General features: G+C 66.6%; 98 protein-coding genes and 1 riboswitch (2 of these 99 running past the window's edge). Of the genes, 40 read left to right on the forward strand and 58 right to left on the reverse strand.

Annotated elements, in window-relative coordinates; translation table 11 throughout:
- Both ACVOMC_RS08860 and ACVOMC_RS08865 read left to right on the forward strand, forming a co-directional pair.
- Positions 1–218, forward strand: partial view of an XVIPCD domain-containing protein gene (locus ACVOMC_RS08860; protein WP_481523647.1) — the 3' portion only. Its footprint begins 1201 nt before the window's first position; only the last 218 of its 1419 coding nucleotides appear in the window; the start codon falls outside the window, past its left edge; its stop codon occupies positions 216–218.
- Between the two features lie 3 nt (positions 219–221).
- Positions 222–1169, forward strand: a complete 948-nt coding sequence (locus ACVOMC_RS08865) for a hypothetical protein (protein ID WP_481523648.1) — start codon at positions 222–224, stop codon at positions 1167–1169.
- Between the two features lie 60 nt (positions 1170–1229).
- On the opposite strand, the gene ACVOMC_RS08870 is transcribed toward ACVOMC_RS08865, so the two are convergent.
- Entirely contained in the window at positions 1230–1961 is a 732-nt protein-coding gene (locus ACVOMC_RS08870; protein ID WP_481523649.1) for an AraC family transcriptional regulator, read from the reverse strand.
- Between the two features lie 166 nt (positions 1962–2127).
- On the opposite strand from ACVOMC_RS08870, the gene ACVOMC_RS08875 reads away from it, so the two are divergent.
- Positions 2128–2538, forward strand: coding sequence for a hypothetical protein (locus ACVOMC_RS08875; protein ID WP_481523650.1), 411 nt, complete (start codon positions 2128–2130; stop codon positions 2536–2538).
- A gap of 6 nt (positions 2539–2544) precedes the next feature.
- Here ACVOMC_RS08875 and ACVOMC_RS08880 read toward each other — a convergent pair whose 3' ends face one another.
- From ACVOMC_RS08880 to hflK, 5 genes are all read right to left on the reverse strand, one after another.
- Complete coding sequence (locus ACVOMC_RS08880; protein WP_481523651.1) at positions 2545–3357, reverse strand: hypothetical protein; 813 nt, start codon at positions 3355–3357, stop codon at positions 2545–2547.
- 153 nt (positions 3358–3510) lie between these two features.
- Positions 3511–4803 carry an adenylosuccinate synthase gene (locus ACVOMC_RS08885; protein WP_481523652.1) on the reverse strand — a complete coding sequence of 431 codons (1293 nt, stop codon included), beginning with the start codon at positions 4801–4803 and terminating at the stop codon, positions 3511–3513.
- A 245-nt stretch (positions 4804–5048) separates the two neighbouring features.
- Positions 5049–5234, reverse strand: coding sequence for a DUF2065 domain-containing protein (locus tag ACVOMC_RS08890; protein WP_054659498.1), 186 nt, complete (start codon positions 5232–5234; stop codon positions 5049–5051).
- Between the two features lie 78 nt (positions 5235–5312).
- Positions 5313–6176, reverse strand: a complete 864-nt coding sequence (gene hflC, locus ACVOMC_RS08895) for a protease modulator HflC (protein ID WP_054659496.1) — start codon at positions 6174–6176, stop codon at positions 5313–5315.
- Positions 6173–7276, reverse strand: coding sequence for an FtsH protease activity modulator HflK (gene hflK, locus ACVOMC_RS08900; protein WP_054659494.1), 1104 nt, complete (start codon positions 7274–7276; stop codon positions 6173–6175). The genes hflC and hflK overlap by 4 nt, the downstream gene beginning before the upstream one ends.
- A gap of 141 nt (positions 7277–7417) precedes the next feature.
- Here hflK and ACVOMC_RS08905 point away from each other — a divergent pair, with 141 nt between their 5' ends.
- The gene (locus ACVOMC_RS08905; protein ID WP_057506017.1) at positions 7418–8413 is read left to right on the forward strand and encodes a YhdH/YhfP family quinone oxidoreductase; all 996 of its coding nucleotides are present in this window, start codon (positions 7418–7420) and stop codon (positions 8411–8413) included.
- 106 nt (positions 8414–8519) lie between these two features.
- Positions 8520–8903, forward strand: a complete 384-nt coding sequence (pilH, locus tag ACVOMC_RS08910) for a twitching motility response regulator PilH (protein WP_054660845.1) — start codon at positions 8520–8522, stop codon at positions 8901–8903.
- Positions 8904–8977: 74 nt separating this feature from the next.
- Here the strand turns inward: pilH and ACVOMC_RS08915 are convergent, their stop codons facing one another.
- Both ACVOMC_RS08915 and ACVOMC_RS08920 read right to left on the reverse strand, forming a co-directional pair.
- Positions 8978–9865, reverse strand: a complete 888-nt coding sequence (locus ACVOMC_RS08915; RefSeq protein ID WP_057506018.1) for a DnaJ C-terminal domain-containing protein — start codon at positions 9863–9865, stop codon at positions 8978–8980.
- Positions 9866–9992: 127 nt separating this feature from the next.
- Entirely contained in the window at positions 9993–10430 is a 438-nt protein-coding gene (locus tag ACVOMC_RS08920) for an Hsp20/alpha crystallin family protein (RefSeq protein WP_481523653.1), read from the reverse strand.
- 149 nt (positions 10431–10579) lie between these two features.
- Here ACVOMC_RS08920 and ACVOMC_RS08925 point away from each other — a divergent pair, with 149 nt between their 5' ends.
- Positions 10580–11062 carry a redoxin family protein gene (locus tag ACVOMC_RS08925; protein WP_481523654.1) on the forward strand — a complete coding sequence of 161 codons (483 nt, stop codon included), beginning with the start codon at positions 10580–10582 and terminating at the stop codon, positions 11060–11062.
- A 27-nt stretch (positions 11063–11089) separates the two neighbouring features.
- Positions 11090–11656 carry a ferritin-like domain-containing protein gene (locus ACVOMC_RS08930; protein WP_481523655.1) on the forward strand — a complete coding sequence of 189 codons (567 nt, stop codon included), beginning with the start codon at positions 11090–11092 and terminating at the stop codon, positions 11654–11656.
- Between the two features lie 55 nt (positions 11657–11711).
- Here ACVOMC_RS08930 and pbpC read toward each other — a convergent pair whose 3' ends face one another.
- The 7 genes from pbpC to prpB form a co-directional block, all read right to left on the reverse strand.
- Positions 11712–14027: a penicillin-binding protein 1C gene (gene pbpC, locus ACVOMC_RS08935; RefSeq protein WP_481523656.1), complete on the reverse strand. Its 2316-nt coding sequence runs from the start codon at positions 14025–14027 to the stop codon at positions 11712–11714.
- 120 nt (positions 14028–14147) lie between these two features.
- Positions 14148–19088: an alpha-2-macroglobulin family protein gene (locus ACVOMC_RS08940; RefSeq protein WP_481523657.1), complete on the reverse strand. Its 4941-nt coding sequence runs from the start codon at positions 19086–19088 to the stop codon at positions 14148–14150.
- 146 nt (positions 19089–19234) lie between these two features.
- Positions 19235–20422, reverse strand: a complete 1188-nt coding sequence (prpF, locus tag ACVOMC_RS08945; RefSeq protein ID WP_481523658.1) for a 2-methylaconitate cis-trans isomerase PrpF — start codon at positions 20420–20422, stop codon at positions 19235–19237.
- Between the two features lie 90 nt (positions 20423–20512).
- Positions 20513–23128 (reverse strand): Fe/S-dependent 2-methylisocitrate dehydratase AcnD, encoded by a 2616-nt coding sequence (gene acnD, locus ACVOMC_RS08950; protein ID WP_481523659.1) that lies wholly within the window; start codon positions 23126–23128, stop codon positions 20513–20515.
- 182 nt (positions 23129–23310) lie between these two features.
- Positions 23311–24468, reverse strand: a complete 1158-nt coding sequence (gene prpC / locus ACVOMC_RS08955) for a bifunctional 2-methylcitrate synthase/citrate synthase (RefSeq protein WP_481523660.1) — start codon at positions 24466–24468, stop codon at positions 23311–23313.
- Between the two features lie 33 nt (positions 24469–24501).
- On the reverse strand, positions 24502–25092 hold the full coding sequence (locus ACVOMC_RS08960) for a DUF1003 domain-containing protein (protein ID WP_481523661.1): 591 nt from the start codon (positions 25090–25092) through the stop codon (positions 24502–24504).
- A gap of 29 nt (positions 25093–25121) precedes the next feature.
- Positions 25122–26009 carry a methylisocitrate lyase gene (prpB, locus tag ACVOMC_RS08965; RefSeq protein ID WP_481523662.1) on the reverse strand — a complete coding sequence of 296 codons (888 nt, stop codon included), beginning with the start codon at positions 26007–26009 and terminating at the stop codon, positions 25122–25124.
- 113 nt (positions 26010–26122) lie between these two features.
- Between prpB and ACVOMC_RS08970 the strand changes: the two genes are divergently transcribed.
- Positions 26123–27352, forward strand: a complete 1230-nt coding sequence (locus ACVOMC_RS08970) for a citrate/2-methylcitrate synthase (RefSeq protein WP_481523663.1) — start codon at positions 26123–26125, stop codon at positions 27350–27352.
- A 49-nt stretch (positions 27353–27401) separates the two neighbouring features.
- Here ACVOMC_RS08970 and ACVOMC_RS08975 read toward each other — a convergent pair whose 3' ends face one another.
- The 3 genes from ACVOMC_RS08975 to pdxH form a co-directional block, all read right to left on the reverse strand.
- A complete protein-coding gene (locus ACVOMC_RS08975; RefSeq protein WP_481523664.1) occupies positions 27402–28199 on the reverse strand; it encodes a cobalamin-binding protein in 798 nt (265 codons plus the stop codon).
- Positions 28196–28540, reverse strand: coding sequence for a YqfO family protein (locus ACVOMC_RS08980; protein ID WP_054660550.1), 345 nt, complete (start codon positions 28538–28540; stop codon positions 28196–28198). Before ACVOMC_RS08980 ends, ACVOMC_RS08975 begins: the two co-directional genes overlap by 4 nt.
- A gap of 99 nt (positions 28541–28639) precedes the next feature.
- Positions 28640–29239 (reverse strand): pyridoxamine 5'-phosphate oxidase, encoded by a 600-nt coding sequence (gene pdxH / locus ACVOMC_RS08985; RefSeq protein ID WP_057506025.1) that lies wholly within the window; start codon positions 29237–29239, stop codon positions 28640–28642.
- 42 nt (positions 29240–29281) lie between these two features.
- Here pdxH and ACVOMC_RS08990 point away from each other — a divergent pair, with 42 nt between their 5' ends.
- Complete coding sequence (locus tag ACVOMC_RS08990; RefSeq protein WP_481523665.1) at positions 29282–30106, forward strand: kinase; 825 nt, start codon at positions 29282–29284, stop codon at positions 30104–30106.
- 47 nt (positions 30107–30153) lie between these two features.
- On the opposite strand, the gene ACVOMC_RS08995 is transcribed toward ACVOMC_RS08990, so the two are convergent.
- The gene (locus ACVOMC_RS08995) at positions 30154–30357 is read right to left on the reverse strand and encodes a dodecin family protein (protein ID WP_481523666.1); all 204 of its coding nucleotides are present in this window, start codon (positions 30355–30357) and stop codon (positions 30154–30156) included.
- 99 nt (positions 30358–30456) lie between these two features.
- Between ACVOMC_RS08995 and ACVOMC_RS09000 the strand changes: the two genes are divergently transcribed.
- The 6 genes from ACVOMC_RS09000 (at position 30457) to mdtD (ending at position 35516) form a co-directional block, all read left to right on the forward strand.
- Positions 30457–30999, forward strand: a complete 543-nt coding sequence (locus ACVOMC_RS09000) for a shikimate kinase (RefSeq protein ID WP_481523667.1) — start codon at positions 30457–30459, stop codon at positions 30997–30999.
- Positions 30996–32108, forward strand: a complete 1113-nt coding sequence (aroB, locus tag ACVOMC_RS09005; protein ID WP_481523668.1) for a 3-dehydroquinate synthase — start codon at positions 30996–30998, stop codon at positions 32106–32108. Before ACVOMC_RS09000 ends, aroB begins: the two co-directional genes overlap by 4 nt.
- 132 nt (positions 32109–32240) lie before the next feature.
- Positions 32241–32492, forward strand: a complete 252-nt coding sequence (locus ACVOMC_RS09010) for a WGR domain-containing protein (protein ID WP_054660501.1) — start codon at positions 32241–32243, stop codon at positions 32490–32492.
- Positions 32493–32552: 60 nt separating this feature from the next.
- Positions 32553–33626, forward strand: a complete 1074-nt coding sequence (gene hemE / locus ACVOMC_RS09015) for a uroporphyrinogen decarboxylase (RefSeq protein WP_481523669.1) — start codon at positions 32553–32555, stop codon at positions 33624–33626.
- 1 nt (position 33627) lies between these two features.
- Entirely contained in the window at positions 33628–34104 is a 477-nt protein-coding gene (locus ACVOMC_RS09020; RefSeq protein WP_481523670.1) for a hypothetical protein, read from the forward strand.
- On the forward strand, positions 34101–35516 hold the full coding sequence (mdtD, locus tag ACVOMC_RS09025; RefSeq protein WP_481523671.1) for a multidrug transporter subunit MdtD: 1416 nt from the start codon (positions 34101–34103) through the stop codon (positions 35514–35516). Before ACVOMC_RS09020 ends, mdtD begins: the two co-directional genes overlap by 4 nt.
- Here mdtD and ACVOMC_RS09030 read toward each other — a convergent pair whose 3' ends face one another.
- A complete protein-coding gene (locus tag ACVOMC_RS09030) occupies positions 35517–39077 on the reverse strand; it encodes an ATP-binding protein (protein WP_481523672.1) in 3561 nt (1186 codons plus the stop codon).
- Positions 39078–39403: 326 nt separating this feature from the next.
- Here ACVOMC_RS09030 and ACVOMC_RS09035 point away from each other — a divergent pair, with 326 nt between their 5' ends.
- The 3 genes from ACVOMC_RS09035 to ACVOMC_RS09045 are packed head-to-tail and all read left to right on the forward strand — an operon-like array spanning position 39404 to position 41213.
- A complete protein-coding gene (locus tag ACVOMC_RS09035) occupies positions 39404–40072 on the forward strand; it encodes a YceI family protein (protein WP_481523762.1) in 669 nt (222 codons plus the stop codon).
- Positions 40069–40647 carry a cytochrome b gene (locus ACVOMC_RS09040; RefSeq protein WP_481523673.1) on the forward strand — a complete coding sequence of 193 codons (579 nt, stop codon included), beginning with the start codon at positions 40069–40071 and terminating at the stop codon, positions 40645–40647. The genes ACVOMC_RS09035 and ACVOMC_RS09040 overlap by 4 nt, the downstream gene beginning before the upstream one ends.
- Positions 40644–41213 (forward strand): YceI family protein, encoded by a 570-nt coding sequence (locus ACVOMC_RS09045; protein ID WP_057506029.1) that lies wholly within the window; start codon positions 40644–40646, stop codon positions 41211–41213. Before ACVOMC_RS09040 ends, ACVOMC_RS09045 begins: the two co-directional genes overlap by 4 nt.
- A gap of 90 nt (positions 41214–41303) precedes the next feature.
- Here the strand turns inward: ACVOMC_RS09045 and ACVOMC_RS09050 are convergent, their stop codons facing one another.
- Positions 41304–41528, reverse strand: coding sequence for a glutaredoxin family protein (locus ACVOMC_RS09050; RefSeq protein ID WP_054659845.1), 225 nt, complete (start codon positions 41526–41528; stop codon positions 41304–41306).
- Between the two features lie 96 nt (positions 41529–41624).
- On the opposite strand from ACVOMC_RS09050, the gene ACVOMC_RS09055 reads away from it, so the two are divergent.
- Together ACVOMC_RS09055 and ACVOMC_RS09060 are read left to right on the forward strand one after the other, a co-directional pair.
- The gene (locus ACVOMC_RS09055) at positions 41625–43007 is read left to right on the forward strand and encodes an L-serine ammonia-lyase (protein ID WP_481523674.1); all 1383 of its coding nucleotides are present in this window, start codon (positions 41625–41627) and stop codon (positions 43005–43007) included.
- A gap of 330 nt (positions 43008–43337) precedes the next feature.
- A complete protein-coding gene (locus tag ACVOMC_RS09060) occupies positions 43338–43961 on the forward strand; it encodes a hypothetical protein (protein ID WP_481523675.1) in 624 nt (207 codons plus the stop codon).
- A 76-nt stretch (positions 43962–44037) separates the two neighbouring features.
- On the opposite strand, the gene rarD is transcribed toward ACVOMC_RS09060, so the two are convergent.
- The 4 genes from rarD to metX all read right to left on the reverse strand — a co-directional run bounded on the left by rarD (position 44038) and on the right by metX (position 48454).
- On the reverse strand, positions 44038–44916 hold the full coding sequence (gene rarD, locus ACVOMC_RS09065) for an EamA family transporter RarD (protein ID WP_481523676.1): 879 nt from the start codon (positions 44914–44916) through the stop codon (positions 44038–44040).
- 150 nt (positions 44917–45066) lie between these two features.
- A complete protein-coding gene (locus tag ACVOMC_RS09070) occupies positions 45067–46134 on the reverse strand; it encodes a homoserine dehydrogenase family protein (RefSeq protein ID WP_481523677.1) in 1068 nt (355 codons plus the stop codon).
- On the reverse strand, positions 46131–47375 hold the full coding sequence (locus tag ACVOMC_RS09075) for an O-succinylhomoserine (thiol)-lyase (protein ID WP_481523678.1): 1245 nt from the start codon (positions 47373–47375) through the stop codon (positions 46131–46133). Before ACVOMC_RS09075 ends, ACVOMC_RS09070 begins: the two co-directional genes overlap by 4 nt.
- Positions 47372–48454, reverse strand: a complete 1083-nt coding sequence (metX, locus tag ACVOMC_RS09080) for a homoserine O-succinyltransferase MetX (protein WP_481523679.1) — start codon at positions 48452–48454, stop codon at positions 47372–47374. The genes ACVOMC_RS09075 and metX overlap by 4 nt, the downstream gene beginning before the upstream one ends.
- A 15-nt stretch (positions 48455–48469) precedes the next feature.
- Positions 48470–48589: riboswitch (SAM riboswitch) on the reverse strand.
- 117 nt (positions 48590–48706) lie between these two features.
- On the opposite strand from metX, the gene ACVOMC_RS09085 reads away from it, so the two are divergent.
- The 3 genes from ACVOMC_RS09085 (at position 48707) to trhA (ending at position 51936) form a co-directional block, all read left to right on the forward strand.
- Positions 48707–49540, forward strand: a complete 834-nt coding sequence (locus ACVOMC_RS09085) for a M23 family metallopeptidase (protein WP_481523680.1) — start codon at positions 48707–48709, stop codon at positions 49538–49540.
- 74 nt (positions 49541–49614) lie between these two features.
- Positions 49615–51219: a peptide chain release factor 3 gene (locus ACVOMC_RS09090; RefSeq protein WP_054659673.1), complete on the forward strand. Its 1605-nt coding sequence runs from the start codon at positions 49615–49617 to the stop codon at positions 51217–51219.
- An 84-nt stretch (positions 51220–51303) separates the two neighbouring features.
- Positions 51304–51936 carry a PAQR family membrane homeostasis protein TrhA gene (gene trhA, locus ACVOMC_RS09095; RefSeq protein ID WP_481523681.1) on the forward strand — a complete coding sequence of 211 codons (633 nt, stop codon included), beginning with the start codon at positions 51304–51306 and terminating at the stop codon, positions 51934–51936.
- Between the two features lie 219 nt (positions 51937–52155).
- Here trhA and ACVOMC_RS09100 read toward each other — a convergent pair whose 3' ends face one another.
- From ACVOMC_RS09100 to mtgA, 3 genes are read right to left on the reverse strand one after another with little or no spacing between them, the layout of a single operon-like run.
- The gene (locus tag ACVOMC_RS09100) at positions 52156–52587 is read right to left on the reverse strand and encodes a CBS domain-containing protein (RefSeq protein WP_054659677.1); all 432 of its coding nucleotides are present in this window, start codon (positions 52585–52587) and stop codon (positions 52156–52158) included.
- A complete protein-coding gene (locus tag ACVOMC_RS09105; protein WP_481523682.1) occupies positions 52547–53563 on the reverse strand; it encodes a glycosyltransferase family 2 protein in 1017 nt (338 codons plus the stop codon). Before ACVOMC_RS09105 ends, ACVOMC_RS09100 begins: the two co-directional genes overlap by 41 nt.
- 34 nt (positions 53564–53597) lie before the next feature.
- Positions 53598–54347, reverse strand: a complete 750-nt coding sequence (gene mtgA / locus ACVOMC_RS09110) for a monofunctional biosynthetic peptidoglycan transglycosylase (RefSeq protein ID WP_057506032.1) — start codon at positions 54345–54347, stop codon at positions 53598–53600.
- A gap of 75 nt (positions 54348–54422) precedes the next feature.
- Between mtgA and hslO the strand changes: the two genes are divergently transcribed.
- The 4 genes from hslO to ACVOMC_RS09130 all read left to right on the forward strand — a co-directional run bounded on the left by hslO (position 54423) and on the right by ACVOMC_RS09130 (position 59846).
- Positions 54423–55316 (forward strand): Hsp33 family molecular chaperone HslO, encoded by an 894-nt coding sequence (gene hslO / locus ACVOMC_RS09115; RefSeq protein ID WP_481523683.1) that lies wholly within the window; start codon positions 54423–54425, stop codon positions 55314–55316.
- Positions 55317–55469: 153 nt separating this feature from the next.
- Positions 55470–56291: an XOO1806 family protein gene (locus ACVOMC_RS09120; protein ID WP_481523763.1), complete on the forward strand. Its 822-nt coding sequence runs from the start codon at positions 55470–55472 to the stop codon at positions 56289–56291.
- Positions 56292–56531: 240 nt separating this feature from the next.
- Entirely contained in the window at positions 56532–59303 is a 2772-nt protein-coding gene (locus ACVOMC_RS09125) for a TonB-dependent receptor (protein ID WP_481523684.1), read from the forward strand.
- Positions 59304–59330: 27 nt separating this feature from the next.
- Positions 59331–59846, forward strand: coding sequence for a hypothetical protein (locus tag ACVOMC_RS09130; RefSeq protein WP_481523685.1), 516 nt, complete (start codon positions 59331–59333; stop codon positions 59844–59846).
- A 243-nt stretch (positions 59847–60089) separates the two neighbouring features.
- On the opposite strand, the gene ACVOMC_RS09135 is transcribed toward ACVOMC_RS09130, so the two are convergent.
- Positions 60090–60692 (reverse strand): TetR/AcrR family transcriptional regulator, encoded by a 603-nt coding sequence (locus ACVOMC_RS09135; RefSeq protein ID WP_481523686.1) that lies wholly within the window; start codon positions 60690–60692, stop codon positions 60090–60092.
- A 165-nt stretch (positions 60693–60857) separates the two neighbouring features.
- Here ACVOMC_RS09135 and ACVOMC_RS09140 point away from each other — a divergent pair, with 165 nt between their 5' ends.
- From ACVOMC_RS09140 to ACVOMC_RS09150, 3 genes are all read left to right on the forward strand, one after another.
- Entirely contained in the window at positions 60858–61766 is a 909-nt protein-coding gene (locus tag ACVOMC_RS09140; RefSeq protein ID WP_481523687.1) for an alpha/beta fold hydrolase, read from the forward strand.
- Positions 61763–64237 carry an acyl-CoA dehydrogenase gene (locus tag ACVOMC_RS09145; RefSeq protein ID WP_481523688.1) on the forward strand — a complete coding sequence of 825 codons (2475 nt, stop codon included), beginning with the start codon at positions 61763–61765 and terminating at the stop codon, positions 64235–64237. The genes ACVOMC_RS09140 and ACVOMC_RS09145 overlap by 4 nt, the downstream gene beginning before the upstream one ends.
- Positions 64238–64505: 268 nt before the next feature.
- On the forward strand, positions 64506–64769 hold the full coding sequence (locus tag ACVOMC_RS09150; protein WP_481523764.1) for a DUF4442 domain-containing protein: 264 nt from the start codon (positions 64506–64508) through the stop codon (positions 64767–64769).
- A gap of 49 nt (positions 64770–64818) precedes the next feature.
- Here ACVOMC_RS09150 and ACVOMC_RS09155 read toward each other — a convergent pair whose 3' ends face one another.
- The gene (locus ACVOMC_RS09155; protein ID WP_481523689.1) at positions 64819–65175 is read right to left on the reverse strand and encodes a DUF1304 domain-containing protein; all 357 of its coding nucleotides are present in this window, start codon (positions 65173–65175) and stop codon (positions 64819–64821) included.
- 63 nt (positions 65176–65238) lie between these two features.
- Positions 65239–66603: an NTP/NDP exchange transporter gene (locus ACVOMC_RS09160; protein ID WP_083468380.1), complete on the reverse strand. Its 1365-nt coding sequence runs from the start codon at positions 66601–66603 to the stop codon at positions 65239–65241.
- Between the two features lie 152 nt (positions 66604–66755).
- On the opposite strand from ACVOMC_RS09160, the gene ACVOMC_RS09165 reads away from it, so the two are divergent.
- Complete coding sequence (locus tag ACVOMC_RS09165; RefSeq protein WP_481523690.1) at positions 66756–68354, forward strand: GMC family oxidoreductase; 1599 nt, start codon at positions 66756–66758, stop codon at positions 68352–68354.
- Between the two features lie 12 nt (positions 68355–68366).
- Here ACVOMC_RS09165 and ACVOMC_RS09170 read toward each other — a convergent pair whose 3' ends face one another.
- Both ACVOMC_RS09170 and ACVOMC_RS09175 read right to left on the reverse strand, forming a co-directional pair.
- Positions 68367–70298: a M48 family metallopeptidase gene (locus tag ACVOMC_RS09170; protein WP_481523691.1), complete on the reverse strand. Its 1932-nt coding sequence runs from the start codon at positions 70296–70298 to the stop codon at positions 68367–68369.
- A 67-nt stretch (positions 70299–70365) separates the two neighbouring features.
- Positions 70366–70971, reverse strand: a complete 606-nt coding sequence (locus ACVOMC_RS09175; RefSeq protein WP_057506036.1) for a LemA family protein — start codon at positions 70969–70971, stop codon at positions 70366–70368.
- A gap of 79 nt (positions 70972–71050) precedes the next feature.
- Here ACVOMC_RS09175 and ACVOMC_RS09180 point away from each other — a divergent pair, with 79 nt between their 5' ends.
- Positions 71051–72463: a serine hydrolase domain-containing protein gene (locus ACVOMC_RS09180; protein ID WP_481523692.1), complete on the forward strand. Its 1413-nt coding sequence runs from the start codon at positions 71051–71053 to the stop codon at positions 72461–72463.
- Between the two features lie 316 nt (positions 72464–72779).
- On the opposite strand, the gene ACVOMC_RS09185 is transcribed toward ACVOMC_RS09180, so the two are convergent.
- The 10 genes from ACVOMC_RS09185 to nudE form a co-directional block, all read right to left on the reverse strand.
- Complete coding sequence (locus ACVOMC_RS09185) at positions 72780–73349, reverse strand: hypothetical protein (protein WP_481523693.1); 570 nt, start codon at positions 73347–73349, stop codon at positions 72780–72782.
- A gap of 14 nt (positions 73350–73363) precedes the next feature.
- Complete coding sequence (locus ACVOMC_RS09190) at positions 73364–73567, reverse strand: hypothetical protein (RefSeq protein ID WP_481523694.1); 204 nt, start codon at positions 73565–73567, stop codon at positions 73364–73366.
- A 615-nt stretch (positions 73568–74182) separates the two neighbouring features.
- Positions 74183–74578, reverse strand: coding sequence for a glycine cleavage system protein GcvH (gcvH, locus tag ACVOMC_RS09195; RefSeq protein ID WP_481523695.1), 396 nt, complete (start codon positions 74576–74578; stop codon positions 74183–74185).
- Positions 74579–74664: 86 nt separating this feature from the next.
- A complete protein-coding gene (gcvT, locus tag ACVOMC_RS09200) occupies positions 74665–75771 on the reverse strand; it encodes a glycine cleavage system aminomethyltransferase GcvT (protein ID WP_481523696.1) in 1107 nt (368 codons plus the stop codon).
- Between the two features lie 89 nt (positions 75772–75860).
- On the reverse strand, positions 75861–76292 hold the full coding sequence (locus tag ACVOMC_RS09205) for an NfeD family protein (protein WP_481523697.1): 432 nt from the start codon (positions 76290–76292) through the stop codon (positions 75861–75863).
- A gap of 3 nt (positions 76293–76295) precedes the next feature.
- Positions 76296–77264, reverse strand: coding sequence for an SPFH domain-containing protein (locus ACVOMC_RS09210; protein ID WP_054659510.1), 969 nt, complete (start codon positions 77262–77264; stop codon positions 76296–76298).
- A gap of 362 nt (positions 77265–77626) precedes the next feature.
- The gene (locus tag ACVOMC_RS09215; RefSeq protein ID WP_481523698.1) at positions 77627–77950 is read right to left on the reverse strand and encodes a YnfA family protein; all 324 of its coding nucleotides are present in this window, start codon (positions 77948–77950) and stop codon (positions 77627–77629) included.
- Entirely contained in the window at positions 77947–78765 is an 819-nt protein-coding gene (gene mazG, locus ACVOMC_RS09220; RefSeq protein WP_481523699.1) for a nucleoside triphosphate pyrophosphohydrolase, read from the reverse strand. The genes ACVOMC_RS09215 and mazG overlap by 4 nt, the downstream gene beginning before the upstream one ends.
- Before the next feature lie 77 nt (positions 78766–78842).
- Positions 78843–79649 (reverse strand): 3'(2'),5'-bisphosphate nucleotidase CysQ, encoded by an 807-nt coding sequence (gene cysQ, locus ACVOMC_RS09225; RefSeq protein ID WP_481523700.1) that lies wholly within the window; start codon positions 79647–79649, stop codon positions 78843–78845.
- Positions 79646–80194 (reverse strand): ADP compounds hydrolase NudE, encoded by a 549-nt coding sequence (gene nudE / locus ACVOMC_RS09230; RefSeq protein ID WP_054660702.1) that lies wholly within the window; start codon positions 80192–80194, stop codon positions 79646–79648. The genes cysQ and nudE overlap by 4 nt, the downstream gene beginning before the upstream one ends.
- A 127-nt stretch (positions 80195–80321) precedes the next feature.
- Here nudE and ACVOMC_RS09235 point away from each other — a divergent pair, with 127 nt between their 5' ends.
- Positions 80322–81056, forward strand: coding sequence for a 16S rRNA (uracil(1498)-N(3))-methyltransferase (locus ACVOMC_RS09235; RefSeq protein WP_481523701.1), 735 nt, complete (start codon positions 80322–80324; stop codon positions 81054–81056).
- Positions 81057–81067: 11 nt separating this feature from the next.
- Here ACVOMC_RS09235 and ACVOMC_RS09240 read toward each other — a convergent pair whose 3' ends face one another.
- The 7 genes from ACVOMC_RS09240 to pilG form a co-directional block, all read right to left on the reverse strand.
- Positions 81068–81541, reverse strand: coding sequence for a chemotaxis protein CheW (locus ACVOMC_RS09240; protein ID WP_481523702.1), 474 nt, complete (start codon positions 81539–81541; stop codon positions 81068–81070).
- 29 nt (positions 81542–81570) lie between these two features.
- Entirely contained in the window at positions 81571–82938 is a 1368-nt protein-coding gene (locus ACVOMC_RS09245; protein WP_481523703.1) for a chemotaxis protein CheB, read from the reverse strand.
- A complete protein-coding gene (locus ACVOMC_RS09250; protein WP_481523704.1) occupies positions 82925–89491 on the reverse strand; it encodes a hybrid sensor histidine kinase/response regulator in 6567 nt (2188 codons plus the stop codon). The genes ACVOMC_RS09245 and ACVOMC_RS09250 overlap by 14 nt, the downstream gene beginning before the upstream one ends.
- Before the next feature lie 108 nt (positions 89492–89599).
- Complete coding sequence (locus ACVOMC_RS09255) at positions 89600–91636, reverse strand: methyl-accepting chemotaxis protein (RefSeq protein ID WP_481523705.1); 2037 nt, start codon at positions 91634–91636, stop codon at positions 89600–89602.
- 40 nt (positions 91637–91676) lie between these two features.
- Positions 91677–92207, reverse strand: coding sequence for a chemotaxis protein CheW (locus ACVOMC_RS09260; RefSeq protein WP_057506282.1), 531 nt, complete (start codon positions 92205–92207; stop codon positions 91677–91679).
- Entirely contained in the window at positions 92207–92569 is a 363-nt protein-coding gene (locus ACVOMC_RS09265; RefSeq protein WP_054658681.1) for a response regulator, read from the reverse strand. Before ACVOMC_RS09265 ends, ACVOMC_RS09260 begins: the two co-directional genes overlap by 1 nt.
- 17 nt (positions 92570–92586) lie before the next feature.
- Positions 92587–92988, reverse strand: coding sequence for a twitching motility response regulator PilG (gene pilG / locus ACVOMC_RS09270; RefSeq protein ID WP_054658683.1), 402 nt, complete (start codon positions 92986–92988; stop codon positions 92587–92589).
- Positions 92989–93241: 253 nt separating this feature from the next.
- Between pilG and gshB the strand changes: the two genes are divergently transcribed.
- Both gshB and ACVOMC_RS09280 read left to right on the forward strand, forming a co-directional pair.
- Positions 93242–94189 (forward strand): glutathione synthase, encoded by a 948-nt coding sequence (gshB, locus tag ACVOMC_RS09275; RefSeq protein ID WP_057506283.1) that lies wholly within the window; start codon positions 93242–93244, stop codon positions 94187–94189.
- On the forward strand, positions 94189–95079 hold the full coding sequence (locus tag ACVOMC_RS09280) for a TonB family protein (protein WP_481523706.1): 891 nt from the start codon (positions 94189–94191) through the stop codon (positions 95077–95079). Before gshB ends, ACVOMC_RS09280 begins: the two co-directional genes overlap by 1 nt.
- Before the next feature lie 105 nt (positions 95080–95184).
- Here ACVOMC_RS09280 and tsaB read toward each other — a convergent pair whose 3' ends face one another.
- The 4 genes from tsaB to mrcB are packed head-to-tail and all read right to left on the reverse strand — an operon-like array spanning position 95185 to position 100956.
- Positions 95185–95895: a tRNA (adenosine(37)-N6)-threonylcarbamoyltransferase complex dimerization subunit type 1 TsaB gene (gene tsaB / locus ACVOMC_RS09285; RefSeq protein WP_481523707.1), complete on the reverse strand. Its 711-nt coding sequence runs from the start codon at positions 95893–95895 to the stop codon at positions 95185–95187.
- Positions 95896–95905: 10 nt separating this feature from the next.
- Entirely contained in the window at positions 95906–97951 is a 2046-nt protein-coding gene (yoaA, locus tag ACVOMC_RS09290) for a DNA repair helicase YoaA (protein ID WP_481523708.1), read from the reverse strand.
- Positions 97952–98005: 54 nt separating this feature from the next.
- Positions 98006–98527 carry a hypothetical protein gene (locus tag ACVOMC_RS09295; RefSeq protein WP_057505907.1) on the reverse strand — a complete coding sequence of 174 codons (522 nt, stop codon included), beginning with the start codon at positions 98525–98527 and terminating at the stop codon, positions 98006–98008.
- Between the two features lie 17 nt (positions 98528–98544).
- Entirely contained in the window at positions 98545–100956 is a 2412-nt protein-coding gene (gene mrcB, locus ACVOMC_RS09300) for a penicillin-binding protein 1B (protein WP_481523709.1), read from the reverse strand.
- Positions 100957–101052: 96 nt separating this feature from the next.
- Between mrcB and ACVOMC_RS09305 the strand changes: the two genes are divergently transcribed.
- Positions 101053–103152, forward strand: a complete 2100-nt coding sequence (locus ACVOMC_RS09305; protein WP_481523710.1) for a glycosyltransferase — start codon at positions 101053–101055, stop codon at positions 103150–103152.
- Between the two features lie 27 nt (positions 103153–103179).
- On the opposite strand, the gene ACVOMC_RS09310 is transcribed toward ACVOMC_RS09305, so the two are convergent.
- Positions 103180–104583: a hypothetical protein gene (locus ACVOMC_RS09310; protein ID WP_481523765.1), complete on the reverse strand. Its 1404-nt coding sequence runs from the start codon at positions 104581–104583 to the stop codon at positions 103180–103182.
- A 181-nt stretch (positions 104584–104764) separates the two neighbouring features.
- The gene (locus tag ACVOMC_RS09315) at positions 104765–106930 is read right to left on the reverse strand and encodes a RelA/SpoT family protein (protein WP_338062225.1); all 2166 of its coding nucleotides are present in this window, start codon (positions 106928–106930) and stop codon (positions 104765–104767) included.
- Between the two features lie 54 nt (positions 106931–106984).
- Here ACVOMC_RS09315 and ACVOMC_RS09320 point away from each other — a divergent pair, with 54 nt between their 5' ends.
- Both ACVOMC_RS09320 and ACVOMC_RS09325 read left to right on the forward strand, forming a co-directional pair.
- Positions 106985–107500, forward strand: coding sequence for a hypothetical protein (locus tag ACVOMC_RS09320; RefSeq protein WP_481523711.1), 516 nt, complete (start codon positions 106985–106987; stop codon positions 107498–107500).
- Positions 107501–107598: 98 nt separating this feature from the next.
- Entirely contained in the window at positions 107599–108132 is a 534-nt protein-coding gene (locus ACVOMC_RS09325) for a DUF4124 domain-containing protein (RefSeq protein WP_481523766.1), read from the forward strand.
- A 19-nt stretch (positions 108133–108151) separates the two neighbouring features.
- Here the strand turns inward: ACVOMC_RS09325 and hrpA are convergent, their stop codons facing one another.
- A complete protein-coding gene (gene hrpA, locus ACVOMC_RS09330) occupies positions 108152–112264 on the reverse strand; it encodes an ATP-dependent RNA helicase HrpA (RefSeq protein WP_481523712.1) in 4113 nt (1370 codons plus the stop codon).
- Between the two features lie 88 nt (positions 112265–112352).
- Between hrpA and ACVOMC_RS09335 the strand changes: the two genes are divergently transcribed.
- Both ACVOMC_RS09335 and recQ read left to right on the forward strand, forming a co-directional pair.
- Positions 112353–112901, forward strand: coding sequence for a Dps family protein (locus ACVOMC_RS09335; protein WP_481523713.1), 549 nt, complete (start codon positions 112353–112355; stop codon positions 112899–112901).
- Positions 112902–113208: 307 nt separating this feature from the next.
- Positions 113209–115011 carry a DNA helicase RecQ gene (recQ, locus tag ACVOMC_RS09340; RefSeq protein WP_481523714.1) on the forward strand — a complete coding sequence of 601 codons (1803 nt, stop codon included), beginning with the start codon at positions 113209–113211 and terminating at the stop codon, positions 115009–115011.
- 28 nt (positions 115012–115039) lie between these two features.
- On the opposite strand, the gene ACVOMC_RS09345 is transcribed toward recQ, so the two are convergent.
- Positions 115040–115343: the end of a protein kinase domain-containing protein gene (locus ACVOMC_RS09345; RefSeq protein ID WP_481523715.1), read on the reverse strand. It continues 2456 nt past the right edge of the window; only the last 304 of its 2760 coding nucleotides appear in the window; the start codon falls outside the window, past its right edge — the gene reads right to left on this strand; its stop codon occupies positions 115040–115042.

Here is a 115343-nt window from a genome sequence, read left to right on the forward strand (position 1 = left end):
CAACCGGCAACCGCGCTGAAGGTGAGACGTTGTTCCTGGTGCAAGGCCGCAGTGGCGACCCGGCTGCGCTGCGTGTTCCCGTCTCGGCGGCGGCGATGGCGGAAATGTCGATCAACAGCAGCTTGCAGCGTCTGCAAGAACAACAATTGCAGGCAATGCCAACCGTCCCCACGGTGCCCACACAGCATCAGGACACACCGACAATGGGAGGGCGTTGATCGATGGACAACCATCCGTTCTACCGGATCGCCAGCTTGTCCTGCTTTCTTTGGTTGCCCTCGGCTTGCGCTTCGGCGTTACCTGCCGAGGTTGTCCCGGACGCCTTGAATCAACGGCCCTCTATCCCGCCAGCAGCAGCGATTACGGTAACCACATCTGGCTCACCTTCACTGCCGGGAATTCCTTACCTCAGCCTGCCGCGACCATCCGATGATGCCCCGCGACAACCCGTACCGCAGGACATTGCAGATCTCATCCTGGCGTTGCCATCGGCCGATCTCGGCCTACCTGCAACTGCATTACGGCACGCCATGCACACCACCATCGGTACGGTTATGGAAGTACCTCGCATTCCGGGCCGTCCAGACCGACTGGTGAAGATGCATGCCGGCCAGGATTCAATGTTCTGGGTCCGTACATTCGAGTCCGATAACCCGAATATCCGGGGTTACCTGGTCCAGATAAAAATAGGCTGCGACAACTTGCGAAATACGGGAGTGGATCACAGCGCAGACTCAGCTTGGCGCCGCTGCATCGATGCAGACCGGCCCAGCATGGGCAGCGGATTACGTGCCTACCTGGGGATCACCGGTCGCCCACTCCAGGACGTTACCGGCAGCATCACCTCGCCAGAGCACATGCTCGGCACAGTGACCCAACAGCGCTACCAGCAACAGGGGGCGAGCCTGCCCTTTCTGGACGGCTCGCACCTGGATCGGGTACCGGTGGCGCGGTGGGTAGTGGAGTCCGACCCCGACAATCCACTACGTAACGATGCACACACCTTTGGCAAAGGCAGCTTTGCCCATGCCGGATTCCTGCTATGGAATGACGACCACTTCGAAACCCGCGCCACGGTACCGGCCACCTTGTGGCCATGCATCGACAAGACGCCGCAGCATGACTCGTGGGCATGCCCCGCGGATGATCGCTTCGTTATTCCAGACTGAAGCGATCGTCCCAACTGTCCTGTCATCCTGAAAGCCGCACTCAAGTGGGGCTTTCCTTTTTCAGCCTCCCGTGTCCGCTTCCGCGGCCTGGGCCCGCTCGGCGATCAGGGCCCGGTATTGCCGCGGCGCCATGCCGACTTCGGCCTTGAACTTGCGGGTGAAGGCGCTCTGGTCGCTGAAGCCGCACGCCTGGCCAATGCTGGCGACGCTGTCCTTGCCGTGCAACAGGTGCAATGCGATCTGGATGCGCAGGCGGGTGAGCACCTGCTGCGGCGTCATCTGGAACACTTTGCGGAACGAGCGCTCCAGCTTGGACAGCGAGAATCCGGTGATATCCAGCAGGGTCTGCATGCGCACGTTCTCGGCGTAGTGCGTATTGAGGTATTCCAGCGCCAGCCGCAACGGCTCGTACTGGGATTCCAGCCCACCGCGCTGGCCCAGATCGCGGGATATGCCGATCAGACCGACGACCTTTCCGTGCTCGATGATCGGCCGCTTGCAGGTCAGGCACCAGCCAGGCTGGCGGTTGGCCAGCAGTTGCAGCTCCATCACGTTCTCGATGACTTCACCGCCCAGTACCCGCGCATCCTGCTCGACATAGGCCTCGCTCATCCCGGCCGGATATACCTCGTCGGCGCGCTTGCCGATCACCTCGCTGCGCGACTTCATTCCCAGCCGCTGCATCATCGTCATGTTGACGTGGGTATAGCGGCCCTGGGTGTCCTTGGCGAAGAACAGCACGCTGGGAATCGCGTCGAACAGCGCTTCAATTTCAGCAGGGTCGATACGCATCGGATCAATCGGCAGGCAAGCAGGATGGCGGCCATTCTAGCCAGCCCGGGGCTGCGCCTCCCCTGCCCTTGGGCACCTGCCAGCCATGGTTGCCGCCAGATCCGGACAAGTCCGCGAGCGGCATTGGCGGCATCATCGGGCTTCTCCGCCTGCGGACCTGCCCCCCATGAGCCAAGCCCCCACTCCGAACCATTTCGCCGTCGGCCAGCTGTGGGCCTGCCAGGGCCGCCATGCCGGCGAGCAGCCCACGCTGTTGATCAACCGCATCGACCAGCATCCGCTCGGCGGCGGCAACATCTACCACGTGACTCTGGATGCCCTGAAGATCCGTCACCCGGGCCTGCCCAGCGGTTACATGACCAAGCTCGCCCACGCGCCGGTGACTGACCAGACCTTGGAGCGCAGCCAGCTGCGTTTTATCGCCCAGCGCACCCCGGATCCGGCCTACGAACAGGGGTACGGGCAGTGGCGCGAGGCGTTCGACGAAGGCCGTGCCGGCTCGTTCGGCGTCAGCACGCCGACCCTGCTGGAAATCGTCGAACGCCGCATCAACGGCACACCGCTCGACCAGCCCTGATTCACCTCAGCGCGTTGCGGGCAAAGGCTGCGGCCGGAGACCTGCTGTCGGTCCGGCTTTCACCGCCGGCCGCGGCTTCAGCGGCATTGCCTGGAGCTGCCGCACCGAGGTGATGGGCACGGCCTCGGCCCGGCGTTGCGCCGGCCACCACAGGTAGACAAAGGCGCTGCTGGTGCCCAGCAGTCGCGCCTCGCCGGCCTGCGGCGCCGCCTCACCGATCAGATGCACGCGCAGCGGGGCGCCGCGCTTGCCTTCCCGCAGCAGTTCCCCTTTGCCCTGCATATAGATAGCGCTGCCCAGCAGCATCGATGACACCACCACCAGACTGACCCCCGTCACCGGATGGATGCCCACTCCATCCCAGCTCATCAGGCGCGAGCGTGCGAACACCATCCGCGCCCACCAGTGCCGGACACGCAGGGCTTCGATGTAGTGCGGATGACGCCGGCGCACGGTATCCGGCCAGGTCACCAGCACCGCCAGCAAGACGCCACAGACAAACAGCAGGATGTAGGCCGGATCCCGCAATCCCGCCACCAGGAAATCGCTGGCCTGCAGGTAATCGAGGATGGCGATGCCGAATCCCTGGTAGAACCACCAGCTCGACCACAGCCCGAGAAAAGCCACCAGCAGGTAGGCCGTGGAGAACATCAGGGTCGGCTCGTGGCAGATCCGGCGCCACAGGCTCAATACCCAGGAGCGCTCACCGGCGGCGACATCCGGTATCGGCGACCAGTTGGACGGACGTTCGGGCAGCACACCCGTCTCCGGCGATGTGGCGGTAACGGTGCTGACGGCTGCTGTATCAGTGGTATCCATGGGCCCTCCCGGCCGATCCAGCATCGCCGAAAACGACCGTTGCCGGAAGCGGTACCAGCCAGCCAACCAATCCGTCAGATCCGTGGACGACGCACGGCTGCAACAAAAAGGCCCCGCGATGCGGGGCCTTTTCTCACTCGCTGCGGACGCCAATCAGCCCCACGGATCCTGCAGGATCATGGTGTGGTCGCGGTCCGGACCGGTGGACACGATCGAGACCGGGCAACCCGCCAGTTCTTCCAGCGCGCGCAGGTAGGCGCGGGCGGCCGGCGGCAGCTTGTCCCACTCGGTGATGCCGTGGGTGTTCTCGCTCCAGCCCGGGAACTCCAGGTACACCGGCGTGCACTCTTCCCAGCCCTGCGCGTCCAGCGGCGCGTACTCGGTGCGCTTGCCACGGTATTCGTAGGCGATGCAGACCTTCAGCTTCTCCATGCCGTCGAGCACGTCCAGCTTGGTGATGCACAGACCGGAGATACCGTTGATGGCCACGGCGCGCTTGAGCGCGACGATATCCATCCAGCCGCAACGGCGCGGACGGCCGGTGGAGGCGCCGTACTCGGCACCGCGGTCACGGATGCCCTGGCCGATCTCGTCGTCCAGCTCGGTCGGGAACGGACCGCCGCCGACGCGGGTGGCGTAAGCCTTGGCGATGCCCAGCACGTAGTCGATCGCATCGGCGCCGACACCGGCACCGGCCAGCGCGCCACCGACGGTGGTGTTGGAGCTGGTGACGTACGGGTAGGTGCCGTGGTCGATGTCCAGCAGTGCGCCCTGCGCGCCTTCGAACAGCACGCGCTTGCCCTGCTTGCGCAGGTCATGACAGATGCCGGCGACGTCGGACTTCATCGGCTCGACGTATTCGCCGAACGCCAGGGCTTCGGCATAGACGGTGTCGAAATCGACCGCTTCCACGCCCAGGTACTGGGTCAGCACGAAGTTGTGGTAATCCAGCGCGGCCTTGAGCTTTTCGGCCAGCTGTTCCGGATAGTGCAGGTCGGCGATGCGGATGCCGCGGCGTGCCACCTTGTCTTCATAGGCCGGACCAATGCCACGACCGGTGGTGCCGATCGCCTTGCCGCCGGCGGCCTTCTCGCGCGCCTGATCCAGGGCGATGTGGTACGGCATGATCAGCGGCGCGGCCGGGGAGATCTTCAGGCGCGAGCGTACTTCCACGCCGGCCGCTTCCAGCTCCTCGATCTCTTTCTTCAGCGCCGCCGGGGAAATCACCACGCCATTGCCGATCAGGCACAGCGCGTCATCGCGCAGGATGCCGGACGGAATCAGGTGCAGGACCGTCTTCTTGCCGTTGATGACCAGGGTATGCCCGGCATTGTGGCCGCCCTGGAAACGCACGACCGCACCGATTTCCTCGGTCAGCAGATCGACGATCTTGCCCTTGCCTTCATCGCCCCACTGGGCGCCGAGAACAACAACTGATTGACCCATGACGGGTGACTCCTGAGTTTGCTGCGGCCATCGGGGCCGCGGACGGGGTCGTGTGGTCCAAGCCTGTCCGCCACGGGGAGGCTCCATCGGGGAGCATCCGGCAAACACCAAGGCCATACACGGAAAAAGCCGCGTCTGGCATTCCATCAACTGGAGGGCCCGACCGGCTTTTGTGGATTATCCGGGTTTTGCCGCGCAGCTACCACCCCTGCACATTCAGGATGACGGCGCCGGCCGGTGGGGGTTCAGTGTCGCAGCCACCACAGCATCACCAACCCCGCCGCCAGCGCGATTGCGCCCATCCGCCGCAGCGCCGGCAGCGGAGCGTCCAGCAGCTGTTCGGCCATGCGCTTCCACGCGGCCGGGGCGGCAAACAGGAACAGCCCTTCGATCACCGCCACCAGACACAACGCGGCCAACAGGTCTTTCATCGCTCTTTTCCTTGGCCCGTAAAGAAACGGGGACCGGGCAGTGCCCGATCCCCGTCAGGGTGACGCGTGGGAACCGCCTCAGCGATCGTTCTTCATGTACTGCAGGAACGGGTCGTTCTTGTCGAGCACGATCACGCCGTTGCCGTCGGTCATCGAGGCGCGGTAGGCCTCCAGGCTGCGGTAGAACGCGTAGAACGACGGGTCGGCCGAACCGGCCTTGCCGTAGATCGCCGCGGCCTGGGCATCGCCCTCACCGCGCAGCTGCTGCGCATCGCGCTCGGCTTCGGCCACGATCACCGTGCTTTCGCGATCAGCCTGGGCGCGGATGGTCAGCGACTGCTCCTCGCCTTCGGCGCGCAGCTTGGCGGCCTCCTGCTTGCGCTGCGCCCGCATGCGCTCGTACACGTCGGTGATCACCTGGCTGTCGGTGGGCAGGTCGATCTGCTTGATGCGCAGGTCGATGATCTGCATGCCCAGCGGCTTGACCGCCTCGTTGATGCTCTTGAGCTGGCCGGCGATCAGCTCGCTGCGGTCACCAGACACCAGCTGCTGCAGCGTGCGCGAGTTGATCTGGTTGCGCAGCGAGTCGGTGATGATCGGCGCCAGACGGGCGTTGGCCACCTTGGCATCGCCGCCGGTGGCGCGGTAGTAGGAGCGCACATCGGAGATGTAACCGATGGCGAAGAAGTCCACGCTGACATCCTTCTGCTCGGCGGTGAAATAACGCGCCGGCGCGGTGTCCAGCACCTGGAAGCGGCGGTCGAACACCCGCACCGTTTCCACCAGCGGCACCTTGAAATGCAGGCCGGGCTTGATGTCCGAGCGCACCACCTTGCCCAGGTTCAGCACCATCGCGGTCTGGTCTTCCCGCACCACATAGACCGAGCCCAGCAGACCCAGCAGCACCACGACCAGCAGGCCGATTCCAAACGAACTTTTCATCGACCGGCCTCCTCACGATTTGCCGAGCGCGAGACCGAACGGTCCGCATTGCGAATGCTCTCGGTGGCCGACGGCAACGCCGGCACCACCATGTCCGGGGTCAGCTGCGGCGCATTGCCCGACGCCTTGGCGGCGTCGGCCGGCATCGGCACGTAGATCAGCTGGCGGCCGTCGCCACCGATGACCTTGCGGTTTTCCGACAGCACCTGCTGCACGGTTTCCAGCCACAGGCGCTTGCGGGTGACTTCCGGCGCGTTCTTGTACTCGGCCTGCAGCAGGCTGAAGCGGCGCGCGTCACCTTCGGCGCGGGCGACCATCGCCTGCTTGTAGCCTTCGGCCGTGGTACGGGCCCGCGAGGCCTGGCCACGCGCTTCCGGCACGACCTTGGCCGCGTAGGCCTGGGCTTCGTTGATCAGGCGTTCCTTGACCTGCTGGGCACCGTTGACCTCGTCGAATGCCGGCTTCACTTCTTCCGGCGGACGCGCGTCGGGCAGGGTCAGGCCGGTGACGCTCAGGCCGGTGTTGTAGGCCTTGAGCGCGGCCTGCAGCCGCTGCTCGGCAACCACTGCCAGCGGGCCGCGGTTGTTGAGCACGGTGTTCAGATCGGCACGGCCGACCTGCTCACGCACCGCGCTCTGCGCCGACTGCTCCAGCACCTGGTCGCCATCGACCGTACCGAACAGATACTGGCGCGGATCGTCGACCCGGTACTGGACGTTGACCGCGACATTGACGATGTTCTCGTCACGGGTCAGCACCGGCACGTTGCTGCTGAAAGTCTTGATCTGGGTGGCGTTGACCTTGGCCACCGATTCGATCGGCCACGGCAGTTTGAAATTCGGGCCGGGCTGCAGGATCCGCGAGAACTGGCCGAAGCGCAGCACCACGCCACGCTGCTGTTCGCCGATCAGCTGGAAGCTGGAGAACAGCACCAGCAACACCACGGCCACCAGTACCCAGCGCCAGATACCGCCATCGAACAGGTCGCGCAGTGGTCCGGGCAGGCTTCCGCCGCCCCAACCTCCCCCATTGCCGCCGCGTGGCTTGCGGTTGCCCTGAGGGCCATCGCCGCTGTTGCCGCCGGGTGTATTCCAGGCCATGCATGCTCCATCTGTCAGGGCCGGCGGCGGACTACCCGCGATTACCGGCCATCAATCGAATCCCGATTCTACAAGATGGGGCAGACCCGCCGTTTCGCAACCGCTATCTTGGACATCCCCCGTTCCGGTCCAGATACCGCCATGTCCCTGTCCGCCCCCTTTTCCGCCTTCCGCATCCACAACGACGAGGCCGGCTACCGCGCCGGACTGGAGCCACTGACGCTGGACCAGCTCAGCCCCGGCGAGGTGGTGATCCGCGCCCGCTGGTCCTCGGTGAACTACAAGGATGCGCTGGCCGGCACCGGCAAGGGCAAGATCCTGCGGCGCTTCCCGCTGGTGGGCGGGATCGACGTGGCCGGCGAAGTGGTGGCCTCCACCGACCCGGCCTTCCGCGAGGGCGACCTGGTGCTCACCACCGGCTGCGGCCTGAGCGAAACCCGGGACGGCGGCTACAGCCAGTACGTGCGGCTGGAATCCAAGTGGGTCATCGCCCTGCCGGCCGGGCTGTCCCTGCGCGAATCGATGATTCTCGGTACCGCCGGTTTCACCGCGGCCCTGGCGCTGCTGCGGATGAAGGAAAACCGCCAGTCGCCCGCCCAGGGTCCGCTGGCGGTCACCGGCGCCACCGGCGGTGTCGGCTCGCTGGCGGTGGACATCTTCAGCCGCGCCGGGTTCGAGGTGCACGCCATCAGCGGCAAAGCCGAGGCGGCGGACTATCTGACCGGCCTGGGTGCCAGCCAGGTGCTGGGCCGCGAGGCGCTGGCCACCACCCGGCCGATGGAATCGGCCCGCTTCGGCGGCGGCCTGGACAACGTCGGCGGGCCGATGCTGGTCAGCCTGCTGGCGCAGACCGCGCCGTACGGCAATGTCGCCTCGGCCGGCCTGGCCGCCAGCGGCGATCTGGCCATGACGGTGATGCCCTTCATCATCCGCGGCGTCTCGCTGCTGGGCGTAGCCTCGGCCGGAACCGCGCGCGATATCCGCCAGCAGGTCTGGCAGCACCTGGGCGATGACTGGAAGCCGCGCCACCTGGACACCATCTGCCGCCGGGAAGTGGGCCTGGCCGAGCTTCCGCAGGTGTTCGAGCGCATGCTGGCCGGACAGTCCTTCGGCCGCACGCTCGTAAGAGTGGACTGACCAACCCGGCACCGCGCCACGGACGTGACGCACAAAGCTTCACGTCCATGCCGGGCCGGCACTACACTCGCCCGCATCTTGGGGAAGATGGAAGTGGGGAAACAACATGGCACGCATCCTGATCGTCGACGATTCACCGTCGCAGCTGATGGGCATCCAGCGCATCGTCGAGAAACTGGGGCATGAGACCTTCACCGCCACCGACGGCGCTGCCGGGGTGGAAGTGGCCAAATCCGTGCTGCCGGACCTGGTGCTCATGGACGTGGTGATGCCCAACCTCAACGGCTTCCAGGCCACGCGCACGCTCAAGCGCGAGGCCAGCACCCAGCACATCCCGGTGATCCTGGTGACCACCAAGGACCAGGACACCGACCGGCTGTGGGGCATGCGCCAGGGCGCCAAGGCCTATATCACCAAGCCGTTCTCCGAAGCGGAGCTGTCGGAAGTGATTGAACGGGTATTCAACGTGGAAGAGCCGCCGCCGGCCTGAAGCCACGATTGCGGACAAGCAAAAGGCGGGCCACTGGCCCGCCTTTGTGCGTTCTGCCTACCGGGTCGCCGCGCTTACGGGGCTTCGCCGAACGCCTTGGCCAGGTTCTGGTACGCCTTGCGCTGGGCGTCGTTGGTGGCCACCGGCGCAACCACCTCCAGTTCCACGATCTGGTCGCCATCAGGCGAGCCCGGCAGTCCGCGCCCGCGCAGGCGCAGCTTGCGCCCGCTGTCCGAATCGGCCGGCACCTTCAGCTCCACCGCCCCGCCCAGGGTTGGCACGCTGATGCTGGTACCCAGCGCGGCCTGCCACGGCGTGACCTGCAGCGTGTAGAGGATATTGCGGCCATCGACCTCGAACTGCGGATGCGCGGCGTACTCCACTTCCAGCATCAAATTGCCGCCGGCGCTGCCCTGCCCGGACAGCCGGATCACCTGGCCCGGACGGATGCCCTTGGGCACGCGCACATCCAGCTGGCGGCCATCCACGGTGATACGCAAGGTGTCGCCCTTGTAGGCGGCCTCCAGCGGCACCGACAGTTTGGCGCGGGTATCGCGCATCGGCTGCGGCCCGGCGCCCCCGAAGCCCCCTTGGGCACGGCCGCCGCCACGCTGGCGGGCGAACAGGCTTTCGAAGAAATCGCTGAAGCCGCCGCCGGCGCCACCACCGCCGAAGACCTCCTCGAAATCGAAGCCCTGGCCGCCGCCGAAGTTGGGCGGCGCGTGGAATTCCTCGCCCGGACGATAGCCCTGCGCACGCAGCTGGTCGTACGCGCGGCGTTTGGCCGGGTCGCGCAGCGCCTCGTAGGCCTCGTTGACGGCCTTGAACTTCTCCTCGGCGCCGGTTTCCTTGCTCACATCAGGATGGTATTTGCGCGCCAGCCGCCGGTAAGCCGCCTTGATCTCGGCATCGCCGGCCGTGGGCTCGACCCCCAACGTTGCGTAGTAATCCTTGAATTCCATCCATCCACCTCTGAAAAAGTCCGGCCCGCCACCTTTCGGCAACGGGCCGTCATGCATGCGGCAACCGCCGTGGCGCCATTCTACCGGGCCACGGCGGCTACGCCGGTGCAAACCCGCTCACATCGGCTCAACCCGCGACGTGACGGACCTCGATGCGGCGCGGCGCCGCCTCGCTGCGCTTGGGAATGCGGATCTCCAGCACGCCGTTGCGGTTGCTGGCCACGATCCCCTCCACGTCAACGCTGTCAGGCAGCGTGAAGCGGCGGATGAATGCCCCATGGCCACGCTCGCTGCGCGAAAGCTGCTGGCCTTCCTCCAGCACCGGGGCCACGCGCTCGCCCTTGATCGAAAGAACGCCCTTGTCCATCTGCACGTCGATGGCAGCCGGATCCACGCCCGGCAGATCGGCCAGCAGCACAAACTGCGAGGCTTCCTCGCGGATATCCACGGCCGGTACCCAGGCGGTGCTGGCGCGGGCGGCGCTTTCGGCGGTTTTCAGCAGTGGCGCCAGCAGATCATGGATCTCGGTCTGCGTCGGCCACTGGCGGTAACGTACGATGCTCATGATGTCCTCCTGCAAGTGTGGACTGACATGCCGGAATGGCGATGCCGTTCCCGTGCATCCCAGATATTGTGTGAAGACAGCCTTTTCAAGCCGTTGACGCTGCGCTTCACCAGCGGCCACTAAACTCAAATTCAGGCAAGGAGATACCCATGTCCATCCACGTTGGCGACCGCATTCCGGAAGTAGCCCTCAAGCGCCTGCGCGAAGGGCTGGAGACGGTCGACACCTACGCGCTGTTCGATGGCCGCAAGGCGGTGCTGTTCGCGGTACCGGGGGCATTCACCCCGACCTGCTCGGCCCGCCATCTGCCCGGGTACGTCGAGCATTTCGACGAATTCCGCCGTCGTGGCATCGAGGTCTACTGCGTGGCGGTGAACGACGCCTTCGTGATGCAGGCCTGGGCCAAGACCCAGTCGGTGCCCGATGGCCTGCAGATGCTGTCCGACGGCAATGGCGAGCTCACCCGCGCGTTGGGACTGGAGCTGGATGCCAGCAGCTCCGGCATGGGCCTGCGTTCACGCCGTTTCGCGCTGTATATCGAAGACGGCGTGGTGCGCAGCTGCTTCATCGAGCAGCCGGGCCAGTTCGAGGTTTCCTCCGCGGAGCATGTCCTCGCCCATCTCCCCACATAAGTTTTCCCACAGAAGGATCCGCCAGCCATGAGCAAGCCGTCCGCCGCCAAGTCCGTCCAGCCCGCCGGGTTCACCGACCGCAAAACCCTGCGCGCCAACGCCCGCAAGAGCATCGAGGATGGTGCCATCACCCCGTCCTACGGTGCCGATCGCAAGGCGGTGATCAAGTTGCTCAACGACGCGCTGGCAACCGAATGGGTATGCGTGTTGCGCTACTACCGGCACTACTACATGGCCAAGGGCATGCTTGCCGATTCGGTGAAAGCCGAATTCCTCGAGCATGCACAGCAGGAGCAGGAACACGCCGGCATGCTGGCCGAGCGCATCGTGCAGCTGGGCGGCGAGCCGGACCTCAATCCGGACACCCTGACCGCCCGCGCCCATGCCGAGTACAAGGAAGGCGATGATCTGCGCGACATGGTGCGCGAGAACCTGATCGCCGAGCGCATCGCCATCGACAGCTACCGCGAGATGATCAACTTCATCGGCGACAAGGACACCACCACCAAGCGCATGCTCGAGCTCATCCTGGCGCAGGAAGAGGAGCACGCCGACGACTTCGCCGACCTGCTGGAAGGCTTGGTCGGCAAGTAAGCAGGCGGTATGCCGCGCGGGAGTGGCCCAGGCCGCTCCGCTGTGCGCACTCCGCCTACGGCGCGACCCGGAAACGGATCCGGGTCCACGCGCCATCAGCGGCCAGCGCGGTGAGCGTGTATTCGCCCGGTACGTCGAACTGGCGCATGAAGGGGCGGGCGCCCTGGGTCCGGGCGATCCAGCGTCCGTCCAGCAACCATTCCACCGCCGTTTCGGTACCCAGTGCGCGCAGCTGCAGACGCGGGCCGTGGCTGGCGCCGGGTGCGCGGGCCAGCGTGGCCCGGTCATTGAGACCGTCGATATGCAGCACGGCATCGGACAGCTGGCCATTGCCGTCGCATTGCGGCGCAAGCGGCGGCAAGGTCTGCGCGTGCCGTTGCGCCAGCGACAACCACGGCGCCGCCAGCGCCGGCCAGCGCGCGATCTCCCGCTCTTCCACCGGACCGGCCGCCTTGCAGCCCGGTGAAAGACGCTGGCCGGTGCTGCCATCGACCTGGAACCGCAGACGACCGGACTGCCACAACCGTGCATCGCGCTCGGCGAATGTGGGCGGCACCCCCTCGTCAAGCACCATCGCCTTGAAACGGCGCTGGCACATCGCCGCCGGGGTCTGCGCGGCGGCGATGCCCAGCGGCCAACAGATATCGACCTCGCTGACGCTGGCCGGCATGGCGCCGGGGCTGGTGTCGCCCGACTGCCGCGGCAGGCTGTCGATCACCTCGAACATCAGCGGCAACGCGGTGACCGCGCCATAGTGCCCCGGCAACGGCGTGCCATCGGGCCGGCCGACCCACACGCCCACGGTGTAATGCTGGGTGCCGCCGATGGCCCAGGCATCCCGATAGCCGTAGCTGGTGCCGGTCTTCCACGCCACCGGCGGGCGACTGCCGGTATCGAAGGTTCCCACGCCATAACCCGGTCGCGGGTTGGACTGGAGGATCTCGCGCACGATCCACGCCGCCCCCGGTGATACCAGCCGGCGCTCGATCAGCGGATCGTCCGGCGTATAGCGCACGCGCCCGGCGATGCCCTCACGGTTGAGCGCGGCGAACGCGCCGACCAGATCCTCCAGCCGCGCGCCGGTACCACCCAGGATCAAGGCCAGATTCGGCGAGGTGCCGCGCGGAAAGCGCAGATTGATGCCGGCATTGCCCAGCCGCCCGGCGAAACGGGCCGGACCGACCCGGTCGAGCAGGTCCACCGACGGCACGTTCAACGACAGCCGCAACGCGCTGGCCGCACCGATCGGCCCGTTGAAGGCGGCATCGAAGTTGCCCGGCCGGTAGCCCCCGAAGCTCTGCGGCGCATCGATCAGCAGGCTTTCCGAATGGATCAGCCCATCATCCAGCGCCATGCCGTACAGGAACGGCTTGAGCGTGGAACCGGGTGAACGCCAGGCCTGCACCATGTCCACGTGGCCCAGCCGCGGCTTGTCGGCAAACGCGACCGAGCCGACATAGGCCCGTGCCTCCAGCGTGGTGTTGTCCAGCACCAGCAGGGCGGCCGACGTGCGTTCGGGCAATTGTGAGAAATAGGCCGCCACGCGCTCTTCCAGCATGCGCTGCAGGCCACTGTCGATCGTGGTCTGGATCTGTGCGGCACGTGGCTGCAGACCGCGCAGGCGCTGCGCCAGCAAGGCGGCATGCAGCGGCTGTTGAAGCGAACGCGCGACCACCGGTTCGATACGCGCGTCGGCGACTTCATCGGCCGACCACACGCCGAGCGCGGCCATGCGCTCGAGCACCTTGTCGCGCGCCCGCTGCGCGGCCTGCGGATGCCGGTCCGGGCGCAGCCGGCTCGGCGACTGCGGCAGCACCGCCAGCAATGCCGCTTCGGCCTGCGAAAGATGCGCGGCGGACTTGCCCAGGTAAGCCCAGCTGGCCGCCTCGACCCCCTCGATGGTGCCGCCATACGGCGCACGCTCCAGGTACAAGTCCAGGATCTGCGCCTTGCCCAGGTGCACTTCCAGTTGCAGCGCGCGCAGCAGTTGCTTGAGCTTGCCCCACGGCGTGCGCGTGTGCGGATCGAGAATCCGCGCGACCTGCATGGTCAGCGTCGAGCCGCCGGAAACGATACGGCGCTCGGCCAGCATCTGCCGACCGGCGCGCAGCAGCGCCCACGGATTGATCCCCGGATGGCGCCAGAACCAGCGGTCCTCGTAGGTCAGCAATGCCTGCAGATACAGCGGCGACACGCTTTTCGCATCGGCCGGATAACGCCACACCCCTTCGGCATCGGCGAAGGCGCGCAGCGGCGTGCCATCGCTGGCCACCACCAGCGTGCTGGTGTCGCGCGACTTCGGCAGCGGCGGCGGAAAGGCGACGTCCAGCGCCAGCAGCAACGCCAGCAGTGCCGCCGTACCCCAGCGCAACCACGGCCAGCAGCGGGAAACGACGGCGCCGGTCCGGGGGAAGCGGGCGCGCCTCCCCCGTTGCTGCGGCTCAGCGGCTCGGCCCACTCACGCTCCGCCTGTTGCTGGGGTTGAACCGGTTCATGGCTGCACCACGGTGATCGTGGTCGGGTTGCTGCGGCCCACGCCACGCAGGTCGGGACGGTACATGTCCTCGGCCAGCGGCGGCGGCACCGTGTAGGTGCCCGGTGTGACCGCACGCACCAGATAGAACACGTGGGCCTTGCCGCCACGCGGGAGATTCAGCGCCGCCACATAGCGGTCGTCACGGAACTCCTCGTGCTTGACGTCGGCCGCACGCGCGCGGTCGCTGATCTCCACGCCATCCACCACCACGTCGGCCCACTGCTTGGCATCGCCCAGGTTGAAGTTCTCGATCTCCAGGCCGGCCGGCAGCAGATCGGTGACCAGGGCGTCGGGCATGGAGACATTGGCGGTGATGCCCAGCCGCACAATCAGCGCCTCGCCCTCCTTCAGCGGCCGCGGCGTCCACGGCTTGCCGTCGGTGCCGTACCAGCTGCGCTCGATACCGATATGGGTGTTGTCCGGCGCCGGTGCCTGCCGCGGGATGCCCGCCACGTCCAGACTGGCGAACATCGGCGCCTCACCCTGCGGCGAGAAACGCACGCCCTGTGCCAGCTGGGCCATGTCGAACACGCGCGCGAACACCTTGCGCGCCTCGATGTTCTCGACCTTGCCACCGATGGCCAGCTCACCGGACACCAGCTTCTTCTGGTTGGCCATCAAGGCCTTGCCCAGCCGTGCCAGCGCCACCTGTTCCTGCGTGCTCAGCCACAGCCAGCCACTGTTGCGGCGCGCATCCAGCTCGCGGCCGAGGTTGACCACGCTTGCGTCGTACTCCGGCTTGGCCAGCCCGCGCTCATGCAGCAGTGCGATCATCAACGCGTCATCGCGCAGCGGGCTGCCGTAGTCGCCGAACCACGCCGGGCGATCCGTGCCCGGCCTGGCGAAGCCGGCCGCGATCGCCGCCTGGCCGCGCTTGCTGTCGCCCTGCAGCGACAACGCCACGCCCAGATGCACCAGCGACAGGCCGGTCACCGCCTTGGAACGCTCGTTGTCCCACAGCGTGCGCAGCGTGCCCAGCGGTGCGCGATTGACCCGTGCCAGCACGTAACCGGAGTAGGCCTGGTTGGCGAATTTCAGCGCATCGCGGCGGTCCTGGCCGTAGAACTGGTTGCCGCCGCTGAGCAGGTCTTCGCTGATCCGGTTCAGCGCCTTCTGCAGCACGTTCTCCGGCACCGCGAAACCGGCCTCCTTGGCATCGAGCAGGAACTCGGCGATGTACGGGGTCAGCGCCGGATTGATGTAGTCGTCGCTGCCCCACATCGAGAAGTTGCCGTTGGCTACCTGCATCGAGGCCAGCCGCCCGAACGCACCTTCCATGCGCTCGTTGCGGGCCTTGGCATCGAGCCCGTCGGCACCGAGCATGCTTGAGGTGGCCTGATCCAGCAGCAGGGCCGCATAGCCCTTGCTGGTGGTCTGCTCGGCGCAGCCGTAGGGATAGTTCAGTGCCCCTTGCAAGGCCGAGGCGAACGGGATCGGTGGCAGGGCGCTGACCAGCATGCGGGCGTTGACCGAACCGGCCATCAGGCCACTGGCCGATCCGCTGTCCAGGGTGACCGGCGCCAGCGGATCGAGCGTGCGCGTCTGCGAGCGCAGCACCTGCGGCCATGCCGCACGCACCGGCAGGTCGTAGCGGCGGTCCACCTTGAAACCGTTGCCTTCCACCCGTACCCGCACCTTGGCCACGCTGTAGCCCTCCTGCGCGGTCAACGGGAAGCTCACCGTGCTCTTGGCCTCGACGCCGAGCTGCAGTTTGCGGCTCGCCTCGGCGATGCCCAGAGGACCTTCACCTTCCACGCGGACCGCGAACTCGCCGGGTTTGCCGGTGAAGTTCTGCACGTCCAGGGTGACCGTGCTGCGGTCGCCTGGCGCCATCACCCGCGGCATGCTCGCTTCGGCCAGGATCGGCGCGCGCACCAGCGTTTCCACATCGCGGTTGCCGTAGCGGTCATCGGCGTAGACCAGCGCCGAGACCCGCAGCGTGCCGTTGAAATCGGGTACCCGCAGCGTGACCCGCGCGTTGCCCCTGGCATCGAGCGCCACCGGCCCGGAGAACAGATCCACGGTCTGCACCCGCGCGGTCGGGCGTTTGGCCTGCGGCAACGCCGCCAGCGCCATGTCGCCGCCGAACTTCAGCTTGCCGCTATTGCCCTCGAAGCTCTCGATCACCCGGCCATAGATGTCATAGGCATCCACCCCCAAGCGCCGCTGCGCGAAGAAGTGCGCCGGGGCATCGGGCACCGGGAAACGGGTGATGTTGAGGATGCCCACGTCCACCGCCGATACGGTGACATGGGCCGGTTTGCCGGCCAGCTCCGGCGCACTGACGGTCACCGTCATCGGCTGTTCCGGACGCATCTGTTTGGGCGCCACCAGCCCGACCGCCACCCGACGGTCGCCGCGCTCGATCGGCACGTGCGCCACGCCGACCGCGCGTGCCGGGGTGATCTTGCTGGGTGCGCTGCCGCCACGGAACACCAGCGCGGTGACGTAGACGTCATGCCGCTCCCAGTCTTTGGTGACCGGAATTTCGAAGGTGCTGCCCGGTTTGGCGTCGATGTCCTGCACGTACAGCATGTGGTCGCTCTCGACCATCAGCACGCCACGGCCGGCATGCGGCGGGGTGACCGTCACCTTGAGCGTATCGCCGGCGCGGTAGGCGGTCTTGTCCAGCGCCAGCTTCACCTTGTCCGGACGCGCGTCAAGGCCGCGGTTGTCGTCCTCCCAGCTCCAGCCGGCACGGAACGGATAACGCAGGGTCAGACCGGTGGCCGGGTCGAACACATCCACCCGGTACTCGCCCCATTCCACTGGAAAATCGAAGCGCACGGCGGTGCTGCCGGCGTCGAGGGTGCGGGTTTCCTTGTTCTCGAAACGACGGGTGAAATCGTAGTCCCAACGGTCGTCGGTATAGCTCCAGTGGTAGTCGCGCAGTTCGCGGACCAAGGTGACCTTCAGGCCCTTGGCCGGTTGCGGCTTGCCCTCGGCATCCACCCGCAGCAGTTCGAAACGCGCATTGGCGTTGGCGTCGGCCCCCTCCTTGTCATCGAACAGCGGCCGCAGCGCGACCAGCGCCGGCGCCGGCCACAGCACCCGCTTGAGCGTGCGGGTCACGGTACGGCCACCGCTTTCATAGACGCTGCCCGACACCACCGCCGCCACCGGCGTGCCCTTGCCCACCTCGGCCGGCAGCGCGATGTCCTGGCGCAGCTTGCCGTCGGCCGGCAACGTGGTATCGATCACATCGTTGGCTTCGCGCGGCAGCGACACGGTCGGATCACCGAAGAACCAGCCCGGCATCGACTCCAGCGGATGCTGCTCCACCGCCACCGCCAGCCGCGCGGTGAAACGGTTGCCATCGGCCGGGGCGCCATACAGATAGGCCGCATCGGCCTGCAGTTTGAGCGGCTCGCCCGGTTTGAGCGTGGCCTGCGCGCTGCCCAGGTCCAGCTTCATCCGCTCGGGCAGGAACTCCTCGATACGCAGAGTCATGCCCTGCACCGCGTCCTTGCTGGCCGGGTCGGTGCGGAACTCCACCTGCCAGCGCCCGGTTGGTGCTTCAGCCGGTATCACCTGTTCGAACGCGAAATAGCCCTGTTCGCCCGGCTGCAGACGGGTTTCGCGGAACGTCTTGCCATCGGGCTGTTTCAGACGCAGGAATACCGGCTGGCTGCCCGTGGCCGGACCGCGCAGCATCCGCCCGTCGTTGTCGCGCAGCAGCGCCGAGATCCGCACGGTTTCGCCCGGGCGATACAGGTCACGCCCGGACCAGGCGAACACATCGAAGTTGGCGTTCTGGCGCCCGGCCACCGCGAACTCGCTCAGGTCCAGCGCCGGCTGGTTGAACGGCAGCATGGTGGTGTCGCTGCCACTGCTGGCCACCAGTACGTGGGCGGCATCGAGGGTGTAGTTCAGCAGCGCATTGCCGTTGGTGTCGGTCTGGCCCTTGAGCACCACCTCGCCCTTGCCGTCGAGCACGCGCAGCTGCACGCTCCGCGCTGGCGCACCGCTTGCCAGCGAGGCGGTATGCACGAACAGCGTGTCCTTGTAGGCGCGCGTGTGCAGGCCGATATCGCTGACGGTGAAGAAGGAGGTGTCGTATTCGCTTTCGAAGCTGCCGGTACGTTTCATCACCGCGAAGTACAGGCCGGGCTGCTGCAACTCCTTCACGTCCTGGATCGGCAGGTAGGTCAGCACCCGCTCGTTCTGTTTGCCGCCCAGCACGAAGCGGTTGACGTAGACCGGCTCGGCCAGCTGCGACAGCGGGGTCTTGTCGCCGTAGTCGCTGTCCAGCTCCCAGCTGCCGCGACGGCCGCCGCGCTGGTACTGGCCGAAGAAGGTCGACAGGTCCTTCTCGCGCACGCGCAGGAACTCGACATCCACTTCCGGCACGTTCACCGAAACCACCGGCAGGCCGCGGCTGTCCTTGGCCGGCAGCACGCTGCCCTGCGATGCGAAGCCGACCGCCGGATCCAGCGCGCCGGTGAACACCTTCTGCCGCACCTCGGTGCCGAGCCGGCTGCCATCGGCGGCCAGCAGATCCGGGGAGATGACCAGCGTGTATTCACGGGCCGCTTCAACATAGGGGTAGCGCAAGGTCTTGCCGTCATCGGACAGTGACCAGCTGCTGTCGGCATTGCCGACCTTCTCCTCGAAACGCAGCAGCTTGTCGAAATCCTGGGTGCCGACCAGCGGCCGCGAGAACTCCACCGCCAGCGCCAGACCGTCGCCGCCCTTCTGGTCCGGCCAGGCCCGCAGCATGGCAAAGCCCTTCACCTGCTCCTGCGTGGCCTGGATCGCCTCGCCGCTGGCGCCGGGCAGCTGCCCGGCCGGATTGCGCTTGCATGCGCCAAGCGCCAGCACCAGCAGCGCGAGCAGCACTGCCACCTTCCATGTCGGCTGCCACACACTGCGGCCCGGCGATCCCTTCCTGTCCATTGCGATGCTCCCCAGAGGTCGGCCCGAGTATAAGCAAAGCCCGGTTACCGCCCGGATAAGCACGTGCAAATGGCGGAAAGCCCGGCACCGGGCCGGGCTTTCATCTGCGGGAAGCACCGGCACGTTCAGGCCGCCGCGGCCGTCGCTCAGAAGCTGTCGCCGGGCACCCGCACCCAGCCTTCCATCAGGATGCGGGCGCTGCGGCTCATCACCGCGCGGGTGACAGTCCACTGCCCATCGACCTGCGTCACCGCCGCACCCACTCGCAGCGTGCCGGAGGGATGGCCGAAACGCACCGCATCGCGCGGGCCGCCACCGGCGGCCAGATTCACCAGCGTGCCCGGCACCGCGGCGGCCGTGGCGATGGCCACCGAGGCGGTGCCCATCATCGCGTGGTGCAGCTTGCCCATCGACATCGCGCGCACGTTGAGGTCGATGTCCACCGCGCCGACCGTCTTGCCACTGCTGGAAACGTAGTCGGTCGCCGGGGCGACGAAGGCCACCTTCGGCGTGTGCTGGCGGGTGAGCGCTTCTTCCGGCGCCTGGATCAGGCCCATGCGCAACGCGCCGGCCACGCGAATGGCCTCCAGCCGGGCCAGCGCCGCCTTGTCCTCGTTGATCGCCGGCTGCAGCTCGGTGCCGCTGTACCCCAGGTCGGCGGCATTGACGAACACGGTGGGAATGCCGGCGGTGATCATCGTCGCCGGCAGCGTGCCGACACCCGGCACGTCCAGCGCATCGACCAGGTTGCCGGTCGGGAACATCGCGCCCTCGCCTTCGCCCTCATCGGCCGGATCGAGGAACTCCAGCACGATCTCCGCCGCCGGGAAGGTGACCCCGTCCAGCTCGAAGTCGCCTGTTTCCTGCACCTGGCCATTGCTGACCGGCACATGGGCAAGGATGGTCTTGCGGATGTTCGCCTGCCAGATCCGCACCACGCAGACGCCATCGGCCGGCACCCGCGCCGGATCGACATAGCCGGCATGCAGCGCGAACGCGCCGGCGGCGGTAGACAGGTTGCCGCAGTTGCCGGACCAGTCGACGAAATCGCTGTCGATGGCGATCTGGCCGTAGAGATAGTCCACGTCATGGCCCGGCTGGCGGCTGGGTGAGAGGATCACGCACTTGCTGGTGGAACTGGTCGCCCCGCCCATGCCGTCGGTCTGCTTGCCGTACGGATCGGGCGAACCGATCACCCGCTGCAGCAGGCGGTCCCGTGCGACACCCGGCACGCGTGCGGCCTCGGGCAAATCCTCAAGACGGAAGAACACGCCCTTGGAGGTGCCACCACGCATATAGGTGGCGGGGATGCGGATCTGGGGGATGGCGGACATGCGCGGGTTTCCTTGCTTGCGGGTGACGGGACGGACGGGAACAACGCTCCTTGCCCGGCGCCCTCCACCAGGGGAAGGGCGCCGGGTACGTCAGGCGTTGGAAGCTTCCAGGAAGTCCTGCGCGAAGCGCTGCAGCACGCCACCGGCCTCGTAGATCGCCACTTCCTCGTCCGAATCCAGACGGCAGGTCATCGGCACCTTCAGCACCTCACCGTTGCGACGGGTGATGACCAGGGTCAGGTCGGTACGCGGGGTGCGCAGGCCGATCACGTCATAGGTCTCGGTGCCGTCGATGCCCAGCGTGTTGCGGTCGGTACCCGGCTTGAACTCCAGCGGCAGCACGCCCATGCCGATCAGGTTGGTGCGGTGGATGCGCTCGAAGCCTTCGGCGGCAATCGCCTCCACACCGGCCAGACGCACGCCCTTGGCCGCCCAGTCGCGCGAGCTGCCCTGGCCGTAGTCGGCACCGGCGATGATGATCAGCGGCTGCTTGCGCTCCATGTAGGTCTCGATCGCCTCCCACATGCGCATCACCTTGCCTTCCGGCTCCACCCGCGCCAGCGAGCCCTGCTTCACGCTGCCGTCTTCATTGCGCACCATCTCGTTGAACAGCTTCGGGTTGGCGAAGGTGGCGCGCTGCGCGGTGAGGTGATCGCCACGGTGGGTGGCGTAGGAATTGAAGTCCTCTTCCGGCAAGCCCATCTTGGCCAGGTACTCGCCGGCCGCACTGGACGGCAGAATCGCGTTGGACGGCGACAGGTGGTCGGTGGTGATGTTGTCCGGCAGCACCGCCAGCGGGCGCATGCCACCCAGCGTGCGCTCACCGGCCAATGCGCCCTCCCAATACGGCGGGCGGCGGATATAGGTGCTGCGCGGGCGCCAGGCGTACAGGGGGCTGACCTTGCCGCCATGCTCGACGCGGATGTTGAACATCGGGTTGTAAACCTTGCGGAACTGCTCCGGCTTCACCGCCGCCTTCACCACCGCATCGATCTCGGCGTCGCTCGGCCAGATGTCCTTCAGGCGCACCTCGTTGCCATCGGCGTCCACACCCAGCACGTCCTTCTCGATGTCGAAACGCACGGTGCCGGCGATGGCATAGGCGATCACCAGCGGCGGCGAGGCCAGGAAGGCCTGCTTGGCATACGGGTGGATGCGGCCGTCGAAGTTGCGGTTGCCCGACAGCACTGCCGTGGCGTACAGGTCACGGTCGATGATTTCCTGCTGGATCGCCGGGTCCAGCGCGCCGCTCATGCCGTTGCAGGTGGTGCAGGCAAAAGCGACGATGCCGAAGCCCAGCTTCTCCAGCTCCGGCAGCAGGCCGGCTTCTTCCAGATACAGCTGTACGGCCTTGGAACCCGGGGCCAGCGAGGACTTCACCCACGGCTTGCGGGTCAGGCCACGCGCGTTGGCATTGCGCGCCAGCAGCGCGGCGGCGATCACGTTGCGCGGGTTGGAGGTATTGGTGCAGCTGGTGATGGCGGCGATGATCACCGCGCCGTCGGGCATCAGCCCCTGGGCTTGCTCGCCCTTGCCGCGCTCCAGCTTGGCTTCATCGGCGATACCCCGCGCGGCCAGCTCGGCCACCGGCAGGCGCTTGTGTGGATTGCTGGGGCCGGCCATGTTGCGCACCACGCTGAACAGGTCGAACTCCAGCACGCGTTCGTACTGCGTGCTCTCCAGCGCGTCGGCCCACAGGCCGGTGGTTCTGGCGTAATTCTCGACCAGCGCGATCTGCGCTTCCTCACGTCCGGTAAGGCGCAGGTAGTCGATGGTCTGCGCATCGATGTAGAACATCGCTGCGGTGGCGCCGTATTCCGGACACATGTTGGAGATGGTGGCGCGGTCACCGATGGTCAGTGCCGCAGCACCTTCGCCGAAGAACTCCAGCCAGGCACCGACCACGCGCTGGTTGCGCAGGAACTCGGTCAGGGCCAGCACCACGTCGGTGGCGGTGATGCCCGGCTGCGGCTTGCCGGTCAGCTTGACGCCGATGATGTCGGGCAGGCGCATCCACGAGGCGCGACCCAGCATCACGCTCTCTGCTTCCAGGCCACCCACGCCGATGGCGATCACACCCAGCGCATCGACGTGCGGGGTGTGGCTGTCGGTGCCCACGCAGGTATCGGGGAAGGCCACGCCGTCCTGCTGGTAGATCACCGGCGACATCTTCTCCAGATTGATCTGGTGCATGATGCCGTTGCCCGGTGGAATCACATCGACGTTCTCGAAGGCCAGCTTGGTCCAGTCGATGAAATGGAAGCGGTCCTCGTTGCGGCGGTCCTCGATGGCGCGGTTCTTGGCGAACGCGTCCGGATCGTAGCCGCCACATTCCACCGCCAGCGAGTGGTCGACGATCAGCTGCACCGGCACCACCGGGTTGACCTTGGCCGGGTCGCCGCCCTTGTCGGCAATGGCGTCACGCAGGCCGGCCAGGTCCACCAGCGCGGTCTGGCCGAGGATGTCATGGCACACCACGCGCGCCGGGAACCACGGAAAATCGAGGTCACGCTTGCGCTCGATCAGCTGCCTGAGCGAATCGGTGAGCGTGGCCGGATTGCAACGGCGCACCAGGTTTTCGGCCAGCACGCGCGAGGTGTACGGCAGCGTGGCATAGGCACCGGGGGCGATGGCATCGACCGCAGCCTGTGCGTCGAAGTAGTCCAGCGGGGTGCCGGGAAGGGGCTTGCGGTAGTCGGTGTTCATGGCGGGCCTGTGGAATCCGGGCTGGCTGGGCGGCACACGCCTGCGCGGTGCCTGCGAAAGCGGCGCTGCCAGCCGGCGTTCGAAGCAGGCAGCAGCGCCACGGTGGTTTCAGGGGGCATCCTTCCCCGGGGGTGAAAGAAGGCGGCCCCGCCCGCTAGCGCGGGCGAGGTCTGGCGGCGCGATCAGCCGCGCTTGTCCAACGGCACGAAGGCCTGGTCTTCCGGGCCGGTGTAGTTGGCGCTGGGGCGGATGATCTTGCCGTCGATGCGCTGCTCGATGATGTGCGCGCTCCAGCCGGCAGTACGGGCGATCACGAACAGCGGGGTGAACATCGCCGTCGGCACGCCCATCATGTGGTAGCTGACCGCGCTGAACCAGTCCAGGTTCGGGAACATCTTCTTGATGTCCCACATCACCGACTCCAGGCGCTCGGCGATGTCATACATCTTCATGTTCTGCTGCTCGGCCGACAGCGCGCGTGCCACGTCCTTGATCACCTGGTTGCGCGGATCAGACACCGTGTAGACCGGGTGACCGAAGCCGATCACCACTTCCTTGCGCTCCACCCGGGCCTTGATGTCGGCCTCGGCCTCGTCCGGCGTCTCGTAGCGCTTCTGCACCTCGAACGCGACTTCGTTGGCGCCGCCGTGCTTGGGGCCGCGCAGCGCGCCGATGCCGCCGGTGATGGCGCTGTACATGTCGCTGCCGGTGCCGGCGATGACGCGACAGGCGAAGGTGGAGGCGTTGAACTCGTGCTCGGCGTACAGGATCAGCGAGGTATGCATCGCCTTGACCCACGAATCCTGCGGTTGCTCGCCGTGCAGCAAGTGCAGGAAATGGCCGCCGATGGAGTCATCGTCGGTCTCCACGTCGATGACGCGGCCGTTGTGGCTCCAGTGGTACCAGTACAGCAGCATCGAGCCCAGGCAGGCCATCAGCTTGTCGGCGATGTCGCGCGCGCCCGGGTGGTTGTGGTCGTCCTTCTCCGGCGACACGCAACCCAGCACCGACACGCCGGTACGCATCACGTCCATCGGATGCGCCGACGGCGGCAGCTCCTCCAGCGCGGCCTTTACCGCGGCCGGGATGCCCCGCAGCGCCTTCAGCTTGGCCTTGTAGGCACGCAGTTCGGCCTTGTTGGGCAGCTTGCCGTGCACCAGCAGGTGGGCGATCTCCTCGAACTCGCTGGTATTGGCCAGGTCCAGGATGTCGTAGCCGCGGTAATGCAGGTCGTTGCCGCTGCGGCCGACGGTGCACAGCGCGGTGTTGCCGGCGGCGGTGCCGGACAGGGCGACGGACTTCTTGGGCTTGAAAGCCGGTGCGGCGGTTTGCTCTGACATGGTGTTTACCTCCGGGGAAACGGGTTCACGGTTTCAGTCTGGGTTGCGGCCGGCGGCGCGTGTGTTCTGCTCCAGCAGCCGTTGCAGCATCTCGATCTGCCGGTTCTGTTGCTCCACCAGCAGCGCCCAATCCTGCGAACGCAGAAGATCGAGCTTTTCATGGATCTGCAGCACTTCGAGTTCGGATTTGATGTTGACCTGGTAGTCGTTCTCGGCATGCATCCGGTCCACGGCCGCCTGCCGGTTCTGGCTCATCATGATGATCGGTGCCTGCATGGCCGCCAGACACGACAGCACCAGGTTCAGCAGGATGTAGGGATAGGGATCGAACGCCTTGGCCAGCATGAAACTGTTGGCCACCATCCACACAAGCAGCAGGAAGAAGAAGCACAGGATGAAGCTCCAGCTGCCGCCCACCTTCGCCACCTTGTCGGCGGCCCGCGCGCCGAAGGTGCGCGCCTGGTGGAACTCCTGCCCCACATTGCGCGCGACCTTGCGCCGCGAGATGAAGCGCTCGACCACCAGCCGCTCCTCCGGCGGCAGCTGTTCCAGCTCCTTCTGCAACAGCCGGCGCGCCGTTTCGCGGCGATCAACACGGGCGGTACGGGGCGAGGGGTTTGCCATGGCGGGTCAACCGGCCGGGAAAGCCGCCATCATGCGCCCTTGCCAGCGAACACCTTGTCCAGGCTGCGTTCGAAGGCGTGGTAGCCGATACGGTCGTACAGCTCCTCGCGGGTCTGCATGGTGTCCACCACATTGCGCTGGTGGCCGTCGCGGCGGATGGCCTCGTACACGTTCTCGGCGGCCTTGTTGGCCGCACGGAACGCCGACAGCGGGAACAGCTGGATCGCCACGCCGGCCGAGGCCAGTTCGTCGCGACTGAATAGCGGCGTGGCGCCGAATTCGGTGATGTTGGCCAGCAGCGGCACTTTCACCGCGTCGGCGAAGCGCTTGTAGGTTTCCAGGTCGTAGGCGGCCTCGGCGAAGATGCCGTCGGCACCGGCCTCGACGCAGGCGATGGCCCGCTCGATGGCCGCATCCACGCCCTCCATCTGGATCGCATCGGTGCGGGCGATCAGGAAGAAGTCCGGATCGGTCTTGGCATCGGCGGCGGCCTTCACCCGGTCGACCATCTCCCCCTGGCTGACGATCTCCTTGCCCGGACGGTGACCGCAGCGTTTGGCACCGACCTGGTCCTCGATATGGCAGGCGGCCGCGCCGGCCTTGATCAACGACTTCACGGTGCGGGCGATGTTGAACGCGCTGGGCCCGAAGCCGGTATCGATATCCACCATCAGCGGCAGGTCGCAGACATCGGTGATGCGGCGCACGTCGATCAGCACGTCCTCGAGCGTGTTGATGCCCAGATCCGGCAGCCCCAGCGAACCGGCGGCGACACCGCCACCGGACAGGTAGATGGCGCGGTAGCCGGCACGCTTGGCCAGCAGGGCGTGGTTGGCGTTGATGGCGCCGATCACCTGCAGCGGGGATTCGGCGGCCAGGGCGGCGCGGAACGCGGCGCCAGCGGAAGAAAGGCTCATGGGGGGCTCCTGTCCTGGCGGAGGCGAGGTGCCATTCCGCGATGGCGCCCAATCTGTCACCATCGCAATCATTGATCAATCTTGATTCAACAAATCAATCTATTGAATACGTCATGTCCGAGCAATCCGGCCCCGAACTGATTCCCGCCAGCGACGCCTGCGCGCTGCTGGGGATCAGTGCTGGCACCCTGTACGCCTATGTCAGCCGCGGCCAGCTCAGCTCACGTCCCGGTCCGGACGCGCGCAGCCGGGTGTATCTGCGCGCGGAAGTGGAACGGCTGGCACGCCGCAAGCAGGCCGGACGCGGCGCCGCGCGCGGGGCGGCGCAAAGCCTGGATCGCGGGCTGCCGGTGCTGGAGACACGGATCTCGCTGATCCGTCCGGATGCGCCGTATTACCGTGGCCGCTCGGCCGTCACCGCCGCGCGCAGCGGCGCCACGCTGGAGGACATCGCCCGCCTGCTGTGGGAAGGCGAGGAACAGGATCCGTTCGTCGCCTCGGTGCCGGATGTCTGGCCCGAGCGCATCGCGCCGTTGGCCCTGGACAGCTCGCTGCCGCCACTGGAACGGGCGATGGCCTGCCTGCCGCTGCTGGCCTTGGAACACCGGCAATCGCACAACGCCGCCGCACCGGTACGGCGCGAAGTGGCGGCGATGCTGCTGCGGCAGAACGCCGCGCTGCTGGTCGGCACCCAGCCCGACGCGCGGCCGGTGCATCGCCTGCTCGCCGACCAATGGCAGCCCGGTGATGCCGGTTTCGCCGAGGTGGTGCGCGCGGCGCTGGTGCTGTGTGCCGATCACGAACTGAACGTGTCCGCGTTTGCCGCCCGCGTGGTCGCCTCCACCGGCGCGCACCTGCACGCGACCGTGTGCGCCGGGCTGGCGGCGATGTCCGGCCCGCGCCACGGCGGCGCCACCGCGCGCGCGCATGCGCTGCTGTGCGATGCCGAGGCCAGCGGCGCGCCGGCCGGCTTCATCGCCGAACGCTGGCGGCGCGGCGACGAGCTGCCCGGCTTCAATCACGTGCTGTATCCCGATGGCGATCCGCGCGGGGCCGAAGTGCTGCGCCAGCTGCGGGCGTTGCGCGGCGACTGCCCGCGCATGCGGCATGTGGAGACGGTACTGGCGACCACCACCGAGCACAGCGGCCAGCATCCCAACATCGACGGCCTGCTCGCGGCGATCTGCTATGTCTACGCGCTGCCGGCGACCCACGCGCTGGTGATGTTCGCCAGCGCGCGCCTGACCGGCTGGCTGGCGCATGCGCTGGAACAACAGGCGCTGGGCACGCTGATCCGGCCGCGTGCGCGTTACAGCGGACGCGCACCGGGCGACCACGACTGAGCTGTCGCGAGGACTGGGCGGCGACAACGGTCCCGCCCGCCATCCCCACTCAGCCCTGTCGCTGAGCCCACGCCAGGATGATCGCGGCGATCGCGCCCACGCCATCGGTCAACGCCGCCGGGCCCGGCTGCAGGATCAGCGGCGACTTGATCTCGTGCAGTTCGCCGTCGCGCACCGCGGTGATGACCTCCCAGCCCGGACGCGCCGCGACTTTCTCCGGGCGGAATTTCTTGCCGCACCACGAGCCGATGATGATGTCCGGGTTGCGCGCTATCACCGGCCCGCCATCGGCGAGGATCCGCGCCTTGGCCAGCGGTTCGCGCGACAGCTCGGGGAACACATCGATGCCGCCGGCGATTTCCACCAGCTCGGCGCCCCACTGGATACCGGTGATGATCGGCTCGTCCCATTCCTCGACATAGACGCGCGGCCGCCGCGGCAACGTCGCCGCCTGCGTGGCGATGGCATCGAGCCCGCGCTGCAGCTGGTCGGCATAGTCGTACGCCCGCTGCGCTACACCCACCAGCGCACCGAGCCGGCGGATGTAATCGAGGATGCCAGCGACACTGCGGTGATTGGAAATCCACACCTCCACGCCATTGCGGATCAACTCGGCGGCGATGTCGGCCTGGATGTCGGAAAAGCCGATCGCCAGATCCGGATTGAGCTTGAGGATTTCCTCCACCTTGGCACTGGTGAAGGCGCTGACCTTGGGCTTCTCACGCCGCGCCTGCGGCGGCCGCACGGTGAAACCGCTGATGCCAACGATGCGGTCCTGCTCGCCCAGCGCATACAGCGTTTCGGTCGGCTCTTCGGTCAGGCAGACAATGCGGCGCGGGCCGATCATGGGCTTGCGAACTCCGTGGTATCGACGAATACCGCCGGGCTGTTCCACGGGTGATGGGCGGCGATGCCGTCTTCCAGCAACCGTTGCAGGCGCGCGGCATCACGCGGGATGCAGAACTCCAGACGCACGCTGGCTTCGCGCACCAGCGCGCCGGGCTGTCCGATGGCGCTGTGCGTGCCTGGCAGCACGCGGAACTGCTCCTGCCCCGGTGCCGATTCCCACATGCCGTGCGAATAGCCCCCGGCGGACAGATCGTCCACTGCCAGGATCGCGTCCTTGAGCGCCTGCAGATGCGCCGGCGGTACGAACACGGTGATGCGGTAGAGCGGATGCAGGGTCATGAGTCTGACCGCCAATGACCTGGACGACGCGCCAAGACGCCTCCGCCCGGTGCGCCGCTGCAGATCCGCGATGTCACCGCTGCGCCGCGCATCACCGGCTCACGGGTACAGCAGCTGCTTGCTCCAGCTGCCGCCGGCATCGGCCTCATAGCACCAGCGTTCGTGCAGGCGGAAGTCGGCGCCGTACCAGAACTCGATGCGTCGCGGCACCACGCGGATTCCGCCCCAGCCGTCGGGGCGCGGCACTTCGCGTCCTTCGAAGCGCGCCTCGAAACTGGCCAGCCGCTGCTCGAACTCCTCGCGCGAGGCGAGCGGCTGCGATTGCGCCGAGGCCCAGGCGCCGATCTGGCTCATACGCGGCCGTGTGGCGAAATAGGCATCGGCTTCGGTGGCCGATACCAGCTGCGCATCACCTTCCACCCGCACCTGGATGCCGGCCTCGCGCAGGCTGCGCCACAGGAACAACAGCGCGACCTGCCGGTTTTCGTGCAGTTCGCGGCCCTTGCGGCTGTCAAGATGGGTGTAGAACACGAAACCGCGCTCATCGAAGGCCTTGAGCAGCACGGTGCGTGCCGATGGACGGCCGTCAATGTCGGCGGTGGCCACCGTCATCGCCGTGGCATCGATTTCCTGGCTGGCCTTGGCCTCCGCGAACAGCGAGGCGAAGGTGGCAAGCGCTTCTGCGTAAAGATCAGTCATGGCTCCACTTCGAACAGCACGGGTTTGGGCTATTGTGGCGCCATGTCACCGGTTCCGCACCGTTTCTCCGTCCGCCGCTTCGCCGATACGCTGGTCACACAGGCCCTCGACGACGCGCTGTGCAGCGGCAGGACCACCCCGATCCTGGCGATCAGCGGGTTGCAGGGCAGCGGCAAATCCACGCTGGCCGCACAGGTGGTGGAGCTGGCCCGCGGCCGCGGCCTGCGCGCGGCGGCGCTGTCCATCGATGACACCTACCTCACCCGTGCCCAGCGCCAGCGTCTGGCCGATCGCGTGCATCCGCTGCTGGCCACGCGCGGCCCGCCCGGCACCCACGATCTGCCATTGGCCTTGAATACGCTCGATGCCGCCAGCAGCGGACAACCATTCCCCCTGCCGCGCTTTGACAAACTGGCCGATGAGCGGGTGGACGAAGCGCAGTGGGAACGGATCGACGGCCGCCTGGACCTGCTGGTGTTCGAAGGCTGGTTCCTGGGCACCCCGGCCGAACCGGAGGCGGCGCTGCAGACACCGCTGAACGCGCTGGAGCGCGAAGCCGACGCTGACGGGCGCTGGCGGCGCTGGTGCAACCAGACCCTGGCCGATGACTATCCGGCGCTGTGGCGGCGCTTCGATCGCCTCTGGTTCCTGCAACCACCGGGGTTTGCGGTGGTGCCGCAGTGGCGCTGGCAGCAGGAACAGGCGCTGCAACAGGCGGCCCCCGGCCGCAGCGGCATGAGCCGCGCGCAGCTGGAACGCTTCGTGCAGTTCTACGAGCGGATCAGCCGGCAGGCCTTGCGCACCCTGCCGGCTATTGCCGACCGCGTGATCGCGCTGGACGCGCAGCGGCGGCCACTCCAGGCGTAGGAACCGACGGTCACTGCTCGGGCCACGCGCCTACGCCAGCGGCCGGCTCACTCGACCAGGAACGTGATCCGCAGGTTGACCCGCCACTCGATGATGTTGCCCTGCGGGTCGGTGACCGCCTTGGTTTCGCTGATCCACGCGCCCTGGATGCCCTTGACGGTCTCGGCCACCTTCTTCAGACCCGAGCGCACCGCCTCCTCCACGCTGGTCTTGGACGAGGCGCTGACTTCGATGATTTTCGCTACAGACATGCCCTGCTCCTTGGTTGCACCACGAACCATTCGTGGAAGGGCAGAGCTTGGCTGCTACCTTGTTAAGGCACCGACACGAGGTGCTAGCATCGATCCGCTATGAATCCAGCCCCCAACCTCATTCTGGTCGGCCCGATGGGGGCCGGGAAAACCTGCATCGGCCGGCGTCTGGCCGAGCGCTTCGGGCTGGAATTCGTCGATGCCGACCAGGCCATCGTCGATGACACCGGCTCCAGCATTCCCGCCATTTTTGACAACCTCGGCGAGCCCGGCTTCCGCGTGCATGAAAAGCGCGTGCTCGGCGCGCTGCTGGAACGCGGTGGCCAGCTGATTTCCACCGGTGGCGGCGCCGTGCTCGATGCAGACAACCGCCGGCTGATCCGGCAGCGCGGTTTTGTCGTCTACCTGCGGGTCAGCGTCGCTTCGCAACTGGCACGCCTGCAGCGCGACAAGACCCGCCCGCTGTTGCAGCGCGATGACCGCGAGCAGGTGCTGCACGAGATGGCGGCCTTCCGCGATCCGCTGTACCGCGAAGTGGCCGACCTGACCATCGATACCGACCTTTACACCCCCGCCGAAGCGACCGCCCATGCCGTGGTGCGGCTGGCCGCGCTCTGGCAGATTTCGGAACTTCCCGCATGACCCCCGCTGCTCCCCCTACCGTCGATGTCGGCGGTGAACGCCCTTACCGGATCCACATCGGTCCTGGCCTGCTGGCCCGGGGCGAACTGCTGGCCGATGCCATCCGCGGCCGCCACGTATTGCTGGTCAGCGACGACACCGTCGCCCCGCTGTATCTGGCGCAAGTGCAGGCCGCACTGCTGGCCGCACGCCCGGTGCTGAAGATCGGCGAATACATCATTCCCGCTGGCGAAGCCTCCAAAACGCTGGACAACTTCGCCGGCGCGATCAATGCACTGGCGACGCTGGGCGCCACCCGTGACGCCTGCGTGCTGGCCCTGGGTGGCGGCGTGGTCGGCGACCTGGCCGGGTTTGCCGCCGCCTGCTGGATGCGCGGCGTGGATTGCGTGCAACTGCCCACCACCCTGCTGGCGATGGTCGATTCCTCGGTCGGCGGCAAGACCGCGGTGGATATCGCCCAGGGCAAGAACCTGGTCGGGGCCTTCCATCCGCCGCGCGCGGTGATCGCCGATACCGCCGTGCTGCGCAGCCTGCCGCTGCGCGAGCTGCGTGCCGGATTGGCCGAAGTGATCAAGTACGGTGCGATCCGCGACCTGGAGTTCTTCCAGTGGCTGCAGAGCGAGCGCGACGCACTGCTGGCCGGCGAGGACGCCGCGCTGGCACAGGCCATCGCCCGCAGCTGCGAACACAAAGCGCAGATCGTCGAACGTGATCCACTGGAAAAGGGCGAGCGCGCCCTGCTCAACCTCGGTCACACCTTCGGCCATGCCATCGAGACCGCACAGGGCTATGGCGCACCGGGCAACGACAACCTCAACCATGGCGAAGCCGTGGCCGTGGGCATGGTGCTGGCCGCGCGCCTGTCGGCGGCACTGGGCATGGCCGAGGCGGCCGACACCGACCGCCTGCGCGAACTGCTGCTGTCCTATGGCCTGCCGGTGGACATCCCCGCCGGGCTGGCGCCGGAAACGCTGCTGGCCCATATGCGGCTGGACAAGAAGAACATCGCCGGCCGCCTGCGGCTGGTGCTGTGGCGGGGCATCGGCCGGGCCGAAGTGGTGCCGGATGTGGACGAAGCCGCGGTGCTGGCGATCCTCCAGCCGGGCTGAGCCCATCCGGCAACGGGCAGCGGACACCGACGAACGGGCCCCAGACCCTGCGCCGTGGTCGGGCGCTCCTGCGGTGGCGGACAACCGCCCCCGCTGCGGCTGAAATCCGCCGCAGCGGCTACAATCGGCGGCATGCGTGTCCTCCTGCAACAGCCGCCCAGCGGCAACGAAGCCCCCCGCTATGTCCAGCTGTCCCTGGTGGCCGACCTGCTCGGCGGCTGGGAACTGCTGCGTGAAAGCGGCCAGATCGGCGGCCGCGTGCAATTGCGCCGCGAACTTTTCCTGCAGCAGGACGACGCCCTGCAAGCCTTCGAGAAGGCACGCGATGCGCAGCTCAAGCGCGGCTTCCAGCTGATGTTCGCCAGCGGCCAGCCACAACCCTGATCCCGCATCCCCACAGGACGCCCCGCGCGTTCCTGCGTCTACCTTTATCCAGGAGTTCATGTGACCAGCCCACTTCGCAACGACCGCTTCCTGCGCGCCCTGCGCCGCGAGCCTGTGGACTGCACCCCCGTCTGGCTGATGCGCCAGGCCGGCCGTTACCTGCCGGAATACCGCGCCACCCGCGCCCGCGCCGGCAGCTTCCTGGCCATGGCCAAGAACCCGGACATCGCCTGCGAAGTCACCCTGCAGCCGCTGGAGCGCTTCGATCTGGACGCGGCGATCCTGTTCTCCGACATCCTCACCATCCCCGATGCGATGGGTCTGGAGCTGTATTTCGTCGACGGTGAAGGCCCCAAGTTCCGCCATCCGGTGCGCAGCGTGGCCGACATCGCCAAACTGGCGGTGCCGGACATGGAAACCGAGCTGCGCTATGTGATGGACGCGGTGCGGGTGATCCGCCGCCAGCTGGACGGCAAGGTGCCGCTGATCGGCTTTTCCGGCAGCCCGTGGACGCTGGCCTGCTACATGGTCGAAGGCGGCGGCAGCAAGGATTACGCGCGCATCAAGGCGCTGGCCCTGAACGAACCCCAGGCCCTGCACCAGCTGCTGGGCGTGGTCACCGACGCGGTGATCGCCTACCTGTCGGCCCAGCGCCTGGCCGGTGCGCAGGCGCTGCAAGTGTTCGACACTTGGGGCGGCGTATTGAGCCCGGCGATGTACCGCGAGTTCTCGCTGCCCTACCTCACCCGGATCGCGCACGAGCTGGACCGCGGCCAAGGGGCCGAGCACGCGCCGCTGATCCTGTTCGGCAAGGGCAACGGCCAGCACCTGGAAGCACTGGCCGCCAGCGGCACCGATGCGGTGGGCGTGGACTGGACCACCGAGCTGGGCGATGCGGTGCGCCGCACCGGCGGCCGGGTCGCGCTGCAGGGCAACCTGGATCCGGCCACGCTGTATGGCTCTCCCGAGGCGATCCGCCGCGAAGTGGGCGTGGTGCTGGACAGCTACCGTGACGGCAACGGCGGCTCACGCGAAGGCCATGTGTTCAACCTCGGCCACGGCATGTCGCCGGACATGAATCCCGAGCACGTCGCCGTGCTGGTGGATGCCGTCCACAGCCACAGCCGCCGTTGACATGCGTCTGCCCGCCACCGCGCTGATCCTGCTCCTGGTCGCCGGCGCGGTGGCGGCCGGGGCCGCGGCTCCGCTGGCCGGCCGGTTCGGCCATGCCTACACCGCCACCGACGGCGAAACCGTCTGGACGATCACTCCGCATCGCGACGGCGACTACCGCGTGCAGCAGCCCGGCAAGCCCGAGGCCCCGGCCGCAGTGCTCGACGACAGCCAGCGCATCGCGTTCTGGCAGAAGATGGACTGGGACACCACCACCGCCGCCGGGGCGAACTGCCTGCATTGGGGCGAGCCGGTCGCCGACTCGCTGGGGGACCTGTTCGAGGCCCCGCCTGCGGCCGCGCCGGTGCTGCGCCGTTCGCTGCTGTGCCACCTGCCCGGCCCCCAACGCGCACAGATCGGCTGGCTGGCCGACAACGCCAGCGACTGGTTCTATTACGACGCGCTGAGCGGGGTCATGGAAATCACACCGCTGCCATGAATCCGGCCGCTCCAGCCTCCGGCAACGCCACGCACCGGCCGCTGCTGTGGCTGGTATCGCTGGGCATCTTCATGCAGATGCTGGATTCGACCATCGTCAACACGGCGTTGCCGGCGATGGCCCACAGCCTGGGGGAAAGCCCGCTGCAGATGCAGTCGGTGGTGTTCAGCTACGCACTGGCGGTGGCCAGCTTCATTCCCGCCTCCGGCTGGATCGCCGACCGCCTCGGTACCCGACGCACCTTTCTGGCCGCGATCATCCTGTTCACGCTGGGCTCGTTGGCCTGCGCGCTGTCGCCCACGCTGCAGTGGCTGGTGGCCGCCCGCGTGTTGCAAGGCATCGGTGGAGCGATGCTGCTGCCGGTCGGGCGGCTGGCGGTGATGCGCTCGGTCCCGCGTGAGCAGTTCCTCGCCGCGATGAGCTTCATCGCCATTCCCGCGCTGATGGGGCCGCTGATGGGGCCGACGCTGGGCGGCTGGCTGGTGGAAGTGGCCTCATGGCACTGGATCTTCCTGATCAACCTGCCGATCGGGATGATCGGTTTCATCGCCGCGCTGCGGATCATGCCAGACCACCGCGCCCAGCGGAAAACCCGTTTCGACCTGCCCGGCTACCTGATGCTGGCGCTGGGCATGGTCGCGCTTTCGCTGGCGCTGGACGGCATCTCCGGCGTCGGCCCGGCCCACGCGCTGGTGATGCTGCTGGCGGTGATCGGCATCGCGGCCCTGGCCGGTTACTGGCTGCACGCCGCCGGCAGCGGCAACGCCCTGTTCCCGCTGTCGCTGTTCAAGGTTGTCAGCTTCCGGATCGGCATCCTCGGCAATCTGTTCTCGCGTATCGGCAGTGGTGCGATGCCGCTGCTGATTCCCCTGCTGCTGCAGGTGGGCCTGGGCATGAGCCCGATGAACGCCGGCATGCTGATGATCCCCGTGGCGCTGTCGGCGATGGTCGCCAAACGCGCGGCGGTGACGCTGGTGGAGCGCTTCGGCTACCGCCGCATCCTGATGCTCAATACGGTCTGCGTGGGACTGGCGATGGCCAGCTTCGTGTTCGTCACCCCCGAGCAGTCCCCGTGGCTGCGATTGCTGCAGCTGGTCCTGTTCGGCACGTTCAATTCGATCCAGTTCACCGTGATGAACACCGTGACGCTGCGTGATCTGGATACCGCCCAGGCCAGCAGCGGCAACAGCCTGCTGTCGCTGGTGATGATGCTGGCCACCGGCTTCGGCGCCGCCGCAGCGGGCAGCCTGCTGGCGACCTTCGGCACCCACCTCAGCGGCGACGACGCGATGGCCGCGCTGCACGCCACCTTCGTCTGCGTCGGCGCGATCACCCTCAGTTCGACCCTGGTGTTCTGGCAGTTGCCGGACAACCGCCCGGATCCGCGGGCGGTGGAAGAAGTGGTGGAATGATCACACCAGCGGTGGCACACCCGCCGCACTGCGCGGCCGCGCGGCCAGTACCTTGGCGATCTTGGCCAGCAGCAGCTGGGCGCTGACCGGCTTGCGCAGAAACCCGTCAAATCCCGCCTCCCTGGCCTGCTGCTCGGCCTCGCCATCCGAGCGCGCCGTCACCGCCACCAGCGGCATGTCATAGCCCAGCGTCCGCAACTGGCCGGCCAGCACCAAACCGTCGATGCCGGGCAGATCCAGATCCAGCAGCGCCACGTCGAACGCGCGCCAGCTGACCTCGGACAAGGCCGCCAAGCCGTGCGGCACGTGCACCACCTGGTGCCCGTTCACCGCCAGCAGGCCGCTGATGACCTGCGCGATGGTGGCGTCATCCTCCACCAGCAGGACCTGCAAGGGCGGCAGCGGTGCAGGGCCGGTGCCCGCCGCGCCGGCGGCGTCGACCGCGACCTGGCGCCAAGCCAGCGGCAACTGCACGCTGAAGCAGGTGCCACGTCCCGGCACACTGTCCACCTCGATGCTGCCGCCCATCGCACTGACCAGCTCGTTGCAGATCGCCAGCCCCAGCCCGCTGCCGCCGTAGCGGGCCGCGGTACGTGCGCCATCGGCCTGCTCGAAGCGACGGAACAGACGCTTACGCTGTTCGACATTGATCCCCGGGCCGGTATCGCGGATATCGAACCGCACGCCGCGACCACCGTCCCGCAATGACACCTGCAGTACCACCGAGCCCTGGCTGGTGAACTTGATCGCATTGCTCAGCAGATTGAGCAGGATCTGGCGCAGACGCATTGCATCGCCGTCCACCTGGGTCAGGGCGGGCACGCTGCTGTCAACGCGGAATTCCAGCCCGCGGCGCTGCGCCAGCGGCTTCATCAGCGCGCACACTTCCTCCAGCAGCTGCTGCAGATCAAGCGGCTGCTGCTGCAGTTCCAGCTTCCCGGCTTCGATCCGGGCCAGATCCAGCGCATCGTTGACCAGCCGCAGCAGGTGTTCGCCGGCGCGATGGATGGCCTCGGTGTAACCGCGCTGGCGATCGTCCAGTTCGGTCGACAGCAGTAGCTCGCTCATGCCCAGCACGCCGGTCATCGGCGTGCGCACCTCATGCCCGAGCGTGGCCAGGAAACGGGTCTTGGCCAGCGACGCCTGCTCGGCCAGCTCCTGCTTGTGCAGCGCCAGCTGCCATTCGCTGCGGCGGCGCAGACGGCGCCGGTACAGCCAGGCAAACAGCAACAGCAGCAGCCCCACCACCACCGTCAGCACGATCACCCCACCCAGACTGCGCCACCACGGCGGCTGCACATGCACGAGCCGCGTCTGCACTTCCGACCAGACGTTGTCGGAGGTCTTCGCCTGCGCCTGCAAGCGGTAGCTGCCTGGCGGCAGCTGCGAGAACACGCGCTCACCCGCCGCGCCCACCTCCACCCAGTCCGGGTCATAGCCTTCCAGGCGGAAGCGGTAGGCGTTGGTCGCCGAATCGGCGAAAGACAGCAGTCGCGCGGTGATATGCAGGTCGCGGTCCCCGTCCTCGATCTCCAGCGAACGCTGGTGGGTGAGGTCATGCTCGCTGTCGCCGCGGCGCACACTGACCCGCTCGATCACTAGCGGCGGCTGGCGGGTGGACGGCTTGACGCGCGCCGGATCGAACAGCACCACACCCTCGGGCGTACCACCGGCGATCTGCCCGGTGGTCGCCTGGACCAGGGCGCGGCGCCGGAACTCCTGCCCCGGCAGGCCGTCATGCACGCCGTACAGGCGGATTGAACGGCTGGCCGGATCGATCCGCACCAGTCCGCGCGCACTGCTGGCCCAGGCCACGCCCTCGGCGTCCACCACCAGCCCCGCGGGCGCCAGCGCCGGAAATTCACGGTCGGTGCCGACACTGTCCAAGCGGGAAAGCTTCTGTCCGTCCCACAGGTACTGGTCCATGCGCCCCAGCCCGGCCATCCACACCACACCGCTATCGGTGGTGCGGAACACATATATCCGATCACGGGGACTGCCCGGCACCGGCTCGAAACGCGCCAACGCCGGGTTCCATGCCATCAGTCCGGTCGCCGTGGCCAGCCACAGATGATCCTGTGGCCCGCAACGCACGTCCTCCACCGGGGTGACCGGCAAGCCCGCCCCCCCCAAGGGCAGCGAACGCAGCACCCGGCCGTCGCCGTCACGCTGCTGCAGCCCGCCACGTTCGGAATAGATCCAGATCGTGCCGCCTTCGCAGATCTGCACCAGATCGCCATCGCCGGGCAAGGCCGGATCCGTGCTGTCCTCCCGGTACCAGCGCCGTAGGGCGCCGGTTTTCGGGTCATAGCGCACCAGCGCATCCAGACTGCCGATCCACACCCGCCCCTGGCCATCCTCGACCAGCGACTGCGGCCAGTTGTTGCCGTCGATACTCCGCACATGGTGCTCGACCGCACCGGTGGCCGGATCCAGCCGGTCCAGCGCGCCCCGGGTGCCGGTGATCCAGATGCCGCCGGAGGCCGATGGCGCCAGCGCCAGCGCGTAGGGATTGCGCAGCGATGCCGGATCGTCCAGCCGGCGCGAAAGCACCGAGAACTGGCGCCAGCTCGGCGGCAGATGCCACAACCCGGCATTGGTACTGGCGAACCACAGCCCGCCTTCGCGGTCTTCGTGGGCACTGGACCAGTTCGGCTTGACCAGCCCGCGCTCCTGGGTGCTGTACAGCGGCACGTTGTGGACGCCGGTGTTGCGCATCCGCCCCAGCCCGTAACGGGTGTCGAGCCAGTAATTGCCATCGCCGGAGTACTGCAGCATGTTCAGTACTTCGTTGGACGCCAGGCCCTCCCAGACCGGCATCCGGAACCGGCCATCGGCCTCGCGCACCACCACCCCCTCGTTGGTGGCGACCCACAGCCGGCCCTCTCGGTCCACCTTCAGACCGTTGATCACCAGCGACGGCAGCACCTCTTCGCCAAACCGCTCGAATCCGTCGCCATCCCAGCGTGCCAGCCCGCCCTTGGTCCCCACCCACAGGCTGCCATCGCCGGTAACCGCCAGATAGCCCACGGCCGCGTGCGGCAGACTGCGCCGGTCACCGGCCACCGGCATGAAGCGCCGGATCTTGCCGTCCCCTCCCAGCCGGTGCAGGCCGGCGGTGGCGGTGCCGAACCAGAGGTCGCCATCGGCGGTAGAGGCGATGCTCCAGACCGTGTTGCTGCCGATCTCCGGGAAGTGCTCGCGGTCATAGAAACGGAAGCTGCGGCGGTCGGGGGACAGCATCACCAGACCGGCGTTCTGGGTGCCTGCCCAGAGCCGGTTGCCGGCATCCACATGCAGGCTCCACACCAGGTTGTCGCGCAGGCCGTCGCCGGCGCGCCAGATGCGGTAGTTGCGCCCGTCATAGCGCGCCAGACCATCGCGACTGGCCAGCCACAGATATCCGAAGCCATCCTCGGCAAACGCATTGATATTGCTCGAGGGCAGGCCATCGGCCACGGAGATCTGCCGCGGCTGCGGCGTCGCCGGCACATCGGCAAGCACCGGCAGCGCCAACACCGCCAGCATCCATCCGTAGAACCACAAAGTCATTCGAGTCATTGCGCCAGTATTCCATGTGCGTGCGCTGCCGGCATTTGCTGCGGCCACAGCGCCGGACGTCCGGCCATCGCCAACGGCCCCCCACGCGATCCAGCCTCCTGTCCGTACCGTCAAGCGCAGCATGATCAAAACGCCGCAGCCGACCTCCAGCGACGGACGCCAGCGTCTATCCCAGGACCGGACAAAACCCGGCGTCGATCACCGCTGCGGTGTCCGTCCCCAACGGCACGTAACAATCCTTTGCTCACCATGCGCACAATGCCCACCGGCTGTGCGCCTAGAATCCAGACACCCCGAACCGGAGCCGGACCGTGCCGCGACTGCTGATGATTCTGTTCTGCGCCCTGCTGCCGCTGGTTGCCACGGCCGCGCCGGAGCGCTACCGGATCGATCCGGTCCACACCCGCGTCCTGTTCGCCATCGAGCATGCCGGCTTCTCGCAGGCGCTGGGCACGGTATCGGGCACGGAAGGCGTGCTGGAATTCGATCCGCAGGACTGGTCCAGCGCGCGCCTCGACGTGGCGGTGCCCCTCACCCGGCTGGACCTGGGCGATGACAAATGGAACCGTGCCACGCTGGCGCGCAACCTGCTCGATGGCGAACGCTTCCCGCAGGCACACTTCGTCTCCACCCGCATCGAACCGGTCGATGCGAACCGCGCCCGTGTCCACGGCCGGCTGACCCTGCGCGGGGTCACCCGCGATACGACCCTGGAGGTCACCCTCAACGCACTCAAACGCTATCCATTGCCGCCGTTCCGGCGTACGGCCGGCTTTTCGGCAACGGCGGTAGTGAGCCGTGCCGATTTCGGCATCGACGCCTGGCAGTCCGTCATCGGTGACCGGGTCGAGTTGCGCATCGAAGCAGAAGCCGTGCGCGACGGCAACGCCGAGGCGCCGGCAGGGGCCCCCGACATTATTCCCACACCTGCAGACGACACTCTGCAGGACGCGGCCGATGCCGCCCTGAACAATGAAATGGACAAGCACCCATGACCCTGAAGAACACCACACACCGCTGGGGCGGCGTCAGCAAGACCCTGCACTGGCTGATCGCCCTGCTGATCCTGGCCTTGGGCATCGTCGGCCTGGTGATGGGCGAGTTCCCCAGGACGCCGAAGTATTTCTGGATCTACACGATGCACAAATCCATCGGTATCACCGTACTGGTGCTGGTCGCACTGCGGCTGCTGTGGCGGCTGTATGCCGGTGCGCCGCACGCCGTGCCGGGTACGCCCGGCTGGCAGGAACGCATCGCCTCGCTCACGCACTGGCTGCTGTATCTGCTGATGTTCGCCCTCCCGCTGTCCGGCTGGCTGTACGACTCGGCCAGCGGTCTGCGCCCGTTCAAGCTGTTCGGCCTGGTCGAGATGCCCAAACTGGTGGCCCCCAGCGAGTCCGCCAGCCAGGTCTCCCATGCCCTCCACGAGTACGGCTTCTGGGTACTGATCCTGCTGGTGCTGGCCCATGCCGGTGCCGCGCTCTACCACCACATCCACCAGCGCGATGCCACGCTCGTGCGCATGCTGCCCGATGGCTGGCTCCCCACCCCACAGAAGGATTCCGCATGAACATCAAGCTCACCTCGCCGACGGCGGTCGCTGCGGCACTGGCCGGCCTGCTGGCCATCTCCCCCGCGATGGCCGCCGACTACGTACAGGCGCCCGGCTCGATCCTGGTGTTTGCCAGCAAGTACGACGGTGAAGTGTTCACCGGCACCTTCCCCGGCTTCCAGACCCGAGTCAGTTTCGACCCGGCCAACCCGGCCGCGGGCAAGCTCGACGTGACCATTCCGCTTGCCGGGGCAAAGAGCGGCAACAGCGACCGCGACTCGACCCTGCAGGGCGCCGACTTCTTCAACGTCGCCCGTTTCGCGCAGGCCCGCTACACCGCCAACGGCTTCCGCGCGCTGGGCAACAACCAGTACGCAGCTGACGGTACGCTGGAACTGCGCGGGGTCAGCAAGCCGGTGACCTTGACCTTCAGCTGGACGCCGGGCGCGCAGCCGGTGCTGACGGGCAAGGCCACGGTCAAGCGGCTGGAGTTCGGCGTCGGCGGCGGCGACTGGGCCGACACCGGCACCATTCCCAACGAAACGGCGATCAGCACCAAGGTGGTGCTGAAGAGCGCACCCTGACCGCAACGCCCGCGTGCTGCGGCGCCTTCCTCTGCCCGCAGCCGCCGCACGGCACACACGCCAACCGTGGCACTCCCTCCTGTCGGACGATCACCGCCAGGCGATCAGGCTGTCGGCGCTGAACGGCCAGTCAAGCTCGGCGCCGGAGGCTGTATGGCGCAGCACCGGCACGCGGGTGCCGTAGCGGGCCTCGAGCTGTTCGTCGCCATCGATGAAGACACTGTCGAACTCCGGCGCGCGCGCCTGCGCCAGCACCGCCAGCGCCAGGTCGCACAGGTGACAGTCATCGCGCTGGTACAGAACCCACTGGCTCATCGGCTGCTCCACGGCGGGAATGCTGCGCTGCAGGCAAGGCCCGCAGCGGGGAGCCCGTAGAATAGCCGCCCTCTTACCGCAGTACGCAGAACCCGCATGTCCGTCAGTACGTTCGACCTGTTCAAGATCGGCATTGGCCCGAGTTCGTCACACACCGTCGGCCCGATGCGCGCGGCCGAACGCTTCGTGCATCGCTGGCTGCTCGATCCGGGCCGCCTGTCCGACGTGGCGCGCATCCGCGCCGAAGTGTTCGGTTCGCTGGCCCTGACCGGACGCGGCCATGGCACCGACAAGGCGGTGCTGCTGGGTCTGGAAGGCCACCGCCCCAATGCGATCGACCCGGACATCATTCCGGCCACGCTGGAGCGCATCCGCAGCAGCAAGCGCATCACACTGATGGGCCAGCGCGAGATCGCCTTCGACGAGAAGCGCGATCTGGCGATGAACAAGCGCCAGAAACTGCCGTACCACACCAACGGCATGCGTTTTACCGCCTACGACGCCGACGACCAGGTCATCGCCACGCGCGATTACTACTCGGTGGGCGGCGGTTTCGTGGTCAACGAGGACGATGCCGCCGACGACCGCATCGTGCCCGACCAGACCCCCGTGCCGTATCCGTTCAAAAGCGGCGACGAGCTGCTGGCGCAGGCCGCACGCAGCGGCCTGAGCATCGCGGCGATGATGTTCGAGAACGAGAAGTGCTGGCGCAGCGAGGAGCAGATCCGGGCCGGGCTGCGCGGGATCTGGGAGGCGATGCAGGCCTGCGTCACCCGCGGTATCCGCTCCGAAGGCACCCTGCCGGGCGGCCTGAATGTCAGCCGGCGCGCGCCGGCGCTGTACCGCGAACTGTCCGCACGTCCGGAGGCGGCGATGCGCGATCCGTTGACCACGCTGGACTGGGTCAACCTGTACGCGCTGGCCGTCAACGAGGAAAACGCCGCCGGCGGCCGCGTGGTCACCGCGCCCACCAACGGTGCGGCCGGCATCATTCCCTCGGTGCTGCACTACTACGACCGTTTCTGCCCGGGCAGCAGCGAACAGGGAATCTTCGACTTCCTGCTCACCGCCGCGGCGATCGGCATCCTCTACAAGGAAAACGCCTCGATCAGCGGTGCCGAAGTCGGCTGTCAGGGCGAAGTGGGCGTGGCCTGCTCGATGGCGGCCGGCGGACTGATGGCCGCACTGGGCGGCAAGCCGGGACAGATCGAGAACGCTGCCGAGATCGGTATGGAACACAATCTGGGCCTGACCTGCGACCCGATCGGCGGGCTGGTGCAGATTCCCTGCATCGAGCGCAACGCGATGGGTGCGGTGAAGGCGATCAACGCCGCGCGCATGGCCATCCGTGGCGACGGCAAGCACAAGGTGTCGCTGGACAAGGTGATCAAGACCATGCGCGATACCGGTCGCGACATGCAGGACAAGTACAAGGAAACCAGCCGCGGTGGCCTGGCGGTGAACGTCATCGAGTGCTGACGGCCGCGTCTTGCAAGGATGCGGGCCGGCCTCACAGAATCGGGCCATCGCAAGGTAGATGCAGGGGCAGGGATGCATACCGAACAGGAACCAGGTCATGAGCCGCCGCCGGTGCCACGCCCGGCACATCCGCTGCGGGCCAAGCCCACTCCACGCAGGAGCGGGCTCACCCTGACCAGGCTGGTGCTTGCGGTGGGCATCCTGCTGGTCCTGGCCTGGTTCATTGGCGAGCGGAACTCAGGGAATTCCGATTCCGCCCAGGCTTCCGTCTCGGCCGAACCGGAAGCGCCCGTCCCCCGCAACGCTGGCACTCGGTCCGAAGCGCGGGTGGTGCAAGGCGAGAAGTCCACCACGTTGCGGCAAGTGGAAGACGCGCGCATGCAGGTGGGTGAGCAAGGTACGGTGCTGCGCATCGAAGGCAGCGTCGGCAGGAATTTCGCCACCCAGCTGCAAGCGGCATTGGATGCCAACCCGTCCCTGCAGCGCATCGACATCACCAGTGGCGGCGGTTACGCCCAGTCCGGGCTGGAAGCGGCACGGATGATCCGCCGGCGCAATCTCATTGTCCGCGTGCACTCCCACTGCGCGAGCATGTGCGTCGGGCTGTGGGCCGCCGCCGCGCAGCGGCAGATGGAACCGGATGCCCTGATCGGCCTGCACCAGTGGAACGCCCAATGCGAGGCGTTCCCCTCGCCGGCCCGGGAAGAGTGCCGCCACCAGATCCAGTTCATGACCGACCACGACTCCAGCTATGACGCCTGGCTGCGCGATGCCGGTTTCAACCAGTATCTGCTGGACCTGCAGTCCAGCACCGCCGCGGAAGACATCGCCGTGCTGGATGTCCTGCAGCTGTGGGAGAACGGGGTGGACTTCAGCGTGGTCAACCGCGACGGACGCCGCATGAGCCGGGCCGAGGTACAGCAGCATCTGGCCGCGAAAAGCGGGTCGCGCTAGCCACCAGGGTTTTGTCCCGCCTCCGGGTTGCCGTGTGATTGCATATCCCGCCGCAAGCACGGGCACCGTTGCCGGTCTACACACGCGTGCGCAGCTTCAGCCCCCCCTCCAGCGCCAGCAGCCCCACCGCGACCCAGATCGCGAGATAGGTCGGCCACTGGTCCTGGCCCACGCTCTCACCCAGCAGCAACGCGGCCAGCATCAGCAGCACCGGCTCGACATAGGTGAGCAGGCCGAAGAGGCTGAAGGACAGCATCTTCGCCGCCAGCATGTAGCACATCAGCGCCACGGCACTGATCGCACCCAGCAGCGGAATCAACCCGTACAGCGCCGGCCGCTGCACCAGCATCTGTGCCAGCGCCTCGCCATTGCCGACTGCCGCCCACCAGGCGACCGGTGACAGCAGCACCAGTTCCACCCAGAAGCCGCCCAGATGCGCCACGCCGAGATGCCGCCGCACCAGGAAATAGGCCGGGTAGCCCAGCGCCACCAGCAGCATCTCCCAGGACAGGCCGTGGTTGCCCAGCAACGCCCACGCCACGCCCGCCGCCGCACTGGTCACCGCCAGTTTCTGCAGCGCGGACAGGCGCTCGCCATAGAAGACCCGGCCGACCAGCACCATCACCAGCGGCAGCAGGAAATAGCCCATCGATACCTGCAGCGCGCGCCCGTGCAGCGGCGCCCACAGGAACAGCCACAGTTGCACGCCCACCATCGCCGCGCAGGCCGGCATCGCCAGCCACAACCGGCGGTCCTGGCGAAGCCGGGCCAAGGTCTGACCGATCAGGCGCGGCTCGCCGCCGACATGCAGCATCAACGCCACCAGCGGCACCGCGAACAGCACGCGCCAACCAAAGATGTCGGTTCCCTGCAGCGGCGCCAGCCACGGGCTGGCGTAATACATCAGACCGAACAGCAGCGAAGCCGCCAGCGAAACCACCACACCTTTGGACACGCGCCACTACCTGTCGAGAAGATCACCGCAGGCCAACCACCGGCGCGGTCAGGCCCGGAGCACGGCAGCCGGCAGTCTGCCTGTGCAAGCTGCCAGCGGACGCCAACTCGCGGATGCGGCGCCGGGCACCATGATAAGGCGCGACAGGTGTCAGCCGCCGACGATGCGCAGCACGTCATCCAGCAACGCCGCTGCCGTCACTTCAGCACCGGCGCCCGGCCCCTGGATCAGCAGCGGCTGGCGGTTGTAGCGATCGCTGTGGATCGCCACCCGGTTGTCCGTCCCACGACCGCCGGCTAGCGCATGATCGGCCGGCAATGCGCGCAGCCCCACGTGGGCACCGTCCCGGTCCAGACGTCCGACAAAGCACAGACGCAATCCTTGCGCCTGTGCCTGGCGCAGCTGCGCCTCCAACGGGGCATCCAACTGCTCCAGCGCGCTGTCCACCGCCGAGGCCGGCAACGCGGCCAGCGCGGCCGGCACCAGCGATTCCACCCGGACCTGTTCGGCCTCCAGCGGCACGCCGGCGGCGCGGGCCAGAATCAGCAGCTTGCGCCGTACATCCTCGCCGGACAGATCGATCCGCGGATCCGGCTCGGTGTAACCGGCCGCCGCCGCTTCCCGCACACAGGCCGAAAACGGCTGGCTGCCGTCATAACGATGGAACAGCCACGCCAGCGATCCGGACAGCACCCCCTCGATGGAATGGATGTGGTCACCGCCGGCCACCAGCGCGCGGAGGCTGGCAAGCAGTGGCAACCCGGCACCGACGGTGGCGGCATCGCCGTAACAGGCACCCGTGCTGGCGGCGGCATCCGCGATCTGCCGCGCACGTGCCAACGCGGTGCCGTTGCCCAATTTGTTGGCGGTCACCACGTGGATACCCTGCCCCAGCCAGCCGGCATGATCGGCGGCCACGTCCTCGCTGGCCGTGGCGTCGATGACGATATCGCCGACGCGCAGGCAACCGATCTGCTGCCGATGCACCGGCTCATCACTGCTGCGCACAGCGGCGCGAGCCTGCGACAACGCCCGCTCCGGCGTATCCGCGCAGGCCAGGGCAATGCGCGAATTGGCCACCACATCCAGCGTGGGCAGCGCCAGCTGGCGTTGCTGCAAGGCCTGGTAACGGGCCACGAAGGCCGAACCGACGGTACCGGTGCCCAGCAGCACCAGACGGGCCTGTGCCGCGGCGACTGTACGCAACTGCGCGCTCATGCATCCACCGTTTTTCGCTGGGCGTCACGCTTGCCGTCCGCGATCACCCGGGCGGCACGCGCCAGACCGGCCTGCAGGTCGGCGAGCAGATCTTCGGTGCCTTCGATACCTACCGACAGGCGCAGCAGGCTGTCGGAAATGCCGGCCTGGGCACGCGCTTCAGGCGTCATGGCCGCGTGGGTCATCGTCGCCGGATGGGCCACCAGGCTTTCCACGCCTCCCAGCGACTCGGCCAGGGTGAAATAGCGCAGGCCATCGAGGAAGGCACGTACCGCAGCCTGCGGGTCGGCACCGCCACACTCGGCCAGTTCGAACGACAGCATCGCACCGAAGCCCTTCTGCTGGCGTGCGGCCACCGCATGGCCCGGATGCGAAGCCAGACCCGGGTAATAGACCGTGGCCACCGCCTCGCTGAGGGCCAGCTGGTCGACCAGCGCCCGCGTGTTTTCCTGATGGATGCGCAGGCGCGCATCCAGCGTGCGCAGGCCGCGCAGGGTCAGGAAGGCATCGAACGGCGAGCCGGTCAGGCCCAGCGCGTTGGCCCACCACGACAGCTGCTGGTGCAGCTCCGCGTCACGGGCGATCACCGCACCGCCGACCACATCGCTGTGGCCGTTGACGTATTTGGTGGTCGAATGCAGCACCACATCGGCGCCAAAGGCGATCGGGTTCTGCAGTGCCGGCGACAGGAAGGTGTTGTCCACCACCACCTTGGCACCGGCCTTGTGTGCGGCATCGATGACGAAACGCAGGTCGGTGATGCGCAGCAGCGGGTTGGATGGGGTTTCCACCAGCACCAGCGCCGGTGACTGGGCCAGCGCCTCGGCCAGCGAACGCGGATCGGTCAAATCGGCGGTGATCAGCTCGAAATGGCCCTTGGTCGCCAGCGCGTTGAACAGGCGCCAGCTGCCACCGTAGGCATCGTGCGGCACCACCAGCTTCTCGCCCGGCTTGAGCAGTGCGCTGAGCACCAGATTGATCGCGCCCATGCCGGTGGCGGTGATCACGCCGCCGGCGCCGCCTTCCAGTTCGGCCAGCGCCTCGCCCAGCAGGTCACGGGTCGGATTGCCGCTGCGGGTGTAATCATACTGGCGCTTGTTGCCGAAGCCGTCGAAGCTGAAGTTGGACGACAGCACGATCGGCGGCGTCACCGCGCCAAAGGCGGTATCGCGATCAATACCGGCGCGAACCGCGGCGGTGGCACTGCTGCAGGGAAAATCGGAAGCGGCGGACAGGCTCATGCGGTTTCTCCGGGAAGGCGAAGGGCGTTGGCGAGGATCGCGTCGATGCGATCGGTTTCTTTGAGGAAGGCGTCGTGGCCATAGGGCGAGCGCAACACGCGAAGGCTGCCGCGCGGGCCCAGTCCCTCGACCAGCGCGACGAGATCGGACAGCGGTACCAGCCGGTCCCCCTCAACGGCGACCACCAGCGTCGGCACGGCCACAGCGGCCGGCTCGATGCGGTGCAGATCGATCGATTCGGACAGGCGCAGGTACGCGTTGACGCGGGTGCGGGCGACGTACTGCGCGCCGGCGGCATCCAGATAGTCTTCCGCGGCGACGCGCACGCGCCCGTTCACCACTTCCGGAGCGGCATCGAACCGCTCGCCGAACTCCTCCGGGGTGCGGTAGCTGAGCATGGCGAACTGGCGGGCCAGAGCCAGCCCGTGGGTTTCGGCACATTGCAGCTGGCCCAGGGCGACCGCCCGGCGCTGCAGCGCACGCCACGCCGAGGCATAGGGATGCGGACGGTGGGCGCCACTGACTGCAATCAACCTGGCCAGCCGCTGCGGATGGCGGATCGCCAGCTGCAGGCCGACCAGCGCGCCGTAGGAATAGCCGACGAAACCGTGCAGCTGCTCGATATGCAGTGCATCCAGCAAGGCGGCGATGGCGTCGGCCTGGTCGGCGGTGTCGATTGGCACATCCACATCGCCATCGGCGCCGATGAAGTCGAACCCGAGCAGGCGCCGGCGCTGCGGGTCCAGCGCGCGGGTCGGCCCGACCAGGCCTTCGGCCCAGCCCTTCTCGCCGAATACCGGATTGGCGGCCAGATGCCGGTGCGCGGAAATGCCACCGGCCACCAGCACCACCGGCGCCGCTTCCACACCCACCAGCTCATAGCGCAGACGCAGCACGCGCGCTCCGGCGTGGCGCATCGACAGCGGCACCGTGAGTTCGCCGCGCACAGCACGGATGCCACCCCCGGTAGGGGGCGAAGCGACGGCGGAAACGTCTTGAAGGACGGCGACGGTGGCGAGACTCATGGCGGTATCCGGTAAGGAGCGGCCATCGAGCTTCGCGGAGCTCGCGTTCGACATGCGGAGGTGCAGATCGAACCATCTTTTCGGCGGACGCGTGGTCCCCGCAGGATTTGGCACCAAACACAGCCGCTGGCGCGTCTGCTGGTTGCCCCGGCTTCAAAGGGCCTGTCCCTCTGCCGGTCTCGATGGTGGGGCAACAATGCCAGCGCCCCCGAGGCCTGTCAATCCCTTTATCCGGATGGAGAGATGGAAAGGTTTCTCCGGCAACCAAAGCGCCATACTTGGGCGACCGCACTCACACTGGCCACCGTGCAAAACCCCCTTTTTTTCTTCCTGTTGACCTGCGCCTGTCTGCTGGCCGGACCGCGCGATGCCGCCGCCGAAGGCCCGCAGTGGCGGCGCGGCTGGGGGTTGGGACAGCCCGCCCCCCCCGTCCGGTCTGCGCACAGCAGTGGCTTTGCCGATCTGCAACTGCAACCTCAAAGCGGCGGGCATGCGGTGATCGCCCGCAACCTGCTCGCCGGCCCGGTACAGATCCGTCTGCAGGGCAGCGATGCACTGCTAAGCCCTGCCCGTCTGGTGCTGGCCGCCGCTGAAGAGCGCCGCCTGGCCTGGCTGCCTGCCAACGGCCCGGGGGCCCGGCTGCTGCTCGATGCCGTTCCCGGCGCCCCGGGCGCCCGTCCAGATGATCTGCTTTACCGCCTGCCTTTCGCGGGCGGTAGAGCCCGGGTGAGCCAGGCGTTTGGCGGCCGCCACAGCCACAATGATGCGCAGAACCACTACGCGGTGGACTTCCCGCTCGCCGAAGGCACACCGGTGCTCGCCGCACGCGCCGGCGTGGTGATGCAGGTGTTGGATGCCGCCACCGGCGAGGCCAACCTGGTCCGGATACTGCACGCCGACGGCAGCATGGCGCTGTATGCGCACCTGCAAGCCGGCAGTGCCGCGGTCCTGCCCGGGCAGAAGGTGGAAATCGGGCAACGGCTTGCCAATTCAGGCAATACCGGGCGCAGCAGTGGCCCGCACCTGCATTTCACCGTCCAGCGCAACGCCGGCATGGCGCTGGAATCGCTGCCGTTCCGCATGGCCGATGACCGCGGCGAGCTGCAATTTCCGCGTGAAGACAACGGCGGCGGCGACTGATCCACGCGCCGACGGGCGTCCCGCTATAATCGACGGCTCTTTTGCTCCGAAGCGCCCGTGCGGGCGCGCTCGCCATGTCCGAAGTCGCCTCCGAAGCCGCGCGTCGCCGTACGTTCGCCATCATCTCCCACCCTGACGCCGGCAAGACCACGCTGACCGAAAAGCTGTTGCTGTTTGGCGGTGCGATCCAGATGGCCGGCTCGGTGAAGTCGCGCAAGACCAGCAAGCACGCCACCTCCGACTGGATGGCGCTGGAAAAGGAGCGCGGCATCTCCGTCACCTCATCGGTGATGCAGTTCCCGTACGAGGACAAGATCGTCAACCTGCTCGACACCCCCGGCCATGCCGACTTCGGCGAGGACACCTACCGCGTGCTCACCGCGGTGGACTCGGCGCTGATGGTGATCGACGTGGCCAAGGGCGTGGAAGAACGCACCATCAAACTGATGGAGGTCTGCCGCCTGCGTGACACCCCGATCATGACCTTCATCAACAAGCTCGACCGCGAGGGCAAGGACCCGATCGAGCTGCTGGATGAAGTGGAAACCGTGCTCGGCATCCAGTGCGCGCCGGTGACCTGGCCGATCGGCATGGGCCAGCGCCTGAAGGGCGTGGTGCACCTGTTGACCGGCGAAGTGCACCTGTACGAACCGGGCCGCAACTTCACCCGCCAGGATTCGACCATCTTCCCGTCGCTGGACGCGCCAGGTCTGGCCGAGAAGATCGGCGAGAAGATGCTGGCCGACCTGCGCGACGAGCTGGAACTGGTGCAGGGCGCCAGCCATCCGTTCGACCTGGACGAATACCTGGCCGGCAAACAGACGCCGGTGTTCTTCGGCTCGGGCGTGAACAATTTCGGTGTGCAGCCGTTGCTGGACTTCTTCGTCAAGCACGCACCCTCACCGCAGGCCCGTGCCACCACCGGCCGCGATATCGCTCCGCAGGAAGACAAGCTGACCGGTTTCGTGTTCAAGATCCAGGCCAACATGGATCCACAGCACCGCGACCGCGTGGCCTTCATGCGCGTGTGCTCGGGCAAATTCACCGCCGGCATGAAGACCTTCCATGTGCGCACTGGCAAGGAAATGAAGCTGGCCAACGCGCTGACCTTCATGGCGTCCGACCGCGAGATCGCTGCCGAGGCGTGGCCGGGCGATGTGATCGGTATCCACAATCACGGCACCATCTCCATCGGCGACACCTTCACCGAAGGCGAAGCGGTGACTTTCACCGGCATTCCCAACTTCGCCCCGGAACTGTTCCGCCGCGCCCGCCTGCGCGACCCGCTCAAGCTCAAGCAGCTGCAGAAGGGCCTGGCGCAGCTGTCCGAAGAAGGTGCCACCCAGTTCTTCCGCCCGATCATGAGCAACGACCTGATCCTGGGTGCAGTCGGCGTGCTGCAGTTCGATGTCGCCGCCTACCGCCTGAAGGACGAATACGGCGTGGAAGCGATCTTCGAGCCGGTCAGCGTGGTCACCGCCCGCTGGGTGCACTGCGACAACGCCAGAAAGCTGGAAGAGTTCCGCGAGAAGAACGCCAGCAACCTGGCCATCGATGCGGCCGGCCAGCTGGTGTATCTGGCGCCGACCCGGGTCAACCTGCAGCTGGCGCAGGAACGCGCGCCGGATGTGCGCTTTGCCGCAACCCGTGAAGCAGCGCACACGGTTTCTGTGGCCTGAGCCCGATGCCGGCGTGCATACGCCGGCGTTCGGAGGGATGATAGCGGGCACCGGGCATTCCCCCTGCCCGCGTCATCTGCCTACATGACCACAGCTGCTTCCATCCGCGAAGAAATCGCCAGTGCCTTGACCCATGGGTTGGGCGCGGTGGCCGCACTCGGCGCCAGCGCCGTCCTCATCACCCTGGCCGCGATCTACGGTGACGGCTGGCAACTGGCCAGCGCGATCGTTTTCGGTGTCGCCCTGCTGTTGCTCTACACCGCCTCCACGCTGTATCACGCCATCCAGCACCCGATCGTCAAAGGCCGCCTGAAGGTCTTCGACCATTGCGCGATCTACCTGTTGATCGCCGGCACCTACACCCCCTTTACCCTGATCGGCCTGCGCGGCCCGTGGGGCTGGGGCCTGTTCGCCGCGATCTGGTCGCTGGCCGTATTCGGGGTGATCTTCAAGCTGTTCTATACCGGCCGCTTCAAACTGCTTTCGACGATCATCTATATCGTGATGGGCTGGCTGGTGGTGGTGGCGATCAAGCCGATGTGGCACTCGCTGGACGGATTCACCCTCGGCTGGCTGTTCGCCGGCGGCGTGTTCTATACGCTTGGCACCGTGTTCTACCACCGCGAGCAGCTGCCCTACTCGCATGCGATCTGGCACATGTTCGTGATCGGCGGCAGCGTCTGCCACTTCGTCTCGGTGACCGCGCAGATCCTGTGACGGGAAACCACCCGCACTGGCGCACCGCCGGCTGTGGACGACGGATCCAGCGGCAGAACGAACGGCCATGACCTGACGGGCGATGTGGAAATCGACGCCGCCGGCCAGTGCCTTACGCGCAGGCGGCGATTCGATTTCCCACCCTCACCGAACATCACGATCGGAACCTGCCCAGGCAAGGATGCCGGCTGAGTCCGGCGCTCCACCGGACCGTCAGACTCAGCCGCCGGTGATGTACTGCTGCAGCTGCCCCAGTTCCTGGCGCTGCTGCTCGATCACCGATTTGACCAGATCACCGATGGAAATCACGCCCATCACCTCATCGCCGTCCACCACCGGCAAGTGGCGGATACGGCGGTTGGTGACCAGTTCCAGGCACTGCTCCACCGTCACGGTGGGCGCCACCGTGACCAGCTCGGCCGTCATGATCTCGCGTACCGGGGTCGTGGCCGAGGAACGGTCCTTCAGCACGATCTTGCGCGCGTAATCGCGCTCGGAAAGGATGCCCACCAGATGGCGGCCGTCCATCACCAGCACCGCGCCGATGCCCTTTTCGGCCATCAACCGGATGGCCTGTATCACCGCGACTTCCGGGGCTACCGCATGGATCTCAGGAGACTTGGTCGCAAGCAATTGTCGAACGGTCTGCATGGCATTGTTCCGCGCGATGAGGGTCTGCTGATACTGCCACGGCCGCCGGCTGCCAGCTATCCACCAGGTACAGCGGCCGCTGTTTGACCTCCATGTACAGGCGCCCGAGGTATTCACCGATCAATCCCAGCGCGATCAGCTGCACGCCCCCCAGGAACAGGATCACCGCCATCATCGTCGGCCAGCCGGCCACCCGGTCCCCGTATAGCGCGGCCTTGGCCACCACGAACAGGGCAAACCCGAAGGCCGATGCCGCAGTGAGCAGCCCCAGATAGGTCGCCACCCGCAGCGGCGCGGTCGAAAAACTGGTGATGCCTTCCAGCGCGAAGTTCCACAGCTTCCACAAGCCGAACTTGCTGGCCCCGGCCAGACGCGGCGCACGCCGGTACGGCAAGGCCACCCGCCGGAAGCCCACCCAGCCGAACAGGCCTTTCATGAACCGCTGACGCTCGCGCAGCTGCCGCAATGCCTGCAAGGCCCGCGGTGACAACAGCCGGAAGTCACCGGTGTCGGCGGGAATCGGGGTCTTGGACAGCCGCCCGATCACCCGGTAGAACAGCGCCGCCGTCACCCGTTTGAGCCAGCCATCGCCTTCACGCACCAGCCGGGTGCCATATACATCGTCATACCCCTGCCGCCACAGCGCCACGAACTGAGGGATCAGCTCCGGCGGGTCCTGGCCATCGGCATCGAGAATCAGCACCGCCCCGTCGTCGACGAAATCCAGCCCTGCGGTCAGCGCGATCTCCTTGCCGAAGTTGCGCGACAGCCGCAACGTCGCCACGCGCGGATCGGCGGCCAACTGCCGCATCACCGTCCAGGTCGCATCGGTGCTGCCGTCGTCCACATACAGAAGGTGGCCGTCGATATCCTGCAGCCGGTCCAGCTCGGCGCAGATCCGCGGATGGATCAGCGGCAGCGTCTCCTGCTCGTTGCAGGCGGCGATCACGATGGTCAGGCGCTGGCGGGTAGTCATGCGGCGATTCTACGGAAGCCGGCCGGCGGCAAGGTCAATCGATCTGTTCCACATAGCCCGCACCGCCCAGCTGGCGCGCCTGCCGCTGGATCCAGGCCGCGCGCCGCTGCACGTACGGGCCGGGCCGGGTGGCGCTGTAGCGCCGCGGCGAAGGCAGTACCGCCGCCAGCCGCGCACTTTCGGCGGCACTCAGGCGCGCGGCATCCTTGCCCCAGAACTGCCGGGACGCCGCCTGCACGCCATAGATGCCGTCGCCGAATTCGGCCACGTTGGCATACATCTCCAGAATCCGCTGTTTCGGCCAGAACAGCTCGATCAGCACCGTATACCAGGCTTCCAGCCCCTTGCGCAGCCAGCTGCGTCCCTGCCACAGGAACAGGTTCTTGGCGACCTGCTGGCTGATGGTGCTGGCACCGCGCAGTCGTCGGCCCTGGGCGTTGTGGTCGCGCGCCTTTTCGATCGCCTTCAGGTCGAAACCGTTGTGCTCGGGAAACCGCTGGTCTTCGGCCGCGACCAGCGAGATCGGCACGCTGCGCGCCATCCCGTCCAGATCCACCCACTGGTGATGCAGGCGGAATTTCCAATCGCCGCGGCCCCAAGCCTCCAGCTGGCGCAGTGCCATGACCGAGGAAAACGGCGGATCGATGAAACGCAGCACGACCACCTGGCAGATGCTGAACAGCACCCACAGGGCCGGTGCCAGCAGGATCCAGCGTCGCCACCGTCGACGCGGTCGAACCGCCCCTTCCAACTCCACCTTGCGCTTCTCGCCCTCCGTCCCCATCTAAGCCACACCTTTATCATCCCGACGTCCGGCGCATTATCCGGCACCGACGTCCTCCCACGCACAGATACCTCCATGACCGACACCTCCGACCTCCTCGTCCGCTTCCTCCTGCCCGACGCCGGTGTCCGCGGTGTTCACGTCCAGCTCTCTGACAGCTGGCGGGAAATTCTGTCCCACGCCAGCTACCCGCCCAATGCCATGCAGCTGCTGGGTGAAGCCTGCGTCGCCTCGGCACTGTTCACCGGCCACACCAAGATCGATGGCCGCCTGTCGATCCAGCTGCGCAGCAGCTCCGCGCTGCGCACGCTGTTTGCCGAATGCACCGCCGCCGGTACCGTGCGTGGCATCGCCCAGCTGGCTGACGGCCTGGATGCCCCGGCCGAACTGCCGCAGCTGGGCGAAGACGCACTGCTGGCCATCACCATCGAAAATCCCGGGCTGGACCCGCGCGAGCCGCAGCGCTACCAGAGCCTGGTCGCGCTGCAGGGCCCGAGCCTGGACGAGGCCTTCGAGGACTACTTCCGCCACTCCGAACAGCTCCCCACCCGTCTGTTGCTGGCCGCCGACGGACAACAGGCCGCCGGCCTGCTGCTGCAGAAACTTCCCGGTGACGAGGGCGACCAGGACGGCTGGACCCGCGCCGGCGCCCTGTTCGACACATTGCACCGCGATGAGCTGCTGAGCATCGGCGCCACGGATCTGCTGCACCGCCTTTTCCACGAGGAAGGCCCGGAGCTGGTTGCCGAGAAAGCCCTGGGCTTCGCCTGCTCCTGCTCGCGCGAGCGGGTGGAGAGCATGCTGCAGTCACTGGGGGAGGAAGAAGCCCGGGCGGCCGCCGAACCGACCGGCCAGGTCGAAGTGCGCTGCGAATTCTGCGGCCGGGAATATCACTTCCCTTTGACCGAAATCGGCGTATTGTTCAGCTCCACATCCGCCAACCAGCCCGCCCCCGAGCGGCTGCAGTGACGGCATACAACGAGTAGCGTTCTGGGGAGGACGAGGACTTGTTAAGAAATAATAAACACCCTAGGATCAAGTCATCACTCACCGGGAACTTCCCGGTGCCTGCCCTGTCTGATTGAGTCCATGAACGCATTCCTGCGCCTGCCGCTTGCCTTGATGATCGCCCTGAGTGCGGTCTCGGGCGTTCATGCGCAAAGCAAGCCCAAGGCAGCAGACACCGTCATTCCGGTCTGGAACCGGGGCAGCGGCAAAGTGGAGGCGCTGCTGTATCTGGAGCCCACCGGCGAACAGACGGCAGGTGCACGCTGGCATTTCGGCCGCAACTCGCTGGACGCGGCCTTTGGTCTGTCTTCGGGCGATTCGCTGGGCCTGCTGTGCAACAGCAGCCGGGGCAGCAGCATCAGCGGACTGGCCAGCCACTGCATGCTGGCCAGCCTGGGTGACGACGACGAAACCGCACCGGGCCGGCATATTTCCGCGACCACCAGCCTCAACCGTCCAGGCGGCCGTATCGGCGTGAGCGCCGGCACCGGCAAGGAATCGTTGCCAGCTTGGCTGTCGAACGGCGTCAAAGCCCCGGCCGGCCATGTGGAGCAGAACGATCTAACGGTGTTCGGCCAGAAGAACATCGGCCGCGAAGGCTTCGTTTCCATTGGCGGTACCTACGCCAAGGCCCGGCTGGTTCCACTGAGCGATGTCTCGCCGGCCGTGGTTGACCAGTGGGACAGCAAAAGCCTGAGCGTTGGCGGTGGCTATGGCGCCTTCAGCGCCAATGTCATCGGCCGCGTTGTCGATGCCCCCGGCCAGAGCAAATGGGAAGGCCTCGGACTTGGCATCACCTGGCGCACCCCGTGGAGCGGTCAGCTGACCGTCGGTGCCGACAACGTCATCACCCGCGGCAAGAATCCGTTCTCCCCCCGGAATGACAGCAACGACGACGGCGCAATTCCTTACGTCCGTTACGAGCAGGATCTCTAAAGCCGAGCGCTCGCTCTTGATAGAAGTAACCCAAGCCCCCGTACTCCGGGGGCTTTTTGTTGCACTCGCAACAACTATTTGCCGAATTTCACCAAAATAATCCAATTCATTAACAAAGCTTTAATTTCAGAAGATACGGAAGTACTATCGAATCAGCCTCGCAAATTTGGGCCTTCATTTCGGCCCCTGCGGTGGCAATTCCGATTGCAACTACCAAGATCCCTTGGAGAGAGAGAGCCAATGAATTGCAAGACCAACAAGCTGCGTGATGCAGTGGTCCTGGCACTGATCGCCAGCGCCGGTACCGCTACCGCACAGGCGCAGGAATCCAGCAGCCCGACCAACCTCGACCGCATCGAAGTCACCGGTTCCCGCATCCGCTCGGTGGACGTGGAAACCTCGCAGCCCGTCTTCGTGATGGACCGCCAAGCCATCGAGAAGCAGGGCCTCACCTCGGTCGCCGACGTCCTCCAGCGCATCTCGGCCAACGGCGCCGGCCTGAACACCAACTTCAACAACGGTGGTGACGGCTCCTCGACCATCAGCCTGCGCAACCTGGGCTCAGAGCGCACCTTGGTGTTGGTCAATGGCCGCCGATGGGTTGCCAATCTATCCGGCTCGGTCGACCTGAATACCATTCCGGCTGCGATCATCGAGCGCGTGGAAGTGCTGAAGGATGGCGCCTCCTCTATCTATGGCTCCGACGCCATCGCCGGTGTGGTCAACCTGATCACCCGCAGCGACTTCGATGGCGCCGAAGCAAATGCCTACATTGGCCAGTACGACAAGGGCGATGGTCAGCGCACTGCCTTCGACGCCACAGTCGGCACCAGCAGCGACCGCGGCAACCTGGTCATCAGTCTCTCGCGCGTGAAGGAAGACCAGGTTCTGGCCAAGGACCGTGCCATTTCCCGTGAGCCGTACTTCGGTCTGGGTTCGGCCTACTACAGCAGCTATTCGGCCAACGGCAAGATCAATGCCCCGGCATCCGCTGGCGGCAACCTCGCCCTGCGTCCGGGTGCGATCGGTAGCGGCTTGGCCAGCAACCCGTATTACGGCATCGACCAGTATGTGCCGTACACCAGCGCCTTCAATTACAACTATGCGGCCGACAACTACCTGGCGACCCCGCAGAAGCGTAGTGCCCTGTTCGCGCAGGGTTCTTACAACCTGACCGACAGCATCACCTTCAAGATGGATGCGCTGTACAACGAGCGTCGCTCGGCACAGCAGCTGGCCGGCTTCCCGCTGAGCACCATCAACACCGGCATCAGCATGAGTGGCGACAGCTACTTCAACCCGTACAACACCGCATATGGTGGCGACGGCCGGGATGTCAGCTGGACCCACCGCCTGACCGAAGCGGCGCGCCTGTATGACCAGAACAGCAAGACAAGTCACGTCTATCTGGGCCTGGATGGCTTCTTCGAGTTCTCAGGCCGCCAGTTCAACTGGGACGTCGGTTACGCGTTCAACAAGACCAATGAAGTGGAGACCCAGGTCGGCGACGCCAACCTGCTGACCCTGGAATCCTCGCTTGGCGCATCGGAAGTGCGCGATGGCAAGGTGGTCTGCGTCACCGCTCCGGGCGGCGCCGTGATCGATGGCTGCGTGCCGTTCAATCCGCTGTCGCCGCAGGGCGCCGTCAGCAAGGAAATGCTGGACTACCTGCTGTTCACCGCTCACAACACCTATCAGTACCGCAACGAAGCCGTCACCGCGAACCTGTCCGGTGAACTGTTCGAACTGCCGGCGGGCTGGCTGAGCTTCGCCGCCGGTTATGAGCACCGCAAGGAAAGCGGTTACTCCTCGCCGGACGCGTTCATCGCCAACGGCCTGACCTCCGGCAACGCGTTTGACCCGACCTCCGGCGCCTACAGCCTGGACGACGCCTACCTGGAAGTCCTGGTGCCGGTGCTCAAGGACGTGCCGGGCGCGCAGCTGCTGGAACTGAGCTTGGCCACCCGCTTCTCGGACTACAGCAACTTCGGCAACACCACCAACAGCAAGTTTGGCTTCAAGTGGAAGCCGTTCGACGAACTGCTGGTTCGTGGTAACTGGGCGGAAGGCTTCCGCGCGCCGTCGATCACCAACCTGTACCGCGGTGCCTCCGACTCGTTCGTGCAGTACTCCGATCCCTGCTCGGCTAATGGCCGCTTCGCCGGCGATGCCAGCGTGCTGGGTGCCTGTCAGGCCGCCGGTGTGCCGGCAGGCTTCATTGCCGAGTACAACAGCGGCGGCGGCGCGGCCGGTGGCCAGACCATCTTCCCGTTCACCCTCGGCGGCAACCCGAACCTGACCCCGGAAACTTCCACCAGCAAGACCTTGGGCCTGGTGTACAGCCCGGCATGGGCAACCGGCCTGAACGTCTCGCTGGACTGGTGGTCGATCGATCTGGAAAACCGCATTCAGAGCTTCACCGCTGATGCGATCCTGGACAAGTGCTACGTTGACGGCATCAGCAGCTACTGCAGCCTGTTCACCCGCCGTGCCGACGGCCTGGTCACCGACATGTTCATCGGTCCCATCAACGCCGGCTACCAGGAAGTGGAAGGCTACGACCTGACGGTGAAGTACCGCATGCCGGAAACCTCGGTGGGCACCTTCGCCTTCACCTTGGACTCGACCTACGTCAGCAAGAACCGCTCGCGCGACTCGAAGAATGATGACTGGCAAGCCTTGAACGGCATGTACTTCGAGTCCGATCCGTACTGGCGCCTGCGTGGAAACCTGACCACCGACTGGTCCTACGGCGACTTCAGCGCAAGCTGGATGATCCGTTACCGTTCGGGCCTGACCGAAGACATCAGTGAAGGCAGGCTGGAATCGATTACCTACCACGACCTGCAGATGAGCTACAACCTGCCGTGGAACGGTACTGTCCGCGTCGGTGCCAACAACGTCTTCGCCAAGGATCCGCCGGTGACGTTCGACGCCTTCGCCAACTCGTTCGACCCGCAGTACGATATCCCGGGTCGTTACATGTACATGCAGTACACCCAGCGCTTCTGATGCTGGCACTGCACTAGTGTCACGCAGATGGCCCGGTTCGCCGGGCCATCTTCTTTTGAACGAAAGGAGATCGTGATGAGCACCCCGCACCACTGGATTTACCGCATTGCATTGCTGGCCCTGCTGGTACCGGCAGGCGCAAGCGCGCAGACCAAGGCCGTCGATGTCGCCAAGCCCTTTGAAGAACAGCGCCGCCAGGTGCTGGCCGATCTGAACGAGGACAAGTACCGCGAGATTTCAGTCGAGGACCGAAGCGCGGTGACCGCCGCACTGGGCCGTATCCTGCAGCATCTGCAGACCCAGCCCGACCCCGCGCAGCTTCCCGAGCACAACCGCGTCGCAGTCTTCAACGACCAGAGCCTGATCAATACGATCCTGACGCAGGCCGCGGCGGACAGCCGGCTGATCTGCCGCCGTGAACGCACCGTGGGCTCGAACATGCCGCAGAACAACTGCCTAACGGTTGCAGAGCGGCGCCGCCAGAAGAACAACGCGCAGGACAGTGTGATGCGCATGCAGCGCACCCCCAAGAAGGTCGAGTAACGTATCCCGACAGCGGCCTGCAGGACCCATCAGCCCGCGTGGAGGGCAGACGCCGCCCTCCGCCCGCCCTGCCACCGCCGCACCGTGCAAGAATGAACCAGGGCAGCCTGATCAGGCATTGAGTGCCTGGATGAGGCTTGCCGATGCCCACACGGGGTGGCTTCTACGGCCCGGCAACAGATGGTGCCGGGCGGTGCCGCACACAACGTTACCGAGCTTTTGCTGTGCAGTTTTCCGGCGTTTTCACTCGCTCGGAATCAACGTCTCGATGACGTGTTCGACGTAGGCCTCGAAATCCTCGCGGGCCTGTTTGGGCTGCTGCAACTGCAGGGACAGCTGCAGGAAGCCGACGTAGGCGGCGTAGGCCAGACGCGCGCGATGGCGGGCGTCGGTGGAGCTCAGGCCGGCCTGTCGGAACGAGGCGATCAGGTATTCCATGCGTCGCTGTGAAACCCGGTCGATCACCGGGCGCACCATCGGGTTGTCCAGCGCCTTGAGCAGTTCACTGTAGATGATGTGCGGGGTGACTTCATGGGCCACCAGCTGGAACAGCGCACGCAGCCGCGTGCGTGGATCGGGCACCTCTTCCAGACTGCCGAACACCTGCTGCTGCTCCACCACTTCCCAGCGCTCCAAGGCCGCCTGCAGGAGCGCATCGCGTGACGGGAAGTGCCAGTAGAAGCTGCCCTTGGTGACCCCCAGACGGCGGGCCAGCGGCTCGACCGCCACCGCGCCGACACCCTGTTCGGCAATCAGATCCAGTGCGGCCTGCGCCCAGTCGTCGGCACTGAGTCGGCTGTGGCGCGCACTACGGGAATCTGCCGGAAGAGTTGTTGAGTCATTCATGGGCAGATTTAACCATACGGCGGGGATTGGTTGCAGTATGCAATGGAATTGCAGGCTGACGGAACAGCCTCGGGACTCTTACGGAAAGCCATTGTTTTCCGGGGCCTTGCACAATCCATACGCATTCGTATTGACAGTTCAGCCAAACGATCCATACCATCAGGTATGGCCAACCCTTCCCCCTCCATCCCGCACGTCGACGAAATCCGCCTCCAAGGTGCCAACGGCATTGCACTGGGCGCATCGAGAACGGCGGGGCGGCATGCTCCGGTTCTGTTCGCGCACGGCTTTGGCCAGACACGTGGCGCCTGGGCCGCGGCCGCGCAGACACTGGGCATGGCAGGCCATGCCACGCTGAGCTACGACGCCCGCGGCCATGGTGATTCGGATTGGAACCCGGGGGATACGCTCTATCACGGCGACCAGTTCACCGACGACCTGATCGTGGTGGCCGGCGAACTGCCGCGTCCGCCGGTATTGGTGGCCGCCTCGATGGGCGGCCTGTTCGGTCTGATGGCCGAAGCCCGCTGGCCGGGCCTGTTCTCGGCGATGGTGCTGGTGGACATCACCCCACGCTGGGAAACCCGCGGCGTGGAGAGGATCCTCGCCTTCATGAGTGCGCATCCTGATGGCTTTGCATCGCTGCAGGCCGCCGCCGACAGCATCGCCGCCTACCTGCCGCACCGCCCGCGCAAGAGCGAAGATGCCCTGCGTGCGCTGCTGCGCTCCACCGCGGACGGGCGCTGGAACTGGCATTGGGATCCGCGTCTGGTCGAAGAGCTGGCGCGCGACAGCGAGCAGCATCAGGACGCGATCGTCGATGCGGCACGCCGCGTGCACTGCCCGCTGCTGCTGATCAGCGGCGGTCGCAGCGATCTGGTCTCGCCGCAGACCGTGGAAGAATTCATGACACTGGTGCCGCACGCGCAGCATGTGCATCTGCCAGAGGCCACCCATATGGTCGCCGGCGATGACAACAACGCGTTTACCGCCGCCGTGTTGAACTATCTAGACGCACTGCCTTCGGCTGCCGCGTCCGTCCGAACCGAGCACGTTACCGGAGCAAGCCTATGAGCATCGTCGTTCCCTTTCTGGTCCTGCTGCTGGCAGGTGCCTTTGTCGCGTATCACCGCATGCGCCTGGTCGTATGGACCCTCGCCAGTGCGGTGTTGTTGGGCGCCTGCTGGTTCGCCGGCATCAACCAGACCGCGATCCTCGTGGCGGCGGCAATCCTTGCTTTGATCAGTGTTCCAGTGCTGTTGCCGTTCCTGCGCAAGCCGCTGATCACCGCACCGTTCATGGGCGTGTTCCGCAAGGTGCTGCCGCCGCTGTCCAAGACCGAGCGCATCGCCCTGGAAACCGGCTCGGTCGGCTTCGAGGGCGAGCTGTTCACCGGTGACCCTGACTGGAACATCCTGCTCAACTATCCCAAGCCGCAGCTCACCGCCGAGGAACAGGCCTTCCTCGATGGCCCGGTGGAAGAGCTGTGCAAGATGGTCAACGACTTCGAGATCACCCACGTCCACGCCGACCTGCCGCCGGAGCTGTGGGAGTACATCAAGAAGAACAAGTTCTTCGGCATGATCATCCCGAAGGAATACGGCGGCCTGGGCTTCAGCGCGCTGGCCCACCACAAGGTGATCCAGAAGCTGGCCTCGGTATCGAGCGTGGTCAGCTCCACCGTCGGCGTGCCCAATTCGCTGGGCCCGGGTGAGCTGCTCAACCATTACGGCACCCAGGAGCAGAAGGACTACTACCTGCCGCGCCTGGCCATCGGCCAGGAAGTGCCCTGCTTCGGCCTGACCGGCCCGTTCGCCGGCTCCGATGCCACCTCCATCCCCGACTTCGGCATCGTCTGCAAGGGCATGTGGAAGGGCGAGGAAGTGCTGGGCCTGAAGCTGACCTTCGACAAGCGCTACATCACCCTGGCTCCGGTCGCGACCCTGATCGGCATGGCTTTCCGCATGTACGATCCGGACGGCCTGCTTGGCGACACAAAGGACATCGGCATCACCCTGGCGCTGCTGCCGCGCGATACCGAAGGCGTGGAAATCGGTCGCCGCCACTTCCCGCTGAATTCCACTTTCCAGAACGGCCCGATCCGTGGCAAGGACGTGTTCATTCCGCTGACCCAGCTGATCGGCGGCGCCGAGAAGCGCGGCCTGGGCTGGAACATGCTCAACGAGTGTCTGGCCGTTGGCCGCTCCATCACCCTGCCCTCCACCGCCTCGGGCGGTGCCAAGGCCGGTGCGGTGGTGACCGGTGCCTATGCGCGCATCCGCAAGCAGTTCGGCCTGTCGGTCGGCCGCTTCGAGGGCGTGGAAGAAGCGTTGGCCCGCATCGGCGGCAAGGCCTACAAGATCAGTGCGCTGTCGCAGGCCACCGCGGCTGCGGTCGACCGTGGCGACGTGCCGTCGGTGCCGTCGGCGATCGCCAAGTACCACTGCACCAACATGAGCCGCGAAGTCATTTCCGACGTGATGGACGTGATCGGAGGCAAGGGCATCATCCTTGGCCCGCGCAACTTCGCCGGCCGCAGCTGGCAGGCCGCACCGATCGCCATCACGGTGGAAGGTGCCAACATCATGACCCGCTCGCTGCTGATCTTCGGCCAGGGCGCCATCCTCTGCCACCCGTGGGTGCTGAAGGAAATGAAGGCCGCGCAGGATGAAGACCGCAAGGCCGGCCTGCGCGAGTTCGACCAGGCGCTGTTCGGCCACGTCCGCTTCGGCATCTCCAACGCCGTGCGTTCGCTGTGGTTCGGCCTGACCGGTGCGCGCTTCGGTGCCGCCCCGGGCGACGCCTACACCCGCCGCTACTTCCGCAAGCTGGACCGCTACTCGGCCAACCTGGCACTGATGGCCGACATCTCGATGATGACCCTGGGCGGCAAGCTCAAGTTCAAGGAATCGCTGTCCGGTCGTCTGGGTGATGTGCTCAGCCACATCTACATGACCAGCGCCATGCTCAAGCGCTACCACGACGAAGGCGCCCCGCAGGCCGACCAGCCGCTGCTGGCCTGGGCCTTCCACGACAGCGTGCACAAGATCGAGGAATCGCTGTCGGCGGCGCTGCGCAACTTCCCGATCCGCCCGATCGGCTGGCTGATGTGGGCGCTGATCTTCCCGCTTGGCCGTCGCGCCGAGGCCCCGGGTGACCGTCTGAGCCGCCGCGTCGCCGCCTCGCTGATGGCGCCCAACGAAGCGCGTGACCGCCTGGCCCAGGGTGTGTTCCTGACCCCGTGCGAGAACAACCCGGGCGGCCGCATCAACAGCTATCTGTCCAAGGCGATCATAGCCGAACCGGTGGAACGCAAGTTCCTCAAGGCCCTGAAGACCAAGGGCATCGAAGCGCTGACCTTCGCCAGCCAGCTGGATGAGGCCGTGGCCGAGGGCGTGATCACCCAGGACGAGCGCAAGCTGCTGGAAGAACTGCGCGAGATCACCATGGACACGATCACCGTGGACGACTTCGACGCGCACGAACTGCGCTCTGCCGGCTACTACGACCTGCCCGGCACGCAGCGCCCGCAGCAGGCCGCATAAGCCAATCCACATGCAATACCTACGGCGGGCCTTGTGCCCGCCGTTTTCATACCAGGAATCCACACCACGACTGCCGCCTTGCTTTCGCTGTACCGCTATTTCACCCGCTGGCCGGCCGGCAACTGTTCTGGCGGGCGGTGTGCCGCAAGGCGCCCTGCTTCGCCAGCCTCTCGCCGCGGATCACCGTGCTGGAACCGGGCCGCTGTGCAGGGGATGCGCCAGCGCCGCCGCATCAGTCCCCCCTATCGACACCGTGCACGCGATCGCGATGTGCAGCCCGGCCGAACGGATAAGCGGGGTCCTGCTCGATGCCAGCCTGCCGGCCAGCATGCGCTGGATTCCCAGGGGCATGGAAGTGAAGCACCTGGCCAAGTCAGGTGGTCTTCTGAAAGCGGTGGCAACACCGGAACTGCCTCCCGCCAGCACAGCGGCTGGCTACGCCCTGCCGGCGAGGATCAACGTGAGCGATGCTGCCGGCATGGGGGTGTTCCAGGCACGGATTGCGCTGTGGGCGTCGCCGCGCAAAGACTGAGCGGATGCATGGATCTGGAGGTGCCGTTGGAGCCACCGCCGGGCAGCGGCTACACCGCGCGCAACCCCAGCGCCAGGATCGCCGGCAACGCCTGGATGAAGAATATCCGCCGGTTCACACTGAACGCTCCGTAGCTGCCGGCAACCACCAAGCAGAGCAGCGAGAACGTCACCAACGCAGGCTGCTCCAGCAGCAGCCCCGCCACAATCCCGGCGGCGAGAAAGCCGTTGTACAGGCCCTGGTTGGCAGCCAGCACACGGGTCCTCTGGGCCTTCTCCAAAGTATTGCGGAAGGTCTTCAGCCCAAGCGGCCGGGTCCACAGGAACATCTCCAGCACCGGGAAACAGCGGTGCAGGACGGCGACCAGCACCGTCACAAGCAACGCGGCCAAAGACCTCGGACACATCGGCGTCCATCCGGCGGAACAGCGGCAGCATGGCCGGCCCGGCAGGCCGACGGCACCTCCCGGTTATGCCGGATCGACCGATGCGTTGACCGGCATCTCGTCCGGCAGGCTCCGCTGCGCGCGGATCACCCGGATCGCGCCGATCGTCATGCCCGCTGCCACACCCACGCCCGCCATAAACACCAGATGCGACCCCATGCTGGACAGCAGCTTGTGCAGCCAGACGAAGGTCAGGTCGCCGCCGCGATAGATCACCGTATCGATCACCGCCTTGGCCTTGTAGCGGGACTCGCGGCTGACCCGGGTATACAGGGTTTCGCGTGCCGGCTTGGCCAGGGAGAACTCGCCGGCGCGGGTCATCACCTGCACCACCGCCACCAGCAGCGGCAGCGGTGAGGCGGCCAGCAGCGAGAAACCCAGCAGGATCGCCAGCGCCGGCAACAGCAGCAGCGGGGCGATGCCGTAGCGGCGCATCAGCCAGCGGGTCAGGAATACCTGCACGAAGATCGTCAGCACGTTCACCGCCAGATCGATGTTGGCGTAGTACGCCGTACGTGCGGCGTCATCGGTGAAGAAGCGTCGCGCGATAGCCGCCTGTTCGTTGTACAGCAGGGTTCCCACGCCGACGCCGAAGAACATCAGCACCGCCAGCGCACGCAGCAGCGGATCGCTCCATACCAGCTTCAAGCCGGCCAGCACCGAGCCACCCATCGCCTGCTCGCCGCTGCTGTCGCGCAGCCGCTGCTCGCGCTGCAGGGCATATTTGCGCAGCTTCAGGATCGCGAACAGGCACGCGCCCAGGAAGGCGGCCGATACCAGCAGCAGGTTGCCCACGCCGATCTTCTCCACCAGCAGGCGGGTGACCAGCGGCCCGGTCAGTGCGCCAATGGTGCCCCCGGCGCCGATATAGCCGTAGACCTTCTTGGCGTCCTGGTTGGAGAACACATCGGCCATATAGCTCCAGAACACCGACACTGCGAACAGGTTGAACACCGCCACCCAGATGAAGAACGCCGCGCCGCGCCCGGGCAGTTCCTCGCGGAACGCCCAGTAGAAAAACAGCAGGCAGCTGATGAAAGCCAGGTACATCACCGGCAGGAACACCCGCCGCGGATAGCGCGACACCAGCGCGCCGTATACCGGCTGCAGCAGCACCATGCACAGGAAGGTGCCGGTGAACAGCACCTGCAGGGTAAAGTCGCCGAGGCTGACCCCCAGGTGTCCGGCCCACTGCACCAGCGAGGCCGGAAACACCGCCAGCACATCATCCGAGGCGCCCATCGCGTCGCGTACCGGACGCAACAGGTAGTAGCCGGTCAGCAGGCAGAAGAAGTACAGCAGCGACCACCACAGCGCCGGAGCTTCCACTCCGAGCAGGGAAATCACCTGGCGCAGGCCACCGCGCGCGGGAGGGGAAAGCTTGCTCATACGTCTGACTGCACCACGGGTGGGGGATCCGGCACGCCGGTTCCGCGGCGTGGGCGCAACTTATCCGATGCACTGCAACATCGCCAGTGCAAACGGTCTGGCCGCCATGCGACGGGCCGTTCTATTCTGCGGAGCAGGGAAAGGGGAAGGCCGTGAAGGAATTCGACTACATCATCGTCGGGGCCGGTTCGGCCGGCTGTGTTCTGGCCAACCGGCTCAGCGCCGATCCGCAGCGGCGGGTGCTGCTGATCGAAGCCGGCCCGCGCGACTGGAATCCGTTGATCCACATGCCGGCAGGTATTGCCCGGCTGGTCAACAACCGGCGCCTGAACTGGAGCTACGACACCGAACCGGAGCCGGCGTTGAACAACCGGCGCCTGTGGTGGCCGCGCGGCAAGGTACTGGGCGGCAGCAGCTCGATCAATGCGATGTGCTACTCGCGCGGCGTGGCCGGCGACTACGACCGCTGGGCCGATGCCGGTGCCACCGGCTGGGACTGGCAGACAGTATTGCCCTGGTTCCGCTACAGCGAGGGCAACGGGCGCGGTGCCGATGCCCTGCACGGTGGCGATGGCCCGTTGAAGGTGTCGGACCTGCGTCACGTCAATCCACTGAGCCGTGCCTTCATCGAGGCAGGACAGCAGGCCGGTTTCGCGCTCAACCCCGATTTCAATGGCCCCACTCAGCAAGGCGTGGGCCTGTACCAGGTCACCCAGAAGGACGGTGCGCGCTGCTCTTCGGCGGCCGCCTATCTGGCCCCGGTCCGCCAGCGCCCCAACCTGCAGGTGCTGACCGGCGCGCTGGTCGAGCGGCTGCAGATTCAAGGCGAACGCGTCACCGGCGTGGCGTTGCGCGTCCGCGGCCAGCCCCAGCAAGTGCGGGCCCGCCACGAAGTACTGCTCAGCGCCGGCGCAATCAACTCACCGCAGCTGCTGATGCTCTCGGGGATCGGCCCGGCCCGGCAGCTGCGACGCCATGGTATCGAGGTGCATCTGGACCAGCCCGGCGTCGGCGCCAACCTGCAGGACCACCTGGACATCTGCACGCTGTACCGCACCGTGCCCGGGGTCAGCTACGACCGCGCCAGCGAGCTGAAGATCGGCTTCGACTATTTCCTGCGCGGTCACCGCGGTGCCGGTACCAGCAATGTGGCCGAGGCCGGCGGCTTCGTGCGCTCGCGCTTTGCCGCCGACGAACGTGCCGACATCCAGTTCCATTTCGTCCCGGCGATGCTGGACAACCACGGCCGCCACCGCCTGCCCGGCGACGGCTACACCCTGCACGCCTGCTACCTGCACCCACGCAGCCGCGGCCGCATCGAACTGGCCAGCCATGATCCCGCCGCGCCGGCGCGTATCCATGCCAACTATCTGGGCGATGCCGAAGGCTTCGATATGAAAATGATGGTCGAAGCCGCGCGCCTGAGCCGCGACATCCTCCAGCAGCCGGCCTTCGCGCCGTGGCGCAGGGCACCGCTGTTCCCTGCCGACGAGCACCTGGACGATGCCGGGCTGGAAGCCTTCATCCGCGCCAAGGCCGAAACCATCTACCACCCGGTCGGCACCTGCCGGATGGGCAGCGACGCGATGGCCGTGGTCGATCCGCAGCTGCGCGTGCGCGGCATCGACGGCCTGCGGGTAATCGATGCCTCGGTGATGCCAAGCCTGCCCACGGGCAATACCAACGCACCGACCATCATGATCGCCGAGCGCGCCGCCAGCCTGATCCTCGACACCTCGCCGCCGGGCTGACCGCTCCGCGGCTCAGGCCACCTGCAACAGCGCCGGCAACGGGCAATGCAACGTGGCGCAGATGGTCCGCAGCAGTTCGGCCTCGGCCACGCTGACGCGCTGGTTGTGGCTGATGGTGGCGGTCACCGCTTCCACCAGCAGCTGCTTGGCCAGCGGATCGAGCGCATCCAGCGGCGCCCACACCGCATCCAGCGCCAGCACGCCGGCCGACGGCGGCGCATAGGGCAGGTGATCGTGCGGCAGGATGCGTTGCAACCCAGCCAGATAGGCGCGCCGCGCGGCGGCCTCGTCACCGAGATTGCCGGCCCGCGCGACCACCGCGAGCAACGTGGAAAGCTCCTGGCGCACGCCGGTGGTCTTGCGCCGGCCGAAATGCGGGTGGCGCGAGGGATCCAGCGCGGCCAGCACCTGCACCTGCAGCAGGCGCGACAGACAGTACTCGAACAGCGAGATCCGCCCATCGGCATGGACCAGCGCCTCGATGCACTGCACGAACGCCCGCAACTGCGGGCGCGGCGCCATCCGCAATGCGGGGAACGCCAGTGCCGCCAGCGGCAGGCGCAGCGCGCGAGAGAGACCATGCAACGGACCATCGGCCATGGCCTGAAGCCGCGTGACCACAGAAGCGCCCAGCTGCGCCTGTACCGCCTGCCGCTGCAACACCGCCACCGCAGGGTCGGCATCGAGCAACAACGCCAGCAGCAGCGGCTGTGCGGCCTCCCGGTCACGCGCCAGTTCGCGCAGCTGCGGCGACAGGGTGCCGGCCAGCCGGATCGCCTGTTGGTAGTCGTCATCAGCCGGGGTGGCGACCTGCGCGGCGACTTGCCTTGGATCGACCCGCAACCGCGACGTCACAGTGGCCACTGCAGCGGGCGCCAGCGCGTCCACACCGGGCACATCACTGCGGGCCAGCCCCAGCGCGCGATCCTCGGCCAGGCCATCGGGCGGATTGGCAAACCAGGTACCGCGCAAACGCTGCAACTGTTCGGTGCGGAACGAAGGCTCCAGCCGCTGGATCCGCTCCACCAGGGGTGGATGCGTGGCGAACCAGCGCGAAAAGCCCAGTCCTTCGCCGAACAGCATGTGACTGACTTCCTCGGCGCTGGCACGGTCGGCCAGCTGCGAACCCTCGGCCAGCCCGCCGATCTTCTTCAACGCCCCGGCCAGCCCCTGCGTCTGCCGGGTGAACTGCACCGCCGAGGCATCGGCCAGAACCTCGCGCTGGCGCGACACCGCCGCCTTGATCAGCCGTCCGAAGAACACCCCAATGCTGCCCACGACAATGCCGGTCACGCCGATCACCAGCACGATCGAGATCGGCCCAAGCCCGCGCCTGCCGCCTATCCGCGAACCGGCACTCATGTGCAGCAGCACCCGCTTGCCGATGAGACTGATCATCAGGATGCCGAACAGCACCCCCATCAGGCGGATATTCAACCGCATGTCGCCATTGAGGATGTGGCTGAACTCGTGCGCGATCACGCCCTGCAGTTCATCGCGGTTGAGCCGCTGCAAGCTGCCCCGGGTGACGGCGATGGCGGCGTCGGCCGGTGAATACCCGGCGGCGAAGGCGTTGATGCCGTTCTCCTGTTCCAGCACATACAGCCGCGGCATCGGCACACCGGAGGCGATGGCGATCTCCTCCACCACGTTGCGCAACCGCCGCAGCGCCGGATCGCGGGTATCGGCCGGCACCTCGGTGCCGCCCATCTGTACCGCCACCACTTCACCACCACCCCGCAACGAGGCGATGCGGTACAGCGAGGCCAACGCGATCACCGCCAGGGTCAGCAACGTGCACCACAGCACGCCCCGCACGCTGCCGGTGGCCACCAGCACCAGTGCGTCCAGCACCGCGACAATGGCGATCACCGCCAGCGCGAACAGCAGCAGCAGGCGCCCGGAATTGCGCCGCGCCTGTGCCTGGTGTTCAAAGAAATTCATCCCGCCCCCCTAGCTGGCACCGGACGCGACTGTCGTCACGTGCCGGCCTTCCCTGCCCTGCGCAGGATCAGAACTGGACCCTGGGCGCCTCGCGCACCTGCTCGCGCTTTTCCAGCGGGATGTCCAGCAGCGCGGCCGTGGGGAAATGGAACATGCCGGCAAACACATTGGCCGGGAAGGTCTCGCGGCGGTTGTTGTAGGCCATCACCGCATCGTTGTAGGCCTGCCTAGCGAACGCTACCTTGTTCTCGGTGCTGCCCAGTTCCTCGCTCAGCTGCAGCATGTTCTGGTTGGCCTTCAATTCCGGATAGGCCTCGGCCACGGCCATCAACCGTCCCAGCACTCCGTTCAACTGGCCCTGCGAGGCGGCCAGCTGCGCCATCGCCGCCGCATCGCCCGGAGCGGCCTTGGCCGCCGCAAGCCCGGACTGCGCCGCGCTGCGTGCGGCGATCACCGCCTCCAGCGTCTGCCGCTCATGGCTCATGTAGGCCTTGGCGGTTTCCACCACATTGGGAATCAGGTCGAAGCGGCGCTGCAGCTGTACGTCGATCTGCGCGAACGCATTCCGGTACGCATTACGGGAACGGACCAGTCCGTTATAGATGCCAACACCGGCCGCGATAACTGCGACAGCCACCACAAGAAAGACCAGCAATATCAATGTGATGCCCATTCATCCTCTCCCCGTTTGTGCAATCGTGAAAAGCGGCGCTAGAATCGCCGACGGCAGTAGCTTACAGGCACCGATCACGATGAAAGAAAAGAACTCGCGCCGGGGAATCCGCCCGGTGGCATCGGGATTGCTGGGGGTGTTGATGCCCTTCGCATTGGCGTCCACCGCACAGACGCCCACCCACGCCAACCTGCCCATCGACGTGACCGCCAGCGCAGCCCTGCCGGTGAATCTGGAAAACGCGCCGCCCCCATCGCCCACGCAACCGATGCCCTATCGCGCCGCGCTGCGGCCCGACCAGGTGCAACCGCTGTCGCCCGAGTTCAATGTGGCCGCGATCGAGTCGCTGGCCGAGCAACTGACCTATGGCAACCGTGTTCCGGGCATGGCCATGGCCATCGTCCACAACGGCCGCATTCTTTCCGCGCGCGGCTATGGCGTTACCGATATCAGCAACCCGCAACAGGTGGACGCCCATACCGTGTTCCGCCTGGCCTCGTTGTCCAAGGCGTTTGCCGGCACCATGGCCGGGCTGCTGGTCAACGATGGCACGCTGCGCTGGGACAGCAAGATCACCGACTACGTGCCCGGCTTCCGCCTGGCCACGCCCGAGGCGACCAATGCGTTGACCGTCGCCGATGTACTCAGCCATCGCGTCGGCCTGACCTACAACGCCTACGACCGCGATGTGGAAGCCAACGCCGACTACTACACGCTGACCCAGAAACTGGCCAGCGCGCCACTGAAGTGCGCCCCTGGCGATTGCTACGCCTACCAGAACGTGGCCTTCAGCCTGGTCGGCGATGTGGTGTTCGCCGCCTCCGGCAACTTCTACGAGCAGGCGGTGGAGAAGCGCATCCTCAAGCCGCTGGGCATGAACGATGCCAGCCTCGGCCTGGCCGGCATCCAGGCCAGCTCGCGCTGGGCGCGTCCGCACGTGCGCAGCCGCAACGGCTGGGTTTCGCTGACCCCCAAGCCCACCTACTACCGGGTCGCACCGGCGGCCGGCGTCAATGCCAGCGCCAGCGACATGGCGCAATGGCTGCTGGCCCACACCGGCTATCGTCCGGACGTGCTGCCGGCGCCGTTGCTGGCCACCCTGCACGCACCGCTGGTGAGTACCCCCGGCGAAATGCGCTCGGGCTGGCGGCGTGAACGTCTGGATTCGGCAGGCTACGCACTGGGCTGGCGTGTGTTCGACTATGCCGGTCACTCGGTGGTGTTCCATGCCGGTGCCGTGCAGGGTTACCGTGGCCTGGTGGCATTGCTGCCCGAGCGCGACCTGGGTATCGCCATCATGTGGAACGGCGAAAGCAGCCTGCCCAGCGGCATGATGCCCACCATCCTGGACCGCGCCATTGGCCTGCCGACGCAGCGCTGGCTAGATGTGGATACCGACTTCGGCAGTGACAACCTGATGGCCGACGGTGCCCCTGCACGTGACGGCAAAAAGGGCGCGTCCTCCGAGCGTGCGGTGGCCTCGCCGCGCTGAGCGCCGGCACAGTCCAGCAGACAAAGGCGGCCAATGGCCGCCTTTGTTGTTTTTTATTTGCGCCTTCCAGGATCACGGTCACTGCGCTGAAAGAAGAATTCTCCAGCCCGCCGCGGCGCGGACAGCCGTGATCCGGCCGCTCCGCACAGAACCCGACCCTCCGGGTATCGGTATCTGCGGTAGTCCCTAACGTGACCGCTCCGGCATCGCCTTCAACCTCATCCGCCCGCCCCGCTCCCGATGATCGCGCATAAAAAAACTCCCTCCCCGCTGGGCAGTCGGGGAAGGAGTTTCAGGTACGGCTAGTGAAGCGGGATCAGATCAGCGGCGCCGGCGTGGCCGGCAGCGCAACCGGAGCGACCTTCTTCTTGCGGGCAGCCGGCTTCTTCTTGGCAACGACCTTCTTCGCAGCGACCTTCTTGGCTGCCGGCTTCTTGGCCACAACCTTCTTCGCAGCAGCCTTCTTGGCCGCCGGCTTCTTGGCTACAACCTTCTTCGCGGCGGCCTTCTTGGCTGCCGGCTTCTTGGCTGCAACCTTCTTCGCAGCGGCCTTCTTGACGACCTTCTTGGCAGCAGCCTTCTTGGCTACTTTCTTGACGACCTTCTTGGCAGCGGCCTTCTTGGCAACCTTCTTCGCCGCAGCCTTCTTGACGACCTTCTTGGCAGCAGCCTTCTTGACGGTCTTCTTCACGGCAGCCTTCTTGGCGACCTTCTTGACGGCCGCCTTCTTGACGGCCTTCTTGGCGACGGCCTTCTTGGCCACCTTCTTCACCGCGACTTTCTTGGCGACGGCCTTCTTGGCAACCTTCTTCACCGCAGCTTTCTTGGCGACTTTCTTTACCGCCTTCTTGGCGGCCGGCTTTTTAGCAGCTTTTTTCGTGGCCATTGTGTGGCTCCTCGTCAGTGATCTATGGAATTGAAATGCCCAGTTGAAGCAAATCCGCGTGGGATCGCGGAGGACCGTCGTCGCGTCGGGCGCAACGTTTCGGATACAGAAACACCCGCTTCGATGCTCGTTGCGGGTGCCAGATGGAAATCAGGAAGTGTTTTGCCGAAGGAAGCGATGCCTGCTCCACCATCGAAGAAATCCTGGCGGATGTCCAAGTTGTGCTTCGCGTCTGGATGTTGATCCGGCTCACTCGCTTGCGCAGTAAAGGTCTGCTGGGCGAAACCTAATCACGGTTTTTTTTACTGTCAACCACCTCGACGCAACTTGCCCAGCAAAGCGCAGTGCGGCAGTGGCCATACCCGTCCCAGACAAGAACCCCACTGACGCGCCAGAACAACATGGCGCCACCGCACGTCCAAGGCGTGTTGCGGAAAAACAGCGGAAAAACCGCACTATTTGTGCACCGGTACGCTTGTGCACGCACGGCTGCGCAGCACTGTGGCATCCAACACCCGGCCATTTCCTCAACGGCATTGAAGCGCGATACGGATCTTGAAAAAAATCATCACCTGACAATTTTTTACCCGCAGCACCAACGAACTGCGCAAAAATTTCGCGCTCGCGGCACGTCATCTTCGTGCCATCGCATGCCAGCCACCTCCGATCACTACCGCGTTGCCGGCTGCTGCAGACACGTTGCATCGGCACGCAAAACGATCGTGGATGTCGCGCCAAGTGCGCCATGCCATCACGCCGCGATGACATCCACACCTTGGGAAACGACAACGGCCGCTCAAGGCGGCCGTTGTCGCGTCAGCATGGCAACGCGATCAGTTCGCGTCGTCTTCCAGCAGCTCGGCGTAGTCGTCCGGACCCAGCAGGTCGTTCAACTGTTCCGGCTCGGACATCTCGACCACGAACAGCCAGCCGTCACCGTAGGCATCTTCGTTGATGGTTTCCGGCTTGTCGGCCAGAGCTTCGTTGACTTCGACAACGGTGCCCGACACCGGGCTGTACACGTCCGAGGCGGCCTTGACCGACTCCACCACCGCCGCGCCGGCACCCACCGTGACGGTGTCACCGACAGCCGGAAGTTCGACGTAGACCAGATCACCCAGCAAACCCTGGGCGTGATCGGAAATGCCGACGGTGACGCGGCCGTTGCCTTCAACGCGGGCCCACTCGTGGGACTTGAGGAATTTGAGGTCGCCTGGGATCTCGCTCATGGAACTGCTCCGAAAAAAACGGTGGTCGGGATGAAGCACTAGTTTAACGGACCGGGCACGGGTAGCCGTCGCCCGGTCCGGGTGAATCACAGATTGATACCGGCCTGCGGCTGGCCGTCACGCACGAACGGGAACTTCACCTGCCGCACCGGCACTTCCTTGCCGCGGATGTCCACGCGCACCTCGTCCGGCGCACCGGCCGGGACACGGGCAAAGGCGATCGCCTTGCCGAGCGTCGGCGAGAACGTGCCGGAAAGGATCTCGCCCTCGCCCTGGGCGGTGAGCACTTTCTGGCCGTGGCGCAACACGCCCTTGTCGTCCATCACCAGGCCGATCATCTGCCGTGCGTTGCCGGCGGCCTTCTGCGCTTCCAGCGCCGGACGGCCAATGAACTCGCGCCCCTCGTCCAGCGACACCGTCCAGCCCAGCGCCGCTTCGAACGGGGTGACGGTCTCGTCCATGTCCTGGCCGTAGAGATTCATGCCCGCTTCCAGCCGCAGCGTGTCGCGCGCGCCCAGACCGGCGGGCTTCACCCCGGCGGCCAACAGCGCGTTCCAGAACGCCACCACCGCGGTCTGCGGCAGCAGCACTTCGTAACCGTCCTCACCGGTGTAGCCGGTGCGGGCGACGAACAGGTCCACGCCATCGACCGCGCGGACATCCAGCGCGGCAAAGCGGGCCAGTTTGTCCAGCGCGGCACGATCGGATTCAGCGATCAGGCCGGCGGTCAGCGCGCGAGCCTGCGGGCCCTGCACGGCGATGATGGCCAGGTCTTCGCGCTCGATGACTTCGACCCCGAACGCCGCGGCATGCTGGCCGATCCACGCCAGATCCTTCTCGCGGGTCGAGGCGTTGACCACCATGCGGAAGAAATCCTCACCGAGCAGGTACACGATCAGATCGTCGATCACGCCGCCCTGTGCGTTGAGCATGCACGAGTACAGCGCCTTGCCGTTGACCTTGAGCTTGTCGATCGAGTTGGCCAGCAGCTGGCGCAGGAATTCACGCGTGCGCGCGCCCTTCAGATCGACCACGGTCATGTGGCTGACGTCGAACATGCCGGCGGCAGTGCGCACCAGGTGGTGTTCGTCGATCTGCGAACCATAGTGGATCGGCATGTCCCAGCCGCCGAAGTCGACCATCTTGGCGCCAAGCGAGCGGTGGGTTTCGTTGAGCAGGGTCTTCTGGATCATGGCCGTTCCGCGGAAAAGGGGCCGCCATTATCCCAGATGGTTACGCTTAAAACCTGCGTCACCGCCACACCAGCGTGTCGCCGGCAGGCTCACGCCGGCTGCACTTTCAGGGTCATGCCATCCACGGCTACCACCCGCACGGCACTGCCCGCTGGAAGGTCAACGCCGGCCACCACCCAGAACGCATCATCGATCTTGGCCCGGCCGATGCCGTTGGCGATGCCCTGCTCCAGCGTCACCACCCGCCCGATCAGCTGTTCGGCGCGCCGGTTGAGCAGCGGCTGATCGCTCTGCCGGTCGCGCTTGCGGAACCAGGTGCGATAGATCTGGATCGACACGAAGCTGAGCACCACAAACAGGATCACCTGCGCCAGCACCGTCATGCCCTCAAAGGCCCACACCAGCAGGAACACCACCGTGGCGGCAACGCCCATCCACAGCATGAATGCACCCGGCGCCAGCGCTTCGGCGGCAAACAGCGCCACCGACAGCGAAGCCCATATCACCACTTCCCAGCGCATGGCTCAGCGCCCCAGCGGCGGCGGATTGCCGCGTGCGGCAGGCTTGCCCTCGTTCTGTTTGGCGAACGCCTCCCTGGCCAGTTCGGCGACACCGGCAATGGAGCTGATCACACCGGTGGCTTCCATCGGCATCAGCACCAGCTTCTGGTTGGGCGAGCTGGCCAGCTCCTTGAATGCCTCCACATATTTCTGCGCGATGAAGTAGTTGATCGCCTGCACATCGCCCTGTGCGATCGCCTCGGACACCATCGCGGTGGCCTTGGCTTCAGCCTCGGCCGAACGCTCGCGCGCTTCGGCATCGCGGAACGCGGCTTCCTTGCGGCCCTCGGCTTCCAGCACGGCGGCCTGTTTCTGGCCTTCGGCGCGCAGGATCTCCGACTGGCGGATGCCCTCGGCTTCCAGCACTGCCGCACGCTTGTTCTGCTCGGCCATCTTCTGCTGCTGCATCGACTGCACCAGGTTGGTCGGCGGCTGGATATCCTTGATCTCGATGCGGGTGACCTTCACCCCCCACGGATTGGTGGCGTGGTCGACCACATTCAGCAGCTTGGCGTTGATGGTCTCGCGCTGGCTCAGCGATTCGTCCAGGTCCATCGAGCCGATCACGGTGCGGATGTTGGTCTGCACCAGGGCGATCATCGCCACTTCCAGATTGGCCACTTCATAGGCCGCCTTGGCCGCATCCAGCACCTGGAAAAACACCACGCCATCCACGCGTACCACCGCATTGTCCTTGGTGATGACGTCCTGGCTGGGCACATCCAGCACCTGCTCCATCATGTTCACCTTGCGGCCCACGCCGTAGACGATGGGGATCAGGAAATGCAGGCCCGGAGTCATCGTATGGGTGTATTTGCCGAAGCGCTCCACCGTCCACTCATAGCCCTGCGGCACCATCCGCACCGTCTTGAACAGCACGATGATGCCCGCCACCGCCACCACCAACGCCAGAAAACCCGCACCGCTTCCCATCTGCCCACTCCTTGTGACGATCGAATGCCGAGTATAGCCAGCCGCCGGGGCTCACAAAGGCAGGCGCCCGTGCAGGATGTCGGCCAACATCCCGCGGACCGTGAATAGAGGAGCTCACTGCATGTCGCCGGGCCGTTGTTTCAAAAAAACACGTGTCCGATCCGGGTGAAGCCGTAACCACAGACCAGCCCGGCGATGCCCCATCCCCATTGCCGCTGCCAGAGCGTCATGAACCGGTACGTCAGCACGTCCCGCTACCCGCAAAACGCACTCGCTGCCGGGCAGGGGTGCGGTGTGGATGCAAAGAGTCGGGAGGAAGCCGGGGAAGGCGGCTCCCCGGCCCATGCGCCAGACCAGGGAGTTCAGTGGCTGCGCGGAGCGAACATGATCACCGCCATGGCCAGCAGGCACAGTCCGCCGCCGAGCAGATCCCAGCGGGTGGGCCGGACCGAATCCACCAGCCACAGCCACAACAGCGCCATGCACACATACACCCCTCCATAGGCGGCATAAACGCGGCCGCTGGCGGTGGGGTGCAGCGTCAGCAACCAGGCGAACAACGCCAGACTGGCGGCAGCGGGCAGCAGCAACCAGGGACTTCCCTGCTTGCGCAGCCACAGCCATGGCAGATAGCAGCCGGCAATCTCGGCCAAGGCGGTCAGCAGGAACAGCACCAGCGTTTTCAACGCACTGTCCCTTTCTCCTGCTGTTTGACCGCCTGCCACAGCGCTTCCTGCTGCGGCAGATCCAGCGTCCGCATACCGCCTTGGACGGCGGCCAGGGCTTCCATCGCACGGAACCGGCGCTCGAACTTGAGGTTCGCCAACCGCAGCGCGGTACCCACATCGACCTGGGCATGACGGGCGAGGTTGGCGCAGACGAACAACATGTCGCCGAGCTCCTCCTGCAGCCGCTCATGGTTGTCGGCACCGCGGGCGGCGGTATCGAACTCGGCCTGCACCTCATCGACCTCCTCACGCAGCTTGTCGATCACCGGCGCAGGGCCCGGCCAATCGAAGCCGGTGCGCGCGGCGCGCTTCTGCAACTTGACGGCGCGCTGCCATTCCGGCAATCCGCGCGAAATACCGGCCAGGGCCGAGTCGTCCAGATCGCCCTTGGCCGCACGCTCGCTGCGCTTGATCTCGTCCCAGTTGGCCAATACCGCGTCGGCATCGGCAGCCTGCGCATCGGCAAAGATATGCGGATGCCGGCGCACCATCTTCGCGCTGATCGCCGCCACCACATCGCCGAAATCGAACGCCCCCTGCTCGCTGGCCATCTGTGCATGGAACACCACCTGCAGCAGTAGATCGCCAAGCTCGTCTTTCAGATCGGCCAGATCATTGCGATCGATCGCATCGGCGACTTCATAGGCCTCTTCCACCGTATACGGCGCGATGCTGGCGAAGTCCTGCTCCAGGTCCCACGGGCAGCCGTTCTGCGGGTCACGCAGGCGCGCCATGATCTGCAGCAGCGACTGGATATCGTTCATGTCGAACATGTATGCAGCACCTTCATTGCGGATGCGCCGGCCACTGCCGGCGCGGGATTTCTGGCATGAGCCCCGGGTTCAGGCCGTCACAGCCCGGCCACCCAGTCCCGCCACGGCAACGCCGCATCACCCAGCGCGAAAAAATCGCCATTGAGCAGCCGCGGGCGCTGGTTGTAGCGGAACGGCTCGCCGCTGTCGGCCGCCAGCAGCACGCCACCGGCCGCCTCCAGCACACATTGGCCGGCGGCGGTGTCCCATTCGCTGGTCGGCCCCAGCCGCGGATACACGTCCAGCGTGCCCTCGGCGATGCGGCAGAATTTCAACGACGAGCCCTGCGCGACCAGTTTGATCTCGCCCATCCGCGCCAGAAGCGCCTCGGTACGTGCGCTGCGGTGCGAGCGGCTGGCGGCCACGCGCAGCGGCTGCGCCGGCGGCACCCGGGTGGTGATCGGCTCCTGCTGCGCACCCGCGCGTCTATATGCCTTGCCACCGCGCTCGCCATGCCAGACCACCCCCGTGACCGGCGCCTGCACCACGCCGAAGACCGGCAGTCCGTCGTCGATCAAGGCGATGTTGACGCTGAATTCACCGTTTCGCTTGATGAACTCGCGGGTGCCATCCAGCGGATCCACCAGCCAGTAGCGCTGCCAGCTGCACCGGGTTTCCCACGGCAGCTGGGCGGATTCCTCCGACAGCACCGGAATGTCCGGACTCAACTGCGACAGGCCTTGCACGATCAGCTGGTGCGCGGCCAGGTCGGCGCTGGTGACCGGGCTGTCATCGGCCTTGTGTTCAATGTCGAAACCGTTGGCGTAGACCTGCAGGATCGCCGCTCCGGCGCGATGGGCGATGTCGATCACCGCTTCCCGCACATCCGCCTGCAACGGCCTCATCGCGCTCGCCCCAGCCACTCGCGGGCAATGAACAACGCCGCCAGCGAGCGGCCTTCGGAAAAATCCTCGCGCAACATCAACTGATCCAGCTCGGCCAGTTTCCAGGGCACCACTTCCAGCTCCTCCGGCTCATCACCGATCAGGCGTTCGGGGTACAGATCGCGCGCCAGCACCAGCCAGGACTGGTGACTCATATACGTAGGCGCCAGGGTCAGCATGCGCAGCACGTCCAGTTGGCGGGCACCATAACCGGCCTCTTCCTTGAGCTCGCGGTCGGCCGCTTCGATCGCGCTTTCGCCTTCATCGATGCGCCCCTTGACCAGGCCAAGTTCATAGCGATGCAGGCCTGCGGCGTATTCACGCACCAGCAGCACAGTGTCCTCATCCAGCATGGGGACCACCACCACGGCGCCATGTCCATGGCCCACCAGGCGCTGGAAATGGCGGCGCTCGCCGTTGGAAAACTCCAGATCCAGCTGTTCCTGCTGGAATGGCCCGATGTTTTCCGAGGTCACCTTGTGGATGACAGGCAGACGCCGGCTCATGCGCCACTCCGGGCAACAGCGCAACGGGCCGACGATAGAATGCGCGGGGGCGATGAGGTTTTCATGAGCCCGAAATGCTAGCAGACCCGGCCGCACTGACGTGTGCCACTACCCGCGAGACCTCCGCATGCGCCTGACCCGCTGCCCGATCGACCTTCCGCTCCACACCGGACAAACACTCTCCCTGCCTGAAGAAACCGCCAACCACCTGGTGCGGGTGATGCGGCTGCGCGAAGGTGACCGCTGCGTGCTGTTCAATGGCAACGGCCATGACTATGCCGCCACCCTGACCACGGTGGGCAAGCGCGATGCGCAGGTCCATATCGATGACGCCCAGCCGCTGGACAACGAATCGCCACTGGCCATCACCCTGCTGCAGGGCATCGCCCGTGGCGAGAAGATGGATCTGATCCTGCAGAAGGCGACCGAACTGGGCGTGAGCGCGATCATCCCGGTCAACGCCGAGCGCACCGAGGTCAAACTCGATGCCGCCCGTGCTGAAAAGCGGCTGTCACATTGGCGCAGCGTGGTCGGCTCGGCCTGCGGTCAATCCGGCCGCGCACGGATCCCGGCGCTCACACCACCGCAATCCCTGGCGGTCGCCGTCGATACGCTGCCGGCCGACACGCTACGGCTGACGCTGGATCCGCTCGGCGCGCACCGCCTGGCTTCGTTGTCGCAGGCCCCGGCCAACGGTGTGGTCATCGCCATCGGTCCGGAAGGCGGCTGGTCGCCACGCGACCGCCAGCAGCTGCAGGAGGCCGGCTTCCAGGGCCTGCAGCTGGGGCCGCGCATTCTGCGCACCGAAACCGCCGGTCTGGCGGCCATTGCCGCGCTGCAGGCGCGGCTGGGTGATCTCTGAGCGAAGGGGACTCAGGCCGCAGCGGCCAGGGCGGCGATCACCGCCGCCTCGATCGCATCCAGATCCGGCAGCAGCGCGCTCTGCTCGCCCAGCAACACACGCATGTGCACGCCCTGCGGCAGGCTCTCCTCGGAGGCGTCGGCCAACAGGCCATCGCGCGGCACCGCGATCAGCTGCGGGAACGACTGGGTCAGCAGCGCGAAATAGGGCATGTCCGCATTGCCGCCCAGCGCCTTGAGCACCACCACCTTGTTGTTGCCGGAGACCTGCTCTTGGCCATGTCCGCTGAAGCGGGCGTAGGACAGCAGCGGCACGTTCCAGCCATGCCAGGCAATCTGGCCGACCAGCCACTCCGGGACATCGGGAATCGGCTCCACCGAGACGCGCGACATCATTTCCGCGACCGTGGCATTGGGCAACAGCACGCGCTCGGCACCGGCCTGGATCAGGACGCCGCGTACTTCATCGTTGCTTGCATAACTCATCGTCTGTTCCTTGATCGAAGCGGTGCGGACTATTGCGCGCAACGCGTGGCAAGTTCGCCTGCCAGATATTCCGGATCACCACCGGGCATGCCCGCCACCACCAGCTGGCTGGCGGCTTCCGGGTCATAGCAACCGTCACCGGTCTGGCCTGCGGCCCAACCGCCCTGCGCGGCGAATGCCAGCACCTCGGGCACCAGCGCCGGATCGGCACCACTGAGCATCACCACCGCGCTGTCTGCCGCCGGCAGGGCCGTGATCAACTGCGCGGACGCCTCCACAAAACGCAGACCGGCGCCGTCCGGCTCCAGTCCGACAGCATCGGCCAGCACGTACACATTTCCCGCTTCAGCCACCTGTCCAGGGACCGCAAGCAACACCGGCAGCGCCGTGACCCGCGCCATCTGCTTGACCAGATTCGCGTAACGTCCCCCATCCAGACGCATCTGCACCAGCACCGGGCGGGCGAAGTCTTCCGGCAACCCGCTCAACAGGCGCCGTACCGCATCGGGACCACCAATACCTGCCAGCACCAGCACCGGGCCACCGGCGGACTCGCCCGACTCGGGTTCCAGCTCCACCAGCGACAACGAGCTCGACAGCAGGCTGGCAATGGAGGGGTTCTCGGCCGCAGCCGCTTCCACCGGCGCCGCCGGGGCGACATAGGCATCGTCCTCCAGCAACGACCAGCTGCTGTAGCTGCCTGCAGCAGCCGCGGCACCTGCGGGCACCTGCGTGTCCACCATTCCCTGCGGCGGATCCTCGAGCGGCGGCAACGGCGGGGGCAACGGTCCGGTTTCCTGGGCCGTGGCCGCTGGGGATTCCTCGGTCTGTGCCTTGGCCATCAACTCTTCAAAGCTCATGACCTCCGGCGCCTGACGTTCCTCTGCAGGGGCGAAATACAGGCCATCGGCAGGCACCGTGTCTGCCGCTTCGAACGCTTCGTCGAGATGGAACTGCAGCGGCGCATCGACGTGCAGTTCAGCCGGTCGCACCGGCATGCCGGGCTCCGGCTGCAAGGCGGCATCGTCTTCCGGGCCCGGCGGCAAGACGTTGCCGTGCCCCTGCAACTTGGCGGCAAGATGCCGGATCCAACGCTGCGATTCCCAGCCCTCGCGTCGGGCGATGATCTCAGCCTCTTCGAACATCAGCGTATAGCGCGGTGACTCCAGCACGGCATCCAGCCGTTCGAGCGCATCCTCGACCGCCGGCTCCAACGCCACCAGCACCACCTCGGTTGCCGAGGCATCCAGTGCCGCGGCATCCAGCGTGTTGGGATCATCCTCCAGCACCACCTGGCCGCCAGCGGCGGCCACCGCATCGCGCAGGCGGTCACGGGCCGCGCCCTCGCGGGCCAGCAGAGCCACCGGCCGAGCGCCGTTGTTGTCACTCGCGAGCACGGGCAATCCCCAGCAGGTCATAGACATTGCGCATCAGATCCAGCTCCTGGTAAGGCTTGCCGAGATAGCGCTGCACGCCGATCTCGAACGCACGCTGACGGTGCTTGTCACCACTGCGCGAGGTGATCATCACAATCGGCACCCTCTTGTAGCGCTCGTCGGCACGCATCGCGGTCGCCAGTTCGTAGCCATCCATACGCGGCATTTCGATATCCAGCAGCATCAGGTCCGGCACGCGCTCTTCCAGCAGCTCCAGCGCCTCGACACCATCGCGCGCGGCAACCACGTCGAAGTTGTTGCGTTCCAGCACACGGCTGGTGACCTTGCGCATGGTCAGCGAATCGTCGACCACCATCACCAGCGGCACATGACGCTGGCCCTGGGTTGCGACCACCTGCACCACGGCCTGCGGCTGGGTGATATAGCGACGCACCAGCGGTGCGACGTCCAGGATCACCACCACGTTGCCTTCGCCGGTGATCGTCGCGCCGTAGATACCCGGCACCGATGCGATCTGCAGGCCAACCGGCTTGACGACGATTTCGCGGTTGCCGAGCACCTGGTCGATCGCCACGGCCGCACGCAGATCACCGGCCCGCACCAGCAGCAGCGGAATCTGCGGCTGCCCTTCGGCCTTGGCCGCGGCCTGTCCGACCAGCGTACCCAGGTCGTAGAGCGTGAAGTCCTCACCGTTGTAGTGGTAACGGCTCTCACCGGACTCGAAGCGCTCGCGCGAAATCCGGCCAATACCGCTGACCGAGGCAACCGGCACCGCGAAGGTGGTTTCGCCGATACGCACGAACACGGCCTGGGTGACGGCAAGCGTCTGCGGCAGGCGCAGCGTGAACGTCACGCCCTGGCCACGCACCGAACGGATGTCCACCGAGCCACCGAGCTGGCGGACTTCATTGCGTACCACATCCATACCGACGCCACGGCCGGCCAGCTGGCTGACCTGCTCGCTGGTACTGAAGCCCGAGGCGAAGATCAGCCCGTCCAGCTGCCCATCGTCAATATGTTCGCCGGCGACCAGCAGACCACGCTGCTCGGCGCGGCGGCGAATGGCCTCACGATCCAGACCGGCGCCATCATCGGCCACTTCCAGCACGATCTCCGAGCCTTCGCGACGCAGGCGCAAGGTGATCTGGCCCTCTTCCGGCTTGCCGGCGGCCACACGCTGCTCCGGCGATTCCAGCCCATGGGCCACCGAGTTGCGCAGCATGTGCTCCAGCGGCGCGACCATGCGATCGAGCACGTTGCGATCCAGCTCGCCGTGGGTACCGTCCAGGCTCAGATGCACCTGCTTGCCGATATCCTGAGCCGCCTGACGCACCACGCGGCGCAGGCGCGGCACCAGACCATCGAACGGCACCATGCGCGCACGCATCAGGCCATCCTGCAGCTCGGAACTGACACGCGACTGCTGTTGCAGCAGCGAATCGTAATTGCGTGACAGATCGTCCAGCACGCCCTGCAGGCCACCCAAGTCGGCGGCCGACTCGTTCAGCGCGCGGCTGAGCTGCTGCAGCGTCGAGAAGCGATCCAGCTCGAGCGGGTCGAACGTGTGATCGGCCTGCTCTTGCTCACGACGGTAACGCGCCACGATCTGCGCTTCGGTTTCCAGATCCAGACGGCGCAACTGATCGCGCAGACGGGCGTTGGTGCGATCGAGCTCGGCCATGGCGCCGCGGAATGCGCCCAGCTGCTGTTCCAGACGCGAGCGGTAGATCGCCACTTCGCCCGCGTGGTTGACCAGCCGGTCCAGCAGATCGGCGCGGACACGCACCTGTTCCTGGCCACGCGAAGCGCCCTCCTCTTCGGCAACCTGCTGTTCGACCAGCGGCGCGGACAGCGGCTCGGCGGCGATGCCGGTATCGGCCACCGGCTGCGGCTCCAGCGGCTCTTCCAACACGGTCACCACGTGCGAGACAACCTCGTCCTGCACGGGTGCCGGGCCATCGCTGACCGGCACTGGCTCGCCCACCCACGCAGCCGGAGCGTCCGCACGGCCCTGGGTACGCGCATCGAAAGCCTGGATCAGATCAAACGGCATTTGCACCGCACGATGTTCGCCGGTGCGGATCAACAACTGGTGTAGACGGTCGAAGCCACGTTCCAGCAGCTGCACGTCGCCACGCGTGATCTCGGTACGGTTGGCCGCGACCGCTTCCAGCAGCGACTCGATGCCATGGCCAAGATCACCGATGGCGTTGATACCGGCCATCCGCGCGCCGCCCTTGAGGGTGTGCAGGTCGCGCTGCAATCCCGCCAACAGTTCACGGTCCTCGGGCGAGGCACGCAGCGCGCTGATCAAGCCATCGCAGTGATCAAGCAGATCCTTGCCTTCCTCGACGAAGATATCGACCAGTTCGCGATCCAGATCATTGAAGTCCAGCGGACCGGCATCGATAGAAGCCGGCGCACTGCTGATCCTTGGCGATACAGCCTCTTCCAGCGGCGCGGTGAGCGGTGCCAGAACAACCGGGGCTTCGGCTTCGGCTTCGGCAGGGATGGCGTCTACGTCCGAGTCAACCGATTCCGTTGAAACTTCAATCGCTTCCTGGTCACGCTCAGACTCAGTCGCATCCGCGACCAGCGGCTGCAACAACTCCGGCTCACCCAATACCGTTTCTTCATCCGCGGCAGGTACCGGCAGATCATCAGCCTGTGGCGGCATGGCGACATCCGCGACGGAAACCGCCGGGCTCGTAGCGAAGGCGACATCCTGCGCCGGCGCATCAACGGCTTCCACGCCATCCATCTCGCCCGCCGCATTTTCCTCGACCAACCCGGAAGCATCTGCCAGCGATGGAGCCGGAGTATCGTGGGCGTCGGGCGCATCCACCGTGTTGTCCTGCTCGACCGGCGGATCCGGCTGCAAAGCGGTACCGGCTGTCTCCGCCACGGGCTCCAAAGCGGTCAGGTCCTCTCTGGGGACCGACAGGTCGCTGTCGGAATTCGAAGAAGCGACAACATCCCTGCCCTCTTCGTGGACCGGCATTTCAATGCCGGCATCGATTTCCTCAAGCACGGTCTGTTCGCTGTGGACATCCAACAGCAGCGTATCGGAAGACAGGTCGGTGCCATCGACAAGCGACGGCGCAAATGCCTCGGCCAATGGCGCATCCGGCTCAACAGGCGGTGTCGGCTGCCCGATTTCAGGAGCGGCTGCCACAGCGGCATCGGGCGCATCAACGAGGAAACCGGGGTCGAAGTAAGCGGAAAGATCCTGCACACCGCCCAGCTCGGCTGCTGCGTGTTCCAGCTCGACCGGCGCGCCATTGTCGGCAACACCCGAGCCGTCCGCCGCGATGTCCCCGGCCAAGCGATCTTCCTCGAACGTCTCGTCGACAACCGGTGGCCACTTGGCCTCGGGCAACGTGTCGACAAGCGCTTCCAGTCGGGCCGCCAATGCCGCGAAAGAGGGGATCAACGGGGAAGGCTGCTGCAACGCGGAAATGGTTGTCGATACCGCCGCAGCGGCCTCCCTCAGCGCCTGTACCGCATCGCCCCCCGGCGTCAGTCCGGCCACCAGCGAGCGCTTTACGAACGATTCCATGGGCGCCGTTACCGACGTGATTTCCGGCACATCCGTCATCGCGAACGCACCACTCATGGTGTGCACCGCGCGCAACAGTTCTTCCGTCACCGGCTGTGGTTGCACCTGCGCCTGATCCAGCCAGTCATGGACGGTGGCCAGATGCTGCGCGACCTCGGCTTCCAGGATTTCGCGCAGTACGCTGTCCACCGATGCCGGTGTGCCTTCGACGATCTCAACCACGCCGGACGCGGGACCAGCAGATATCGCGGGGGTCGACGTTGCGACCACAGGCGCATAGAACGCCTCCTCGCCTGCGGCAACGCGATCGGCCACATCCTGGATAGCCAGCAGATCCGCGCGGATAGTGCCGGTGCCGCGCAACGCGGCATTTAGCTGTGGCAACACCTCGTAGGCCTGGTTGACCATCGCGACAACGGCCGGGCTCGCCGGACGACTGCCGTCGAGCACGCGGTTGAGCATGCTCTCGATCTTCCAGCTGAATTCACCCAGCGTACGTGCGCCGACCAGTCGTCCACTGCCCTTGAGGGTATGGAACACGCGCCGCACCGGACGCAGACGTTCCACATTGCCCGGGGACGCGCGCCAGACCGGCAGCAGGTTGCCGAGGTTGACCAGTTCCTCGTCGAATTCTTCGATGAAGACATCTCGGATGTCCTGATCGATCTCGTCGGCACCGTCTTCGAACCCGCCTTCCAGGACCGGCCCCTGCACCGGGGCAGACTCTGCGGTGGTTTCAGCAGGCTGTGCATCCGTTGCCGGCGCAGCGAACGGATCGAATGCATCGGCAGCGGCATTGAGCTCGGCTATGAACGCGGCCACTTCGATATCCTCCGGCGACCCGGCATCGCCAGCGGCGGCTGCGTCGGCATCAACCGGCGTGGAGGACACATCGCCCAACGCGATCGCCAGCGCGGATGCAACCGCGTTCTTGCCCATCTCGTCCATGCGCGGGACGGGGGCGGAGTCATCTGGCGATTCAACTGCCGGGATCGCGTGGATGGTGTCGTCAACGATCTCCCATGCCGGTGCGAAAGACTGCAACGGCACAACGTCCAACACGGGCGGCTGGGGCTCGGCCTCTTCCGGACCCGGCGCAGCTGCTTCCAGCTCAAACAGACCGCTGTCGACCACCATGGTCTCGATGCCTTCGACCACAGGCTCAACCGTCGGCGACGGAACTTCGTCCAGTTGCCACGGGCCACTATCGAACGTGTAGACCGGCTGTTCTGCCGTGGCGGTGTTTTCCTCTACCAGCGCCAGATCAACGTCCATGCCGGCACCAGCATCGAGCAAGGTGTCGCGGTGGGACGGCGAGGCCGTCTGGTTGTGCGCAGCTGCATGGAAATGGAATGCTTCCAGCTCCGGGCTGGCCATCTCGTCCAGTCCGGACCCGGCGCCTTCCAGGACAATCGGCGCAAGCGTGTAGCTTGCCGACTGCACTGCCGAGTCTTCCTCTGCCGCAACCGGATCGAATGGCGAGGCATGGCTGTCCTGCTCGCCGAACGGCAGCGGCGGAGGCTCAACCGCAGCCATCGCCTTACCGGTAATGGCCTCGGCATACACCAGCGGATAGACCGCCCGTGCCGGCAGCTCCGGCGAAACGTCCAACGGCTCCACAGCGGTAGGCGGATCCGCGCTGATAGCAGGCGTATCGGCCGGCTCTGCCGCGGCGACCACATTGGCGGGGGCAGCCTCGTCGACCACCACCTCCGGTACAGGACTGTCCGGCAACTCGGCCGATGCAGCACTGGGAACAGGCCAGTAACGCAATGCTTCCAGACTGTTGCGGGTGATCTCCAGGATCTCCCCGCGACCCGCGCGGCGTTCGCGCAGGGCCTCCAGGTAATACTCCAAGCTGGCCATGGCATCGGCCAGGGTGTCGAGCTGGCGACCGCCAGGAATGCGCTTGCGGCCGATCAGTTCGATATCGATGTACTGCTGCACGCCATGCAGGTAGTCCGCCGGCGTCTGCAGATCCAGCATGCGCAGCGCTCCGGCAACCTCGCCAAGCAGGCGCGGTACTTCCCGCAGGCGCTCATGGTCCCAGTTAGTCTCGATGAACGCGACGAACGCTTCGCGCGCGGCGGCGAAATTGGCGATGGCCTCATGGGCGAGGATTTCCACCGTGCGGCGCGTTTCCACCGCACCGGGATCCTCGTCACCTTGCAGGTTCGCGCCCAGGTACGCCACCTGGTCATCCAGCGAGGCATCCACATAGAGCAGCGCGCCGGCGATATCCAGCAAGAGGTTGTCATCGATGGCGCGGGTGCCGGCAACCACCTCGCGCAGGGCATCGCGTTGCTGCACCACCACGCCGCGCGCCACGCCAAGGCCCATCACGCCCAAGGTGTCGGCCACAGCCCCCAGCTCGCTGACCTGCGTCTGCAGATCGGCCGGAGCCCCACCCATGCGCATGTGCAGATCCAGGGCATCCTTGATCCGCAGCAGTTCTTCCTTCACCGCGCTGCCGACCGTATCAAGCAGTTCACGGTTGCGCCCGCTGAGGCTGCCGCGGGCATGCTCCAGCTCGGCGGGGCTGGCATCACCGGCATCGGGATTGAAGGCGAACAGCACGCTCTCGTTGATGCCCTCAGCACCGCGCGCGCTGCGGATCTCGTTGAGCAGCGGCAGCAGCACGATCGGTATATCCCGATGGCCGTTCTGCAGGCGCTCCAGATAGTCGGGCAACAGCACCGTGCCGCGCATCAACGTGGCGCAGGCCTCGTCACGATCAGGCACCGCACCATCGCGCACGGCGTTGGCCAGCGACTCCAGCTCCTCGGCCACCATCGCCGGCGCATACAGCTCGACCATGCGCAACGTGCCCTGCACCTGGTGCAGGTAGCCGGCACAGAAGCGCATGCGACTGGTATCGCTCGGGTCCTCGACAAAATACTCGACCTCGTTGCGTACCAGACGCAGGGTCTCATCCAGCTCCGGCTTCACCCAGCCCAGTGCCGCGTGGCTCATGGCATCGCGCAAGGTACTCATCGCACTCCCCTGTACAGCATCGATTGCATGCCGTCCGGGCGGCCCTGCTTTGCGGTATGACGACACATCATCTGCTGATTCCTTTGCATCCCCGCCCGATCAACCGGCTCAGGCCGGCAGCTTGAAGTCGGCCACCGAGCGACGCAGCTCGGCGGCCAGCTGGTTCAGCTGACCCAACGAATCGGCCGTCTGTCCCGCACCTTGAGAGGTCTGGCCGGTGATCTGCCGGATCACGCCCATCGTCTGGGTGATGTCGGTAGCCGCCGACGCCTGCTGATTGGCGGCGATGGAGATGTTTTTGATCAAGTTGTTTAACGCGTTGGACACGCGCTCGATTTCGGTCAGCGCGGTACCGGCGTCCTCGGCCAGGCGCGCACCGGACACCACTTCGGCGGTGGTCTGCTCCATCGAGGTGACCGCTTCGTTGGTATCGGCCTGAATCGCCTGCACCAGACCTTCGATCCGGCGCGTTGCGCCGGATGTACGTTCGGCCAGTCGCTGCACTTCGTCGGCCACCACCGCAAAACCACGGCCGGCCTCGCCCGCGGATGCCGCCTGCACGGCGGCGTTCAACGCCAGGATGTTGGTCTGCTCGGAAATGTCGTTGATCAGTTCCACGATCGAGCCAATCTCCTGCGAGGATTCACCCAGACGTTTGATGCGCTTGGAGGTTTCCTGGATCTGGTCGCGGATCTGGTCCATGCCCTGGATGGTCTGACGCACCACCCCGGCACCTTCGGTCGCGATCACCACCGAGCGCTGTGCCACTTCGGCCGATTCGGTGGAGTTGCGCGAGACCTGCTCAATGGAGCTTGCGATTTCGCCGATACGGTCCGACGCGCTGGTGATCTCGTCGGCCTGGTGACCGGCCGCTTCGGCCAGCTGCATCGCGGTGGCCTGGGTTTCCTGGGCCGACACCGCCACCTTGGAGGAGATGTCGTTGATCGTGGTCACCAGGTGGCGCAGCTCGTCCACCGCGTAGTTGATAGCGTCGGCGATGGCGCCGGTCATGTCCTCGGTCACCGACGCCTTCACCGTCAGGTCGCCTTCACCGAGCGAGCTGATTTCGTCCAGCAGCCGCATGATCGCCTGCTGGTTGCGGCTGTTGAATTCCACCTGGGTCTGGTAGCGCAGATCCTGCTCACGCGAGCGGCTGCGCACCGAGCTCCACACAAAACCGATGATGGACAGCAGCGACAGGCCGCCGAAGATCACACTCCACCAGAAGTTCGGGAACAGGCGGGTATCACGGGTCGAGCCGAAAGCGGAGAACGCATCGAACAGCTTCTTGCTGTCAGCCAGCATCTTGTCCGAACCGGCGGTCAGCGCCGCGGCCGAGGACTGCGCGGCGAACAGCTGGCGCGAGCTGGCCAGGATCGCATCGGCGTCCTTCTTCATCTTTGCCCACTGGTTGGCGGACTGTTCCAGCGCCACCTGCGCGGCGGCATTGCGCACCGGACTGATCCCCAGCTCGTCGTTGCCCTGGCGCAGCCCTTCAAGCACCTGCGAGAAAACCACCATGTCGCGCGCCAGCGCATCACCGGCGCCACTGGCGCCGGCACCACCGGCGCGGATCTCGGTCACACGGCGAGCCATGGTGCCCGCGACGACCACCTGCTGCAGACCGTTGTAGATCTGCGCCGACTGCGCACTGCCGGCGGTCATGGCGCGAACGACCTCGTTCAACTGGGCCTGCAGCTGCGGCACCGCGCCGACGAAGCTGTCGGCATTACCGGCCAGCGCCAGCACCGCCGGCTCACTGGCCACGATCTGCTCGGCGCTCTTGGAAAGCGGCTTCCAGGTATCGACCAGCGTTCCCAGCGGCTTGGACACGCCGGCTTCGTTGCCGTAGCGGCCCTTCAGGCCGCTGACGGCGCTTTCCACGCGGCTGCGGGTGTCCTTGAAAGCGCTGTAGGCATCGCGATTACCGCTCACCGCCTCCCGGCCCTGGTTGGCCAGCTGCTGGGAAAGCACCTGCAAGTCGGCCGCTTCGGTACTGGCACCGGCCAGACGGCTGCCCTGCCAGGTCGCTACACCGGTATTGGCGCCGAAGACAATCATCGATATGACCAGCAGGATCAACCAGAAGTTGGTTCCCACGTTGCCAAGCTTGCCGCTCTTGGCGGTGTCCGGAGCAGTACTCATGTTCGACCTCGGTATTCGATACGGAGATGCAAGCGGCCGGTCAGGCGGCGGCTTGCCGGAATTCGGGAGTGCGCGAAAGCACCGACAGCGAGAAGACACCCCAGTCGTGACCGCCGTCGTGGAACGCGCGTTCAACGAAATGCGCATAGCGTCCCTGGGCGATGTCGCCGGCCGGCACCTGCTGCGCCCCCTGGAAACTGCGCTGCCCGTAGAGCTCATCAATGCTCAGCGCAACGTCACCGCCAGCCTGCCGCATGATCAGCACGCGGTGGCCCTCCTGCAGCACGGTGCGCTCGCCTTCCAGGAAATACTTCAGGTCCACTACCGGAAACAGCGTCCCGCGCAGGTTACCCACTCCCAGCAGCCACGGTTGCGCGCCCGGCACCGGTGTGACCGGCGGCATCGGCACGATTTCCACCACTTCACGGAAGTCGGACACCAGACGCCGGCTGCCGACGCGGTAACCCACCCCGCGCCAGACATCCTGCGAAAACTCGCGCTCCGGCAACTGCACCGCATGCGCCAAGCTGCGGCGCTCGTAAGCCTCGAGGATGTCGAATGGAGAACGCATCAGCCCACCAGTTTGTTGATCCGCGCGATCAGGTCGTCCTCGCGCGGCGGTTTGACGATGTAGTCGGTCGCCCCCTGGCGCATACCCCACGCCATGTCGGTTTCCATGCTCTTGGTGCTGACAATCAACACCGGGATATCGCGGGTGGTCGCATCACGCGACAGCGCGCGGGTGGCCTGGAAGCCACTCATCCCCGGCAGCACCACGTCCATCAGCACCAGCTGCGGCACCTGGCTCTTGGCCAGTTGCAGGCCGTCTTCGGCGTTGTCCGCCGTCAAGACCTCATGTCCGGCCTTTTCAAGCCATTGCGTAAACACCGCCCGATCGGTCGGTGAGTCCTCGATCAACAGAATTCGAGCCATTGTGCCTTTCCCCCTGGTCAGGCGTTGACGTATGTGCGGATGGCACCCAGTAGTTCGTCGCGTGTGAAGGGCTTGGTGAGGTATTGCTCGGAGCCGACGATGCGCCCACGGGCTTTGTCAAACAGGCCGTCTTTGGATGAAAGCATGATCACGGGGGTCGACTTGAACAGCTGATTGCCCTTGATCAGGGCACAGGTCTGGTAGCCGTCCAACCGCGGCATCATGATGTCGACAAAGATGATCTGCGGCTGCTGGTCGGCGATCTTGGCCAAGGCCTCGAAACCGTCGGTCGCAGTCACTACCTCGCAGCCTTCACGCTTGAGCAGCGTTTCGGCGGTGCGGCGGATGGTCTTCGAATCATCGATGACCATGACCCTCAAACCTGCGAGTTCCCCACCCGCAGTCATATTTTCAACCATTGCTTTGTTTCCCCGAGCACGCAACGCGTCACCAGATTGTGAAGCGGTTGCGAAAGCGATCTATATCCCAATACCGCCGCGAACTGTCAAGCACCGCCGCAATGCCGGGGGCGACGGAACGTCTGGCGTGAAGGCCGTCACGGTTGTTGCGCAGCGCTATTCAGCCATTCTAGCGTCCTTGCGCGCGCTTCGGACTGGGCGCCCCAGGGACGAACCCGCTACCATCGTGCGCTGATCTGCAAGGTTTGAATTCATGCCGCTCGACGTCATCGTGGTGATGGACCCCATCGCCCATATCAAGATCGCCAAGGACACCACCTTCGCCATGCTGCTGGAAGCCCAGCGCCGTGGCCACCGGTTGCACTACGTACGCCCGGGCGGCCTGTCACTGCACGCGGGCAAGGCCGTGGCCCATGTTGCGCCGCTGCAGGTGCGCGATGACAAGGCCGACTGGTTTACCCTGGGCGGGTTCGCGCCCCTGGCGTTTGGCCCCGGCCAGCTGGTGCTGATGCGCAAGGACCCTCCGTTCGATGGCGAATATCTCTACGACACCCAGATCCTGAGCCTCGCCCAGAGCGCTGGTGCGCTGGTGGTCAACGATCCGCAGGGCCTGCGCGACTTCAACGAAAAACTGGCCGCGCTGCTGTTCCCGCAGTGCTGCCCGCCGACGCTGGTCAGCCGCGATGCGGCCGAACTGAAGGCCTTCGTGCTGGAGCACGGGCAGGCGGTGCTCAAGCCGCTGGATGGCATGGGCGGACGTTCGATCTTCCGCAGCGGCACCGGCGACCCGAATCTGAATGTCATCCTGGAAACGCTCACCGACGGCGGCCGCCATCTGGCCCTGGCGCAGCGCTTCATCCCCGATATCAGCGCCGGCGACAAACGCATCCTGCTGGTCGATGGCGAACCAGTGGACTACTGCCTGGCCCGCATTCCGCAGGGTGACGAGTTCCGCGGCAACCTGGCCGCCGGTGGCCGCGGCGAAGGCCGCCCGCTGAGCGAGCGCGACCGCTGGATCGCCGCCCAGGTCGGCCCGGAAATGAAGCGCCGCGGCATGCGTTTTGTGGGTCTGGATGTGATTGGCGACTATCTGACCGAAGTCAACGTCACCAGTCCCACCTGCGTGCGCGAGCTCGACGCCCAGTTCGGGCTGAACATCGCCGGCCAGCTGTTCGACGCGATCGAGGCCGGCATCGCTTGATGAGCGCCAGTACCGCCGCCCTGCCCGCCGCCCCCCGCGTCACCGAGCAGCAGCGCCTGACCGCCACCCTGGTGCTGTCGGCGCTGGTGCACGGCCTGCTGCTTCTCGGCGTGGGCTTTGCCGTGAGCGACAACGCGCCGCTGGTGCCGACACTGGATGTCATCTTCAGCCAGACCAGCACGCCATTGACGCCCAAACAGGCCGACTTCCTGGCCCAGGCCAACCAGCAGGGCGGCGGCGATCACGACACCGCACAACGCCCGCGCGACGCGCAGGCCGGTATCGTGCCGCAGGCCCAGAACGGCCTGGCGCCGGTACCGCTGCAGGCGCAAAGCGCAGCCACCCCACCGCCGCCGCAGGCCCGGGTGATCACCAGCGAGCAGGGAAAGGACCGCGTTGCCGAGGTGCAGTCGCAGCCACTGCCCGATCGCCCGGACAGCAATGCGCCGATGAGCGCACGCGAGCAGCGCGATGCGGAAATGGCCCGACTGGCGGCCGAGGTGCACCTGCGCTCGGAGCAGTACGCCAAACGCCCGAACCGCAAATTCGTCTCGGCCAGCACCCGCGAGTACGCCTATGCCAATTACCTGCGGGCGTGGGTGGATCGCGCCGAGCGGGTGGGCAACCTGAACTATCCCGATGAAGCCCGCCAGCGCCGGCTCGGTGGACAGGTGGTGATCACCGTCGGGGTGCGCCGCGATGGCAGCGTGGAAAGCAGCCGCATCCTGCGCAGCAGTGGCGTGCCGCTGCTCGATGCCGCCGCGCTGCGCGTGATCGAGCTGGCCAAACCCTTCCCGGCATTGCCGAAAACCGACGACAACATCGACATCCTGCAGGTCACCCGCACCTGGGTGTTCCTGCCCGGCGGCGAGCTGCACGACGACCGCTGAAACAACCGGCCCGGCCAGATCCACCGCAGGCAGGCCAGCGCCGGAGGATCAACAAACCCATTACGACACGCGCGCGGGCGCAGGACATCCACCGCGCAGCGTGACTCAGCTCTGCCTGGAGGCCCGCAGCGCCTGCTGCTCGATCAGGGTCAGCGCGACGTTGTCGCGCAGATAGGCCGGCTGCACCAGCTCCGGAGCGATGCCTTCGCCGCGGGCCATCATCGGTACCGCGATCTGCAGCACATCGGCCGCGCGCGGCAGCGCCTGCGCATCCACCAAAGCCAGCCGCGACTGCAGGCGGTTGGCCAGCACACCCTCACCGGCGGCGAATCCGCTGCCGACACCGGCCCAGTCCGAAGCCTCACCGGGCACATCCACCGCGTCCGGTGCCAGCAGCCGCTCGTGTTCCTGCAACACCAGGTCGCCGGCCGCATCGCGCAGGTAGCTGGCGCTGTAGAGCTCGCCCATGCGCGCGTCGATGCAGGCCAGCACCCGCGGCGCAGTGTGCGGTGCGCGCAACGCCAACGTCTGCAGGGTCGACACCGGCAGCAGCGGACGGTCCAGCGCCAGGGCGATGCCCTGGGCAATGGCGATCGCCAGCCGCACCCCGGTGAACGCGCCCGGGCCGCGGCTCAGCGCAATGCCGTCGAGCTGACTGCGGACAAGACCGGCTTCGGCCAGCAGCTGTTCGGCCCACGGCAGGCTCAACTCGGCGTGCCGGCGCGGCGCCACTTCAAACCGCTCCAGTACCCGTCCATCCACATGCAGTGCGACGGAACAGGCTTCGGTGGCGGTTTCAAAGGCGAGCAGCTTCATGGCATCAACATCAGGAAAGGGAGAACGGGGGCGCGGCGGTCCCGTCGTCATCGACGGATGGCCCGGGCGGCGTGTCCGGCGCCCATTGTCGCGCAAAGAACGCCTGCACATCGGCCAGCTCGCGGGTGCGGCGGAACGGCGGCAACGAATCGAGGAACACCCGGCCGTAGCCGCGTGACAGCAGCCGCGGGTCGCACAGCACCAGCACCCCACGATCGGTCTCGCTGCGGATCAGCCGCCCCACGCCCTGCTTGAGCGCGATCACCGCCTGCGGCAACTGCTCATCGCGGAACGGATTGCCGCCGCTGCGGCGGATCGCTTCCAGCCGCGCCTCGAACACCGGATCATCGGGCGCGGCGAAGGGCAGCTTGTCGATCACCACCACGCTCAGCGCATCGCCGGTCACATCCACGCCCTCGCGGAAACTGGCCGAGCCAAGCAGCACGCCATTGCCCGACTCACGGAAACGCTGCAACAGACTGGCGCGCGGCGCCTCGCCCTGCACGAACAGCGGCCACGGCCCGCAACGCAGCGCCTCGGCTGCCTCGCGCAGCGCGCGGTGCGAGGAAAACAGCAGGAACGCCCGCCCCTGCGAGGCCTCCAGCACTGGCCGCAGCGTTGCGATCAACGCCGCGCCATAGCCACGCGCCGCCGGATCCGGCAGCTGCTTTGGCAGATAGCACAGCGCCTGCTGTTGCCAGTCGAACGGACTGGGCTGGACCAGCGAGTCCGGATCCTCCAGCCCCAGCCGGCTGGCCAGATGGGCGAACCCGCCATCCACGGTCAGCGTGGCCGAAGTGAACACCCACGCCGCCAGCGAGCGCTGGCGGTGCTCGCGCAGCGGTCCGGACACATCCATCGGCGTGCGCTGGCAGCGGAAGCCGCGCGGGGTCAACTCGTACCAGAGCACGTCGTTGTCATCGGCCGGCGCCTGCGCATCCTCGGCAGGATCGGCTTCGAAATCGAACAGTGGCAGGTCCTCGCCCAGCCAGCGCGCCAGCCGTGAGACCCCCTCCTGCGCACGCGCGTGACAGGCATCCAGACCCGGCGAGGTTTCGCGCACCAGCGCCAGCGCATCGCGCAGCTGCGCCAGCGCCGCGGCCAGTGCATCGAAGCCCTCGGCGACCTCGGGCTGGGCCAGCGCCCGCCAGCGGGTACCACGCGGTGGCAGGTCCTCCATTGCACTGCGCAGCTCACGCAAGGCCAGCTCCAGCGTCGCCGCCGGCTGCTGCAGGGTGGCCTGCGCACCGGCCACGCTGCGGCATTCGGCCAGGCAGTCGCGCGCCAGCTCCTGCCACGGTCGCATGCCGAATCCTTCGCCGAAGAAATTGGCCGCCAGTTCCGGCAGCTGGTGGGCCTCGTCGATCACGAACGCCTGCGCGCCGGGCAGGATTTCGCCGAAGCCCTCCTGCTTGAGCGCCAGATCGGCCAGGAGCAGGTGGTGGTTGACCACCACCAGGTCGGCCTCCTGCGCCCGCTGCCGCGCGCGCACGACGAAACAGTCGGTCCAGAACGGGCAGTCCGTCCCCAGGCAGTTGTCGACGGTGGAGGTGACCATCGGCAGCAGCGGCGAATCGTCGGCCAGCCCGTCCAGCTCGGCCATGTCGCCGTACTGGGTGCGCCCGGACCAGGCCAGTACCCGCTGGAACTGCGCCACCTGCTCGGGGCTGCTGAAACGCGGCTCGCCGCGCGCCTGGTCGAGCCGGTAGCGGCACAGATAGTTGGCCCGCCCCTTCAGCAGCGCCGCGCGATGGCCCACCCCCAGCGCCGCACGCACCCGCGGCAGGTCGCGGTGATAGAGCTGGTCCTGCAGCGCGCGGGTACCGGTGGAGATGATCGTCTTCAGCCCGGACAGCAGCGCGGGCACCAGATAGGCGAAGGTCTTGCCGGTACCGGTGCCGGCCTCGGCCAGCAGCACATCGCGCTGCTCGAATGCGTCGGCGATGGCGCCGGTCAGGCGCAGCTGCGCCGGGCGCGGCACGAACGCGTCGATCTGGCGCGCCAGATCGCCGCCCTCATCGAGCGCTTGGCAACTGCGGTGGACCAGATCGGACATGGTGGGTACGCCAACCGGCAGCCAACCCCGGCGCGGCCGGAATCGGCAGCCGGATCAGTAGCGCTTGATCCCCGGCACCGTGCAGCCTTCAATCTGCGCATGCGCGGACACCGCGTTTTCCTTTTCGGCGCGGGCCAGACGGGCCTGTTCGATCGTGGCCCAGTGCCGACGGCACAGCGGGCCGGTACGCGAGCCCAGGTCCACCGCCTTCTTGGCCAGGGTCTCGGCGCGCACCCAGTCGCCCTGCAGCAGCGCCACTTCAGCGCGCTCCTGGAGGATGCCCGGATCGTTGTCCACATGCAGCAGCGCCTGGTTCAAGGTCTCGGCCGCAGCGGCCAGATCACCGGCCTTGCGCTGGGCGATGGCCGCCTCGCGCAGGTCATCGACCTGCGGATCACGCAGCGGCTGCACCGACAGCTCGGTGTCATCGACGCCGGCCGCGGCCTCCACCGCCGCCAATCGCTGCGCCGGCGTGGTGGTGTCGAGCGGCACCGGCGGCGCCGAGGGCGCGCTCACACAGGCGCTGAGCAGCAGGGAGGTCGCCGAAACAACCAGTACAGAGCGGATCAAAGACATGCCATTCATGGTCATCATTATCGCGCAGGCGTTTCTGAAGCGGGCGTGGAGGCCGGCTCCGGCTCCTTGCGGTCGAGCCCGAACCAGCTGCGCCAACCACCGCTTTGCGCCTGCTCTTCGGCAGGAGGCGCCGCTTCCGGCACGGTGCAGGGCACGTACTGCGGCGCGAATCCGGCCACGAACGGGAAGCGACGGGCCCCCGGGCAGCCCTCGTCGGTAGCGTTGCTGCCTTCGGCTTCCACGTAATGCCAATCCAGCCCCTTGTTGCTCACCCGCAACGCGGCGCTGGGCAGGTTGCGGAAGATGCCCGACCACACCCGCATCGCGCCCGAGGCGCCGTACAGGCCGGTCTGCTCGTTCTGGTCGTTGCCCATCCAGATCACCGCCAGATGGTCACCGGTGTAACCGGCATACCAGCTGTCACGGCCATCGTTGGAGGTACCGGTCTTGCCCGCCGGATGCAGCCGCCCCAGTCCGTCGGCATTGAGCCCGGCAGCGGTACCGCTGGACACCACCTGCTGCAGCCCCACGCTGATCAGGTTGGCGGCGATGGAGTCGCCTTCCTGGGCGGGCGCCGGGCTCTTGTCGTAACGTTTGAGCAGCTTGCCCTGCGCATCGACCACACCGCGCACCGCATGCAGCGGCTGGATCTCGCCGCCGGAGGCCAGGAACTGGTACAGCTGGGCCATGCCATACGGGCTCTGGTCGGTCGCGCCCAGGATCACCGACGGATTGGAGTCGGCCTTGAGCCCGGCCAGCACGTGGATCAGCTGGGTCAACCGCTCCGGCCCGACCTGCATACCGATCCGCACCGTGGCCTGGTTGTAGGAGCGGGCCAGCGCATCGATCAACCGCACCGTGCCATGGCTGCGGTTGTCGGAATTGTTCGGCGTCCAGTTGCGGCCGCGGCTGAGCTTCACCGTCACCGGGGAGTCATCCACCCAGCTGGCCAGCGAAAAACGGTCCGGCTGCGCCAATGCCAGCAGGTAGACGAACGGCTTGAGCAGCGAGCCGACCGGACGGTGCGCCTCGATGGCGCGGTTGAAGCCCGGTTCGGACACGTCGCGGCTGCCGACCACCGCCAGCACGTCACCGTTGTGCACATCGGTGACCACCAGCCCGGCCTGCAATTCGGGACGGCGCTTGTTTTCCAGCGACTTGATCGTGTGGCCCACGGCACCTTCGGCATAGGCCTGCGCCGAGGGCGACATGCCGGTGAACACGTTCAACCCAGCGCCCTGCAGCACGCTTTCCGGGTAGTCGTTGCCCAGCTGGCGACGCACCAGGTCGATGTAGGCCGGGAACCGGTTGGCGGCGGCGATACCCGGAGTCTTGGACACGCCCAGCGGTGCCTTCAGCGCACGCTGGTATTCGGCATCGTCGATCAGCTGGCTTTCGTGCAGCTTACCCAGCACGAAGTTGCGTCGATCCAGCGCGCGCTCGGGATTGCGGCGCGGATCGTAATAGGACGGCCCCTTCACCAGCCCGATCAGCAACGCCACCTGCTCGGTGGTCAGCGAACCGAGATCGCGGCCGAACCAGAACTCGGCACCGGAGGACACGCCATGGATGGCCTGGCTGCCGCGCTGGCCCAGGTAGACCTGGTTGAGGTAGGCCTCCAGGATCGTGGCCTTGTCATAGCGCGCCTCCATGATCAGCGCGTACAGCACCTCGTTGAACTTGCGGGTGAGCGTCTGCTCCTTGCCGATTCCGAGCAGGCCGCTGCGGGCCAGCTGCTGGGTCAGCGTGCTGGCCCCCTGCCGGCTCTGTCCGCCGGAACGCACCATCACCCAGACCGCGCGGATGATGCCGCTGATATCGATACCGTGATGGCGGTTGAAATCACGGTCTTCCACCGCCTGCAGGCCAGTGACCAGCAGCTCCGGCGCATCGGCCAGGCGCACCAGCCGGCGCTCTTCCTGCTTCTGACCGTACAACGTGGCGATCCGCGCCGGATCCAGCCGCGCCACCTTCAGCGCCTTGCGCGTATCGGCCTCGCGCAGCGATGCCACCTGCCCGCCGGATACCGCCACCGTCACCTGGCGTGGCGCCACGCGGCCGTCCACATCCACATAGCCGCGGCTGGAAATGCGGAAACTGCCGCCCTCCACCCGGTAGGTGCCCGGGCTGGTGCCCGCGCCGTCATCCCGGTAGCCGGACGCGGCCAGCTCGGTCTTGAGCGTGTTGGCATTCATCGCCAGGCCAGGGCTGAGCACCAGCGGTCGCGCGTAGACGCGGGTGGGAATCTGCCAGCGCAGCTCGCCGAAGCGCTGCGTCACCTGGGTGTTCAGATACGCCGTATAGGGAATAAGGAAACCCAGGCCCAGCGCGACTGCCGCCATTCCCCAGGTGATCAGGCGCTGGCGCCACAGGGGACCATTGCCGCCGGTATCGTCGTCCAGCATGTCGGAATCGTAGCGTCGTGGCACAGGAATGCGAGAATGTAGGTTGAGGCGAGTCTAACGCAGCCATGTCCTGCGGCGCGGCGATACACCCTTCCCTGCTTAAGCTGGAGTTCCAACGGAATGTCGATGTCCCTGGCCGATGCGCGCTACCACATCAATCGCGTCATCGGCCTGATCCGCCGCGGTCTGGCCAGCCTGCGTACCCGTGGCTGGAAGGCCACACTGCACCGGGTCGGGGTGCATACCCGTCGTCAACCCGCGCCACGCCGGGAACCGCTGTTCGCCCCCGCCACAGTCCCATTTGCACCGTTCACCGTCCCTGCCAGCGACCAGCCCGTCGCCAGCATCGTCATTCCGGTCTACAACCACTGCCGGCACACCCTGGCCTGCCTGCGCGCGCTGGCCGCCCATCCGCCGGCAACCCCCTGCGAGATCCTGGTGATCGACGATGGCAGCAGCGATGAAACCGCTGACTGGATGCCGCAGATCGATGGCCTGCGGTATCACGTGCGCGCTCAGAACGGAGGGTTCATCGCGGCCTGCAACGATGGCCTGCGGCTGAGCCGCGGGCAGTACGTGGTGCTGCTGAACAACGATACGGTGCCGCAACCCGGCTGGCTGGATGCACTGATGACCACGTTCCAGACCGTGCCCGAGGCCGGTCTGGTCGGCGCCCAGCTGCTGTATCCGGATGGACGGTTGCAGGAATCCGGCGGCGTGGTCTTCGATGACGGCAGCTGCTGGAGCTATGGCCGCTTCGAATCGGCCGAAGACCCCCGCTACATCAGCCTGCGCGATGCCGACTACTGCTCGGGTGCGACGCTGGCATTGCCGCGCGCGCTGTTCGAGCAACTGGGTGGCCTGGATAGCCGCTACGCGCCGGCCTATTACGAAGATACCGACCTGGCCTTCCAGGTCCGCGCGGCCGGGTACCGCGTCCTGGTGCAGCCGGCCAGCCGTGTCGTGCATGACGAAGGCACCAGCAACGGTACCGATACCGGCAGCGGCGTAAAGGCCTACCAGGTGCGCAACCAGAAGGTGTTCGCGGACAAGTGGCGCGACGCCCTGCGCGGGCAGCTGCCGGTCGGAAGCGTTCCTTCACCGGCCCTGCTGCACCGCGGGCAGCGGCAGATCCTGATCTTGGACGAATCGGTACCGCAGCCCGACCGCGACTCGGCCTCGCTGCGCCAGTTCAATCTGATCCGTATGCTGCTGGCCGGCGGTGCACACGTGGTCTTTGTTCCAACCCGTGGCGAGCACGGCGGCAAGGCCACCGAGGCGTTGCAGGCCTTGGGTGTGGAAGTCTGGCATGCACCGTTTCTGAAAGGCGTAGGCAGCTGGCTGCAGCGCCATGGGGGGCGCTTCGCGGTGGTGATGCTGGTGCGCTACCACCTCGCCCACGAGTGCCTGCCACTGGTGAAGCGCTTCGCGCCACAGGCGCGCACGGTGTTCGACACGGTGGACTTGCATTACCTGCGCGAGCGACGTGGCGCCGAACTGGCGCGGGATCTGCGCCTGGTGCGCAGCGCCGAACGCACCCGCGCCAGCGAACTGGCGGTGATGGCGGCCACCGACGTGACCTTGCTGGTCAGCGATGCGGAGAGAAAACAGCTCGCCACCGATGCGCCCCAGGTCAAGGTCGAACTGCTGTCCAACCTGCATGAGGTGGCTGGCCATGGCCTGGACTGGAGCCAGCGCCGCGATCTGGTCTTCGTCGGCGGCTTCCGCCATCCACCGAATCTGGATGCGATGCAGTGGTTTATCGGCGAGGTATTCCCGCTGATCCGCGAACAGTTGCCCGAGGTGGATTTCCACTGCATCGGTGCCGATGTCCCGGCGCAGATCCATGCGCTGGCCGCCACCTGTCCGGGAGTGCACGTGCATGGCTATGTGCCGGATGTGGCGCCGTACATGAGCGGCGGCAGGATCTCGGTAGCGCCGCTGCGCTTCGGCGCCGGCGTGAAGGGCAAGATCAACCTGAGCATGGCCCATGGCCAGCCGGTGGTGGCCACGACCTGCGCGGTGGAGGGCATGTATCTGCGTGACGGCGAAGATGTACTGGTGGCCGATGGTGCGCGCGAGTTTGCCGCCGCAGTGGTGCGCCTGTATGGCGACCAGGCGCTATGGCAGCAGCTGTCCAACAACAGCCTGCGCAATATCGCGCAGCATTTTTCGCTGGATGCCGCGCGCGTCACGGTCGAGCGCGTCTTCCTGGCCTGAGCGGTCTCCGGACTCCACCGGCACCGTTCAACGCAGTGGCTGCACGCCGCGCAGGCGTTCGGCGAATGCGTTGATCTCCGGCGTTGCCGGATCGACCTCGCGGGCCTGCGCCAATGCCTGCACCGCGAAGGCCGCATCCCCGGCCCCGAGCCGCTCGCTGCCCACCGCGATCCAGCGCTGCGCCAACCGCCGGCGTGCCGCGGCCAGTCCCACGTCGCCCGGCGCCAGTGCCTGCCAGGCGTCCAGGCAGGTGCGGGCCGCGCGCAGCCGGTTGCCGCGCAGGTTGTCTTCCAGACACGCGCGCGCCGCCGGAAGAATGCGTGCCGCCGCCTGCCGCACCCGCGGATCGCGCGGGGCCAGCGCCTGGGCGGCCTTGAACCGGTCGTAGGCGCTGTTGCCCGGTGGCAGCAACCACTGTCCCTGCGCCTCGGCCTGCTCCAGTTGCGCCAGCAGGACGCGCAACTGACGCTCGCGCCGGGCGGCAGGCACGGAGGAGTCCATTGATCGCTGCGCGGCCCTGGCGCGTGCCAGTGCCTGTTCGGCCGTGGTGATCTCGACAATCCCCGGCGCCAATGCACGCGCGTGTGCCAGCGCCTGTTCGGCATCGTCGAAATGGAAGTCGCCAGCCAGACGCACCGCTTCGGCCGCCTGCGCACGCGCGATGCGATGCAGCCCCTGCCGCGCGGCCTCATCGGCCGGCGAGGCCGCCAGCACCTGCCGCAAGCCTGCGGCCGCCGCTTGTAGACGCCCGCGCGCGAAATCGCGTTCGGCTTTGCGCCGGGCCTGCTCCAGGGCACCGCTGAGCACCGCACGCGCCGAGGGCAGGTCGTAGTGCCCCGGATCGAATTCCTCCACCCGGTACAACCGCTGCGCGGCATCCTCCACCTTGCCTTGGCGGGCCAGATACTTGGCCTGCAGCAGCAGATCCGAAAGCGCATCCTCGCGTCCTTCCAGCGCCTGCATCCGGTCAGGCTGGATTGCCAACACCTGTTGATACAGCGGCAAGGCACTGTCCCGGCCCTCATCCAGCCGCCCCTGCGCTTGCGCGGCCTGCGCCTGCTGCAACAACCGCTCCACGCCGTCGCCATCGTGCTTCACACGCTGCAACGCGGTGGCGATTGTTTCGATCTCCCTCTCCGGCAACTGCAGTTGCCGCGCCAGCGCCAGTGCCGATCGGGCTGCGTCATAGTCGCCTGCGGCGAGGTGATGCCGGGCCTGCTGCAATGCCGCCTGTCCGGTGCGCCCCAGCGCGTCCTGGACATCGCGACGGTCCGGATCCAAGGCGGCGGCGGCCTGGAAGCGTTCACGTGCGCCGCTGCCATCAGGCGCGCTCAGACGGCCTTCGGCCAGCGCGCGTTCACCTTCATCGAGCAGCTGCTGGATTTTCGTTTCCGGCCACAGCCAGTCGGCCAACGGTTGCCGCACGAGCATCAGCAGCAGCGCCAGTACCGCCACGCCCACCGCGATCGAACGCCAGGCGCGCGGGCTGCTCCAGCCACGGGCCACCCACCAGCGCACGTACAGCCGCAACCGGTCGCCAACGGTTTCCGACCACTCCCTGAAGCGTTGCCAACTGTTTCCCATCCGATCAGCTTACCGGCTTGAGCTTGCTTCAACCCAGTCGGCGCGCCTCGCTGACCCCCGGCAACGCATCGAGCTTGCCGAGCAGGGTGGACAACTGGCCGTAATCACTGACCTTCAGTCGCAGGCGCAGCTGTATCCGGCCACTGTCGCGCACGTTGTCGCTATTGATGTTGAGCACGTAGGCATCTTCCTGTGCGATGAGGTTGGTGATGTCTTTGAGCAGCCAGCGGCGATCGGCCGCCCGTACCAGCACATCAACCTCATAACCGGAACCGGCGCGCCCCCACTCCACCGGCAACACCCGCTCCGGATGCGCGCCACTCAAGCGTGCCAACGCCGCGCAGTCCATACGATGCACAGTGACACCGCGGCTCTGGGTGAGATAGCCGGCAATCGGCTCGCCGGCCACCGGCTGGCAGCACCGCGCCAGCTGCACCAGCAGGTTGCCCACGCCCTGTACGGTGAAGTCGGATTTGCCAAGGCTGTCGCGGCGTGCGGTCGGGCGCGGCATGACCGGCACCGCCGGCTGCGATGCCGCCCGCTCGGCCTCCAGCAACGCCCGACTGACCTGGCTGGGGCCGGTGTCACCCAGCGCCACCTGGATGTAAAGATCCTCCACGCTGTCGGCATGGAACTTCTTCGCCGCCACCATCAGGTCCGCCTGCTGCAGGCCAAGGCGTTTGAGTTCCTTGTCCAGCAGTTCGCGGCCGGCCTGCACGTTGCGGGCCCGATCGAGCTTGTGGAACCAGCCGCGCACCTTCTCGCGCGAGCGGTTGCTGGCCAGATAGCCATTGGACGCCAGCAGCCAGTCGCGGCGCGGATCGGCCTCCTTGCCGGTCAGGATCTCCACCCGGTCGCCGCTGCGCAGCCGATAGGTCAACGGCACGATGCGGCCGTTGACCTTGGCGCCGCGGCAGCGGTGTCCGACCATGGTGTGCACGTGGTAGGCGAAATCCAGCGGCGTCGCTCCGGCCGGCAGATCCATCACCTCGCCCTTGGGGCTCAGCGCGTACACCCGGTCCTCGATCAGCTCCGCATCCAGCGCGCCGGCCAGATCCTCCGGATGGGCCGCATCCTGCGCCTGCTCCAGCAACTGCCGCATCCAGGTGATCTTGCGGTCGAATGCCTTCTCCGCGCCCTTGCCGCCTTCCTTGTACTTCCAGTGCGCGGCCACGCCCAGCTCGGCCTGCGCATGCATCTCGTGGGTACGGATCTGCACCTCGATGGTGCGCCCTTCCGGGCCGATCACCGCGGTGTGCAGCGAGCGGTAGTCGTTGGCCTTGGGCCGGGCGATGTAGTCGTCGAACTCGCTGGGAATCGGCGTCCACAACGCGTGCACCACGCCCAGGGTGGCATAGCAGGCGCCCACATCGTCGACCATCACCCGTACCGCACGCAGGTCGTACAGCTGCTCGAAGGCCAGCTGCTTTTTCTGCATCTTCCGCCAGATGCTGTAGATGTGTTTCGGCCGCCCGCTGACTTCGGCGGCGATGCCCTGCTCGGCCAGTGCCGCCGACAGCTTCTTCTTGACCGTCTCGACGTAGCGCTCGCGCGCGATGCGGGTTTCATCCACCTCGCGCGCGATATGCCGGTAGGTTTCCGGATCGAGGAAACGGAACGCCAGGTCCTCCAGCTCCCACTTCAGCTGCCAGATACCCAGGCGGTTGGCCAGTGGCGCGTGGATGTCTCGGGTCAGCTGCGCCAGCGCACGCCGTTGCGCATCGGGCAATTTGTCGGCCGCGCGCATGCACGCCAGCTGCCGCGACAGCAGGATCGGCACCACGCGCAGGTCATGGATGATCGACAGCAGCAGCCGGCGCAGGCCCTCGCTGTTGCGTCCGGCATCGCGACCGGCGTGCAGCGCCCAGACCTGGTCGGCGGCATCCTGTCCTTCCAGCAGGCCGTTGACTGCTGCCGCCGAGGCTCCCAGCGGCAACGCCGCCAGTTGCGCGCGCAGGCCCGGCAGATCGAACAGCAGCGCAGCGATGATCACCGCCTCATCGGCCGAGAGCAGTGCCAGCGCATCCAGGGTGTCGCCCAGTACCGGCCATGGCAGGCGCGGCTCGGTGGGGATATCGGGCTGCTGCCAGAGTTCCAGCAGCGCCTGTCGCAGGGGCGCGGCCAGCGCACTGGTAGAGGGGCGCTGCAGCAGCGCATCCAGGCCAAGGGAGGAGGAACGGTTCACAGCAGTCAATTACGGGCAGTTGCCCCTACACTAGCGCCCAACCCTCTCCGGGAACAATCGTCCATGAAGCTGCCCCGCCTGTCCGTTCTGTTTGCCGTGACCGCGCTGTCGCTGGTCCCGCTGTTTTCCGCCCACGCCCAGCGCCTGGTCCAAGGTGACCTGCAGCAGCAGATGTCCGCCGCCGAGTTCAGGGCCGCCGGCCTGGACAAGCTCAGCGCAGACGAGCTCAACGCGCTGAACAACTGGTTGCAGGGCAAGGTTGAACAGGCCGCCGCCTCGGCCGTGGAAAGCGCCCGCGAAGAGGGCCGCCAGGAAGTGATCGTTAAAAACCTCGGCTTTCTGGCCTTCGGCTCGAACGAGCCGATCCAGGCGCAGCTCGAAGGCGAGTTCCGAGGCTTCGGCAAAGGCCGCCAATACACCCTGGACAATGGCCAGGTCTGGGAACAGACCGATGACACCAGTGCCGGCGGCATCCGCAAACAGGCACCCACGGTGCGCATCACCCCCGGACTGATGAATGTCTGGTACCTGCAGGTCGATGGCCTGAACACCCGCGCCAAGGTCCGTCGCACTAGGTAGTCCCGCTGCTGCCGCGATCAGGGACGCGCCGAGTGGGCGTCCCGCTCAGCCCCATCTTCCCCTCGGCACCTGCCGCTCTCAAGACGCCGTTGACCACCATGCCCGTGATCGTGCTGACGTTGTTGTTGCTCCTGATTCCGGCCAGCGCTGCGGCGCAGGTCTACAAGTGCAAAGGGAAATCCGGGGAAACGGCCTATTCGGAGTCTCCCTGCGATGCCAGGGCGCAACCGATGAAGCTGCGCGATGAGCCGCCCGCAGCGCCGTCGGGCCCGGCTCCGACAACGGAAGCCGCCGCAACGGGCGAAGCACAGCCTGCCATACCCGCCGCTACGGCGTCGGCCACCGAGCAGGAAGCCGCACGCGCCGCTGAGCGCAGCTGCATCGCCAACGTCACCGCGTCGATCTATGGACCTTCCAACGACCGCGTGAGCGTGCTGCAGCAACAGCTGTCCACGCTGAACGACCAGTTGACCGCCACCACCGACCCGCAGCGTACACAGGCCTTGCGCGCGCGCATGGGCACCCTGCGTCAGGCGATCACGCGCGAGCACGGCAACGCGCATACACAGATGAACGATGCCCGCCGCCGCTGCGCGGAACGGCACCGGCCGGCGCCGCCACCTGTGCGCTGACCCGCGCCCAGGCGGCGGCTCAGCTGCGCAGCGCACTCACGCGCTGGGCCAGCTTTTTGGCGGAGACGCCGGAACGGAAACCCAGCTCCTGGGCGAACAGCGATACCCGCAACTCTTCGATATCCCAGCGCAGCGCGGCCCATTCCGGCCGTTCCGCCAACCCCTGGGTGCGCGCATCTTCCAGCGCATCGACGAAGGGCTTCAGTTCCAGCATCCGCGCCTGGTCGCGCGGCGGATCGCGCTTGGCGCGCTCGGCGCGCAGGATCATCGCCTTCAGATAGCGCGGGAACTGGGCCAGCGCATCGGCTGGGGTCTGCCGCAGGAAGCCGGCGTGGATCAGCCCGGCCAGCTGCCGTTCCATATCGTCGAGATTTCCGCGCGCCCAGCCCATCAGCGGCGCTTCCAGTTGCGGCTTCAACTCACCGACCAGCCCGAGGATGGATTCGGCCAACTTGAGCCGCTCCATCGCCTCGCCGAACAGGCGTTTGGCCGCATCGGCGCGGCGCAGCTCGAAGGCTTCCGGCGAGCGGATATCGCCCAGCCCGTCCGCCAGCACCGCGTTCATGGCCGCATCGACCAGATCGCCGCGCAGTCGTTCCTGTGACTCGATAGCCGCGTACAACAAGCCCGTCTTGGGCGCTACCGGCAACTGCTTGCGGGCCTGTTTGACCTTGTCGGCCAGGGCGATTTCCAGCAGCCGGCGCACCCCATGCGGATGGGCAAGACGGGCCTCGTTGCGGTCGGCGAAGATGCGCAGCGCCGCGCATTCACCGGTATCGACCAGCGCCGGATACGCCGGCACTCCGGCTTCGCCGGGCACCTGCTCGGGAATGGGGGTAGCCGGGAACTCGCGCAGGCCTTCGGCCGCCAGGGCCTTGCCGGCACGGGCGGCGAACGCGGTGCCGGCACGTTCGCCCAGACGCGCACGCAGCGCCTCCAGATCACGCGACATGCCCAGCAGCTTGCCGCGCTCATCGCACACGCGCAGATTCATGCGCAGATGCGGCTCCAGTGCGTCGAGATCGAAATCGGTGGCCGCCACCTTGGCGCCGGTGGCCTTGGACAGGAACCGCGCCAGCTCGCCACGGATATCGTCGGGCGACGGCTGCGGCCACGCCTCGAAGAAGGCACGGCCGAAATCCGGTGCCGGCACATAATTGCGGCGCATCGCCTTGGGCAGGCTGCGGATCAACGCCGCGGCCTTTTCGGCGACGAAGCCCGGGGCCAGCCAGGACAGCCGTGCCGGGTCCAGCGCATTGAGCAGGTGCAGCGGTACGTCCAGGGTGACGCCATCGTCCTCGCTGCCCGGCTCGAACCGGTAGTGCATCGCCAGGCGTGCATCGCCCAGTGGGAAATATTTCGGATAGCGGTCCTGCTCGCTGCCCTCGCCCGGCAGCAGATCGGTCAGCGACCACTGCAGGCCTCGGCGCTTGTCCGGTGCCAGCGCTTTCCACCAGCTGTCGAGCAGTGCGACCGAATGGATCTCCGAAGGAATGCGGTCCAGATACCAGCGTGCCTGCCAGTCCTCATCGGCGACGATGCCGGCGCGGCGCAACTTGGCTTCTTCTTCGCGCGCCTGCTCCAGCACCTTCAGGTTGTCGGCCACGAAGCCGGCCCGGGTGTTGATCTCGCCGGTCACCAGCGCCTGTCGCACGAAAATATCGTGCGCTTCACCGGGATGGATGCGGCCGTAGTGCACCGGCTTCTTCGGCGCCAGTACCAGCCCGAACAGACTGATCTGTTCGGAGGCCAGCACCTGCCCCTGCGCGCGCGACCAGTGCGGGTCGAAATGCTTGCGGGCGAGCAGGTGCGGCAACTCGGCGATCACCCAGTCGGGCTCGATCGCAGCGTTGGTCATGCCCCAGATGCGCTGTGTATCGAGCAGCGTGGCGCTGAGCACCCACGGTGGCGGCCGCTTGGCCAGCGCCGAGCCGGGGAACAGATGGAAACGGCGCTGACGCGGCGCCTGGAAATCCCCTTTCTCGGTGCGATGGCCCACCTGCGTCGGCAGGCCGGAAAGGATGGCCCGATGCAGCGTCTGATAGGCGGCGATACGGGCTTTGTCCGGAACCGTGGTCATCACGGTCTGCAGCTTGGCAGCGGGGCCGGCCGCGTTGTTTTTCACTGCGGCACGCGGCGGCTCCGTCTTGCCTTCCCGTGCGAGGCGTGCGGCCTTGTGCTGCTCGCCACGGATGGCCTTGCGCTTGGCTTCGGCATCGCCTCCGGCCGGCAGCGCCGGCGGTGCCGACAACAGTGCCTTGCCAAATTCCTCACCCTGGCTGCTGTCCCAGCCCAGCTCATCACATAGCAGGCGCAACTGCCGATGCAGTTCGCGCCATTCGCGCATGCGCAGGAAGCCCAGGAAGTGGCGCCCGCACCAGTCACGCAGCTTGGACTGGGTGAGCTCTTCGTGCGCGTCGCGATAGGCATTCCACAAGCGCAGGATGCCAAGGAACTCCGAGCGCGCATCGGCAAACAGCGCATGCGCGTTGTCGGCCGCTTCGCGCGCCTCGGGTGGCCGCTCGCGCGGGTCCTGGATGCCCAGGAACGAGGCGATCACCAGCATCTCCCGCAGGCACCCGCTCTTCTGTGCGGCCACCAGCATCCGCGCCAGTTTCACGTCGACCGGCAGGCGGGCCATCTGCCGGCCGATCGCGGTGAGCTTGCGCTCGCCATCGACCGCGCCCAGTTCGACCAGCTGCTGCCAGCCATCGGCCACCGCGCGCTCGTCCGGCGCCTCCAGAAACGGGAACTCCTCGATCTGCCCCAGCCCCAGCTGCAGCATCCGCAGAATCACCCCGGCCAGCGACGAGCGGCGGATTTCCGGATCGGTGAACTCCGGGCGCGACTGGAAGTCGGCCTCGGCATACAGCCGGTAGCAGACACCTTCAGAAACACGCCCGCAGCGGCCCTTGCGCTGGTTGGCACTGGCCTGCGAAACCGGCTCGATATGCAGCCGGTCCAGCTTCTGCCGCGGGCTGTAGCGTTTGATGCGGGCGTAGCCCGGATCGACCACGTAGCGGATGCGCGGCACGGTCAGCGAGGTTTCGGCGACATTGGTGGTCAGCACCAGCCGCCGTTTCGGACCGGGATTGAACACCCGGTCCTGGTCCTTGGCCGAGAGCCGCGCATACAGCGGCAGCACCTCGGTTTCGCGGTACTTGCGCCGTTCCAGCGCCTGGTGCGCATCGCGGATCTCGCGCTCGCCGGGCAGGAACACCAGCACGTCGCCGCGCGGATCGGCGCGGGTGATCTCGTCGATGGCCGCGACAATGGCCTGGTTGACGCTGCGCTCGCCGTCACTGTGGCTGTCAGCGGCGTCATCTTCGCGCACGCCGCCCTCCAGCGGCCGGTAACGCACCTCCACCGGATAGGTACGCCCTTCCACGCTGACCACCGGCGCATCGTCGAAATGCCGCGAGAAACGCTCGGTGTCGATCGTGGCCGAGGTGACAATCAGTTTCAGGTCCGGGCGTTTGCGCAGCAACTGCTTCAGATAGCCCAGCAGGAAATCGATATTGAGGCTGCGCTCGTGCGCCTCGTCGATGATCAGGGTGTCATAGCGCGACAGCCAGCGATCCGAGGCGATCTCGGCCAGCAAAATACCGTCGGTCATGAACTTGATGCGGCTGTCCTCGCCCACCTTGTCGGTGAAGCGCACCTGGTAGCCGACCACCGAGCCCAGCTCGGTACCCAGTTCCTCGGCCACACGCGAGGCCACCGCCCGCGCGGCGATGCGGCGCGGCTGGGTGCAGCCGATCATGCCGGCCTCACCGCGGCCCGCCGCCAGGCACAGCTTGGGCAGCTGGGTGGTCTTGCCCGAGCCGGTTTCGCCAGCGATGACCACCACCTGATGCGCGCGGATCAGCGCGGAGATCTGCTCGGCTTCACGCGCTATGGGCAGCGCGTCGTCCATGGTGATGGCGATGTGCGTGGCAGCGCGCTGTTGGCGCTGCGCCGATGAGCGCTCAAGCAGCTGCGTGAACGCCTGTTCGGCGCCGGCATCGCCCGGCTTGACCTGCCAGCGCGACCACAACCCCAGCAAGCGCCCGCGGTCGCGGCTCATCGCCCCGTCAATCGCCTTGCGGGCATCGCGCAGGCGCACGGCAATGTCTTTCTGGATAGCGCTCATCGATCGTTCAATGTGAAAACGTGAATTACAGGTATGGTTCCAAGGGCGCTATTGTGAAGCCATTCAACCCGCCAAGGAGAAATGCGTCATGGCCAAAGCCAAGAACAGCAGCAAGCCAGAAGCCGGCAAGAAGAAGCTGGCCGCCGCCGCACCGTCGGCCCCGCATATCGATATCGGGATCAACGACAGCGATCGCAAGAAGGTGGCCGACGGCCTGTCCCGCTTCCTTGCCGATGCCTACACGCTGTACCTGAAGACCCACAACTTCCACTGGAACGTCACCGGGTCGATGTTCAACTCGCTGCACACCATGTTCGAAACCCAGTACACCGAACAGTGGACGGCGCTGGACGAGATCGCCGAGCGCATCCGCGCGCTGGGCTTCAATGCGCCCGGTTCGTACCGCGAATTCGTGGCACTGACCTCGATTCCCGAAGAGCCGGGACTGACGGACAGCGCCGACTGGCGCGAGATGGTGCAGCAGCTGGTGGCCGGCAACGAGGCGGTATGCCGCACCGCGCGCAAGGTGCTGGAACAGGCCGGAAAAGCCGACGATGCGCCCAGTGAGGACCTGCTGACCCAGCGCCTGCAGACCCATGAAAAATACGCCTGGATGCTGCGCTCGCTGCTGCAGTAAGTGCTTCGGGCTGCGCCGCCCGGCGGTATCCAAGGTTCCATTCATGGAGCCTTGGCCCGCGATTGATCGAGCCCCCGGTTTCCCGCGTTCGCCCCCCCCCGCCGTGACACGGGCGGGCTGTACTGCACAACGCCCGACCTCCCGCCGGACCCCGACGCGGCCACACACAACGGGGCTCCCTCGGTGCCGTAGCGGGTGCCACGCGTGGCGCCGCACCCAACGCGCCCTGCCCGGTAGAGACGCCCGAAGCTGAGCGTTGCGTTGACACGGCGCCCGGCTGGCATCCGGCAGCGGGTAAACTACGCCGATGCCCCAGAGTCCCGCGCAAGAACTGCTTTCCAGCGTTTTCGGTTACGACAGTTTCCGCGGCGACCAGCAGGCCATCGTCGAACACGTCGCCAGCGGCCATGACGCGCTGGTGCTGATGCCCACAGGCGGCGGCAAGTCGCTGTGCTACCAGATCCCGGCACTGCTGCGCGAGGGTTGCGGGATCGTCATCTCGCCGTTGATCGCGCTGATGCAGGACCAGGTGGAAGCACTGCGCCAGGCAGGCGTGCACGCGGAATTCCTGAACTCCACGCTGGATGCCGAAACCGCCGCGCGGGTGGAACGCGAGCTGCTGGAAGGCCAGCTGCAGCTGCTGTATGTGGCACCGGAGCGACTATTGACCGGGCGTTTCCTGTCACTGCTGAGTCGGGCCCGGATCGCCCTGTTCGCCATTGACGAGGCCCATTGCGTCTCGCAGTGGGGACACGACTTCCGGCCTGAATACCGGCAGCTGACCGTGCTGCACGAGCGCTGGCCGCAGATACCGCGCATCGCGCTGACCGCCACCGCCGACCCGCCGACCCAGCGTGAGATCGCCGAGCGGCTGGATCTGACCACAGCCAGGCACTTCGTCAGCTCGTTCGACCGGCCCAATATCCGTTACACCGTGGTGCAGAAGGACAATGCCAAGCGTCAGCTGCTGGATTTCCTGCGCGCACATCGCGACCAGGCCGGCATTGTCTATTGCATGTCGCGGCGCAAGGTCGAGGAGACCGCGCAGTTCCTGTGCAACGAGGGCCTGCAGGCGCTGCCCTATCATGCCGGCATGCCGGCCGACATCCGCGCCGACAACCAGCGCCGTTTCCTGCGCGAAGACGGCATCGTGATGTGCGCCACCATCGCCTTCGGCATGGGCATCGACAAACCGGACGTGCGCTTCGTCGCGCATACCGATCTGCCCAAGTCGATGGAGGGGTATTACCAGGAAACCGGACGCGCCGGCCGTGATGGCGAGCCCGCCGAAGCATGGCTGTGCTACGGCCTGGGCGATGTGGTGCTGCTCAAGCAGATGATCGAGCAGTCCGAAGCCGGCGAGGAGCGCAAGGCGCTGGAACGCTCCAAGCTCGACCATCTGCTGGGCTATTGCGAATCCATGCAATGCCGGCGCCAGGTGCTGCTGGCCGGTTTTGGCGAAACCTATCCCCGGCCTTGCGGCAACTGCGACAACTGCCTGAGCCCCCCGGCGGCGTGGGATGCGACCGTACCGGCGCAGAAGGCACTCAGTTGCGTGTACCGCAGCGGCCAGCGCTTTGGGGTCGGCCACCTGATCGACATCCTGCGCGGCAGTGACAACGAACGTATCCGCCAGCTCGGTCACGACCAGCTGAGCACTTTCGGCATCGGCAGCGACCTCGATGCCCGCAGCTGGCGCGGTGTATTCCGGCAGCTGGTGGCCGCAAGCCTGCTGGAGGTCGATCCGGAATCACACGGTGGCCTGCGCCTGACCGACGCCAGCCGCGATGTGCTCAAGGGCCGCCGGCAGATGATGATGCGGCGCGAGCGTCCGGCCAGCCGCGATCGCGACCGCGGCGCTGCCCGCAGCGGCGTACCGGTCCAGTCACAGGATCTGGCGCTGTTCCAGGCCCTGCGTGGACTGCGCGCGGAACTGGCCAAGGAGCAGAACGTGCCGGCGTTTGTGATCTTCCATGACAGCACTCTGCGCAACATCGCCGAGCAGCGGCCCACCAGCGTCGCCGAACTGGCACGGGTCGGCGGCATCGGCGGCAGCAAGCTGGCCCGTTATGGCGAGCGACTGGTTGAAATCGTGCGCGAGCAGGGCTGAAGCGGCAGCGCATTTCCCACGCCGCAGCTCACTCCTCGCGTGGCGCCTGGCCGCGCTGTGCAAGCAGCATCAGCCCTTCCCCCTTGCGCCGGTCCGGTGCCGTATCCAGCAACAGCCGCCTGAACACCGGCAGCGCCTGCTGCAACTCCTGCAGCGCCAGACGCCGATGCCCCAACCGCAGCAGGACCTCCGCCAATGCCATCCGGCACTGCGCGGTCTCCGGTTTGTCATCGCCATACAGCGACCGGGCGTACTCCAGCGCGGTACGCCGCAATGCCAGCGCCGCCGCACCTTCGCCACGATGCTCGGCCAGATCGGCCCGTACCTTCAAC

This window comes from Stenotrophomonas sp. STEN014, from assembly GCF_056760315.1.

What these genes read in the sequence shown, in the direction of transcription:
- prpF (WP_481523658.1), bottom strand. Translation starts at nt 20,422, where the DNA reads ATGTCCGCCATCCCCCAGATCCGCATCCCCGCCACCTATATGCGTGGT.
- ACVOMC_RS09210 (WP_054659510.1), bottom strand. Translation starts at nt 77,264, where the DNA reads ATGGGAAGCGGTGCGGGTTTTCTGGCGTTGGTGGTGGCGGTGGCGGGC.
- ACVOMC_RS08865 (WP_481523648.1), top strand. Translation starts at nt 222, where the DNA reads ATGGACAACCATCCGTTCTACCGGATCGCCAGCTTGTCCTGCTTTCTT.
- ACVOMC_RS08870 (WP_481523649.1), bottom strand. Translation starts at nt 1,961, where the DNA reads ATGCGTATCGACCCTGCTGAAATTGAAGCGCTGTTCGACGCGATTCCC.
- recQ (WP_481523714.1), top strand. Translation starts at nt 113,209, where the DNA reads ATGCCCCAGAGTCCCGCGCAAGAACTGCTTTCCAGCGTTTTCGGTTAC.
- gshB (WP_057506283.1), top strand. Translation starts at nt 93,242, where the DNA reads ATGCCGCTCGACGTCATCGTGGTGATGGACCCCATCGCCCATATCAAG.
- trhA (WP_481523681.1), top strand. Translation starts at nt 51,304, where the DNA reads ATGACCACAGCTGCTTCCATCCGCGAAGAAATCGCCAGTGCCTTGACC.
- ACVOMC_RS08975 (WP_481523664.1), bottom strand. Translation starts at nt 28,199, where the DNA reads ATGATCGGCCCGCGCCGCATTGTCTGCCTGACCGAAGAGCCGACCGAA.
- nudE (WP_054660702.1), bottom strand. Translation starts at nt 80,194, where the DNA reads ATGAGCCGGCGTCTGCCTGTCATCCACAAGGTGACCTCGGAAAACATC.
- metX (WP_481523679.1), bottom strand. Translation starts at nt 48,454, where the DNA reads ATGTCGAACGCGAGCTCCGCGAAGCTCGATGGCCGCTCCTTACCGGAT.
- ACVOMC_RS08930 (WP_481523655.1), top strand. Translation starts at nt 11,090, where the DNA reads ATGAGCAAGCCGTCCGCCGCCAAGTCCGTCCAGCCCGCCGGGTTCACC.
- ACVOMC_RS09175 (WP_057506036.1), bottom strand. Translation starts at nt 70,971, where the DNA reads ATGGGCATCACATTGATATTGCTGGTCTTTCTTGTGGTGGCTGTCGCA.
- ACVOMC_RS09010 (WP_054660501.1), top strand. Translation starts at nt 32,241, where the DNA reads ATGCGTGTCCTCCTGCAACAGCCGCCCAGCGGCAACGAAGCCCCCCGC.
- ACVOMC_RS09140 (WP_481523687.1), top strand. Translation starts at nt 60,858, where the DNA reads ATGGCCAACCCTTCCCCCTCCATCCCGCACGTCGACGAAATCCGCCTC.
- ACVOMC_RS09000 (WP_481523667.1), top strand. Translation starts at nt 30,457, where the DNA reads ATGAATCCAGCCCCCAACCTCATTCTGGTCGGCCCGATGGGGGCCGGG.
- ACVOMC_RS09250 (WP_481523704.1), bottom strand. Translation starts at nt 89,491, where the DNA reads ATGAGTACCTTGCGCGATGCCATGAGCCACGCGGCACTGGGCTGGGTG.
- ACVOMC_RS09260 (WP_057506282.1), bottom strand. Translation starts at nt 92,207, where the DNA reads ATGCGTTCTCCATTCGACATCCTCGAGGCTTACGAGCGCCGCAGCTTG.
- acnD (WP_481523659.1), bottom strand. Translation starts at nt 23,128, where the DNA reads ATGAACACCGACTACCGCAAGCCCCTTCCCGGCACCCCGCTGGACTAC.
- ACVOMC_RS09205 (WP_481523697.1), bottom strand. Translation starts at nt 76,292, where the DNA reads ATGCGCTGGGAAGTGGTGATATGGGCTTCGCTGTCGGTGGCGCTGTTT.
- ACVOMC_RS09265 (WP_054658681.1), bottom strand. Translation starts at nt 92,569, where the DNA reads ATGGCTCGAATTCTGTTGATCGAGGACTCACCGACCGATCGGGCGGTG.
- ACVOMC_RS09045 (WP_057506029.1), top strand. Translation starts at nt 40,644, where the DNA reads ATGAACATCAAGCTCACCTCGCCGACGGCGGTCGCTGCGGCACTGGCC.
- ACVOMC_RS09105 (WP_481523682.1), bottom strand. Translation starts at nt 53,563, where the DNA reads ATGACTACCCGCCAGCGCCTGACCATCGTGATCGCCGCCTGCAACGAG.
- ACVOMC_RS08885 (WP_481523652.1), bottom strand. Translation starts at nt 4,803, where the DNA reads ATGGGTCAATCAGTTGTTGTTCTCGGCGCCCAGTGGGGCGATGAAGGC.
- ACVOMC_RS09325 (WP_481523766.1), top strand. Translation starts at nt 107,599, where the DNA reads ATGCCCGTGATCGTGCTGACGTTGTTGTTGCTCCTGATTCCGGCCAGC.
- ACVOMC_RS08970 (WP_481523663.1), top strand. Translation starts at nt 26,123, where the DNA reads ATGTCCGAGCAATCCGGCCCCGAACTGATTCCCGCCAGCGACGCCTGC.
- ACVOMC_RS09150 (WP_481523764.1), top strand. Translation starts at nt 64,506, where the DNA reads ATGTGCAGCCCGGCCGAACGGATAAGCGGGGTCCTGCTCGATGCCAGC.
- ACVOMC_RS09075 (WP_481523678.1), bottom strand. Translation starts at nt 47,375, where the DNA reads ATGAGCCTGTCCGCCGCTTCCGATTTTCCCTGCAGCAGTGCCACCGCC.
- ACVOMC_RS09240 (WP_481523702.1), bottom strand. Translation starts at nt 81,541, where the DNA reads ATGAGTTATGCAAGCAACGATGAAGTACGCGGCGTCCTGATCCAGGCC.
- ACVOMC_RS08890 (WP_054659498.1), bottom strand. Translation starts at nt 5,234, where the DNA reads ATGAAAGACCTGTTGGCCGCGTTGTGTCTGGTGGCGGTGATCGAAGGG.
- ACVOMC_RS08960 (WP_481523661.1), bottom strand. Translation starts at nt 25,092, where the DNA reads ATGGCAAACCCCTCGCCCCGTACCGCCCGTGTTGATCGCCGCGAAACG.
- ACVOMC_RS09120 (WP_481523763.1), top strand. Translation starts at nt 55,470, where the DNA reads ATGATCGCCCTGAGTGCGGTCTCGGGCGTTCATGCGCAAAGCAAGCCC.
- ACVOMC_RS09170 (WP_481523691.1), bottom strand. Translation starts at nt 70,298, where the DNA reads ATGAATTTCTTTGAACACCAGGCACAGGCGCGGCGCAATTCCGGGCGC.
- hflC (WP_054659496.1), bottom strand. Translation starts at nt 6,176, where the DNA reads ATGAAAAGTTCGTTTGGAATCGGCCTGCTGGTCGTGGTGCTGCTGGGT.
- ACVOMC_RS09145 (WP_481523688.1), top strand. Translation starts at nt 61,763, where the DNA reads ATGAGCATCGTCGTTCCCTTTCTGGTCCTGCTGCTGGCAGGTGCCTTT.
- ACVOMC_RS09235 (WP_481523701.1), top strand. Translation starts at nt 80,322, where the DNA reads ATGCGCCTGACCCGCTGCCCGATCGACCTTCCGCTCCACACCGGACAA.
- aroB (WP_481523668.1), top strand. Translation starts at nt 30,996, where the DNA reads ATGACCCCCGCTGCTCCCCCTACCGTCGATGTCGGCGGTGAACGCCCT.
- tsaB (WP_481523707.1), bottom strand. Translation starts at nt 95,895, where the DNA reads ATGAAGCTGCTCGCCTTTGAAACCGCCACCGAAGCCTGTTCCGTCGCA.
- ACVOMC_RS09050 (WP_054659845.1), bottom strand. Translation starts at nt 41,528, where the DNA reads ATGAGCCAGTGGGTTCTGTACCAGCGCGATGACTGTCACCTGTGCGAC.
- hflK (WP_054659494.1), bottom strand. Translation starts at nt 7,276, where the DNA reads ATGGCCTGGAATACACCCGGCGGCAACAGCGGCGATGGCCCTCAGGGC.
- ACVOMC_RS09130 (WP_481523685.1), top strand. Translation starts at nt 59,331, where the DNA reads ATGGCCCGGTTCGCCGGGCCATCTTCTTTTGAACGAAAGGAGATCGTG.
- pilH (WP_054660845.1), top strand. Translation starts at nt 8,520, where the DNA reads ATGGCACGCATCCTGATCGTCGACGATTCACCGTCGCAGCTGATGGGC.
- ACVOMC_RS08940 (WP_481523657.1), bottom strand. Translation starts at nt 19,088, where the DNA reads ATGGACAGGAAGGGATCGCCGGGCCGCAGTGTGTGGCAGCCGACATGG.
- mdtD (WP_481523671.1), top strand. Translation starts at nt 34,101, where the DNA reads ATGAATCCGGCCGCTCCAGCCTCCGGCAACGCCACGCACCGGCCGCTG.
- ACVOMC_RS09155 (WP_481523689.1), bottom strand. Translation starts at nt 65,175, where the DNA reads ATGTGTCCGAGGTCTTTGGCCGCGTTGCTTGTGACGGTGCTGGTCGCC.
- ACVOMC_RS08995 (WP_481523666.1), bottom strand. Translation starts at nt 30,357, where the DNA reads ATGTCTGTAGCGAAAATCATCGAAGTCAGCGCCTCGTCCAAGACCAGC.
- ACVOMC_RS09320 (WP_481523711.1), top strand. Translation starts at nt 106,985, where the DNA reads ATGAAGCTGCCCCGCCTGTCCGTTCTGTTTGCCGTGACCGCGCTGTCG.
- gcvH (WP_481523695.1), bottom strand. Translation starts at nt 74,578, where the DNA reads ATGAGCGAGATCCCAGGCGACCTCAAATTCCTCAAGTCCCACGAGTGG.
- mazG (WP_481523699.1), bottom strand. Translation starts at nt 78,765, where the DNA reads ATGTTCGACATGAACGATATCCAGTCGCTGCTGCAGATCATGGCGCGC.
- gcvT (WP_481523696.1), bottom strand. Translation starts at nt 75,771, where the DNA reads ATGATCCAGAAGACCCTGCTCAACGAAACCCACCGCTCGCTTGGCGCC.
- cysQ (WP_481523700.1), bottom strand. Translation starts at nt 79,649, where the DNA reads ATGAGGCCGTTGCAGGCGGATGTGCGGGAAGCGGTGATCGACATCGCC.
- hslO (WP_481523683.1), top strand. Translation starts at nt 54,423, where the DNA reads ATGACCGACACCTCCGACCTCCTCGTCCGCTTCCTCCTGCCCGACGCC.
- ACVOMC_RS09125 (WP_481523684.1), top strand. Translation starts at nt 56,532, where the DNA reads ATGAATTGCAAGACCAACAAGCTGCGTGATGCAGTGGTCCTGGCACTG.
- yoaA (WP_481523708.1), bottom strand. Translation starts at nt 97,951, where the DNA reads ATGTCCGATCTGGTCCACCGCAGTTGCCAAGCGCTCGATGAGGGCGGC.
- ACVOMC_RS09020 (WP_481523670.1), top strand. Translation starts at nt 33,628, where the DNA reads ATGCGTCTGCCCGCCACCGCGCTGATCCTGCTCCTGGTCGCCGGCGCG.
- ACVOMC_RS09335 (WP_481523713.1), top strand. Translation starts at nt 112,353, where the DNA reads ATGGCCAAAGCCAAGAACAGCAGCAAGCCAGAAGCCGGCAAGAAGAAG.
- ACVOMC_RS08990 (WP_481523665.1), top strand. Translation starts at nt 29,282, where the DNA reads ATGTCACCGGTTCCGCACCGTTTCTCCGTCCGCCGCTTCGCCGATACG.
- ACVOMC_RS08980 (WP_054660550.1), bottom strand. Translation starts at nt 28,540, where the DNA reads ATGACCCTGCATCCGCTCTACCGCATCACCGTGTTCGTACCGCCGGCG.
- prpB (WP_481523662.1), bottom strand. Translation starts at nt 26,009, where the DNA reads ATGAGCCTTTCTTCCGCTGGCGCCGCGTTCCGCGCCGCCCTGGCCGCC.
- ACVOMC_RS08920 (WP_481523653.1), bottom strand. Translation starts at nt 10,430, where the DNA reads ATGAGCATCGTACGTTACCGCCAGTGGCCGACGCAGACCGAGATCCAT.
- ACVOMC_RS09100 (WP_054659677.1), bottom strand. Translation starts at nt 52,587, where the DNA reads ATGCAGACCGTTCGACAATTGCTTGCGACCAAGTCTCCTGAGATCCAT.
- ACVOMC_RS09055 (WP_481523674.1), top strand. Translation starts at nt 41,625, where the DNA reads ATGTCCGTCAGTACGTTCGACCTGTTCAAGATCGGCATTGGCCCGAGT.
- hrpA (WP_481523712.1), bottom strand. Translation starts at nt 112,264, where the DNA reads ATGAGCGCTATCCAGAAAGACATTGCCGTGCGCCTGCGCGATGCCCGC.
- ACVOMC_RS09310 (WP_481523765.1), bottom strand. Translation starts at nt 104,583, where the DNA reads ATGCTCGTGCGGCAACCGTTGGCCGACTGGCTGTGGCCGGAAACGAAA.
- ACVOMC_RS08905 (WP_057506017.1), top strand. Translation starts at nt 7,418, where the DNA reads ATGTCCCTGTCCGCCCCCTTTTCCGCCTTCCGCATCCACAACGACGAG.
- ACVOMC_RS09035 (WP_481523762.1), top strand. Translation starts at nt 39,404, where the DNA reads ATGATTCTGTTCTGCGCCCTGCTGCCGCTGGTTGCCACGGCCGCGCCG.
- pilG (WP_054658683.1), bottom strand. Translation starts at nt 92,988, where the DNA reads ATGGTTGAAAATATGACTGCGGGTGGGGAACTCGCAGGTTTGAGGGTC.
- ACVOMC_RS09280 (WP_481523706.1), top strand. Translation starts at nt 94,189, where the DNA reads ATGAGCGCCAGTACCGCCGCCCTGCCCGCCGCCCCCCGCGTCACCGAG.
- ACVOMC_RS08925 (WP_481523654.1), top strand. Translation starts at nt 10,580, where the DNA reads ATGTCCATCCACGTTGGCGACCGCATTCCGGAAGTAGCCCTCAAGCGC.
- ACVOMC_RS09070 (WP_481523677.1), bottom strand. Translation starts at nt 46,134, where the DNA reads ATGAGCGCGCAGTTGCGTACAGTCGCCGCGGCACAGGCCCGTCTGGTG.
- ACVOMC_RS09295 (WP_057505907.1), bottom strand. Translation starts at nt 98,527, where the DNA reads ATGTCTTTGATCCGCTCTGTACTGGTTGTTTCGGCGACCTCCCTGCTG.
- ACVOMC_RS09090 (WP_054659673.1), top strand. Translation starts at nt 49,615, where the DNA reads ATGTCCGAAGTCGCCTCCGAAGCCGCGCGTCGCCGTACGTTCGCCATC.
- ACVOMC_RS09185 (WP_481523693.1), bottom strand. Translation starts at nt 73,349, where the DNA reads ATGGCCACGAAAAAAGCTGCTAAAAAGCCGGCCGCCAAGAAGGCGGTA.
- ACVOMC_RS09255 (WP_481523705.1), bottom strand. Translation starts at nt 91,636, where the DNA reads ATGAGTACTGCTCCGGACACCGCCAAGAGCGGCAAGCTTGGCAACGTG.
- pdxH (WP_057506025.1), bottom strand. Translation starts at nt 29,239, where the DNA reads ATGACTGATCTTTACGCAGAAGCGCTTGCCACCTTCGCCTCGCTGTTC.
- ACVOMC_RS09180 (WP_481523692.1), top strand. Translation starts at nt 71,051, where the DNA reads ATGAAAGAAAAGAACTCGCGCCGGGGAATCCGCCCGGTGGCATCGGGA.
- ACVOMC_RS09305 (WP_481523710.1), top strand. Translation starts at nt 101,053, where the DNA reads ATGTCGATGTCCCTGGCCGATGCGCGCTACCACATCAATCGCGTCATC.
- ACVOMC_RS09040 (WP_481523673.1), top strand. Translation starts at nt 40,069, where the DNA reads ATGACCCTGAAGAACACCACACACCGCTGGGGCGGCGTCAGCAAGACC.
- ACVOMC_RS08880 (WP_481523651.1), bottom strand. Translation starts at nt 3,357, where the DNA reads ATGGATACCACTGATACAGCAGCCGTCAGCACCGTTACCGCCACATCG.
- prpC (WP_481523660.1), bottom strand. Translation starts at nt 24,468, where the DNA reads ATGTCAGAGCAAACCGCCGCACCGGCTTTCAAGCCCAAGAAGTCCGTC.
- mtgA (WP_057506032.1), bottom strand. Translation starts at nt 54,347, where the DNA reads ATGGGGACGGAGGGCGAGAAGCGCAAGGTGGAGTTGGAAGGGGCGGTT.
- ACVOMC_RS08915 (WP_057506018.1), bottom strand. Translation starts at nt 9,865, where the DNA reads ATGGAATTCAAGGATTACTACGCAACGTTGGGGGTCGAGCCCACGGCC.
- ACVOMC_RS08875 (WP_481523650.1), top strand. Translation starts at nt 2,128, where the DNA reads ATGAGCCAAGCCCCCACTCCGAACCATTTCGCCGTCGGCCAGCTGTGG.
- ACVOMC_RS09160 (WP_083468380.1), bottom strand. Translation starts at nt 66,603, where the DNA reads ATGAGCAAGCTTTCCCCTCCCGCGCGCGGTGGCCTGCGCCAGGTGATT.
- ACVOMC_RS09030 (WP_481523672.1), bottom strand. Translation starts at nt 39,077, where the DNA reads ATGACTCGAATGACTTTGTGGTTCTACGGATGGATGCTGGCGGTGTTG.
- ACVOMC_RS09135 (WP_481523686.1), bottom strand. Translation starts at nt 60,692, where the DNA reads ATGAATGACTCAACAACTCTTCCGGCAGATTCCCGTAGTGCGCGCCAC.